Annotated in this window: 121 protein-coding genes, 1 tRNA gene and 1 pseudogene (2 of these 123 running past the window's edge); 55 read left to right on the top strand and 68 right to left on the bottom strand. The window is 66.4% G+C overall.

Annotated features, from left to right (window positions below; translation table 11 throughout):
• Positions 1 to 487: the 3' portion of a LysR substrate-binding domain-containing protein gene (locus QO058_RS27370; protein ID WP_284169364.1), read on the top strand. The gene continues 395 nt to the left of window position 1, outside the view; only the last 487 of its 882 coding nucleotides appear in the window; the start codon falls outside the window, past its left edge; it ends in the stop codon at positions 485 to 487.
• A 64-nt stretch (positions 488 to 551) separates the two neighbouring features.
• Here the strand turns inward: QO058_RS27370 and rpsI are convergent, their stop codons facing one another.
• From rpsI to QO058_RS27355, 3 genes are all read right to left on the bottom strand, one after another.
• The gene (gene rpsI / locus QO058_RS27365) at positions 552 to 1031 is read right to left on the bottom strand and encodes a 30S ribosomal protein S9 (protein ID WP_284169363.1); all 480 of its coding nucleotides are present in this window, start codon (positions 1029 to 1031) and stop codon (positions 552 to 554) included.
• Between the two features lie 2 nt (positions 1032 to 1033).
• Positions 1034 to 1495 carry a 50S ribosomal protein L13 gene (rplM, locus tag QO058_RS27360; RefSeq protein WP_129155826.1) on the bottom strand — a complete coding sequence of 154 codons (462 nt, stop codon included), beginning with the start codon at positions 1493 to 1495 and terminating at the stop codon, positions 1034 to 1036.
• 344 nt (positions 1496 to 1839) lie between these two features.
• On the bottom strand, positions 1840 to 2256 hold the full coding sequence (locus QO058_RS27355; protein ID WP_284169362.1) for a PaaI family thioesterase: 417 nt from the start codon (positions 2254 to 2256) through the stop codon (positions 1840 to 1842).
• A 106-nt stretch (positions 2257 to 2362) separates the two neighbouring features.
• Between QO058_RS27355 and QO058_RS27350 the strand changes: the two genes are divergently transcribed.
• The gene (locus tag QO058_RS27350; protein WP_284169361.1) at positions 2363 to 3169 is read left to right on the top strand and encodes an enoyl-CoA hydratase; all 807 of its coding nucleotides are present in this window, start codon (positions 2363 to 2365) and stop codon (positions 3167 to 3169) included.
• A 69-nt stretch (positions 3170 to 3238) separates the two neighbouring features.
• On the opposite strand, the gene QO058_RS27345 is transcribed toward QO058_RS27350, so the two are convergent.
• Positions 3239 to 3679: a hypothetical protein gene (locus QO058_RS27345; protein WP_284169360.1), complete on the bottom strand. Its 441-nt coding sequence runs from the start codon at positions 3677 to 3679 to the stop codon at positions 3239 to 3241.
• A gap of 155 nt (positions 3680 to 3834) precedes the next feature.
• On the opposite strand from QO058_RS27345, the gene QO058_RS27340 reads away from it, so the two are divergent.
• Positions 3835 to 4365, top strand: coding sequence for a CoA-binding protein (locus QO058_RS27340; RefSeq protein ID WP_284169359.1), 531 nt, complete (start codon positions 3835 to 3837; stop codon positions 4363 to 4365).
• Here QO058_RS27340 and QO058_RS27335 read toward each other — a convergent pair.
• Complete coding sequence (locus tag QO058_RS27335) at positions 4346 to 5092, bottom strand: aspartate/glutamate racemase family protein (protein WP_284169358.1); 747 nt, start codon at positions 5090 to 5092, stop codon at positions 4346 to 4348. The genes QO058_RS27340 and QO058_RS27335 overlap by 20 nt on opposite strands.
• Positions 5093 to 5251: 159 nt before the next feature.
• Between QO058_RS27335 and QO058_RS27330 the strand changes: the two genes are divergently transcribed.
• From QO058_RS27330 to QO058_RS27320, 3 genes are all read left to right on the top strand, one after another.
• A complete protein-coding gene (locus QO058_RS27330) occupies positions 5252 to 5737 on the top strand; it encodes an Lrp/AsnC family transcriptional regulator (RefSeq protein WP_284169357.1) in 486 nt (161 codons plus the stop codon).
• 77 nt (positions 5738 to 5814) lie between these two features.
• Positions 5815 to 6789: a Bug family tripartite tricarboxylate transporter substrate binding protein gene (locus QO058_RS27325; protein ID WP_284169356.1), complete on the top strand. Its 975-nt coding sequence runs from the start codon at positions 5815 to 5817 to the stop codon at positions 6787 to 6789.
• Between the two features lie 14 nt (positions 6790 to 6803).
• A complete protein-coding gene (locus QO058_RS27320; protein ID WP_284169355.1) occupies positions 6804 to 8030 on the top strand; it encodes an FAD-dependent oxidoreductase in 1227 nt (408 codons plus the stop codon).
• Positions 8031 to 8074: 44 nt separating this feature from the next.
• Here QO058_RS27320 and QO058_RS27315 read toward each other — a convergent pair whose 3' ends face one another.
• Positions 8075 to 8629: a hypothetical protein gene (locus tag QO058_RS27315; protein ID WP_284169354.1), complete on the bottom strand. Its 555-nt coding sequence runs from the start codon at positions 8627 to 8629 to the stop codon at positions 8075 to 8077.
• Between the two features lie 156 nt (positions 8630 to 8785).
• On the opposite strand from QO058_RS27315, the gene QO058_RS27310 reads away from it, so the two are divergent.
• The gene (locus QO058_RS27310) at positions 8786 to 10063 is read left to right on the top strand and encodes an O-acetylhomoserine aminocarboxypropyltransferase (protein WP_284169353.1); all 1278 of its coding nucleotides are present in this window, start codon (positions 8786 to 8788) and stop codon (positions 10061 to 10063) included.
• Between the two features lie 119 nt (positions 10064 to 10182).
• On the opposite strand, the gene QO058_RS27305 is transcribed toward QO058_RS27310, so the two are convergent.
• Positions 10183 to 11241 carry a COX15/CtaA family protein gene (locus QO058_RS27305; protein ID WP_347975524.1) on the bottom strand — a complete coding sequence of 353 codons (1059 nt, stop codon included), beginning with the start codon at positions 11239 to 11241 and terminating at the stop codon, positions 10183 to 10185.
• Between the two features lie 129 nt (positions 11242 to 11370).
• On the opposite strand from QO058_RS27305, the gene QO058_RS27300 reads away from it, so the two are divergent.
• A complete protein-coding gene (locus tag QO058_RS27300; RefSeq protein ID WP_284169352.1) occupies positions 11371 to 11580 on the top strand; it encodes a DUF2842 domain-containing protein in 210 nt (69 codons plus the stop codon).
• 226 nt (positions 11581 to 11806) lie between these two features.
• Positions 11807 to 12817, top strand: a complete 1011-nt coding sequence (locus QO058_RS27295) for an amino acid ABC transporter substrate-binding protein (RefSeq protein WP_284169351.1) — start codon at positions 11807 to 11809, stop codon at positions 12815 to 12817.
• A 28-nt stretch (positions 12818 to 12845) separates the two neighbouring features.
• On the opposite strand, the gene QO058_RS27290 is transcribed toward QO058_RS27295, so the two are convergent.
• On the bottom strand, positions 12846 to 13898 hold the full coding sequence (locus QO058_RS27290; protein WP_284169350.1) for a polysaccharide deacetylase family protein: 1053 nt from the start codon (positions 13896 to 13898) through the stop codon (positions 12846 to 12848).
• A gap of 116 nt (positions 13899 to 14014) precedes the next feature.
• Here QO058_RS27290 and QO058_RS27285 point away from each other — a divergent pair, with 116 nt between their 5' ends.
• Together QO058_RS27285 and QO058_RS27280 are read left to right on the top strand one after the other, a co-directional pair.
• Positions 14015 to 15250, top strand: coding sequence for a GNAT family N-acetyltransferase (locus QO058_RS27285; RefSeq protein WP_284169349.1), 1236 nt, complete (start codon positions 14015 to 14017; stop codon positions 15248 to 15250).
• A gap of 68 nt (positions 15251 to 15318) precedes the next feature.
• Positions 15319 to 15690: a GFA family protein gene (locus QO058_RS27280; RefSeq protein ID WP_284169348.1), complete on the top strand. Its 372-nt coding sequence runs from the start codon at positions 15319 to 15321 to the stop codon at positions 15688 to 15690.
• Between the two features lie 6 nt (positions 15691 to 15696).
• On the opposite strand, the gene QO058_RS27275 is transcribed toward QO058_RS27280, so the two are convergent.
• Positions 15697 to 17871 (bottom strand): GumC family protein, encoded by a 2175-nt coding sequence (locus tag QO058_RS27275; protein WP_284169347.1) that lies wholly within the window; start codon positions 17869 to 17871, stop codon positions 15697 to 15699.
• A 184-nt stretch (positions 17872 to 18055) separates the two neighbouring features.
• On the opposite strand from QO058_RS27275, the gene QO058_RS27270 reads away from it, so the two are divergent.
• From QO058_RS27270 to QO058_RS27255, 4 genes are all read left to right on the top strand, one after another.
• Positions 18056 to 18613, top strand: coding sequence for a polysaccharide biosynthesis/export family protein (locus QO058_RS27270; protein ID WP_284169346.1), 558 nt, complete (start codon positions 18056 to 18058; stop codon positions 18611 to 18613).
• A 22-nt stretch (positions 18614 to 18635) separates the two neighbouring features.
• Positions 18636 to 19799 (top strand): glycosyltransferase, encoded by a 1164-nt coding sequence (locus QO058_RS27265; protein ID WP_284169345.1) that lies wholly within the window; start codon positions 18636 to 18638, stop codon positions 19797 to 19799.
• 125 nt (positions 19800 to 19924) lie between these two features.
• Positions 19925 to 21298 carry a sulfite oxidase gene (locus QO058_RS27260; protein ID WP_284169344.1) on the top strand — a complete coding sequence of 458 codons (1374 nt, stop codon included), beginning with the start codon at positions 19925 to 19927 and terminating at the stop codon, positions 21296 to 21298.
• Positions 21299 to 21303: 5 nt separating this feature from the next.
• Positions 21304 to 21663: a hypothetical protein gene (locus QO058_RS27255; RefSeq protein ID WP_284169343.1), complete on the top strand. Its 360-nt coding sequence runs from the start codon at positions 21304 to 21306 to the stop codon at positions 21661 to 21663.
• 175 nt (positions 21664 to 21838) lie between these two features.
• On the opposite strand, the gene mdtI is transcribed toward QO058_RS27255, so the two are convergent.
• Both mdtI and QO058_RS27245 read right to left on the bottom strand, forming a co-directional pair.
• Positions 21839 to 22177, bottom strand: a complete 339-nt coding sequence (mdtI, locus tag QO058_RS27250) for a multidrug/spermidine efflux SMR transporter subunit MdtI (RefSeq protein WP_284169342.1) — start codon at positions 22175 to 22177, stop codon at positions 21839 to 21841.
• Entirely contained in the window at positions 22174 to 22530 is a 357-nt protein-coding gene (locus QO058_RS27245; protein WP_284169341.1) for a DMT family transporter, read from the bottom strand. Before QO058_RS27245 ends, mdtI begins: the two co-directional genes overlap by 4 nt.
• A 512-nt stretch (positions 22531 to 23042) precedes the next feature.
• Between QO058_RS27245 and QO058_RS27240 the strand changes: the two genes are divergently transcribed.
• Positions 23043 to 24584, top strand: a complete 1542-nt coding sequence (locus QO058_RS27240) for an undecaprenyl-phosphate glucose phosphotransferase (protein WP_284169340.1) — start codon at positions 23043 to 23045, stop codon at positions 24582 to 24584.
• Positions 24581 to 25834 (top strand): O-antigen ligase family protein, encoded by a 1254-nt coding sequence (locus QO058_RS27235; RefSeq protein WP_284169339.1) that lies wholly within the window; start codon positions 24581 to 24583, stop codon positions 25832 to 25834. Before QO058_RS27240 ends, QO058_RS27235 begins: the two co-directional genes overlap by 4 nt.
• Here the strand turns inward: QO058_RS27235 and QO058_RS27230 are convergent.
• The 5 genes from QO058_RS27230 to QO058_RS27210 form a co-directional block, all read right to left on the bottom strand.
• Entirely contained in the window at positions 25807 to 26619 is an 813-nt protein-coding gene (locus tag QO058_RS27230) for a class I SAM-dependent methyltransferase (protein ID WP_284169338.1), read from the bottom strand. The genes QO058_RS27235 and QO058_RS27230 overlap by 28 nt on opposite strands.
• Positions 26620 to 26863: 244 nt before the next feature.
• Entirely contained in the window at positions 26864 to 27298 is a 435-nt protein-coding gene (locus QO058_RS27225; RefSeq protein ID WP_284169337.1) for a translation initiation factor 2, read from the bottom strand.
• 374 nt (positions 27299 to 27672) lie between these two features.
• Positions 27673 to 27750, bottom strand: a tRNA-Pro gene (locus QO058_RS27220).
• Between the two features lie 68 nt (positions 27751 to 27818).
• Positions 27819 to 28022: a hypothetical protein gene (locus tag QO058_RS27215; RefSeq protein WP_284169336.1), complete on the bottom strand. Its 204-nt coding sequence runs from the start codon at positions 28020 to 28022 to the stop codon at positions 27819 to 27821.
• A gap of 116 nt (positions 28023 to 28138) precedes the next feature.
• Positions 28139 to 28423, bottom strand: a complete 285-nt coding sequence (locus QO058_RS27210; RefSeq protein ID WP_284169335.1) for a hypothetical protein — start codon at positions 28421 to 28423, stop codon at positions 28139 to 28141.
• 156 nt (positions 28424 to 28579) lie between these two features.
• Here QO058_RS27210 and QO058_RS27205 point away from each other — a divergent pair.
• Positions 28580 to 29414, top strand: a pseudogene (locus tag QO058_RS27205) (3-oxoadipate:acetyl-CoA acetyltransferase).
• A 105-nt stretch (positions 29415 to 29519) separates the two neighbouring features.
• Entirely contained in the window at positions 29520 to 29669 is a 150-nt protein-coding gene (locus QO058_RS27200) for a hypothetical protein (RefSeq protein ID WP_284169334.1), read from the top strand.
• A 6-nt stretch (positions 29670 to 29675) separates the two neighbouring features.
• On the opposite strand, the gene QO058_RS27195 is transcribed toward QO058_RS27200, so the two are convergent.
• A complete protein-coding gene (locus tag QO058_RS27195) occupies positions 29676 to 30323 on the bottom strand; it encodes an alpha/beta hydrolase (protein ID WP_284169333.1) in 648 nt (215 codons plus the stop codon).
• A 69-nt stretch (positions 30324 to 30392) separates the two neighbouring features.
• Entirely contained in the window at positions 30393 to 31325 is a 933-nt protein-coding gene (locus QO058_RS27190; protein ID WP_284169332.1) for a ring-cleaving dioxygenase, read from the bottom strand.
• 184 nt (positions 31326 to 31509) lie between these two features.
• Here QO058_RS27190 and QO058_RS27185 point away from each other — a divergent pair, with 184 nt between their 5' ends.
• Complete coding sequence (locus QO058_RS27185) at positions 31510 to 31929, top strand: DoxX family protein (RefSeq protein WP_284169331.1); 420 nt, start codon at positions 31510 to 31512, stop codon at positions 31927 to 31929.
• Between the two features lie 95 nt (positions 31930 to 32024).
• On the top strand, positions 32025 to 32978 hold the full coding sequence (locus QO058_RS27180) for a LysR family transcriptional regulator (RefSeq protein WP_284169330.1): 954 nt from the start codon (positions 32025 to 32027) through the stop codon (positions 32976 to 32978).
• 19 nt (positions 32979 to 32997) lie between these two features.
• Here QO058_RS27180 and QO058_RS27175 read toward each other — a convergent pair whose 3' ends face one another.
• Positions 32998 to 33501, bottom strand: a complete 504-nt coding sequence (locus tag QO058_RS27175) for a YciE/YciF ferroxidase family protein (RefSeq protein WP_284169329.1) — start codon at positions 33499 to 33501, stop codon at positions 32998 to 33000.
• A 149-nt stretch (positions 33502 to 33650) separates the two neighbouring features.
• On the opposite strand from QO058_RS27175, the gene QO058_RS27170 reads away from it, so the two are divergent.
• The gene (locus QO058_RS27170) at positions 33651 to 33821 is read left to right on the top strand and encodes a hypothetical protein (protein ID WP_156412303.1); all 171 of its coding nucleotides are present in this window, start codon (positions 33651 to 33653) and stop codon (positions 33819 to 33821) included.
• 27 nt (positions 33822 to 33848) lie between these two features.
• Here the strand turns inward: QO058_RS27170 and sugE are convergent, their stop codons facing one another.
• From sugE to QO058_RS27135, 7 genes are all read right to left on the bottom strand, one after another.
• A complete protein-coding gene (sugE, locus tag QO058_RS27165) occupies positions 33849 to 34163 on the bottom strand; it encodes a quaternary ammonium compound efflux SMR transporter SugE (protein ID WP_284169328.1) in 315 nt (104 codons plus the stop codon).
• A gap of 129 nt (positions 34164 to 34292) precedes the next feature.
• Positions 34293 to 34847 carry a MerR family transcriptional regulator gene (locus QO058_RS27160; protein ID WP_284169327.1) on the bottom strand — a complete coding sequence of 185 codons (555 nt, stop codon included), beginning with the start codon at positions 34845 to 34847 and terminating at the stop codon, positions 34293 to 34295.
• A gap of 35 nt (positions 34848 to 34882) precedes the next feature.
• Positions 34883 to 35197 carry an integration host factor subunit alpha gene (locus QO058_RS27155; protein ID WP_284173039.1) on the bottom strand — a complete coding sequence of 105 codons (315 nt, stop codon included), beginning with the start codon at positions 35195 to 35197 and terminating at the stop codon, positions 34883 to 34885.
• 202 nt (positions 35198 to 35399) lie between these two features.
• A complete protein-coding gene (locus QO058_RS27150; RefSeq protein ID WP_284169326.1) occupies positions 35400 to 36377 on the bottom strand; it encodes a beta-ketoacyl-ACP synthase III in 978 nt (325 codons plus the stop codon).
• A gap of 109 nt (positions 36378 to 36486) precedes the next feature.
• Positions 36487 to 37557: a phosphate acyltransferase PlsX gene (plsX, locus tag QO058_RS27145; protein WP_284169325.1), complete on the bottom strand. Its 1071-nt coding sequence runs from the start codon at positions 37555 to 37557 to the stop codon at positions 36487 to 36489.
• Positions 37558 to 37669: 112 nt separating this feature from the next.
• On the bottom strand, positions 37670 to 38221 hold the full coding sequence (locus QO058_RS27140) for a YceD family protein (RefSeq protein WP_284169324.1): 552 nt from the start codon (positions 38219 to 38221) through the stop codon (positions 37670 to 37672).
• A complete protein-coding gene (locus QO058_RS27135) occupies positions 38218 to 38718 on the bottom strand; it encodes a ubiquinol-cytochrome C chaperone family protein (protein WP_284169323.1) in 501 nt (166 codons plus the stop codon). Before QO058_RS27135 ends, QO058_RS27140 begins: the two co-directional genes overlap by 4 nt.
• Before the next feature lie 174 nt (positions 38719 to 38892).
• Between QO058_RS27135 and QO058_RS27130 the strand changes: the two genes are divergently transcribed.
• Complete coding sequence (locus QO058_RS27130; protein WP_284169322.1) at positions 38893 to 39390, top strand: outer membrane protein assembly factor BamE; 498 nt, start codon at positions 38893 to 38895, stop codon at positions 39388 to 39390.
• Positions 39391 to 39465: 75 nt separating this feature from the next.
• On the opposite strand, the gene QO058_RS27125 is transcribed toward QO058_RS27130, so the two are convergent.
• The gene (locus QO058_RS27125) at positions 39466 to 40386 is read right to left on the bottom strand and encodes a DMT family transporter (protein WP_284169321.1); all 921 of its coding nucleotides are present in this window, start codon (positions 40384 to 40386) and stop codon (positions 39466 to 39468) included.
• Here QO058_RS27125 and QO058_RS27120 point away from each other — a divergent pair.
• Positions 40351 to 41160, top strand: coding sequence for a hypothetical protein (locus QO058_RS27120; RefSeq protein ID WP_284169320.1), 810 nt, complete (start codon positions 40351 to 40353; stop codon positions 41158 to 41160). The genes QO058_RS27125 and QO058_RS27120 overlap by 36 nt on opposite strands.
• Positions 41160 to 41642 (top strand): hypothetical protein, encoded by a 483-nt coding sequence (locus QO058_RS27115; RefSeq protein ID WP_284169319.1) that lies wholly within the window; start codon positions 41160 to 41162, stop codon positions 41640 to 41642. The genes QO058_RS27120 and QO058_RS27115 overlap by 1 nt, the downstream gene beginning before the upstream one ends.
• Positions 41643 to 41766: 124 nt before the next feature.
• Here QO058_RS27115 and QO058_RS27110 read toward each other — a convergent pair whose 3' ends face one another.
• The 13 genes from QO058_RS27110 to QO058_RS27050 form a co-directional block, all read right to left on the bottom strand.
• Positions 41767 to 43923: a sodium-translocating pyrophosphatase gene (locus QO058_RS27110; protein WP_284169318.1), complete on the bottom strand. Its 2157-nt coding sequence runs from the start codon at positions 43921 to 43923 to the stop codon at positions 41767 to 41769.
• A 268-nt stretch (positions 43924 to 44191) separates the two neighbouring features.
• Positions 44192 to 44989: a (S)-ureidoglycine aminohydrolase gene (gene allE / locus QO058_RS27105; protein ID WP_284169317.1), complete on the bottom strand. Its 798-nt coding sequence runs from the start codon at positions 44987 to 44989 to the stop codon at positions 44192 to 44194.
• Between the two features lie 71 nt (positions 44990 to 45060).
• Positions 45061 to 46266: an MFS transporter gene (locus QO058_RS27100; RefSeq protein WP_284169316.1), complete on the bottom strand. Its 1206-nt coding sequence runs from the start codon at positions 46264 to 46266 to the stop codon at positions 45061 to 45063.
• A gap of 35 nt (positions 46267 to 46301) precedes the next feature.
• Positions 46302 to 47297 (bottom strand): thiamine-phosphate kinase, encoded by a 996-nt coding sequence (gene thiL, locus QO058_RS27095; RefSeq protein WP_284169315.1) that lies wholly within the window; start codon positions 47295 to 47297, stop codon positions 46302 to 46304.
• Positions 47298 to 47305: 8 nt separating this feature from the next.
• Entirely contained in the window at positions 47306 to 47773 is a 468-nt protein-coding gene (nusB, locus tag QO058_RS27090) for a transcription antitermination factor NusB (protein ID WP_284169314.1), read from the bottom strand.
• Positions 47770 to 48267, bottom strand: coding sequence for a 6,7-dimethyl-8-ribityllumazine synthase (gene ribH / locus QO058_RS27085; RefSeq protein ID WP_284169313.1), 498 nt, complete (start codon positions 48265 to 48267; stop codon positions 47770 to 47772). The genes nusB and ribH overlap by 4 nt, the downstream gene beginning before the upstream one ends.
• Before the next feature lie 33 nt (positions 48268 to 48300).
• Positions 48301 to 48948 (bottom strand): riboflavin synthase, encoded by a 648-nt coding sequence (locus QO058_RS27080; protein ID WP_284169312.1) that lies wholly within the window; start codon positions 48946 to 48948, stop codon positions 48301 to 48303.
• A complete protein-coding gene (gene ribD, locus QO058_RS27075) occupies positions 48948 to 50078 on the bottom strand; it encodes a bifunctional diaminohydroxyphosphoribosylaminopyrimidine deaminase/5-amino-6-(5-phosphoribosylamino)uracil reductase RibD (RefSeq protein ID WP_284169311.1) in 1131 nt (376 codons plus the stop codon). Before ribD ends, QO058_RS27080 begins: the two co-directional genes overlap by 1 nt.
• A complete protein-coding gene (gene nrdR / locus QO058_RS27070) occupies positions 50071 to 50568 on the bottom strand; it encodes a transcriptional regulator NrdR (RefSeq protein ID WP_284169310.1) in 498 nt (165 codons plus the stop codon). Before nrdR ends, ribD begins: the two co-directional genes overlap by 8 nt.
• A gap of 9 nt (positions 50569 to 50577) precedes the next feature.
• On the bottom strand, positions 50578 to 51039 hold the full coding sequence (locus tag QO058_RS27065) for a PIN domain-containing protein (protein WP_284169309.1): 462 nt from the start codon (positions 51037 to 51039) through the stop codon (positions 50578 to 50580).
• Positions 51039 to 51281, bottom strand: coding sequence for a hypothetical protein (locus QO058_RS27060; RefSeq protein ID WP_284169308.1), 243 nt, complete (start codon positions 51279 to 51281; stop codon positions 51039 to 51041). The genes QO058_RS27065 and QO058_RS27060 overlap by 1 nt, the downstream gene beginning before the upstream one ends.
• Before the next feature lie 76 nt (positions 51282 to 51357).
• Complete coding sequence (gene glyA, locus QO058_RS27055) at positions 51358 to 52656, bottom strand: serine hydroxymethyltransferase (RefSeq protein ID WP_284169307.1); 1299 nt, start codon at positions 52654 to 52656, stop codon at positions 51358 to 51360.
• A gap of 108 nt (positions 52657 to 52764) precedes the next feature.
• Positions 52765 to 53199 (bottom strand): helix-turn-helix domain-containing protein, encoded by a 435-nt coding sequence (locus tag QO058_RS27050; protein WP_284169306.1) that lies wholly within the window; start codon positions 53197 to 53199, stop codon positions 52765 to 52767.
• 68 nt (positions 53200 to 53267) lie between these two features.
• Here QO058_RS27050 and QO058_RS27045 point away from each other — a divergent pair, with 68 nt between their 5' ends.
• From QO058_RS27045 to QO058_RS27035, 3 genes are all read left to right on the top strand, one after another.
• On the top strand, positions 53268 to 54476 hold the full coding sequence (locus QO058_RS27045) for an MFS transporter (RefSeq protein ID WP_284169305.1): 1209 nt from the start codon (positions 53268 to 53270) through the stop codon (positions 54474 to 54476).
• A gap of 112 nt (positions 54477 to 54588) precedes the next feature.
• Positions 54589 to 55905 (top strand): Na+/H+ antiporter NhaA, encoded by a 1317-nt coding sequence (nhaA, locus tag QO058_RS27040; protein ID WP_284169304.1) that lies wholly within the window; start codon positions 54589 to 54591, stop codon positions 55903 to 55905.
• On the top strand, positions 55862 to 56071 hold the full coding sequence (locus QO058_RS27035) for a hypothetical protein (RefSeq protein ID WP_284169303.1): 210 nt from the start codon (positions 55862 to 55864) through the stop codon (positions 56069 to 56071). Before nhaA ends, QO058_RS27035 begins: the two co-directional genes overlap by 44 nt.
• 127 nt (positions 56072 to 56198) lie before the next feature.
• Here QO058_RS27035 and QO058_RS27030 read toward each other — a convergent pair whose 3' ends face one another.
• The 4 genes from QO058_RS27030 to QO058_RS27015 all read right to left on the bottom strand — a co-directional run bounded on the left by QO058_RS27030 (position 56199) and on the right by QO058_RS27015 (position 59919).
• Positions 56199 to 57440 carry a L,D-transpeptidase family protein gene (locus QO058_RS27030; RefSeq protein WP_284169302.1) on the bottom strand — a complete coding sequence of 414 codons (1242 nt, stop codon included), beginning with the start codon at positions 57438 to 57440 and terminating at the stop codon, positions 56199 to 56201.
• Positions 57441 to 57705: 265 nt separating this feature from the next.
• Positions 57706 to 58218 carry a transcriptional regulator LdtR gene (ldtR, locus tag QO058_RS27025; protein WP_284169301.1) on the bottom strand — a complete coding sequence of 171 codons (513 nt, stop codon included), beginning with the start codon at positions 58216 to 58218 and terminating at the stop codon, positions 57706 to 57708.
• A gap of 206 nt (positions 58219 to 58424) precedes the next feature.
• Positions 58425 to 58862, bottom strand: a complete 438-nt coding sequence (locus QO058_RS27020) for a DUF6163 family protein (protein WP_284169300.1) — start codon at positions 58860 to 58862, stop codon at positions 58425 to 58427.
• A gap of 1 nt (position 58863) precedes the next feature.
• Complete coding sequence (locus QO058_RS27015) at positions 58864 to 59919, bottom strand: enoyl-CoA hydratase/isomerase family protein (protein WP_284169299.1); 1056 nt, start codon at positions 59917 to 59919, stop codon at positions 58864 to 58866.
• Positions 59920 to 60127: 208 nt separating this feature from the next.
• Between QO058_RS27015 and hemB the strand changes: the two genes are divergently transcribed.
• Positions 60128 to 61192, top strand: coding sequence for a porphobilinogen synthase (gene hemB / locus QO058_RS27010; RefSeq protein ID WP_432211986.1), 1065 nt, complete (start codon positions 60128 to 60130; stop codon positions 61190 to 61192).
• Position 61193: 1 nt separating this feature from the next.
• Here the strand turns inward: hemB and QO058_RS27005 are convergent, their stop codons facing one another.
• On the bottom strand, positions 61194 to 61931 hold the full coding sequence (locus QO058_RS27005) for a class I SAM-dependent methyltransferase (protein ID WP_284169298.1): 738 nt from the start codon (positions 61929 to 61931) through the stop codon (positions 61194 to 61196).
• A 270-nt stretch (positions 61932 to 62201) separates the two neighbouring features.
• Positions 62202 to 62783, bottom strand: a complete 582-nt coding sequence (locus QO058_RS31550; protein ID WP_432211985.1) for a hypothetical protein — start codon at positions 62781 to 62783, stop codon at positions 62202 to 62204.
• A gap of 118 nt (positions 62784 to 62901) precedes the next feature.
• Here QO058_RS31550 and QO058_RS31545 point away from each other — a divergent pair, with 118 nt between their 5' ends.
• From QO058_RS31545 to QO058_RS26990, 4 genes are all read left to right on the top strand, one after another.
• Positions 62902 to 63279, top strand: a complete 378-nt coding sequence (locus tag QO058_RS31545) for an ABC transporter permease subunit (protein ID WP_432211984.1) — start codon at positions 62902 to 62904, stop codon at positions 63277 to 63279.
• Complete coding sequence (locus tag QO058_RS31540; RefSeq protein ID WP_432211983.1) at positions 63276 to 63422, top strand: hypothetical protein; 147 nt, start codon at positions 63276 to 63278, stop codon at positions 63420 to 63422. Before QO058_RS31545 ends, QO058_RS31540 begins: the two co-directional genes overlap by 4 nt.
• 16 nt (positions 63423 to 63438) lie before the next feature.
• On the top strand, positions 63439 to 64683 hold the full coding sequence (locus QO058_RS26995) for a threonine ammonia-lyase (protein WP_284169296.1): 1245 nt from the start codon (positions 63439 to 63441) through the stop codon (positions 64681 to 64683).
• Positions 64684 to 64744: 61 nt separating this feature from the next.
• A complete protein-coding gene (locus tag QO058_RS26990; protein WP_284169295.1) occupies positions 64745 to 65218 on the top strand; it encodes an RDD family protein in 474 nt (157 codons plus the stop codon).
• Between the two features lie 116 nt (positions 65219 to 65334).
• On the opposite strand, the gene QO058_RS26985 is transcribed toward QO058_RS26990, so the two are convergent.
• A complete protein-coding gene (locus QO058_RS26985; RefSeq protein WP_284169294.1) occupies positions 65335 to 66165 on the bottom strand; it encodes a class I SAM-dependent methyltransferase in 831 nt (276 codons plus the stop codon).
• 162 nt (positions 66166 to 66327) lie between these two features.
• On the opposite strand from QO058_RS26985, the gene QO058_RS26980 reads away from it, so the two are divergent.
• From QO058_RS26980 to QO058_RS26965, 4 genes are all read left to right on the top strand, one after another.
• Complete coding sequence (locus QO058_RS26980; protein ID WP_284169293.1) at positions 66328 to 67074, top strand: arginyltransferase; 747 nt, start codon at positions 66328 to 66330, stop codon at positions 67072 to 67074.
• A 218-nt stretch (positions 67075 to 67292) separates the two neighbouring features.
• Complete coding sequence (locus QO058_RS26975) at positions 67293 to 67940, top strand: RraA family protein (protein ID WP_129155888.1); 648 nt, start codon at positions 67293 to 67295, stop codon at positions 67938 to 67940.
• Entirely contained in the window at positions 67940 to 68257 is a 318-nt protein-coding gene (locus tag QO058_RS26970) for a UxaA family hydrolase (protein ID WP_284169292.1), read from the top strand. The genes QO058_RS26975 and QO058_RS26970 overlap by 1 nt, the downstream gene beginning before the upstream one ends.
• Entirely contained in the window at positions 68254 to 69453 is a 1200-nt protein-coding gene (locus QO058_RS26965) for a UxaA family hydrolase (RefSeq protein ID WP_284169291.1), read from the top strand. Before QO058_RS26970 ends, QO058_RS26965 begins: the two co-directional genes overlap by 4 nt.
• Positions 69454 to 69457: 4 nt before the next feature.
• On the opposite strand, the gene QO058_RS26960 is transcribed toward QO058_RS26965, so the two are convergent.
• Positions 69458 to 71158: an OpgD/OpgG family glucan biosynthesis protein gene (locus tag QO058_RS26960; RefSeq protein ID WP_284169290.1), complete on the bottom strand. Its 1701-nt coding sequence runs from the start codon at positions 71156 to 71158 to the stop codon at positions 69458 to 69460.
• Between the two features lie 257 nt (positions 71159 to 71415).
• Here QO058_RS26960 and QO058_RS26955 point away from each other — a divergent pair, with 257 nt between their 5' ends.
• Positions 71416 to 72435, top strand: a complete 1020-nt coding sequence (locus tag QO058_RS26955; RefSeq protein WP_284169289.1) for a DUF2336 domain-containing protein — start codon at positions 71416 to 71418, stop codon at positions 72433 to 72435.
• Between the two features lie 101 nt (positions 72436 to 72536).
• A complete protein-coding gene (locus QO058_RS26950) occupies positions 72537 to 73142 on the top strand; it encodes an outer membrane protein (protein WP_284169288.1) in 606 nt (201 codons plus the stop codon).
• Between the two features lie 150 nt (positions 73143 to 73292).
• Here the strand turns inward: QO058_RS26950 and parC are convergent, their stop codons facing one another.
• From parC to QO058_RS26935, 3 genes are all read right to left on the bottom strand, one after another.
• Positions 73293 to 75563 carry a DNA topoisomerase IV subunit A gene (gene parC / locus QO058_RS26945; protein ID WP_284169287.1) on the bottom strand — a complete coding sequence of 757 codons (2271 nt, stop codon included), beginning with the start codon at positions 75561 to 75563 and terminating at the stop codon, positions 73293 to 73295.
• Positions 75564 to 75720: 157 nt separating this feature from the next.
• Entirely contained in the window at positions 75721 to 76449 is a 729-nt protein-coding gene (recO, locus tag QO058_RS26940) for a DNA repair protein RecO (RefSeq protein WP_284169286.1), read from the bottom strand.
• Positions 76450 to 76689: 240 nt separating this feature from the next.
• Complete coding sequence (locus QO058_RS26935; RefSeq protein WP_284169285.1) at positions 76690 to 77073, bottom strand: tautomerase family protein; 384 nt, start codon at positions 77071 to 77073, stop codon at positions 76690 to 76692.
• Between the two features lie 115 nt (positions 77074 to 77188).
• Here QO058_RS26935 and QO058_RS26930 point away from each other — a divergent pair, with 115 nt between their 5' ends.
• Positions 77189 to 78031, top strand: coding sequence for a LysR substrate-binding domain-containing protein (locus QO058_RS26930; RefSeq protein WP_284169284.1), 843 nt, complete (start codon positions 77189 to 77191; stop codon positions 78029 to 78031).
• Between the two features lie 119 nt (positions 78032 to 78150).
• Here the strand turns inward: QO058_RS26930 and QO058_RS26925 are convergent, their stop codons facing one another.
• The 3 genes from QO058_RS26925 to QO058_RS26915 form a co-directional block, all read right to left on the bottom strand.
• Positions 78151 to 80358, bottom strand: a complete 2208-nt coding sequence (locus QO058_RS26925; protein ID WP_284173036.1) for a RelA/SpoT family protein — start codon at positions 80356 to 80358, stop codon at positions 78151 to 78153.
• Between the two features lie 159 nt (positions 80359 to 80517).
• Positions 80518 to 80907, bottom strand: coding sequence for a DNA-directed RNA polymerase subunit omega (rpoZ, locus tag QO058_RS26920; protein WP_284169283.1), 390 nt, complete (start codon positions 80905 to 80907; stop codon positions 80518 to 80520).
• Positions 80908 to 81029: 122 nt separating this feature from the next.
• Positions 81030 to 81938 (bottom strand): LysR substrate-binding domain-containing protein, encoded by a 909-nt coding sequence (locus QO058_RS26915; protein ID WP_284169282.1) that lies wholly within the window; start codon positions 81936 to 81938, stop codon positions 81030 to 81032.
• Between the two features lie 96 nt (positions 81939 to 82034).
• Here QO058_RS26915 and QO058_RS26910 point away from each other — a divergent pair, with 96 nt between their 5' ends.
• Positions 82035 to 82745, top strand: a complete 711-nt coding sequence (locus QO058_RS26910) for an FMN-dependent NADH-azoreductase (RefSeq protein WP_284169281.1) — start codon at positions 82035 to 82037, stop codon at positions 82743 to 82745.
• Between the two features lie 56 nt (positions 82746 to 82801).
• On the opposite strand, the gene QO058_RS26905 is transcribed toward QO058_RS26910, so the two are convergent.
• On the bottom strand, positions 82802 to 84505 hold the full coding sequence (locus tag QO058_RS26905) for an ATP-binding protein (RefSeq protein ID WP_284169280.1): 1704 nt from the start codon (positions 84503 to 84505) through the stop codon (positions 82802 to 82804).
• Between the two features lie 204 nt (positions 84506 to 84709).
• On the opposite strand from QO058_RS26905, the gene QO058_RS26900 reads away from it, so the two are divergent.
• Entirely contained in the window at positions 84710 to 85462 is a 753-nt protein-coding gene (locus QO058_RS26900) for a pyridoxine 5'-phosphate synthase (protein ID WP_284169279.1), read from the top strand.
• 9 nt (positions 85463 to 85471) lie between these two features.
• The gene (gene acpS / locus QO058_RS26895) at positions 85472 to 85876 is read left to right on the top strand and encodes a holo-ACP synthase (protein WP_129155904.1); all 405 of its coding nucleotides are present in this window, start codon (positions 85472 to 85474) and stop codon (positions 85874 to 85876) included.
• Between the two features lie 18 nt (positions 85877 to 85894).
• Here the strand turns inward: acpS and aqpZ are convergent, their stop codons facing one another.
• Positions 85895 to 86626 carry an aquaporin Z gene (gene aqpZ, locus QO058_RS26890; RefSeq protein ID WP_284169278.1) on the bottom strand — a complete coding sequence of 244 codons (732 nt, stop codon included), beginning with the start codon at positions 86624 to 86626 and terminating at the stop codon, positions 85895 to 85897.
• A 186-nt stretch (positions 86627 to 86812) separates the two neighbouring features.
• On the opposite strand from aqpZ, the gene QO058_RS26885 reads away from it, so the two are divergent.
• From QO058_RS26885 to QO058_RS26855, 7 genes are all read left to right on the top strand, one after another.
• Positions 86813 to 87925: a mechanosensitive ion channel family protein gene (locus QO058_RS26885; RefSeq protein ID WP_284169277.1), complete on the top strand. Its 1113-nt coding sequence runs from the start codon at positions 86813 to 86815 to the stop codon at positions 87923 to 87925.
• A gap of 128 nt (positions 87926 to 88053) precedes the next feature.
• Complete coding sequence (gene lepB, locus QO058_RS26880) at positions 88054 to 88818, top strand: signal peptidase I (protein ID WP_284169276.1); 765 nt, start codon at positions 88054 to 88056, stop codon at positions 88816 to 88818.
• Positions 88815 to 89546 (top strand): ribonuclease III, encoded by a 732-nt coding sequence (gene rnc / locus QO058_RS26875; protein ID WP_284169275.1) that lies wholly within the window; start codon positions 88815 to 88817, stop codon positions 89544 to 89546. Before lepB ends, rnc begins: the two co-directional genes overlap by 4 nt.
• Positions 89539 to 90450 (top strand): GTPase Era, encoded by a 912-nt coding sequence (era, locus tag QO058_RS26870; protein ID WP_284169274.1) that lies wholly within the window; start codon positions 89539 to 89541, stop codon positions 90448 to 90450. The genes rnc and era overlap by 8 nt, the downstream gene beginning before the upstream one ends.
• A gap of 178 nt (positions 90451 to 90628) precedes the next feature.
• Entirely contained in the window at positions 90629 to 91243 is a 615-nt protein-coding gene (locus tag QO058_RS26865; protein ID WP_284169273.1) for a LabA-like NYN domain-containing protein, read from the top strand.
• A 120-nt stretch (positions 91244 to 91363) separates the two neighbouring features.
• Positions 91364 to 92089, top strand: a complete 726-nt coding sequence (locus QO058_RS26860) for a superoxide dismutase (protein ID WP_284169272.1) — start codon at positions 91364 to 91366, stop codon at positions 92087 to 92089.
• A gap of 64 nt (positions 92090 to 92153) precedes the next feature.
• Complete coding sequence (locus QO058_RS26855; protein ID WP_284169271.1) at positions 92154 to 92540, top strand: nuclear transport factor 2 family protein; 387 nt, start codon at positions 92154 to 92156, stop codon at positions 92538 to 92540.
• An 18-nt stretch (positions 92541 to 92558) separates the two neighbouring features.
• Here the strand turns inward: QO058_RS26855 and smpB are convergent, their stop codons facing one another.
• Together smpB and dapA are read right to left on the bottom strand one after the other, a co-directional pair.
• Positions 92559 to 93032, bottom strand: a complete 474-nt coding sequence (gene smpB / locus QO058_RS26850) for an SsrA-binding protein SmpB (RefSeq protein ID WP_126112700.1) — start codon at positions 93030 to 93032, stop codon at positions 92559 to 92561.
• Between the two features lie 51 nt (positions 93033 to 93083).
• A complete protein-coding gene (gene dapA / locus QO058_RS26845) occupies positions 93084 to 93977 on the bottom strand; it encodes a 4-hydroxy-tetrahydrodipicolinate synthase (RefSeq protein ID WP_284169270.1) in 894 nt (297 codons plus the stop codon).
• Between the two features lie 457 nt (positions 93978 to 94434).
• On the opposite strand from dapA, the gene QO058_RS26840 reads away from it, so the two are divergent.
• The gene (locus tag QO058_RS26840; protein WP_284169269.1) at positions 94435 to 96405 is read left to right on the top strand and encodes a lytic transglycosylase domain-containing protein; all 1971 of its coding nucleotides are present in this window, start codon (positions 94435 to 94437) and stop codon (positions 96403 to 96405) included.
• Positions 96406 to 96419: 14 nt separating this feature from the next.
• Here QO058_RS26840 and QO058_RS26835 read toward each other — a convergent pair whose 3' ends face one another.
• Complete coding sequence (locus QO058_RS26835; protein WP_284169268.1) at positions 96420 to 97328, bottom strand: cyclase family protein; 909 nt, start codon at positions 97326 to 97328, stop codon at positions 96420 to 96422.
• Positions 97329 to 97518: 190 nt separating this feature from the next.
• Between QO058_RS26835 and QO058_RS26830 the strand changes: the two genes are divergently transcribed.
• The gene (locus QO058_RS26830) at positions 97519 to 98406 is read left to right on the top strand and encodes an alpha/beta fold hydrolase (protein WP_284169267.1); all 888 of its coding nucleotides are present in this window, start codon (positions 97519 to 97521) and stop codon (positions 98404 to 98406) included.
• Positions 98407 to 98419: 13 nt separating this feature from the next.
• Here the strand turns inward: QO058_RS26830 and QO058_RS26825 are convergent, their stop codons facing one another.
• The 4 genes from QO058_RS26825 to QO058_RS26810 all read right to left on the bottom strand — a co-directional run bounded on the left by QO058_RS26825 (position 98420) and on the right by QO058_RS26810 (position 100978).
• A complete protein-coding gene (locus tag QO058_RS26825; RefSeq protein ID WP_284169266.1) occupies positions 98420 to 98983 on the bottom strand; it encodes a methylated-DNA--[protein]-cysteine S-methyltransferase in 564 nt (187 codons plus the stop codon).
• A 58-nt stretch (positions 98984 to 99041) separates the two neighbouring features.
• Positions 99042 to 99998, bottom strand: coding sequence for a protein-methionine-sulfoxide reductase catalytic subunit MsrP (gene msrP / locus QO058_RS26820; RefSeq protein WP_284169265.1), 957 nt, complete (start codon positions 99996 to 99998; stop codon positions 99042 to 99044).
• A gap of 117 nt (positions 99999 to 100115) precedes the next feature.
• A complete protein-coding gene (locus QO058_RS26815; protein ID WP_284169264.1) occupies positions 100116 to 100658 on the bottom strand; it encodes an SRPBCC family protein in 543 nt (180 codons plus the stop codon).
• Between the two features lie 11 nt (positions 100659 to 100669).
• On the bottom strand, positions 100670 to 100978 hold the full coding sequence (locus QO058_RS26810; protein ID WP_284169263.1) for an ArsR/SmtB family transcription factor: 309 nt from the start codon (positions 100976 to 100978) through the stop codon (positions 100670 to 100672).
• Between the two features lie 143 nt (positions 100979 to 101121).
• On the opposite strand from QO058_RS26810, the gene QO058_RS26805 reads away from it, so the two are divergent.
• From QO058_RS26805 to QO058_RS26795, 3 genes are all read left to right on the top strand, one after another.
• Positions 101122 to 102030, top strand: coding sequence for a DMT family transporter (locus tag QO058_RS26805; protein WP_284169262.1), 909 nt, complete (start codon positions 101122 to 101124; stop codon positions 102028 to 102030).
• 12 nt (positions 102031 to 102042) lie between these two features.
• Entirely contained in the window at positions 102043 to 102594 is a 552-nt protein-coding gene (locus QO058_RS26800; RefSeq protein ID WP_284169261.1) for a hypothetical protein, read from the top strand.
• A gap of 118 nt (positions 102595 to 102712) precedes the next feature.
• On the top strand, positions 102713 to 103846 hold the full coding sequence (locus tag QO058_RS26795) for an iron-containing alcohol dehydrogenase (protein WP_284169260.1): 1134 nt from the start codon (positions 102713 to 102715) through the stop codon (positions 103844 to 103846).
• Positions 103847 to 103877: 31 nt separating this feature from the next.
• Here QO058_RS26795 and QO058_RS26790 read toward each other — a convergent pair whose 3' ends face one another.
• From QO058_RS26790 to QO058_RS26770, 5 genes are all read right to left on the bottom strand, one after another.
• Complete coding sequence (locus QO058_RS26790; RefSeq protein ID WP_284169259.1) at positions 103878 to 104864, bottom strand: hypothetical protein; 987 nt, start codon at positions 104862 to 104864, stop codon at positions 103878 to 103880.
• 10 nt (positions 104865 to 104874) lie between these two features.
• Entirely contained in the window at positions 104875 to 105690 is an 816-nt protein-coding gene (locus tag QO058_RS26785; protein ID WP_284169258.1) for an OmpA family protein, read from the bottom strand.
• The gene (locus QO058_RS26780) at positions 105599 to 107212 is read right to left on the bottom strand and encodes a hypothetical protein (protein WP_284169257.1); all 1614 of its coding nucleotides are present in this window, start codon (positions 107210 to 107212) and stop codon (positions 105599 to 105601) included. Before QO058_RS26780 ends, QO058_RS26785 begins: the two co-directional genes overlap by 92 nt.
• 201 nt (positions 107213 to 107413) lie before the next feature.
• A complete protein-coding gene (locus QO058_RS26775; RefSeq protein WP_284169256.1) occupies positions 107414 to 107632 on the bottom strand; it encodes a hypothetical protein in 219 nt (72 codons plus the stop codon).
• On the bottom strand, positions 107613 to 108036 hold the 3' portion of the coding sequence (locus tag QO058_RS26770; protein WP_284169255.1) for a porin. Its footprint extends 758 nt past the window's final position; the window shows 424 of its 1182 coding nt (coding positions 759-1182); the start codon falls outside the window, past its right edge; it ends in the stop codon at positions 107613 to 107615. Before QO058_RS26770 ends, QO058_RS26775 begins: the two co-directional genes overlap by 20 nt.

Below are 108036 nucleotides of genomic sequence, written 5' to 3'. Positions count from 1 at the left end.
CAGCGCGATGGAAGAGCCGCCGGCGGGCCGACACGACAGCTTCGACCTCTCACTGTTCTACCTCGCCAAGCCACCGACCGATGCGCTGGCGCTCGACGAGGACAGCCTGTTCCCGGTCTGCGCTCCGGCGCTCGGCGGCAGCTTGCGGACGCTGGCCGATCTCGCCGGCCAGACCCTGCTGCACGACGCCGTCTGGCGCAGCGATTGGGCGCGCTGGCTGCGCCATGCCGGCGCTGGTGGGATCGATGCCGGCCGCGGCCCGTCCTACTCGCTCTATGCGCTGGCGCTCGATGCAGCACTCGGCGGCGCCGGCATCCTGATCGGCCGCAGGAGCCTCGTCGCGCCCTATCTGGCGGACGGGCGACTGGTTGCGCCTTTCATCGACGAACTTCCGAGCGGCGACCGGCTGGCGGTGCTCTTCCGGCCCGCCGGCAAGCCGCATCCGCGCCGTGCCGAGGTCGTCGCCTGGCTGGAGGCCAGCGGCTGAACGAAAAAAGGGCGGCTCGTGAGAGCCGCCCTTCGATCGATGTCGGCCAAGGCCGGTAAAGAAATCAGCGCTTCGAGAACTGGAAGCTGCGGCGGGCCTTGGCCTTGCCGAACTTCTTGCGCTCGACGACACGCGAGTCGCGGGTCAGGAAGCCTTCCTTCTTGAGCGGGCCACGCAGGTCCGGCTCGTAGAAGGTCAGAGCCTTGGAGATGCCGTGGCGGACCGCGCCGGCCTGGCCGGAGAGGCCGCCGCCCTTGACCGTGACGACGACGTCGTACTGGGTCAGGCGATCGACCAGCATCAGCGGCTGCTGCAGGATCAGGCGCAGCACCGGGCGGGCGAAGTAGACTTCCTGGTCACGGGTGTTGACCGTGATCTTGCCGGAGCCCGGCTTGATCCAGACCCGGGCGATGGCGTTCTTGCGCTTGCCGGTGGCATAGGCGCGGCCCTGAGCATCGACCTTCTTGACGTGGACCGGAGCCTCGGCCTGGGTGCCCTTGGCGACCTGACCGAGCTGTTCGAGAGACTGGAGAACCTCGGCCATCGTCAGACCCTCGCATTCTTGCGGTTGAGCGCCGCGACGTCGAGCGCCTCGGGCGACTGGGCGGCATGCGGATGCTCAGCGCCCTTGTAGACGCGCAGATTGCCGAGGATCTGGCGGAAGAGCGGGCCACGCGGCAGCATGCGCTCGACAGCCTTCTCGACGATGCGCTCCGGGAAGCGACCTTCGAGAATGAACTTGGCGGAACGCTCCTTGATGCCGCCGGCATAGCCGGTGTGATGGTAGTAGATCTTCTGGTCGCGCTTGCGACCGGTCAGCACCACCTTATCGGCGTTGATGACGATGATGTTGTCGCCGCAGTCGACATGCGGGGTGTAGGCGGCCTTGTGCTTGCCGCGCAGACGCATCGCCACCAGGGTGGCGAGACGGCCGACGACGAGCCCGGAGGCATCGATCACAACCCACTTCTTCTCGACATCGGCGGGCTTGAGCGAGATGGTCTTCATCGCGGCACCCTTCGGCTGCTTGAAAAAAGGACAAGCCGCCAGCGAACCGGCGGCGGTGTGGGCGCTGGATAGGCGGCTCCCCTACCGAAGTCAAGCAGAGATAACGCGGCTATTTTTCCAAAAACGTATTGTTTTCAGAGTGATACAAAAAACGGTATCAGGATACCGCAATAATTTTTGCCTCTCCTCATAGCCCTCATCCCGAGGAGCAAGCGCAGCTTGCGTCTCGAAGGATGCTCCAGATGGTTCCGGAACCTCCTTGAGCATCCTTCGAGACGCGCCTGCAGGCGCTCCTCAGGATGAGGGCTGAGGTTCTGGCTGTGCAAGCCACTCTCAGGCTGTCACTAGCGCTCGGCAGGGATCGAATAGGTCCCCGTGGCGTGGCAGACCATCTCGCTCTCGCCTTGCGAATAGAGGCAGACCTCGCCGACGGCGAGGCGCTTGCCGAGCTTGAGCAGCTTCGCATCCCCGATCAGCGCCGCCTGCCCCGGCTTGCGCAGGAAATTGTAGCTGAGGCTCGTCGTCACCGCGAGCCCGACCGGGCCGATCTGGGCGAGGATCGCGACATAGAGCGCGAGATCAGCGAGCGCCATCATGGTCGGGCCGGAAATGGTACCGCCCGGCCGCAGGTGCTTCTCATGATAGTCGCAGCGCATGCGCGCGGTGAGTGGTCCGACCTCCTCGACGAAATAGGTCCGGCCGCCATAGTGCAGCTGCGGGAAGACCTGATCGAGATAGGCCTCGATTTCGGCAGCGCTCATGCGGGTCGTCATCGTGCGGAAAACCGGGGTCTGATCGGACGTTACGCCCCTTGCAGCACGGCACCTGCCTCCCGACAATAGGACAAACAGCGAAAGGCTTTTCGCCATGAACGCCCATGCCGGACCGCAGCTGCTGCTGCGCGAGGATGCCGACGGCATCGCGACCTTGACCCTGAACCGGCCGGAGGCGCGCAATCCGCTGAGCGAGGCGATGCTTGCCGCGCTGTCGGAGACGCTGGCTGCGATCGCGACCGATGGCAACGTCCGCGCCGTGGTGCTCGCGGCGGCCGGCCCGGTATTCTCAGCCGGGCACGACCTCAAGGAGATGAGCGCGCGCCGGGCCGATCCCGACCGCGGCCGCGCCTATTTCGCCGGTATCCTCGGGCGCTGCTCGGGCGTGATGCAGCAGATCACCGCCCTGCCCCAGCCGGTGATCGCGGCGGTCGAGGGCACGGCGACAGCCGCCGGCTGCCAGCTCGTCGCGACCTGCGACCTCGCCGTCGCCGGCGAAGCCGCACGCTTCTGCACGCCGGGCGTTCATATCGGCCTGTTCTGCTCGACGCCGATGGTCGCGCTCTCGCGCAACCTCTCCGCCAAGCACGCGATGGAGATGCTGCTGCTCGGCGAGATGGTGCCGGCGCAAGAGGCCGTCCGGATGGGGCTGGTCAATCGCGCAGTGCCGGCGGGCGAAGCGCTCGAGGAAGCCAAGCGGCTCGCCGCGGTGATCGCCTCGAAATCGGCGGCGACGGTCAAGGTCGGCAAGCGCGCCTTCTACGAGCAGCGCGAGATGGGGCTGAAGGCCGCCTACGACCATGCCTCGGCGGTTATGGTCGAGAACATGCTGGCGCGTGATGCCGAGGAAGGCATCGGCGCCTTCATGGAGAAGCGTCAGCCGGATTGGCGTCACAGCTGAAAGGAGCGGGCTCGCCCGAGGACGAGTCCGCCGTCTCGAATGAATGTCATTGCACCTATGACCGTGCGGTCAGATGCCGAAGATATAGACCGGCTCGTCTTGCGCCCGTGCCGGTTCCGCCTCGGGCGTCGCGGCCCGCTGCGCCTGCTCGTCCGCTGGCAATTGCAGCACGGTCGCGGTCTGGCCCTCCGACAAATTGGTCAAGAGCACGATCTGCCCATTCGGCAGTTCGATCGCGTCGTGATGGGCATAGGGCTTGTCAAGATCGACCTGGCGGAAGCGCGCCACCGTCGCCGCGAGCCGGCGACGCGGCAGGAAGCCGACCGCCCTGTCGCATTCGATCTCCGACGCAAAGGCCAGCTCCGTGCCGGGCAACACACAAACCGCCACGCTCGGATCGCCAGCGGCGCAGAAGCCCCTGGTGCTCGACCCGATGAAGCTGGTGGTCTTGAGGACATCGCCGACTTTGGCAGGAGTCGACATCACATGGTGCAGACTGTAGTCGCACATGGCAGGCCCTCCTCCTTAAAGAAGAGCGGGATTTGCTCTTCCCTCCTCAAGATGGGGAAGGAGCTTGGCGGTGCCATGGTCCTGCCGCAGGCGGACTTCCGTCGCCGATTCAGGAATGACGGCCAACGCGTTCAATTGTCTGGGGTTTTGGTTTCGTGACTCACGATGCTTACGACGATGCGCTCATTCGCCGCATCCTGCGCGAGGTGAAGACGATTGCTCTGGTCGGCGCCTCCGCCAACGAGGCGCGGCCGAGCTGGATCGTCACCAAATACCTGCTCGATCGCGACTATGACGTGATCCCGGTCAATCCCGGCCTCGCCGGGCAGACGCTGCTGGGCAAGACCGTCTATGGCTCGCTGAAGGAGATCTCCCCGCCGATCGACATGGTCGAGATCTTCCGCAACTCGGAAGCCGCCGGGCCGATCACCGACGAGGCTTTGAGCCTGGAGCCGCTGCCCAAGGTGATCTGGATGCAGCTTTCGGTGCGCAATGACGAGGCCGCGGCGAAGGCCGAGGCCAAGGGTGTCACCGTCATCATGAACCGCTGCCCGAAGATCGAATATGGCCGCCTCTCCGGCGAGATCGGCTGGCAGGGCATCAATTCGCGCATCCTCTCCTCGAAGAAGCCGGTCCTCGCCGGCAAGGGCTTCCAGAAGCTGTCGATCAACCGCCCGGGGACGTAAGGCGCATCGGCGCCGAGCCGCGCCAATCCGGCGCCGGAGCATTGCCCAGGACCGCATCGAGCGCCGCCTCGGCCAACAGCACCGTCGAGTTCAGGGTTGGCAGCGGCGAGATCTCCGGGCTGATCAGCAGCGGGATCTCGGTGCAGCCGAGCACCACCGCGTCGCAGCCGCGCGCGGCGAGGTCGACGATGATGCGGACGAATTCGGCCCGCGTCGGCTCTTTGAAGACGCCGTTGCACAATTCCTCGAAGATGGCCCGATCGATCAGGGCGCGGTCGTCCGCGGAAGGCAGGCGATGGTCGAGACCGTGCGCATCGAAGGCGCACGGATAGAGCGTGCTCTCCATCAGCCAGCGCGTTCCCAGCACGCCGACCGTCCTGAAGCCGCGCTGACGCGCCTGCCCCGCCACCACCTCGGAGATATGCAGCCCTGGTAGTGCGAGCGGCTCGCCACCGGCTTCGAGCGCGAGATGGGCGGTGTTGTCCGGGCAGATGAAGAAGTCGCAGCCCGCTGCCGCAAGCCGCTGCGCCGAGCGCGCCAGGCGGACACGGATGGCGGCATAGTCGCCCCGCGCCCAGTCCTCCATGCTCGCGCCCATGCTGATCACGTCGAGCGTGACATCCGGGTGCCGATGCGGCCCGAGCCGGCGGATGCCACCATGGCAGAGCGAGAGGTAGCACAGCGCCGAGCCTTCGGCGCTGTGAGCGAGAATTCCGACATGCTTCATGATCGCGGCTCCCGGCACCGGCCATCACGTCCCGGCGTGGAATAAGCCTAGGCGCGCTTTGCCGTCCGGATTGGCGCATTCCGGGGCGAGCGGTTTCCAATCCTTTCGATTGTTGCTAGCCGTCTTGCCGGATTGGAAAGCTGCGGGAGGCATGGCGGCTTGATCGAGCTCGATCGCATCGACCGGCGCATCCTGGCGACGCTCCAGGACGATAATCGCCTGACCAATCTGGAACTGGCGCGCCGGGTCGGCGTGTCGCCGCCGGTCTGCCTGCGACGCGTCCGCCGCCTGCGCGACGCCAAGGTGATCGAGGGCGATGTCAGCCTGATCAATCCGGAAGCGTTCGGCCCGCGGACGACCGTGATCGCGCAGGTCAAGCTCGTTCGCGGCACATCCGATGTCGTGCAGGGCTTCAAGCGCGCGATGCTGGATCGTCCAGAGGTGACGCAGTGCTATCTCGTCACCGGGCCATCGGATTTCGTGATCATCATCCAGGTGGCGGATGTGGCGGAGTATGAGCGCTTCCTCGAGGGCGCGCTCTACCGCAATCCGCATGTCGACAGCATTGCGAGTTCCGTGGTCGTCAACCGCGTCAAGTTCAGGCCTGCAGCACTTCGTGTCGAGACGGGCAGCGACCACCCATGATTTCGACGTCCCGCCGCATTCAGCTCGGAGCGATCTCGCCCTAAGCTGCCGGCTGCCAGCATTTCCGGAGAAGGCCGATGTCCCCTCTCGATCGCCGCACCATCCTGCTCGCCGGCCTTGCGAGTGCGCTGGGCGCGCGCGGCGCGCACGCAGCCTTCCCTGAGCGGCCGATCCAGCTCGTCGTGCCGTTCGCGCCGGCGGGTGGCACCGACATCGCGGCGCGTCGGCTCGGCGAGACCTTGGCGAAGCAGCTCGGCCAATCAGTGATCATCGACAATCGGCCGGGCGCCAATGGCATCGTCGCCGGGCAGACCACGGTCAGGGCTCCGGCCGACGGCCATACGCTCCTCGTCGCCACCGCGGCGAGCTTCGCCGCCGCCCCGGCGCTCGGCCAGAAGCTGCCCTACGACGTCGCGCACGACTTCGTCCCGGTCGGCATGCTCGGGCTGTTCCCGCTGGTGCTGAACGCCTCGCCGACGCTGCCGGTCAATTCGCTCGCCGAGTTCATCACCTATGCCAGGCAGCGGCCGGGCCAGCTCAACTTCGCCTCGGCCGGCGTCGGGGGCACCAACCACCTCGTCTTCGAAATGATCATGCAGGCGGCCGGGATCAGGCTCACGCATGTGCCCTATCGCGGCGCCGGGCTCGCCGCGGCCGACCTGATGTCGGGTCAGGTCCAGGTGATGATCGACAGCCTGGCCGCCAGCCTCGGCAACATCCAGGGCGGCAAGCTGAAAGCGCTCGCCGTCACCACCGATGTGCGCCAGCCGCAACTGCCTGATCTGCCGACGCTGAAGGAGCAAGGCGCCGACGTGGTCTATCCCGGCTGGGCCTCGCTCGTCGCGCCGGCCGGTATCGCGCCCGATACGCTGCGCATCCTGAGCACCGCGATCAACGCGGCGATGGGCGATGCCGAGCTCGTCGCCCGCTATCGCGAGCTGGTGATCGAGCCCGTTGCCTGGAGCCCGCAGGAGACCGGCGCCTTCATGGCGCGGGACCGCGCGATCCTGACCGAACTGGTGGCCAAGACCGGGATCAAGCTGACCGAATAGGCGGAGGCAAGGGCATGCGCCAGGAGAGCACGACCTGCTGCATCGCGGGAGGCGGCCCGGCGGGGATGATGCTCGGCTTTCTCTTGGCGCGTGCCGGTGTCGACGTGATCGTGCTGGAGAAGCACGCCGATTTCCTGCGCGATTTCCGCGGCGACACCATCCACCCTTCGACAATGGAGGTGATGCACGAGCTCGGCCTGCTCGAGGAATTCCTGACGCTGCCGCATGTCCGGGAGGACGACCTCGTCGCCCGCTTCGGCACAGAGGACATCACCATCGCCGATTTCAGCCATCTGCCGGTCAGGGCGCCCTTCATCGCCTTCATGCCGCAATGGGACTTCCTCGATTTCCTCGCCGATCACGGCCGGACCTATCCGAATTTCCGACTGCTGATGCAGACCAAGGCAACCGGCCTGATCGAGGAGAACGGGCGCGTCGCGGGACTGAAGGCAGACGGGCCGGGCGGCTTGCTGGAGATCCGCTCGGACCTCGTCGTGGCGGCGGATGGCCGGCGCTCCGATGTCCGCGCCGCCGCAGGCTTTGCGGTCACCGAACTCGGCGCGCCAATGGATGTGCTCTGGTTCCGGCTGAGCCGCCGGCCGGACGAGCCGGCCCAGGCCTTCGGCCAGGTCGCGGCCGGGCGCTTCTTCATCCGCCTCAACCGCGGCGACTACTGGCAATGCGCCTTCATCATCCCGAAGGGCTCGCTCGACCAGCTGCGCGCAGCCGGGCTCGACGCCTTCAAGGCCGGCCTCGTCGCGCTCGCGCCGGAACTTGCCGACCGTATCGGCGAACTTGCCTCATGGGACGACATCAAGCTGCTCTCAGTCGCCGTCGACCGGCTGGAACGCTGGTGGCGGCCGGGCCTCATCTGCATCGGCGATGCCGCCCATGCCATGTCGCCGATCGGCGGCGTCGGCATCAATCTGGCGATCCAGGATGCCGTCGCGACCGCCAATCTGCTGGCCCGCCCGCTACGCGAACGCACACTGACGGATGTCGATCTCGCAACCGTGCAGAAGCGGCGGGAATGGCCAGCCAGGATCACGCAGGCGGCCCAGATCGCGATCCAGAACCGGGTGATCACGCCGCTGCTCGCGGCGGACAAGCCGGTCGCTCCACCCTGGCCGCTCAAGCTGCTGCAGCGCTTCCCGCTGCTGCGCCGGCTGCCGGCGCGGATGGTCGGGATGGGCGTGCGGCCAGAGCATGTCGGGCCAGAGCTAAGGGGATCAGATAGATAATGTTGCGAGGCCGCGGTTCGGACTGGCCCGTGATCGACGCTGTTTCACTTGGATTGCAGATTGATCAGCAGCAGCAACGGCACCTGGAATGTCGCAAAGTTGCCATCGGCCAGCTTTCGACTGCCCGCAGAGCTGCTTATCGTATAGGCGTTCGCCGTCGTCCAGGCAAAGCCAGATCTCCAGTATAGCGGCATCCCAATCTCCGCCCCAGGCTGAACGACGATCGTTCTCGAAACCTCGGATATGCGGAAAGTCTTGTCGTCGCGATTCTTGACAGGCGAAATGTCGACCCGTGTGATTTTTCCCGGAAACTGAGACGTCAGGATTGACGCAATGCGCTGCTCATTCAGGCGCAACCCCTCTGGCGTATATCCCCCCGGGGACTGCTTGCGCAGGCTTACAGTAGAGCCTCGCCCGCAGCTGTCCTGCTGGCATTGGTAAAAGATCGTCCCGGTACCAGCGACCTGCTTGGCCCAACCTGCGACGCTGAAACCGCTACCGTCGGGATCGATAGCAATTTTGAGGTCTCGCGCCGATGCTGAGACCGCGCAGGCGAAAAGGAAGCAGGCTGTCAATGCCAGCTTGGCGAAACGAAGCATCTCTATCTCACAGCCCCAGCGCAAACCCTTGCGGGTAAACCACTATGCTGCACGGCCAGCGAGCATCGGGCAATGGCCAGCGAGATTGACGCTGTCCGGGCCGTTCGTTAAATCGAACGAGACCGTTTCACGATCAGAATTGTCAGGGAGCACGCCATGACCGACCGCGCACCGGGTTTCCACACGCTCGCCGTCCATGCCGGCGCCGCTCCCGACGCGGCCACAGGCGCGCGCGCCACGCCGATCTACCAGACGACGTCCTTCGTCTTTGACGATGTCGACCACGCGGCTTCGCTGTTCGGACTGCAGGCCTTCGGCAACATCTACACCCGCATCGGCAACCCGACCAACGCGGTGCTCGAAGAGCGTGTCGCGGCGCTCGAGGGCGGTACGGCTGCGCTGGCAGTCGCGTCCGGTCACGCCGCCGAGTTCCTCTGCTTCCATGCGCTGATGCAGCCGGGCGACGAGTTTGTTGCGGCGAAGAAGCTCTATGGCGGCTCGATCAACCAGTTCAACCATTCCTACAAGAATTTCGGCTGGAACGTGATCTGGGCCGATAGCGACGATCTCGACGCCTTCGCCGCCGCGGTGACGCCGAAGACCAAGGCGATCTTCATCGAGTCGATCGCCAATCCGGGCGGTGTCATCGTCGACATCGAGGGCATCTCGAAGATCGCCAAGAAGCACAACATCCCGCTGATCGTCGACAACACGATGGCGAGCCCCTATCTGATCCGCCCCTTCGAGTTTGGGGCCGACATCGTCGTGCATTCGGCGACCAAATTCCTCGGCGGCCATGGCAATTCGATCGGCGGCATCATCGTCGACGGCGGCTCGTTCAACTGGGTCGGCGACGAGCGCTACCCGATGCTGTCCAAGCCGCGGCCGGAATATAACGGCATGGTGCTGGGCGAGACCTTCGGCAACTTCGCCTTCGCGATCGCCACCCGCGTGCTCGGCCTGCGCGACATGGGCCCGGCGCTCTCGCCCTTCAACGCCTTCATGATCCTGACCGGCATCGAGACGCTGCCGCTGCGCATGCAGCGCCATTGCGAGAACACGGTGAAGGTGGCGACCCATCTTGCCAAGCATCCGGCGGTCGAGTGGGTGAACTACGCCGGCCTAGCCGACAACAAGTACCACGCGCTCGCCCAGCGCTATTGCCCCAAGGGCGCCGGCGCGGTCTTCACCTTCGGCCTCAAGGGCGGCTACGACGCCGGCGTCCAGCTGGTGACGAATCTCAAGCTGTTCTCGCACCTCGCCAATATCGGCGACACGCGCTCGCTGGTGATCCACCCGGCCTCGACCACGCACCGCCAGCTCTCGGATGCGCAGAAGACGGCATCGGGCGCCGGCCCCGAGGTGGTGCGCCTGTCGATCGGCATCGAGGATGTCGAGGACCTGATCGCGGATCTGGATCAGGCGCTGGCCTGAGCGGAGCCGTCTTTCTCGGACGGAGCGAAGCGCAGATCCGAGAATCTCGTGACGAGAAGACGCTGACCGCCGCCTCACGCGGCCTGAGATGCTCGGGTCAAGCCCGAGCATGACGTGCTTCAGCTCGCCGCCTGCTGCGTGCGCGTCACATGCACCACGCCCATCGCCAGTACGGTGAAGCCGAGCGCCTGATGGGCGAGGCCGGCCCAGAGCGGCACGACCAGGAGCAGCGTCACGACGCCGAGCGCAGATTGCGCCAGCACGAGCCCGGCGATGACAGTGGCGCGCTTGGCGGCGCCTGAGCCCGGCGCGACACGGCGCAAACTCAGCATGTGCCAGAGCGCGAAGGCGAACAGGAGGTAGGCGCCGAGGCGATGGTTGAACTGCACCAGCGCGACATTGTCGACGAAGTTCTCCCAGACCGGCGTGCCGGCGAACAGGGTCGCGGGCGAGGGCACCAGCGCCCCGTCCATCAATGGCCAGGTGTTGAAGGTGAAGCCGGCCTTGGAACCGGCGACGAGCCCGCCGAGCGCGACTTGCGCGAAAAGCAGCAGGAGGAGGAACCAGGCGGCCGCCCTGTCCCGTGCCGGCTCGATCCGGCGCAGCGGCGTCAGCCAGGTCGCGAAAGCGATGACGCTGGCGAAAAAGAAGCCGGCGAAGGTGAGGTGCAGCGTCAGCTTGACCGGAGCGACCGCGATCATGCCGGGCTGCAAGCCCGAGGCGACCATGATCCAGCCGATCGTGCCCTGCAGGCCGAGCAGCAGGCCCATGCCGAACAGGATCGCCGTTTCGCGCCAGGGCATCGACCGCCGCAGCAGCACGACGAAGAAGCCGGCGAGATAGAGCAGCCCGATGAAGCGGCCGAGCTGGCGATGGCCCCATTCCCACCAATAGATGAACTTGAAGTCGGCGAGCTCCATGCCCGTGTTCAGGAGCTGGTATTGCGGGCTCAGGCGGTACTTCTCGAATTCGAGCGCCCAGGCGGCATCGCCCAGCGGCGGGAGCGCACCGGTGACGGGGCGCCATTCGGTGATCGAGAGGCCGGAGCCGGTCAGCCGCGTCGCGCCGCCGACCACGACCATGACGAAGACGAGGAAGGCGACCGCCCAGAGCCAGCGGCGGATGCCGGCATGGTTCGCAGCGGCCGAAACGGCAGGCTGATCGAGCGCGATCGTCACGGCGGCGGGACCTCGGGTCGCAGGGAGCTGGCTTGAATATGCTTCACAAGCACGGCGGCGGGTGACAGATAGTCCGCCCGCGAGACCTGAACAACGCCCGCAATGCCGCAGCCCGGACTGAAGATCGCCATGAGGCAGACCCATCGCAAGCTCGTCGGCACGGTCGTGATGATCGTCTTCGTCTGCGTCTACGCGCTCGTCGCCATGGCGCTGGCGCAGGGCCGGATCACCGAATCCTCGAAGCTCGTGCAGACGATCGCCTATGTCGTGCTCGGGCTGGTCTGGGTGCTGCCGCTCCTGCCGCTGATCAAGTGGATGGAACGCAAGGACGAGGCCTGATCGCGCCCTCCCCCTCCGGCGCCATTCCAAGTCAGCGGCAACCGACTTGAGCGCCTCCAGGGGCGCTTTGTCGTTTCCTGCGTTTTTGAACCTCCGTTCTTAAAAAACGTGCAGCCGGACCGGCCATTCAGAGCGCTTCTCTCGCCGCAACCGCAATAACGTTTCGCCGCGATCGAAAGTGTCGCCCGGCATGATGCGTGTCGCGGATGAGATGGGGGCTCGGGTCATGAAGACGTTGTTGCAGCTGGCTGCTCTGGCCCTGGCCCTTGGCGGAGGGCTGGCAGAGGCCGGCACGCTGGAAACCGTGAGACAGCGCGGGGTCCTGAAATGCAGCTCCACCATGGGCACGCCGGGCTTCTCCGTGGCCGATGCGACCGGCCGCCATCGCGGCCTCGATGTCGATGTCTGCCGCGCGGTGGCCGCGGCCGTGTTCGGCGATCCCGAGAAGATCATGATCGTGCCGCTGCCGGCTGCGTCCCGTTTCACGGCGCTGCAGTCCGGCGAGGTCGACATCCTCTTCAACACGACGACCTGGACGATGGGGCGCGAGACCACCAACGGCATCCTGTTCGCCGCCGTGACCTATTACGATGGCCAGGGGATCATGGTCCGCTCGGGTGAGGTCAAATCCGGCAAGGAATTGAACGGCGCGACGCTCTGCACCAACCAGGGCTCGACCACCGAGCTCAACCTGACGGACTTCTTCCGCACCAACAACCTGAAGAACGAGATCGTGGCGTTCGCCTCGCAGGAGGAGGCGCTGCAGGGCTATCAGTCGGGTCGCTGCGACGCCTTCAGCTCCGACCGCTCGGTCCTCTACGCCTTTCGCTCGAAGCTGACGGAGCCGCAAAAGCACGTCGTGCTCCCCGACACGCTCTCCAAGGAGCCGCTCGGCGCCGCCGTCCGGCAGGGTGACGATGCCTGGTACAATGTGGTCAAGTGGTCGGCCTATGCGATGCACGCGGCCGAGGAATTCGGGCTGACGTCGAGCACTGTCGAGCAGGTCGCCGCGTCGACGAAGGACCCCAACATCTTGCGCCTGCTCGGCCGCGAAGGGGCGATCGGCGAATCGCTCGGGCTATCGCGCGACTGGGCGCTGAACATCGTCCGGAAGGTCGGCGCCTATGGCGAGGTCTTCGACCGCAACATCGGCAAGGACAGTCCCCTGAAGATCGAGCGCGGGCTGAATGCCTCCTGGAAGCAGGGCGGCCTGCACTACGCCCCGCCGATCCGCTGATCGCTCCGGCCGGCCTCCTGACCTTCGGCTAGCCGACGCTTACTTTCCTGCCCCGATTCCAGAGCAAGAACGGCAGTCCCGAGAGCAGCGCCCGGAGCGCCGCCTCGCTCTGATGCAGGCCGTTGAGCGAGACGCGCGGCAGCGCGTGCAGATGCTGCGCGTGCTCGGCGAAGAGGTGCCCCGGCCTTGTCGTCACGGCGCTGGCGAACCCGGCTTCCTTCGCCAGCGTGAATTCGCGCGGGCCGGCGGAGCCGGGATCGCCGACCGGATAGGCGAAGTGGCGGATGGGCATGCCAAGCGCCTCCTCCAACCAGGCCTTGCTCTCGACGATCTCGCGGCGCGCGACCTCTTCCGGGTGCTTGGCCAGCATCGGGTGGCTGAGCGTATGGGCGCCGATGGTGACGCCGGGCGCGCCGGCGAGCGAGCGCAAGGTCTCGGCCGGCAGGCATTCGCGCTCGACCAGCGCCGCAGGATCGATGCCGGCCTCTCCCGCAAGCCCGGAAATCGTCGAGAGCAGAATCGCTTCCGGCTCCTTGCGCAGACGCCAGTAGAGCTGGTCGAAAGCTTTCTGCTTCTGCACATCACTACTCGCGGGCACATCGAAGCGGCCATCGGGCAGGTCGAGCGCGATGTGCGGCAGGACCCGGATCGCCTCCTCCAGCTCCAGCCACCAGAGCCGCGCCGTGCGCTCGGCAAAGCCGCGCACGACATAGAGCGTCCACGGCGCCTCGTGCCTGGCCAGCACCGGCCAGGCATGGTCGAGATTGTCGCGATAGCCGTCATCGAAGGTGAGCGCGACGAAGAAGCGGCCGGGCCTGGGATCGGCCAGTCGCGCCAGCGCCTCGTCGAGCGAGACGATGTCGTAGCCCTCGGCGCGGATCTGGGTCAGCGCCCGGTCGAGGAAGCCAGGCGTGATCTCGAGCAGCCCGTTCGGCCGGAAGCCCCCGGCCGCCGCCGGGCGGACATGGTGCAGCGTCAGGATCGCGCCCTTACCCTGGGCCAGCCCCCTGCCCCAGCGGTCGGCACCGGTCGCCGCGATCATCCGGAACGCGGCGGAAAAAGCCTTGTGGCGCAGGCTCATGCCCCGCGTCTCCGAGACATCGATTCAACCCTTCGCTAACGCTGTTCGGCGATGGCGTCATGCAACGCCGGCGATCATGGCAGGTCCGTTCACAATGCCGGGTTAAGGATCGCGGCATGTCCGCCGTCGCCGATAGCGCGCCCAGCCTGCCTGTCCTTCCTGCCTTGCGGCGGGACGCAGAAGTGCACCCCTGGCACAGGCTCGGCGTCAGCAGCGATATCGCCGCGCTGGAAGCCGACTGGCGCGCGCTCGAAGCGGGCGCCCTGGTGACGCCCTACCAAGCCTATGACTGGGTCCGGCCTTTCGTCGAGACGATCGGGCGAGCCGAAGCCATGGAGTTCCGCTTCGTCCGGGCCGAAGATGAGCAAGGCGAGCTGCTCGCACTGTTCCCACTGGTGATCACGCGGCGCCTGAGCACGCGCTTCGCCGAGTTCATCGGCGGTAAGCACGCCAATTATCATATGGCCCTGTATCGACCGGATTTCGCCGCGGCGCTCGATGCAGCGACAACGCAGTCGCTGCTGAAGGAAATCGGCGCGACTCTCGGCGGGATCGACGCGCTGTTCCTGATCAACCAGCCGGTCGCCTGGCAGGGCATCGCCAACCCGCCGGCAAGGCTCGCCGCGGGGCAGAGCCCGAGCCGCGCCTACAAGCTCGCGCTCGAACCCGGCGATGGCGAGGGCACGCTCCGGCGCTCGATGAGCAAGCATGCCCGCAAGAAGCTGACGACGAAGCGCAACCGCTTCGCCGAGCTCGGCCCGTCCGAGCTGGTCCGGGCCCGCGGCGAAACCGAGATTGCGCGCGTGCTCGACACCTTCCTGGCGCAGAAGGCCGCCCGCTTCGCCCAGATGGGCGTGCCCGACCCGTTCGCCGCGCCGGCGATCCGCGATTTCCTGCATCGCGGCGCCATCGGCAGCCCCGGCCATCCGCCGGTGATCGAACTCTATTCCCTCGACCTCGCTGGCCGTCCGGTGGCAACCTATGTTGGGGCCGCCCAGGACAAGCGCTTCTCCGGCATGGCGACCTCCTTCGACCTCGCCTCCGGCGCGGCGCGCAGCAGTCCGGGCGAGATCCTTCTGGTCGAATTGATCAGACACAAATGCCAGGCCGGCCTGACCATGTTCGATCTCGGCATCGGCGAGGCGCGCTACAAGACGACGATCTGCGACGACAGCGACGATCTGGTCGACACCTTCTTTCCGTTGACCGCCAAGGGCCGTGCCTACGCCAGCTACAGCCGGGCCAAGCGCGCGCTGAAGCGGCGGATCAAGGCCTCGCCTGTCGCGCTCAAAGCGGCGCAACGCGTCCTTGGCTGGCTGAGGCGCCGCAAGCCAGGCGACGTGGACGAATAACCCGCTCCTGCCATATGCTGACAAGAAACTAGGATTGATCTGCCCGCACAATTCACGGAGCGGGCGACATGACGATCATCAGCGGCAGCTGCCATTGCGGCGCGACGAAGTTCGAGGTTCTGGAGCCGGTCACCGAGGTGGTCGCCTGTACCTGCTCGATCTGCTCCAATCGCGGCGCGCTATGGAGCTACCACAAGCCCGCCCAGTTCCGGCTGCTGACGCCACGCGAGAGCCTTTCGACCTATCGCTGGCAGAGCAAGATGGTGGCGCATCATTTCTGCGGCGAGTGCGGTTGCACCACCTTCACCGAATCGCCGGACTGGTCGAGCGGCGAGCCCGATTTCGACAATCCGAAGGTCGCCGTGAACGCGCGCGTGCTCGACGATTTCGATCTCGGCGCCGTTCCGGTCAGGGCGATCGACGGCAAGAACCTCTGGTAGCGGCCTTCAGGCCGGCACCGGGTCCTTCTCCTGCACGGCGAGCTCGACCCGCTCGGGCGCATCGACCATGATCAGCGCAATCGGGGCGCCGGTCAGGTCGGTCAGGCGATAGGCGGCCTCGACGGCGTGGCCGTTGCCGGCATGGCCGGCCATGACCAGCGCGCCCTGGGCTCGCGCCAGCAGCGGCGACAGAACCTCGGCTTCGTCGGTCGAGGCGGCGGCGACCAGCACCCAGTCATAGGTCTCACAGAGCGCATCGAGGGCGACGTCGACGATGTCTGGCGCCGCCAGCACCGCGTGCCGACCGGCCCGGCCCGGCGCGATCTCGTGCAGGCGCGAATCCTCCTCGCGGGTGATGATGTCGGAGAACATCGCCTCGCCGGCGAGCAGCTCAGAGAAGCCGGCGCGGTCGCGGCCGTCACTGGCGAGATCGACCAGGATGCAGCGGCTGCGCTCGGAGAGGAGCAGCGCCAAAGCGCGCGGCGAGGCTTCGCCCGGCTCCGCGCCATCGAGCACCAGGACGAGCGGCGCATGGCCCTCGCTCGCCTTGTTGACGCAGGCGGCGAGTTCGGCCGCGCCGGCATCGGGATCAGTGAGGTCGAGATGGAGCTGGCCGATGCGTCCGCCATGGGTCAGCAGGCCGGCAATGCGCTCGCGGCGACGTGGCGGTGGGGCCGCGGCCTCGACTTCGTCGCCCTCTTCCTCGGAGCCGACAGCCGGCTCGACACGGCCCGGCGCCCTGCGCCGCGGCGCATCTTCGGCCGGCGCCGGCGAGCCGCCGTTCAGCAGTTCACGCGAGACCACCGCCGCCAGTGCCACCAGGAAGGTCGCCAGCGTCGCGACGAGCATCGTCGGCAGCTTCTTCGGGAAGGACGGCTCGGTCGGCTCGATGGCGCGCGAAATGACCCGCGCATCGGCTGGCGTTGCATTCAGACTGTCGCGGGCGAGCGCCTCGCGATAGCGCAGCATGTACTGTTCGAGCTGGTCGCGCTGGGTCCGCGCCTCGCGCTCGAGCGCGCGCAGCTGGACCTCGTCGTCATTGGCGCCCGAGGCGGTCTTCTTCTGGCCTTCGAGCGCAGCGGTGACGCTCTCGACGCGCTGGCCGGCGATCTTGGCCTCGTTCTCCAGCGTGCGCACGGCGCGCTCGGCGGCGGCGCGGATCTGGCCCTCGAGGTCGGCGAGCTGGGCGTTCAGCTCCTTGATGCGCGGATGCTCGGAGAGGAGGTTGCGCGATTCGAGCGCCAGCTGGGCCCGCAGGTTGACGCGCTGCTCGATCAGCCGGCGGACGAGATCGTTGTTGGCGACATCGGGAATCTCGAAGGTACGCCCGGCCTTGATCGCGTCACGGATGATCGAGGCCTTGGCCTGCGACTCGGCCTGCTGGTTCCGCGCATTGGAGAGCTGCGTCGACAGGTCGGCGAGCTGCTGCGCGGTGATCGTCGTGTTGTTGGCGCCGACGAGAAGGCCGTGGCGGGAGCGGAACTCCTCGACCTTGGCCTCCGATTCCGCCAGCCGCTTGCGCAGCGGCTCGATTGTGGTCGAGAGCCAGGACGAGGCGCTGCGGGCCGTATCCTGCTTGGCCGCCTCTTGCATCTCCAGATAAACGGCAGCGATCTCGTTGGCCGCCTTGGCGGCGAGCGCCGGATCCTGCGAGGTGAACTCGATCGAGACGATGCGCGAGCGCCCAACCGGGAAAACCAGGAGCCGGTCGTAATATTTCTCCAGCACCCGCTCCTCCGGCGACCGGTCAGCCGGATGGGCGCCGATGCCGAGCAGGACACCGACCTTCTTCAGCGCGCCGAGCGCCCCGGCACCTGAGTCGAATTCCGAATTGCCGACCAGGCCGATCCGCTTGATCGCCTCCCGCGCCAGATCGCGCGACATGATGACCTGGACCTGGCTCTGCACGCCCTCGGAGTCGAATTGCTGGCCGGAGCTCTCCGACGGCGCCTGCCCCGGCCGCGTGTAGAAACTGTCGCGGTTTTCGAGCAGCAGCCGTGCCTCGCCGGTGTAGCGCGGCGTGACGGCATTGACCGCGATGAAGGACAGCCCGAGCGCGGCCAGCGTCGGCCCGATGATCCAGAGCTTGCGCGCCTTGATCGCGGCCCAGAGGGCCGGCAAGTCGAGCAGATCGGAGCGGCTCTCGCCAGCGGCCGCAACGGTATCGTAGCGAGCGGTCATGAGGCTTCCATTCACGCAGAACTCTCGCATCTCGCGAGAGACGCAGCGTCATGTGAGCCCATTAAGGTTAGTGGTGGGTTAAGAGCCGCAACCTTTAATATGCCCCGAAGGGTCGGCCGATCAGGTTTTGTTAACCATGACGACCTATCCCTAGGGGCATGTCTCGATGGGTCCGCCGGTGATGATGAGTAGACATCCCGTCTGTCTGGCGCTTGCCGCCGCGCTCGCCCTTGCCGGCTGTGCGCCGCGCATGGTCGCACCGGAATTCGCCGTCGAGACGGCCGCGCCCTATCAGCTCGCCAGCGGCGATCGCTTACGCGTCATCGTCTTCGGCCAGGACAACCTCTCCAACGTCTATGCCGTCGACGGCTCCGGGCGGATCTCGATGCCGCTGATCGGCGCGGTCGAGGTTCAGGGGCGCACGACGCAACAGCTCGAACGAGCGATCGAGGCGAAGCTGCGCGGCGGCTATCTGCGCGAGCCCAGGGTTTCGGTCGAGGTCGACGCCTACCGCCCCTTCTTCGTGCTCGGCGAAGTCACCAATTCCGGCCAGTTCCCCTTCGTCAACGGCATGACGGTGCAGACGGCCGTGGCGATCGCTGGCGGCTTTACGCCGCGCGGCCAGCGCAATTATGCCGAGGTCACCAGGCTGATGGACGGCCAGCTCGTCACCGGCACGGTGCCTGTCACCTATCCGGTCAGGCCGGGCGACACGATCGTGATCAAGGAACGCTGGTTCTGACCACGACCCGGAGCGTTTGACCATGTCCGCCGCGGCCGGCTCCGCTCCCCTGACGATCCTGCACGTCTTCCGCGCACCGCTCGGCGGCCTCTTCCGCCATGTGCTCGACCTCGCTCGCGGCCAGATCGCGCGGGGCCACGCCGTCGGCATCTTCTGCGATTCGACGACTGGCGGCGCGCGCGCCGACCAGGTCTTCGCCGAGCTCGGGCCGCAGCTCTCGCTTGGTGTCACGCGTGTTCCGATGTCGCGCTACCCGAGCCTCACCGACATGCGCGCGCAAGCTTCAGCTGCGTCGATACGCAAGCGAATCGCACCGCAGGTCGTGCATGCGCACGGCTCGAAGGGCGGCGTCTATGCCCGCCTGCCCGCTCTGGTCTCACCCCGGCGGAGCTATGCCACCGCCTATACGCCGCATGGTGGTAGCTTCAACTACAAGCCGGGCAGTGGCGAACACCGCATCTATATGGCGATCGAGCGCCTGCTCGAGCCGGCGACGGACATGTTCCTGTTCGAGAGCGCCTTCATCGCCGGGCGCTTCGAGGCCTGTACCGGGCACAAGCCGCGCACCGACCACAGGATCGTGCTGAACGGGATTTCGGAGGCAGAGTTCGAGCCGATCGATCATTCCGAGGCCGCGTTCGATCTCGTCTATCTCGGCGAACTGCGCTCGGCCAAGGGGGTCGACACGCTGATCGAAGCGCTCGCGCTGCTGAAGCGCCGCGACGGGCTGACGCCGCGCATCCTGATCGTCGGCTCCGGCCCGGACGAAGCGCTGCTGCGACAGATGACGGTCGACCAGGGCGTCGCCGCGCAATGCGTGTTCGAGCCACCGGGGCCGATTCGCGACGCGCTCGCCAAGGCGCATGTGATGGTGATCCCGTCGCGGGCGGAATCGCTGCCTTACGTCATCCTGGAGGCGGCAGCGGCAGCACAGCCGCTGATCGCGACCGATGTCGGGGGCATCAAGGAGATCTACGGCCCCGGCCATGCCGGCCGGCTGATCCCGCCGAACGAGCCGACCGTCCTGGCCGACACGATCCGGAAGACGCTGGCGACACCAGCAGCCGAGAGGCTGGCGCAAGCGGCCGATCTCGCCGAGCATGTGAAAGCCAATTTCCGGCTCGACGCCATGGTCGACGGTGTTCTCGACGCCTATCGGGCCGCGCTCGGTAAGCGTGTCGGCTGAAAGCCGGCTGAGCGGTATCTGCTGATCGACCGATCCGGAGCGGTACCTTGCCGGTAGAATAATCTTCTGGGTTCGCGCATCCTCCTCACAGGATGCAGGATCAACCGTGCCCCCAGGAGGACACCATGGCGAAGCAGGAACGATCGCTCAGCGAACTCTACGGCGACGATCCGGAGCGCGGCGACGCCCTGGCCTTCGGCCGCCGTACGGGTTCCTCGCGCCGCGGCTTCCTGGGTGGCGCCGGGCTCGTGACGATGGGCGCCGCGGTCGGCGGCACGATCCCGTTCTCGGAGCATATGCCGGCCGGGCTGATCCCGGCCGCACTGGCGCAGGGCGCACCGCCCGCCTCCCCCGCCCCATCCTCGGCACCGGCGGCAGCCGCTGCGCCGAAGGGGCCGCAACTGCTCGATTTCCCCGGCAAGGCCAAGGGCCTCGTCTTGCTCGGCGACCGGCCGCTCGTCGCCGAGACCCCCGAGCACATGCTCGACGACGACACCACGCCGTTCGAGAAGTTCTTCGTGCGCAACAACGGCCTGACGCCCGACGATTTCAAAGAGGGCGACGCCTGGGAGTTCTCGATCGACGGCGAGGTCAACACGCCGCTGAAGCTCAAGCTCGGCGAGCTCAAGCAGAAGTTCACGCACAAGACCTATCGCACGGTGCTGGAATGCGGCGGCAATGGCCGCTCCTTCTTCCAGCCGCAGGCGCGCGGCAACCAGTGGAGCAATGGCGGCGCCGGCTGCGCCGAATGGACAGGCGTGCCGCTCGCCGACGTGCTGCAGAGCGCCGGCATCAAATCGAGCGCCGTCCACACCGGCAATTACGGCGCCGACCAGCATCTCTCCGGCGAGGCGGGCAAGGATGCGATCTCGCGCGGCGTGCCGATCGCGGCTGCGCTCGAGCCGCATGCGCTGCTGGTCTGGGCGATGAACGGCCAGCCGCTCCCGGCCATCCATGGCGGGCCGCTGCGGGTGGTCATCCCCGGCTTCCCGGCCTCGGTTTCGCATAAATGGCTGAAGCGGATCGCGATCCGCGACAAGGAGCATGACGGCCAGGGCATGGGCGGCACCTCCTATTCGGTCGCGATCAAGCCGATGATCCCCGGCGGCAAGACCGACGATGCCAATATGCGCACCATGACCGATATGCCGGTGCGCGGCATCATCACCAATCCGGCGAACGGCACACGCATCGCAGCCGGAACCCGCAAGCTCGCACTGCGCGGCGCGGCCTGGGACGGGCACGAGGGGGTCTCGCGTGTCGACGTCTCGATCGATTTCGGCGCGACCTGGAAACAGGCCAAGGCGGCCGAGCCACGCAACCGTTATGACTGGCGGCGCTGGACGGCCGAGGTCGAACTGCCCTCCGACGGCTATTACGAACTCTGGGTCCGCGCGACCGACAGCAAGGGCCGGGCGCAACCGCATGTCGCCGGCGGCTGGAACCCGCAGGGCTATGGCGCCAATCCGATGCACCGGGTCGCGGTGCTGGTCGGGTGAGCGCCATGACCACCCGCTTTCGCCGCGCCGGGCTCGTGCTCGGCGCGGGGCTTCTGTTCGCCGCGTCGTCGGCGCTGGCGCAGGCCCCTGCCCCGTCGGAGGAGACGCCGGAGATGTTCCCGGCCGGGCCCAACCGCGACGAGGCCTTCTATGCTTGCATCGCCTGCCACAACTTCAAGCTGGTCGCAGCGCAGGGACTGAGCCGCGAGAAGTGGGGCGAGACACTCGACTGGATGGTCAGCAAGCACAACATGCCGGTCCTCGCCACGGACGAGCGCGGCAAGGTGCTCGACTATCTCGCCGAGGTCTTTCCGCCCAAGGCGCCGGCCCAGCAGGGCGGGTGGAAGAACCCGTTCCTGAACTGAGTGGTTTCGGCTCACTCCCCGTCATTCCGGGGCAGGCCGAAGGCCTGAGCCCGGAACCCAGAACCGATGCCGTATCCGAAGAAGTCCGTCGGCTGTCGCACCTCCACGATGGCTGACAGCGGTTCTGGATTCCGGGCTCGGCGCTTCGCGCCGCCCCGGAAAGACGGCGCACTATTCAGAACAGCTTGAGCGCGACCACGCCGGCGATGACCAGCGCGATGCCGAGCCAGCCGGCCGGGCGGATGCGCTGGCCGAAGGCAAGCGAGCCGACCACGGCCGTCAGCACCAGGCCGACGCCGCCCCAGACGGCGTAGGCGACCGAGAGGTCCATGCCGCGGATCGCCTGCGCCAGGGCGGCGAAGGCACCGACGACGCAGAGCACGCCGAGGGCGCCGACGAGACGACGCTTCAGCCCGTCGGAGAGCTTGAGCAGGCTGGTGCCGATCACCTCGAGGGTGACGGCAAGTGCGAGCCAGGCCATTGCGAAGGCCTGCGCGGAAGCAGCGAAGGTCACACCAGCCTCCGCTCATCCTTCTCAGGCGCGTCGTGGCCGACGCCGCGTTCCAGCAGCACGATGCCGCCGATGATCAGGGCCAGCGCCAGGATGCGCGAGACCGTCAGATGCTCGGCGAAGAAGGCATGGCCGATCAGGGCGATGCCGACGATGCCGAGGCCTTCCCAGACCGCGTAGGCGACGGCCATGGGGATGACGCGCAGCGCGACGCTGAGCAGGGCGAAGGATAGTCCGATCAGCACGAGCGGCAGGACCGCGACGAGGACCGGGGCCGCGACGAAGGCCTTCAGCGCCGATGTCGCGAGCAACTCGACGGCGATGGCCGCGAGCAGGATCAACCAATGGAAAGACATAAGTCACACAGGGGCGCTGGCCCAGGGCGCAGGCGGCGCGGGTGCGGCGTCTGCGGGGTGCGCATCGTTAGCGTTTAAAAGACGATGTTAGAGATGAAGGGAGCGCTCAGGCTTTCGCCGAAGGCCAGCACACCACCATGCCCAAATGTTACGGAAATACCCGTGGGCAAAGTCGATAAAATATGTGCTTCTCAGACACTCATCGAGGCCTTAAGTGCCTGAATCTATGCTTTTGTCAACTCGACCATAACTTTTGCGGTACTTTTTGACTCATTTCCGGCTGACAAGACCATCGGCTAATACCTTGAAGGCCCGAGCGAAAATCGACCTTTCCATACGTCTGGAAAAAGATGCTCCGCCGCCGCCGTTTTGGGGCGTCCCCGATGGCGTAAAATCGCTTCAAATCCCGATCGCTTCCGCAGAGTCCGATTAAGTCTTCCGAGAGCAATTTGCGCTAGGTCACGAGGGCTTTCAGCGCGGCTGCGTGTCGCCGCGCGCGAGGACTGGACGAGATGGGCGCTTTCGACGTTCGCGACCTGATCAAGGCGGATTCGGCCGGCACCGCGCCGACCAGCGGGGAGCCCGCCAGCACGCGGGCCTTCCATCCGCTGGCCGAGCGGATCGCCGCCATGCCCGTCAAGCAGACGCTGTCGCCAGTGCTGATCGAGGGCTTGGTGCGTCTCGCCGATGTGCTGGTGATCCTCGGCGTCGGCGGGCTGGTCTTTGCCTTCTACGTCGCCGGCGCGGTTGACTACATCCTGCCCTATCAGGTCACCGTACCGCTGCTGGCGATCGGCGCGCTCGCGGTCTTCCAGGCCCTGCGTCTCTACCATGTCGGCGCGTTGCGCAACTTCATCACCATGGCGGTGCGGGTCACCGCCGGCTGGACCGTGCTGTTCCTGCTGGCCCTCGCCGGCTTCTTCTTCCTCAAGGTCGGCGACCAGGTTTCGCGCGTCTGGCTCGCGGGATTCTACACCGTCGGGCTCGTGCTGCTGCTCGCCGAACGACTGACGGTCTCGCTCATCGTGCTGCGCCTTACCCGGATGGGCCGGCTCGAGCGGCGCACCGCGATCGTTGGCGGCGGTCCGGCCGGCGAGGAGCTGATCAAGGCGCTGGAGGCCCAGCGCGACACGGGCTTTCGCATCTGCGGCGTGTTCGACGACCGCAATGACGAGCGCTCGCCCGATCTCGTCGCCGGCTACCCCAAGCTCGGCACGATCGACGATCTCGTCGAGTTCGCGCGCCGCACCAAGCTCGACCTCGTGATCTTCACGCTGCCGATCTCGGCCGAAGCGCGCCTGCTCACCATGCTGCGCAAGCTCTGGGTGCTGCCGATCGACATCCGGCTCTCGGCCCATATGTCGAAGCTCCGGTTCCGGCCGCGCTCCTATTCCTATATCGGCGCCGTCCCGGTCCTCGACGTCTTCGACCGGCCGATCGCCGACTGGGACATCGTCGTCAAATGGCTGTTCGACAAGATCGTCGGCACATTGGCGCTGATCGCACTCTCGCCGCTGATGCTGGCGACCGCCATCGCGGTCAAGCTCGACTCAAAGGGGCCGGTCCTGTTCCGCCAGAAGCGCTACGGCTTCAACAACGAGATGATCGAGGTGCTGAAGTTCCGCTCGCTCTATCACGAGATGAGCGACCACGCCGCCGCCAAGCAGGTGACCAAGAACGATCCGCGCGTCACCCGCGTCGGCCGCTTCATCCGCAAGACCTCGATCGACGAATTGCCGCAGCTCCTCAACGTCGTGTTCAGGGGCAATCTCTCGCTGGTCGGCCCGCGTCCGCACGCGATCCACGCCACGGCCTCGAACCGCGCCTATGAGCAGGTCGTCGACGGTTATTTCGCCCGCCACAAGGTCAAGCCCGGCATCACCGGCTGGGCCCAGGTCCATGGCTGGCGTGGCGAGACCGACACGGAGGACAAGATCCAGCGCCGCGTCGAGCACGATCTCTATTACATCGAGAACTGGTCGGTGCTGCTCGACCTCTACATCCTGATCAAGACGCCGTTCTCGCTGATGACCAAGAACGAGAACGCCTATTGAGCACGCTGACACAAGGACAAGGCGGTGAAGTTCGCCGCCGGCGGCTGACGATCTCTTATGCCGCGATCAAGCGCGGCACGCTGTGGCTGCTGCTGGCGGTGAGCTTCGTCGCGCTGATCGAGCCCTCTCCTTACGAATTCGTCTTCCCGATCACGCTGCTCGTTTTCGCGCTCACCGGCATCCGCTTCTCCCAGAAGCTGCTACCCATGGCGGTGCTGCTGCTCGTCTACAATATCGGCGGCGTGATCGCGCTGATCCCCTGGATGGACGAGTCGGCCTCGGTGCGCTTCACCGCCGTCTCAGTCTATCTGATGATCACTGCGATCTTCTTCGCGGCGATCATGGCGGAGGATCCGCTCGGCCGGCTGGAGACGCTGCGCAAGGGCTATCTCTTCGCCGCCTGGTGCGGGGGTCTTGCTGCGGTGCTCGGCTATTTCGATGTCGGCGGCCTCTCCGGCGTGTTCACCTACGCCTCCCGGGCATCGGGCACGTTCAAGGACCCGAACGTGCTCGGGCCTTTCCTGGTGCTGCCGCTGATCTATCTGCTGCACGCGGTGCTCATCGGTCGCATCGGGCTGGTGAAGGGCTTTCTCCTGTTGAGCATCCCGCTGCTGGCGCTGTTCCTGTCGTTCTCGCGCGGCGCCTGGGTCAATCTCGCGGTGTCGGCGCTGCTGATGATGGGGCTGACCTTCCTGACCTCGACCAGCACGTCGCAGCGCGCCCGCATCGTCTTCCTGACCCTGGTCATGCTGCTGGTGGTGGTGGTGGCGCTGCTGGTCGCACTCTCCTTCGAGAACATCCGCAGCGTCTTCGAGATTCGTGCTAGCCTGGACCAGGACTACGATCAGGGCGTCACCGGCCGCTTCGGCAACCAGTTGCGCTCAATCCCGATGTTGCTGGAGCTGCCGAACGGCTTCGGACCGCTGCGCTTCCGTTTCACCTTCCCGGAAGACCCGCACAACGTCTACATCAACGGCTTCGCCTCCTATGGCTGGCTCGGCGGCTTCGCATACCTCGCGCTCACGGCCGCGACCTGCATTGCCGGCTGGCGTGCCGTGTTCCGCCGCACGCCGTGGCAGGGACATGCGATCGTGCTCTGGTCGGTGCTGTTCATTACGATCCTGCAGGGCGTGCAGATCGACACAGACCATTGGCGGCATTTCTATTTGCTGCTCGGCCTGATCTGGGGGCTGGCGGCGCTACCCGCGCCGGCCTCGGATGCTCAGCGCTCCTTGCGCACCACGACGTAGGTGTAGGTCGTCACAAAGCGCCAATCGGTTCTGGCCGCGAGCCGGTTGAAGGCGGCGTCGAGACCGCGCAGGCCCGGCATCCGGTCAAAATAGCCATGGCCCCAAAAGGGCTGGATGCGGGTGTCGCGGAAGCCGGCTCGCTGCAGCATCGGCTCGAGCGCGGCGCTGCTGCCGCGGCAGCGATCGTAATAGGCCGGGAAGACCGGAGCGTTGCCGCCCTCGCGCCGCGCCGGGAAGAGCGCGTGCACGATGGCGCGCGAGGCCTTCTTCGGCAGGATATGGTTGAGCGCGAAGACCGGGGCCCACAAAGTCGGGACGAAGGCGAGGCCGATTCCGCCGGGCGCCAGCAAGGCGTGGATGTTGCTCCAGGCACGCTCGACGTCATGGACATGCTCGAAGACCATGCGCGAGACCATCATGTCGTAGCCGCCGCGGGCGATGTCCGGCTCGGAAAGATCGCCGGCGATGTCGAAGCGAGCGGTGCGCAGCCCCTCCGGCGTCAAGGCGAGCTCGCCAGCGTCGATGTCGTTGACGACGAGGTCGAGCCCGTAGCGGTGCGCCTCCTCTGCGGTGAACAGCGGATCGCGACCGCCACCGATCTCGCAGAGCCGCTTCAGGCGGAACTGGTGCATCAGCGCGAGGATCGTCGCCTCGTAATGGTCCCAGGCCCAGCTGGAATGCCAATCGGGCTGGAGCCCGACGAAGAATCTTTCGAGCGAGCCCCTGCCCGTCGCGACGGCGGTCTGCGGCCGCAGCGACCGACGATCGGTCAACGCCGTCGACATGACGATATGTCCCGTTTCCTGCTGTGAGACGCCGACCCTGCGCCTGCGGTGGAGGCAGCGCAATCGAAGCCCTAAGAAACGGTTAACACCCGGCTGGCCGAACCGCCCCGAAACGGGACGGCCGCCCTCTGATCCCGCATGCGCTGCACCGAACGACGATGTGGTTGCAGAGATACTCGGCCACCAAAGGTCAAGGCCGATGAAGACGCGCGGACGGCCTCCCGTCAGCGAGACCCTGCGCGATTCAGGACGTCGTGACTCGCCCCCTGCGGCCGCGCTGAACCGGTGTTGCACGAGGTCTTACGATCGGCTCCATCCTGGCGAAGACCGGATTGGGCTTATGGTCGAGCGCGGCTCCGGTGGCCACGTCGACACCCATGCCGATCACGCCACCGATCAGGACGTTGCCCGCGAAACCGGCTGCACCGCCGCCACTGACATCGGTCGTGACATTGACCTGCTGGTCCTTGTGACCCTCCAGCGAGAATGTCGCGACAAACTCCTGGCGCCGCGAGATCGGCAACGTGCATGGTGTTGTCGGACAGGTCAGCCCGGTCGAAGTCCGCATCTCTGCTCCAGGTGGCTCGGAATTAAACGTCACGTCATTCGTCGTGCCACGCGTAACCGTGCCGCACGCGCCCAGCCCGAGCGCGACGGCGCATGCCATCAGCTTCTTCATGTGATCGCCGCCCCATATTCCCCATACCGGGAGTTGCACAGGCGCCTGCATTCGTCGACCGGCGCTGCAAGTTTTCCACAGCGGCCGCGCGTTCCGCCGAAGCGTCAGCGGCACTCGGTCAATTCGCCGTTGCTGACCTTGTGCGTTTGGCAGGTCGCTGGGCGTGTTTCCTCGCGAGAGCAGGCAGAGGTCATCAGAGCGATGAGCAGCGAAGCGACAATGAGAGTGCAGGGCCGGAAGGACATGCGAGTATCCGTCGGGACTTTGTCGGGACTTTCTGTCTCGAACGGCGCGATTTGCTCGCGCTTCATTCCGGAGTCGAGAAACGACGCCGCCGAACGCGCTCGTACAAACAATTGAAATAAAAGAAAAAATGGTCGGAGCGAGAGGATTCGAACCTCCGACCCCTTGTCCCCCAGACAAGTGCGCTAACCGGGCTGCGCTACGCTCCGACGCGACGGCTTATAGAGGGCCGGCCGCCGCGATGCAACGCGGCAATTGCCGGGTCGTGCTGCTGGATTCACAGCTGCCGGTCATCGTGCGGAGGCGGCGCGACCTCGGCCGGCGTTATGCCTCTCCGACCCGAGCGGCGGACCAGCGTGCGGATCAGGCCGGCAAGCACGATCACCAACGGCAGAGCCAGCGCCGCATTGTTCTCGAGCGCGAGCCAGATCGAAGCGGCCAGCGTCGCGATGATACCCAGGATCAGGAGGATATTGGTCATGCCTGCCTCCGTCCGGCTACGGAGCGCCTGGCGGCGAAGCGACGCCCCGCGCCACGGCCAATCCACCATTCAGCCGGCCAACCATATCCCGACTTTCCCGGCGAAGCAGGGGACGGTCAAGCGAAGTTCGCTGCGGGACGTCGGCTTGGGCGCGAGGGTCGCTTGACGGCGGGGCCAGAGTTACGTTTGGCGCGACGCGCGCTCCTCGGACGAGGCGGATGCAAGTCTGCGTCGGCAGTCAACGCAGATGCAGGCGAGGACTCGACCATGGCGGATGTCATATTGAAGGGATCAACGACGTGCGCGAGGGTTCGTGCGCCGATCCGCGCCTGCGCGTCGGCATAGTCGGCCGCCTGATCGCGCACCCTGTCAGCGATGGCCTCGAAAAGCTGGAACATCATGGCATTGTTCTCCGTGCCGCATCGCGGCTCCGCGAGGACAACGCGCGAAGACGGCATAGGTGCCGCTGCCGCGCATTTCCTGGCATGAAACGCCGATCGGGACTTTGCCGACAGCGGCAGAATCGTCTTGATTGAGTCGGGACTGGAGGCCACCGCATGACCACGCCCTGCATCATCACGGTCGCGATCACCGGTTCGCTGCCGAGCAAGCGCGACAATCCGGCGGTCCCGATCACGATTCCCGAGCAGGTCAGAATCGACGCAAGCGGCCTTCGAGGCCGGGGCGAGCCTGGCGCATTGCCATGTCCGCAGCGACGAGGGCGCGCCGACTTCCGACCCCGAGCGCTTCGGGCTGCTGCTCGAAGGCCTGCGCAAGCATTGCCCCGGCATGATCGTGCAGTTCTCGACCGGCGGGCGTTCCGGCGCAGGCCGCGAGCGCGGCGGCATGATTCCGCTCAAGCCCGACATGGCCTCGCTTTCGACCGGCTCCTGCAACTTCCCGACCCGGGTCTACGAGAACAGTCCGGAGCTGGTCGACTGGCTCGCGGCCGAGATGAAGGTCCATGGCGTCAAGCCGGAGATCGAGGCCTTCGACCTGTCGATGATCTTCAAGGCGGTCGAGATGGGTGTGGCGGGCGCGATCGAGGGGCCGCTGCATGTTCAGTTCGTCATGGGCGTCAAGAACGCCATGCCGGTCGACCGCACCGTCTTCGAATTCTACATCGCAACGCTGAAGCGCCTCGTCCCCGACGCGACCTGGACCGGTGCCGGCATCGGCCGCGACCAGATCACGCTCAACCGCTGGTCGCTCGAGCTCGGCGGCCACTGCCGTACCGGGCTGGAAGACAATGTCCGGCTCGACCGCGACAGGCTGGCGCCGTCGAACGCCGCGCTGGTCGAGCGCATCGTCGCGCTCTGCCCCGAATATGGCCGCCGACCAGCCAGTGCGGCGGAGGCGCGGCGCCTTCTGAAACTGCCCGAAGCTGCATGAGGCGCGCCCGCAAGATCAAGGTTTTGTTAACGTATTCTGTTCAAATGCGGTTCACAGAGCGAACATTACCTTCATGATACTGGCATCGATTCGTGGAGGCCCGTCATGACCCTGGACTGGCGTAACAGCCTGATGCTCGGCTTCATCGCGGCCGTGTTCGTCGCCTGCCTGTTCGGCCCCTATATGATCTCGGTGATGCTCGGCGGGCTCGGCCTGATGTGCTATCTCTCGAAGCACATCAGGCCCGGTGCATAACCCGCGTCAGGCCGCGCGCGCCTGACGTTCCGCCACCCAATCCCGCACCAACCGCAGATCCGCCTGCGACAGGCCATGCCCCGTCGGCAGGCTGCGATGCGAGACGGCGGCCCCTGCCCCGCTGAGCGTCGCCGCCAACCGCGCCGCATTCTCCTCCGGCACGACCGGGTCGACGCTGCCGGAAACGATCAGCACCGGCTTGCCACCCAGCGTCGCCGCAGGCGGCTTGACGAAGGGCGACATCGCTCGCAGCAGCACGGCCCCCGAGAGCACCTCTGGCCTCAGGAGCAGCATCGCAGCGGCAATGTTGGCGCCGTTGGAGAAGCCTAGCGCGATCGGCGCCGGCAGCCCATGCTCCGCTCTCGCCTGCTCGATGAAATCGGCGAGCTCATGCGTGCGCCGGCGCAGATCGTCCTCGTCGAGGATGCCCTCGGCCAGCCGGCGGAAGAAGCGCGGCATGCCGGCTTCCAAGGTGCGGCCGCGTGGCGAGAGCAACGCCGCGCCCGGCGCGACGGTGCGCCCGAGCGGCAAGAGATCGTTCTCGTCGCCGCCGGTGCCGTGCAGCAACAGGAGCGGCGGCAGGCCGGGCGCGGTCCCCGGCTCGAAGCGATGGACAAAGGTTTCGGACGCGCTGGTTGATACAGGAAGTGCCATGGCACGGCCTCCTTTCACGATGAAGTTCGGTGAGGAGCGCCCGCCCGAAAGCGGAGCGCATTTTGAGTGTCAAGCCAGCGCCGGCAGGATGGCCTCGATCTCGGCGCGGCGCGGCTCGTACTGCGCCGGCAGCTTGAGCGTGCTGCCGAGATCGTCGGCCGGCTCGTCGATGGCAAAGCCGGGCGCATCGGTCGCGATCTCGAACAGCACACCGCCAGGCTCGCGGAAGTAGACGGAGCGGAAATAGAACCGGTCCCTCTGCTCCGTGGGTCGCAGGCCGAACGTCTCGGTCAGCGTCTTCACCATCCGCGCCTGCTCCGCGTCGTCGCCGGCGCGGAAAGCGATATGGTGCACCGAGCCTGCGCCCATCCTCGCCGGCAGGAAGCCGCCGGCAGCGCGCAGGTCGACGACACCGCCATGGGCCGTGCCTTCAGCCCGCATGCGGACGGTATTGCCGTCGCGGCCGGCTTCGACGAAGCCGAAGACGTCGCGCAGGATCGCTGCAGTGGTCTCCGTCTTGTCGAGCAGCAGGGTGACGCCGTGGAAGCCGCGGATCGCGAATTCGACGGGCACCTCGCCATTGTCCCAGGCCGGCTCGCTCTCGCTGCCGGGCACCGCGACCAGCGCGAGCCGCATGCCGTCCGGGTCGCGGAAGGCAAGCACGGTCTCGCCGAAGCGCTTCTGGGGCACGTCATGTGCGACACCGCTCGCGATGAGCCGATGCGTCCAGTAGCCGATCGCCGCTTCCGGGATGCGGAAACTGGTCACCTCGGTCTCGCCGACGCCGAGCCGGCCGGCCGCGACATGATCCCAGGGGAAGAAGGTCAGGATTGTGCCCGGGCTGCCGCCGGCATCGCCGAAATAGAGATGCCAGGTTGTCGGATCGTCGAAGTTCACCGTCTTCTTGACCAGGCGCAGGCCGAGGACGCGGTTGTAGAAATCGAGATTGCGGCGCGCCGGGCCGGCGATGGCGGTGACGTGGTGGATGCCGTTGATCTGCATGATGTCGTCCTCCGGGCTGCAAGGGGCTGCCCTCGTTGACGCCAAGATGGGGCGGCGAGACCGGAAAGTCAGTGGCTCATCATTGCTCTGATGCAATGTCGATCTGTCGATATACCAACTGGAATTGCGATCAAGCTGAGAGCAGTTTCTGTTGCAGCCCAACCCGGTCCTTCGGAGAATAACCATGATCGATACCCGTTTCGCTCCTTATGGCGCGCTCGCCCTGCGCATCGCGCTCGGCACCATGTTCATCGCCCACGCCTATCTGAAGCTTGCCATCTTCACCGTTCCCGGCTTCGCCGGCTTCCTCGGCCAGATCGGCCTGCCCGGCCTCCTCGCCTGGCCGATCATCCTGGCGGAGACGCTCGGCGGACTTGCCATCCTCACGGGCTTCTATGGCCGCTATGTCTCGCTCGCCTTGCTGCCGATCCTGCTCGGCGCGCTCAGCGTCCACGCCCCCAATGGCTGGCTGTTCACCGCCCCGAACGGCGGCTGGGAATATCCCGCCTTCCTTGCGCTCACCGCCCTTGCCCATGTCCTGATCGGCGATGGCGCCCTGGCGCTGCGTCCGGCCGGCACTGCACCGAAGCCCGCCCTCGCCTGAACGTCATCTCGTTGTCAGCCAGAACGGGCGACAGGTTGCTGCAACCTGTCGCCCGTACCATGTTCAGGGCAGCCTCTTTCGCCCGGAGCCGTCCCTTGCCGAATGCCGCCTCACCTATCGCTTGGGACGATTTTCGGCTGATCAGGGCCATCGCCGAAGCGCGCAGCCTTCCAGCCGCCGCCGAGCTGATCGGCCTCAACCACTCCACCGTCTTCCGCCGGCTCGGCCAGATCGAAGCTTCTCTGGGCACGCGCCTGTTCGAGCGACACCGCTCCGGCTATGTGCCGACACCCGCGGGCGAGGAGATGGCCGGCCTGGCCGAGCGGCTGGAAACCGACATCGCCGGCTTCACCCGCCGTCTCGCCGGCCGCGAGATCCTGCCGGCGGGCGAATTGCGCGTCACCACCAACGACTCGCTATTGGTCGAGCTGCTGACGCCGCTCTTTGCCGCCTTCATGAGGCAATGCCCGGACATCAAACTCGATGTGCTGCTCGGAAACCAGGCCCTCAATCTCAGTAAGCGCGACGCCGATGTCGCGATCCGCGCCACAGACAATCCGCCAGAGAACCTGATCGGCCGGCGCGTCGCCCAGATCGGCTGGGCGCTGTACGGGCGCGCGATCGACTTTCCGGAGGGCGCCCCCTCCGACCAGGCGGAACTTACGCAGCTGCGCTGGATCTCGCTCGGCGACCAGTTCAGCAATTTCAAGGTGGTGCAATATCGGCAAAAGCACATCCCGGCCGACCAGACGGTCTACAAGCTCAACACCGTTCTGGGGCTTGCGGAAGCGGTCGAGGCCGGCATCGGCATCGGCTTCCTGCCCTGTTTCATCGCCGACAAGCGCCCCGCGCTGGTGCGACTCGCGCCACCACAGACCGGCTACGCCGCCGATCTCTGGCTGCTCACCCATCCTGATCTACGCCACTCGCCGCGGGTGCGCCTCTTCCTCGACTTCATGGCCGCCGAGCTCACCAAGCTACGGCCACTGATGGAAGGCGGCGCGACAGGCCGGGAGGACGCCGAGGCGCCCTCGCCGGCAGAGGCCTGAAGAACGGCCGGATCAGGCGTCAGGCCGCCTGGCGGTTGACCCCGGATTCCGCCAGCTTGGTCAGCTTGCTGTCGGCGGCATGTTCCTCGTCGAGGTTCTGCTGCAGCAGCGCGGCGCAATCCTCGCGGCCGAGCTGCTTTGCCCAGGCGGTCAGCGTGCCGTAGCGGGTGATCTCATAGTGCTCGACGGCCTGCGCCGCGGCGATGATCGCCGCATCCAGCACCTGCTTGTCCTCGACTTCGCCGGTCACCTCGTCAGCCTCCTCGAGGATGCCGTCGATCGCCGGGCAGTCGACGCCCTTGGCTTCGGCGCCATGCTGCTGGAAGACCTGTTCGAGCCGGCGGATATGGCCTTCGGTCTCGCCCAGATGAGCCTGCAGCCCGCTGCGCAGCTGCGTATCCGTCGCTTTTTCGATCATCTTCGGCAGCGCCTTGGTGATCTGCTTCTCGGCGTAATAGATGTCCTGGAGCTGATGCACGAAGAGATCGTCCATCGTCTTGATATCCTTGGAAAAGAGGCCCATGCCTTCCTCCTGTTCGAGTTGTCCGGATTGCTGTCCGACGCCGCCTGCCGGCAACGTGCTTCCCTGTCGCTGCAACGTATGCGGCTGCGAACTGTTCCGGAGTTCCGATGATGGATGCGGCCTGCGTTCACCTGAGCTAGGCTCGTGCCATGGAACTGCTCATTCCCCTGCTCGCCGGCATGGCGCTGATCTGGCTGGTCGGCCGCCACGTCCCCTGGAACGCCAAGCTGATGACCGTCGTCGTGACCCTGGCGGTCATCGTCGTGATCGTGCTGCTCGAGCGCAACGGCTTCTGGCCCGAGGCGTTCCGGCGGCAGTGAGCCGCCGGCTCAGCTTGGCGAGCTGCCTCAGGAGACGAGCTTCAGCCCGACGATGCCGGCGACAATCAAGCCGATGCAGGCGAGACGCAGCGCCGTCGCCGGCTCGCCGAACAGGATGATGCCGAGAGTGGCGGTGCCGATCGTGCCGATCCCGGTCCAGATCGCATAGGCCGTGCCGAGCGGCAGGCTCTTCAGCGCGAGGCCAAGCAGGCCAAGGCTCACCACCATGCTGCCGACCGTCAGAACGGTCGGGATGAGGCGGGTGAAACCGTGCGTGTATTTCAGCCCGATCGCCCAGCCGATTTCGAACAGACCGGCAAAGAAAAGATAAGTCCAGGCCATGGCGGCCCTCCTCATGAGAAGGGCGGGGTCGTCCACGCCTGTTAGGAAACGCAGGCTCAAGGCACCGCGGAGGTCGTCCTCGCGGCTGATCTAACGATCCTTGCTCAGAGGTTCAAGCGCCGGCAGCGCTCAGGCGTCCTCCGCGGCCGCGGTCGCCAGGGCGCTGTGTAGCAGGCGGCGGCATTCGATCAGTTCGGAAAGCGTTGCCTTCAGGAAGGCAAGATCGTCGGCGCCAATCAGCGGCTGGGCCGAACGCGGCAGGGAGGAAAGCAGCGCCTTCGCGGCGAAACCCGGCTCGGCGACAGCTGCAGGATGATGGTACTGCGCCGATGGCGGCGCCGGCATCGGCTCCGGGCGCGCCGGTGCGGTTGACGCAGCAGGCTGGGCAGCGGGAGCGCCGAGGATTTCGCCGCCGCGGCCGATCGCCTGGACATGGCGCGGCCCCTGTTCCTTCAGGATGCGCTGCAGGCCCTTGATGGTATAGCCCTCGCCGTAGAGCAGGCGGCGGATGCCCTTCAGCAGGGCGACATCGTCGGGCCGGTAATAGCGCCGGCCGCCGCCGCGCTTCAGCGGCTTGATCTGGGAGAAGCGCGTTTCCCAGAAACGCAGGACATGCTGGGGAATGTCGAGGTCGTCTGCGACCTCGCTGATGGTTCTGAATGCGTCTGGGCTCTTGTTATCCAATTCGGCCTCATATGCGCCGTCGTGGAACTCCAGAGTCACTCTTCCTCGCCCGCGCCGTTCAGTCCGTTGATCTTCGCCTTCATCACGTTCGACGGCTTGAACACCATCACGCGACGCGGCTCGATCGGAACTTCGACGCCGGTTTTCGGATTACGCCCGATTCGCTCGCCTTTGTCGCGCACCACGAAGGAGCCGAACGAGGATAATTTGACGTTTTCCCCACGCGCGACCGCGTCGCAGATTTCGTCCAACACCACTTCGACGAGCTTGGACGACTCTGTCCGCGACAGGCCGATCTTCTGATAGACTGCCTCGCACAGGTCAGCCCGCGTAATCGTTTGCCCCGCCATCAGTTCCTCCAAGGCGTTTCTTCAAACAGCGGCGTCCCTATCAACCTCGCCCCACCGGAGCCGGACGCTAGGCGGCGAGGCGATTGCGGTCAATCCTCGGCGCGCTCGCACAGGTTGAAAAACGCGGAAAATCCGCGCTGACGACCGCTAAGAAAATGTCATAAATCCAAAGCGCTTAGCTTGGTCGATCAAACCGACGCCGCTACCAGCGGATCAGCGCCGAGCCCCAGGTGAAACCGCCACCCATGGCTTCGATCAGGACGAGCTGCCCGGGCTTGATCCGCCCGTCCGAATGGGCCTGCGCCAAAGCGAGCGGGATCGAGGCAGCCGAGGTGTTGCCGTGCTTGTCGACGGTGATGACCACCCGGTCCTCGCTGATACCGAGTTTGTGGGCGGTGGCGTCGATGATGCGGCGATTGGCCTGGTGCGGCACGAACCAGTCGATGTCGGCGCCGGTGAGCCCGGTTTCCTCAAAAGTATGGCGTACGGTGTCGGCCAGGTTGACCACCGCGTGCTTGAAGACCTCCCGGCCCTCCATGCGCAGGAAGCCCACTGTCTTGGTCGAGCCCGGCCCGCCATCGACATAGAGCTTGTTCATATAGCGGCCGTCGGAGCGGATATGGGTCGTCAGCACGCCGCGATCGGCGAGCGTGCCGTTGCCCTGCTCCGCCCTGAGCACCACGGCGCCGGCGCCGTCGCCGAAGAGCACGCAGGTGCTGCGATCCTCCCAGTCGAGGATGCGCGAGAAGGTCTCGGCGCCGATGACGAGCGCGGTCTTCGCCGCGCCGCTGGTCAAGAACTTGTCGGCGGTGGCGAGCGCGAAGACGAAGCCGGAGCAGACGGCCTGCAGATCGAAGGCTGCGCCGTGGCTGATGCCGAGCGCAGCCTGGATCTCGGTCGCGGTCGCAGGGAAGGTGTGGTCGGGCGTCGCGGTCGCGACGATGATGAGGTCGACCTCGCTCGCCGGGATCCCGGCATCTGCGAGCGCAGCCTCAGCCGCTTTCAGGCCGAGGGTGCCGGTGGTCTCGTCATCGGCCGCGATATGGCGGGCGCGGATGCCGGTGCGCTGGACGATCCATTCATCGTTGGTGTCGACCTGCTTCGCCAGTTCGGCGTTGGTCAGGATTCGCGCCGGCAGATAGGAGCCGCAGCCGCGCAGGACGGATCGCATTCTGGACAAGGACGTTTCTCTTCCCTACTCGCCCGTAAGCCCGTTCCGATCAGCTTGCAGCGCATGCTGATCGGTAAAACGGTCTCTTACTCCATATGGGGACGGATTCACCGACAGACTATCCAATCTGATCGGATCCGGCTCCTACGACCTGCGGAGCTGAGCCGGGCCGCGCCGTCGCGGCGACCATCTCACGCACCTTGGCCATCAGATTCTCGCGCGCCATCTCGTAACCGAGTTCGGTCGCGCTGGCGAACCCGACGGCATCCGTGCCGCCATGGCTCTTGATCACGATGCCTTCCAGACCCAGAAAGACGCCGCCATTGACCTTGCGCGGGTCCATCTTGTCCTTCAGCGCCGCGAAGGCGCCACGGGCTAAAAGATAGCCGATTTTCGACATCAGCGAACGGCCCATCGCCGCACGGAGATACTCGCCGATCTGCTTGGCCGTGCCTTCGGCGGTCTTCAGGGCGATATTGCCGGTGAAGCCCTCGGTGACGACGACGTCGACGGTGCCCTTGCCGAGATCGTCGCCCTCGACGAAGCCGTGATAATCGAGATGCGGCAGGTTGCTCTCGCGCAGGATGCGACCCGCTTCCTTGACCGCCTCGACACCCTTGATCTCCTCGACGCCGACATTGAGCAGGCCGACACTCGGCCGATCGATGTCGAAGACGACGCGCGCCATGGCGGCGCCCATCACGGCAAGATCGACCAGATGCTGGGCATCGGCGCCGATGGTGGCACCGACATCGAGCACGACGCTCTCGCCGCGGACCGTCGGCCACAGGCAGGCGATCGCCGGCCGGTCGACCTGCGGCATCGACTTCAGGCAGAATTTCGACATCGCCATCAGCGCGCCGGTGTTGCCGGCCGAGACGGTGACGTCGGCCTCGCCGATCTTGGTCGCGTCGATGGCGCGCCACATCGACGATTTGTAGCGGCCATAGCGCAGCGCCTGGCTCGGCTTGTCGTCCATTTTCACCGAGACCTCGGTGTGGTGGAAGGTCGTCACCGCCTTGAGCTTCGGATGGGCATCGAGCAGCGGCAGGACCAGCGCCTCGTCGCCGAAGATCACGAACCTCGCATCGGGGCGACGTTCGAGCGTGAGCGCGGCGCCCGGAATGACAACGGATGGGCCGTGATCCCCGCCCATGGCGTCGAGCGCGATTGTAACCGGGCGTGTCATGAGAAGGTGGTCAATTCCAGGGCCTGTGCCCCCTGCCAGGGTGGCCGGGCGGGCGGCGGACCATAGCGGGTTGGCCGCCCGCCGCAAGCCAAAGCGTTGATGTTTTTAGCGATCATTCGCCGCGTTTCAGCTGCAGGAGCGCGGCGAAAGGCGATTCGGCTGGCGTCTCGGGTGCCGGCTCGCTGAACGCGACGCCAGGCTTGCGCGGATAGGGATCGAGCGCGAGCGCGAGGAATTCGAGCGTGACCAGGCCCAGATCAATCGTGCCGTCGATGATCGGCTCCGGCGGGTCTTCCTCGTTCATCAACACCTCGATGTCGATCTCGTCATCCTCCGACGGTCGCGCCATGGCGGCGATCTCGGCCTCCGGCGCGAAGTCGAGCTTGACCGGCACGTTGAGTTCGACCGGGAAAGGATCGACGGTGACGACGCAGTTCTGGTGCAGGCTCGCCTTGATCATGCCCTCGAGCTTGACCCGCTCGCCATTGCGCGAGAGCGAATAGCTCGCCTTCAGCGCCTCGGCCGATGCGACACCGAGGAAACTCGCAACCGCGGCGAGTTCGCCCTGCTCCGCCGCCAAATCGACGGCGACGGGGCGCAAGGTGATGGTCTCGACGCGGAGCGGGTGCGAAAACGGCAATGTATCCTGGCTGGAAGCGGTCATGTGGCGATGCTGTCTGCGAAGTGCGGGAACAAGGGATCGGCGGCGAGGATATCGTCGAGCGTGCGCGTGGCCAAGACGGCGGCGGTGGTCCTGACATGGCGCGCAAGTGTCGGCGCATCAACCCCGGCACCGACATTGCGCAGCAGAGCCGCCTCGAGCGCAGCTGGCGACGCGGCGGCGAGCGCCTCCTCATAGCCGCTGATGCGACCATAGAAGCTGCGGCCGATCTTCTTCATCCGCTTCGGCACGGCGATGTCGCTGATGCCGCCCTGGCGGAAGCCGAGCTCGAGATAGGCAAAGCTCGCGTCGATCAGATCCTGCGCCACATCGGCAGCCGGCGCCGGCAATTCGCGCAGGCGGCGCAGAACCAGGAAGAGATGGAGCGTCAGCGCCTCGAAGCGCCCCTCGAAATCGTCGGGCACGCGTCCCTCTCGATAAAGCGCGGGCTCGCGCGAGGCCGAGACGACGCGTTCCAGCACCGCATTGACCGGTGCCATCCGCGCGCGCTTCCTGCCGAACAGGCCGAAGATCACAGCCTCTACCCCACCTTTCCCAACTTGCTTGGCTAAAAAGCGACTTGCCTTGCCAAAGCCATGCTCGGGCGTTACGCCAAGCGCACCCACCCTGACAAGCGCGGCAGCACCGCGCGCCTGCCTCCGGATCCTCCAAGCATGACCGCTCCGACCCGCCGTACCGTCCTGATCGGCTCGCTGGCCGCCGCGTTGCCGCTGGCAGGCTGCGGCACCGCTACCAATCTCGGCTTCCGCACCCCGACCTCGGCCGGCCTCAACGAGGAGTTCACCCGCGGCTTCGTCATGGACGATGAGCTGATCGCCAAGGTGAAGCCCGGCATGGACGTGCAGACGGTGCTGACCACGCTCGGCACGCCATCGACCACCTCGACCGTCGGCAACCGCACCTTCTATTACATCAGCCAAAGGGTGCGCCGGCGCTTCCAGTTCCAGGAGTTTGCCGTCATCGACCAGCAGGTCCTGGTGATCTATTTCAACAAGGGCTTCAAGGTCGAGCGCATCGCCAATTACGGCCTGCAGGATGGCGTGATCTTTGACTTCATCAGCCGCACCACCACGACCGGCGGCGAGGAGCAGAGCTTCCTGCGCAACCTGTTCCGAGGCGTCACCAAGTTCTCGCCGTTCGGCACCTCATAGGCGCCTGTCCGCACCGAATGCAAAAAGCCCCGTGGCGCTGCCGCGGGGTTTTTTCTTTCTCTCCGGCCCGGATGTTCAATCGGCTTTCGCCTTCCGCTCCGGCAGTGTCATCGCGAACACGCCGACGATCACCAGAGCAAGCCCGGCCCAGGCGGTCGCGCTCAGGCGCTCGCCGAGGAACAGGACGCCGATGGCGACGCCTGTCGGCACACGCAGATAGGCGACCGAGGTCGTGCCGACCGTGCCGAGCCGGTCGATCAGCCGGAAATAGATGATGAAGGCGAGCGCGGTCGAGAATACCGACAGCGCCAGCAGCGCCTGGATCGACTGAGGTGACGGCGAGAGCGCCCAGGGCCGGTCGATGAGCAGGCTGAAGGGGATCAGGATCACGGCGCCGCAGATCAGCGAGCCGGCCGCCGGCATGATCGGGTCGAGCCCCTTGAAATTGCGCCCGAACAGCGCCGCCCCGCCATAACAGGCAGCTGCCGCGACCAGAGCGAGCTGCGCCCAGAGCTCGCGGCCGACGCCCGAAAGTGCCTCGACGCCGATGATCAGGCAGACGCCGAGCATGCCGGCGGCGACGCCGAAGAGCTTGCGGCCCGCGGCCGCCTCGGCACGAAAGAGCAGCAGGCTCAGAAGGAAGGCGAAGATCGGCGAGCCGGCGTTGAGGATCGCGGCGAGGCCGGCATCGACGCTGGTCTCGGCCCAGGCGATCAGCGTGAACGGCACGGCACTGTTGAGGCAGGCCTGGATCAGGAAGCGCCGCCAGATCACCGGATCGCGCGGCAGCTTCAGCCCGCGCCAGCGGATGATGACGAGGAGGATCGCGCCGGCGATCAGCGTCCGCGCCGCGATCAGGGTCAACGGCGGGATCGTCTCGACGCCGAGCTTGATGAAGCTGTAGGAGGCGCCCCAGAGCACAGCCAGAAATACCAGCAGCGCAATGTCGGAAAGCTGACCATGACGGGCGGCGAAGGTGCTGGCAGGCGTGGTCATGAGGCGCTCCTTGAGGACGTGCAGACCATGCCAGCATTGCCGGCCCAGTGCTGTCGCGAACGCTACGGTCCCGGCCGTATCGAGCCGCGATCATCGTGCCGACCTCAGCTGCGGGATTTGCCTTGGCACCGCGCGAGCCAGGAGCGTAGGCTCGAAAATCAGCGGCAGATGGAGTTCACCATGAACCCGGAACTTGGCCGGCGCGTGATCGCGATTGCACAGAAGCTCGTCGGCAGCCACTACATCAATGGCGGCTATGGCGCGACGCCCGGACTCAACGATGGCTGCCCGTGTCGATCCGGCGGGATCTCGCTGATCGCTGACGAGGACAACCTGAACCCGAAGCTCAACTCGGCGAACAAGAAGGCCAACCTCGCCGTCAACGCGGCGACGATGTCGATCAAGACCTATTGTGTCTGCGCCGGCAACTACACCACCTTTCCCGGCGACGTTACGACGGAAACCGCAGCGGACCTCGTTGCCTATCTCGATTCGCTGAAAGGCAAACCGCCGTCGAGCTGGCAGAACCACAAGGAGCATCTCACGCCGCGACGCGCCTTTGGGCCGGGTCAGAATGGCGGCGATGGCGGTGGCAAACTCGTCTGGGGCCAGTCTTGCAAGGGCATCCGCCACTTCGATTGTGTCGGCTTCATCAGCTACTGCTATTGGAAAGCGAGCGGCGCTGTCTGGCAGCTCGACATCGGCGCTTGGCGCAAGCCGGGGGTGGCAAGCAGGTCTTCGATTTCAAGGCAGGGCAGCGACCATCCGCGCTGATGGACGGCGACATACTGGTCAAGGCCGATCACCATATCGGCTATGTCAGCGCAACCGGCACGATCATCGAAGCACAGGACACGGATCTGGGCGTGCGCTCGACGCCCGGCTTCATGCTCGCCTCGCCGGGCAAGTGGACGCACCTCGTGCGCTTGTCCGGCGCCGGATCTGCCGAACTGGCCTGGCCGATGGGCTGGTGGCGCGTATGGGATGGCGGCACCTGGTTCTATTATCTCGGTCCCGACGGCGTCGCGAAGTCGAGCAAGACGTCGCCGTTCAATACGCGCACGCCGCCCGGCAAGGCACACAACACCGGCACCTGGGTTTACAGTGCGCCGAAGACGCTCGTGATCACCTGGAAACAGGTCGCCGGCGCGCCGAAGCCCTGCAAGGAAACCTTCGTGAACGCGGCCGAAGGGTGCGAGCAGATGAACGCGACCTCGAACCTGTACTCGCCGCTGGTCGCGACGCGGATGGAGTGAGGCTCACAGCCCGATTCAAGCTCTCCCCAAATCGAATCAACCGATCGCCCCAAAGCCTTGAGCGCAAATGAAAACCCCGCGGATCGCTCCGCGGGGTCCGTGCTTGATCAGACGGCTCTCGCGCTCAGGAATGCGCCAGGATAGCGAGCAGCAGCAGAGCGATGATGTTGGTGATCTTGATCGCCGGGTTCACGGCAGGGCCCGCCGTGTCCTTGTAGGGGTCGCCGACGGTGTCGCCGGTGACCGAGGCCTTGTGCGCCTCCGAGCCCTTCATGTGGCGCACGCCGTCCTTGTCGACGAAGCCGTCCTCGAAGCTCTTCTTGGCGTTGTCCCAGGCGCCGCCGCCCGAGGTCATCGAGATCGCGACGAAGATGCCGGTGACGATCACGCCCATCAGCATGGCGCCGACGGCGGCGAAGGCCTGGTTCTTGCCGGCGATGGCGTTGATGACGAAGAAGGTGGCGAACGGCGCCAGCACCGGCAGCAGCGACGGCAAGATCATCTCCTTGATCGCCGCTTTGGTCAGCAGGTCGACGGCGCGGGCGTAATCCGGCCGCTCCGTGCCTTCCATGATGCCGGGCTTCTCCTTGAACTGGCGGCGGACTTCCTCAACCACCGAGCCGGCGGCGCGGCCGACCGCAGTCATGCCCATGCCGGCGAAGAGGAAGGGGATGAGGCCGCCGAGCAGCAGGCCGACGACGACATAGGGGTTCGACAGCGAGAAATCGACGACGACGCCCTTGAAGTACTGGAAGGTCGTCGAGCCCGCCTTGTTGGCCTCGGCCACAAAGAAATTGAGGTCCGAGGTGTAGGCAGCGAACAGCACCAGCGCGCCGAGACCGGCCGAGCCGATGGCGTAGCCCTTGGTGATCGCCTTGGTGGTGTTGCCGACCGCGTCGAGCGCGTCGGTGGAGTGGCGGACCTCCTTGGGCAGGCCGGCCATCTCGGCGATGCCGCCGGCATTGTCGGTGACCGGGCCGAAGGCGTCGAGCGCGACGACGACGCCCGCGAGGGCCAGCATCGCGGTGGTGGCGATGGCGATGCCGAACAGGCCGGCGAGGCCGTAGGAGACGATGATGCCGGCGATGATCACGATGGTCGGCATCGCCGTCGATTCCAGCGAGACCGCGAGGCCCTGGATGACGTTGGTACCGTGGCCGGTGACCGAGGCCTGGGCGATCGAGACGACCGGGCGCTTGCCGGTGCCGGTGTAGTATTCGGTGATGACGACGATCAGCAGCGTCACCGCGAGGCCGACCAGCGCGCAGCCGAACAGGGCGCCCGAGGTGAAGGTCGCGCCCTGCCCCGTCGTGAACGAGGCCGAGAAGCCGCCGAACATCAGGTAGTTGACCGCGGCGATGGCGCCGACCGAGAGCACGCCGGCGGCGATGAAGCCCTTGTAGAGCGCCCCCATGATCGACTGGTTGGCGCCGAGCTTGACGAAGAAGGTACCGATGATCGAGGTGACGACGCAGGCTGCGCCGATCGCCATCGGGTAGAGCATCATCGCCCCCAGCGTGGGCTGGCCGGCGAAGAAGATCGCGGCGAGCACCATGGTCGCGACCAGCGTCACCGCATAGGTCTCGAACAGGTCGGCGGCCATGCCGGCGCAGTCACCGACATTGTCGCCGACATTGTCGGCGATCGTCGCCGGGTTGCGCGGATCATCCTCCGGAATGCCGGCCTCGACCTTGCCGACGAGGTCAGCGCCGACATCGGCGCCCTTGGTGAAGATGCCGCCGCCAAGGCGGGCGAAAATCGAGATCAGCGAGGCGCCGAAGCCGAGCGCGACGAGCGAGTCGATGACGGTGCGGCTGGAAGGCTCGAAGCTCTTCATCGAGGTCAGGAAGCCGTAATAGCCGGCGACGCCGAGCAGGGCGAGGCCCGCGACCAGCATGCCGGTGACCGCGCCCGCCTTGAAGGCGACGTCGAGGCCGTCGCCGAGCGACTGCATCGCCGCCTGGGCGGTACGAACGTTGGCGCGGACCGAGACGTTCATGCCGATGAAGCCGGCGACGCCCGAGAGCACGGCGCCGATCAGGAAGCCGATGCCGACATAGGTACCGAGCAGATAGGTCAGACCGACGAAAAGGACGGCGCCGACCATGGCGATGGTGACGTATTGGCGCTTGAGATAAGCCTGCGCGCCTTCCGCCACCGCGCCGGAAATCTCCTGCATGCGCTGGTTGCCGGCATCGCGTTTCATCACGTCGCCATAGGCCCATAGGCCGTAGACGATCGATAACGCACTCAAGAGTATGATGATGAGCAAGGCCGACATCGAATTTCCTATCCCTGAGAATTCGTCACCCGGGGCAGGACGCCCCGACGGATCCCGGTTTTCCGGGTTGTTGAACGCAGGGAACGGCTCCGCTGGGCCTCACAAAGAATCAGGCCCGCAGCGCCGATCGCCAGTGTTGGCGAGATTGTTGCCCAGTTTCCGCCGGAATCGCAAACGGCTCAGCTGACAAAATCGCACGAATGTCAGGCAGGCGGGCGCGGATCGATGCGCAGCGCATCATCCCGCCTGCAGCAACGGCTCCGTCTGGTCAGAGCGCGACGTCGCGATTGACGTTCTTGTAGAGCAGATAGGCCGCGTCGCCGAACCCGGTCGGATAATATTGCTGCGGGCAGAATCCGCCCATCCAGATGAAATCCCCGGCCCAAATCTCGTGCCATTCGGTGCCGAGAAAATAGAGGCCCTGCCCTTCCAACATGTAGAGCCCGTGCTCCATCACATGGGTCTCGACATCGGGGAAATAGGCGCCCGGCTTGAACCACATCAGGTTCATCTCGAAATCGAAGCGCATATCGCCGCGCGGCAGCAGGAACTGGAAGCCGCGTCCGTCCATGCCCGTATGGTTGGTGACCGGAACCTCGTCGCGATGAGAGAGGATCGGGTCCGGCTGCGGCAGGCCAACCGCCTCGTAGCGCTTGCGCAGGCCAAGTACGCGCAACTGCTCCGAACCGGTATTGCGAAGCGAGAAGGCGGTACCGGGCGGGACATAGGCGAAGCTGCCTGGCCGCAGCTCCATTGCCGCCGCATCGCCGATGGCGAAGCGGCCGGTGCCCGAAAGGACATAGTAGAAGTGCTGGATGCCGTCCTCGCGGAACGGCACCGGCGTGCCCCCTTTCGGCTCAATCTCCAGCAGATATTGCGCGAAACGCGCGCCGAGCACCGGCGCGGCGAGGACACGCACGACCGTGTCGTCGAGATGCGGCAGGCGGCTGACCAGCACGCCCTCGGGCGGCATGAAGGCGTAGTTCGGCCGCACCACCCCGCGATTATGGCCGATCGCCCCAGGAGCAGGCCGTCCGGGAGTCGCGGGAAGCTGATGCGGGCGCATGGGAAAGCCTTTCCTCGAGGGCAGGTAAGGCCTCCGATCTTGCCGGCTCTACCTAAGCGAGGAAAGTCGCCTCAAGCGGGCCGCGCCTGCGTTTGCAGACCTTGCCAGGCCACCAGCGCCAGGGCGATCGCGACCGGCGGGAAGACCAGCCAGTTGACGCTGTCCCAGCCGCCGGCGCTGAGCAGGCCGCCGGAGGAGAATGACGCGATCGCGACCGAGCCGAAGACGAGGAAATCATTGGCGGCCTGGACCTTGACCCGCTCTTCAGGCCGGTAGCAGTCGGTGACCAATGCGGTCGCGCCGATGAAGCCGAAGTTCCAGCCGACCCCGAGCAGCACGAGCGCGATCCAAAAATGCGCGACGCTGAGGCCGTTGAGGCCGACCACGGCGGCGAGCGCGGTCAGCACCAGGCCGGCGGCGGTGAGCTTCTCCTTGCCGAACCGCGCGATCAGGCGGCCGGTGAAGAAGCTCGGCGCGAACATGGCGAGCACATGCCACTGGATGCCGAGCGCGGCGTCACCGACGCTGTGGCCGCAGCCGACCATGGCGAGCGGCGCCGCGGTCATGACGAAGCTCATCAGCCCGTAGGTGACCAGCGCTGCGATCACCGAGGCGATGAACTTCGGCTGGCGCATGATCACGGATAGCGGCCGGCCGCCGCCGGCTTTCGCCGGCGCCACCGGCGGCGCCCGCAGCGCCAGCACGACGCCGATCGCGAGCAAGGCGAGCGCGCCCTGCGCCAGGAAGCTCGCGGCGAAAGGTGCAGCCGGCGTCAGGTCACGTGTCCAGTAGACCGATTGCGGGCCGATGATTGCTGCCGCCAGCCCCCCGATCATCACCCAGGAGATGGCGCGCGGCTTGAAGCTGTCGCTCGCCGTGTCGGCTGCGGCGAAGCGGTAGCTCTGGACATAGGAGCCATAGAGCCCGCACAGGAACGTGCCGAGGCAGAACAGCCAGAACAAGCGCTCGGCCACTCCAGCCGCGGCAACGGCGGCGCCAACCGCGCCGAGCAGCGCGCCGATGACATAGCCGCTGCGGCGGCCGAGCCGGCGCATCATGAACGCCGCCGGGATCACGCCGGCGGCGAGGCCAAGCTGCATCAGGCTCACCGGGACGGTGGCGAAGGCCTGATTCGCGACCAGCTGCGAGCCGACGATGCCGCCCAGCGAAATCACGATCGCCGGGCTCGCGCCTCCGAGCGCCTGAGCGCCGGCGAGCACCAGCGCGTTGCGCCTGGCGAGTAAGTCGCCATCCATCACCGGAACATGCTGGTTCATCGCAGCCGCCGCCCTTCGCGGCTACGTGGCCGCCGTCAGAAATGAGCGAAGGAGCCGCGTGCGAAGGTTCGCGACCGGCCCGCTTCGGTATAGCGCACGGTCCCGACCTCGGCGGTCACACGCCCGATGCGCGCCAAGCCGAGCCCCGCCGCCTCGGCGGCAGCAGACAGAGAAGGATATTCTCTCTCAGTGACCGTACAGAGAATTTCGTAGTCGTCTCCGCCAGTCCAGGCCAGTTCCGCCAGCGCGGGATCGGCCATGACGGCAGAGCGGGCCGCGGGCGAGAGCGGCACCGCGTCGAGATCGATCTCGGCCCCGGCTTTCGAGGCTGCCAGCAGCTTGGCGAGGTCGCCGACCAGACCGTCGGAGATGTCCATCGCGGCCGAAGCATGGCTCTGCAGGGCGGAAGCGAATGCAGTACGGGGCTGCGGGTGCAGATAGCGGTCGGCGAGGAAGGCGCGGTCGGCTTCAGCGAGCTTGCCGACCCAGGCGGGGCGATCCGGCCCATGCGCCTTCAGCCCGAGCGCGCCATCGCCGATGGTGCCGGTGACGGCGATGACATCGCCTGGCTTCGCTCCGGAGCGCAGCAGCATGCGTCCGGCCGGGACGCTGCCGAAGGCGGTGATCGAGAGCATCAGCGGTCCGGGAGTCGAAACGGTGTCACCGCCGATCAGCGGGCAGCCGCCCTCGCCAGCCATGGCGCCGAGCCCCTCGGCCAGGCCGGCAAGCCAGTCCTCCGTCCAGCCTTTCGGTAGAGCGAGCGTCAGCACGAAGCCATCGGGTTTCGCGCCCTTGGCGGCGAGATCGGAGAGGTTGACGCCAAGCGCCTTGCGCCCGATCGAGGCGGGCGGATCGTCGGGGAAGAAATGCACCCCCGCGACGAGCGCATCCGCCGTGACGACGAGCTCATAGCCGCGCGCCGGGCGCAGCAGGGCAGCATCGTCGACGAGGCCAAGCCCGTCACGGCCGGCGATCGGCGCGAAATAGCGGGCGATCAGTTCGAATTCGCCGGGCGTCTGGGGTCCGGCCATGGCTTCGCTCAAGCCGCCGGCGCGTCGAATTCCTCGGCGCGGACGTCGCGGGCCAGCTTGTCGAGCACCGCGTTGACCATGCCGACCTCCTCGCCCTCGTAGAAGGAGCGGGCGACGGCGACATATTCCGAGATCACGGCGCGGGCCGGCACGTCCTTGCGGAAGGCGAGCTCATAGGCGCCGGCGCGCAGGATGGCGCGGACCACCGCCTCGATGCGCTTCAACGGCCAGCCGGAGGCCAGCGTCTCGTCGACCGAGCGATCGACCAGGCGCTGCTCGCGGACGACACCGCCGAGCAGGTCGCGGAAGAAGGCGATCTCGGCCTTGGGGAGTTCGATGTCCTCGACCTCCTTGCCGATCCAGAAGGCCTCGAACTCGGCCATGGCCTCGACCACGCCGCGTCCGCCGATCTCCATCTCGTAGAGCGCCTGCACGGCCGAGAGCCGGGCGCCGCGGCGCATCTCGGATCGGCTCATTTCGACTCCTCCGCCAGCGAGCGCTTATAACGCAGCACTGCGAGCGCAGCTTCCGCCGCGCCGCCGCCCTTGTCCATCTCGCTGCGGTTGGCGCGGGCCCAGGCCTGCGCATCGTTCTCGACGGTGAGGATGCCGTTGCCGAGCGGCAGGGCGAAGGCGACCGAGAGGTCCATCAGGGCGCGCGAGCTTTCGCCGGCAACGATGTCGTAATGGCCGGTCTCGCCGCGAATGACGGTGCCGAGCGCGACCACGGCCTCATAGGGGTCGACGGATTCGTCAGCAGCGCGCAGGCCGATGACGATGGCCGAAGGGATTTCGAGCGCGCCAGGAACGGTGACGCGGTCGACGCGGCAACCTGCCTTCTCCAGTACGGCAAGCGCGCCAGCCAGCAGCTCGTCGGCGAGCGTGTCGTAGAAGCGGGCCTCGACCACGAGCACGCGGGCGCCGTCGAGCGGGGTGACCGAAACAGCCGATGATTGCCGGGGTCCGGCCATGATGAAGTCCTCGTCTGGGATTGAGGACGCTGGTTAGCCGCCCGGGCGCGCCTCCGCAAGCCGCGCGGCATACCGCGCCATCAGATCGACCTCGACATGGACGCCGTCTCCCTGCCTGCGCTCGCCCCAGGTGGTGACGCTGAAGGAGTGCGGGATCAGCAGCACGGTGAAGACATCGTCCTCGACCGTGTTGACGGTCAGGGATGTCCCGTCGAGGCAGATCGAGCCCTTGGCGGCGATGAAGCGGGCGAGCCCTTGCGGGGCGCGGATATGGAAGCGCGCCGTCGCGCCCCAGAGCTCGCTGGGGTCGGCGGCGATCTCGTCGATCTTCAGGATCCTGCCGACGCCGTCGACATGGCCGGTGACGAGATGGCCGCCGAGCTCGTCGCCCATCTTGAGCGAGCGTTCGAGATTGATCTTGGTACCGGGCGCCCACTCGCCGACCGATGTCATCGCCAGGGTCTCGGCTGCGGCCTCGACCTGGAAGACGCAGCCGGGCTCGCCATCCTCGCGCGGGTTCAGTGCCGTCACGGTCAGGCAGACGCCGGCGGAGGCGATCGAGGCACCGATCTCGATGCCGGAGGCTTCCCAGGGACAGGAGATATCGAACTGCTTGAGGCTCGGGCCCTTGCTCTCGGCGCGGGTGACGGTGCCGATGGCGGTGACGATGCCGGTGAACATCAGGCGATCCTCGTGAAACGTTCGAAGCGGTCGCAGCCGATCTGCCCCGCTTCAGTGACGGCGTAAATCTCGGGATCGGCGAGCAAGGCTGCAAGCCCCGGCCTGACGGCGACGATGCCATCGCCGCCTAACGGCTTCGGCGAGGTCGAGACGATGACCTCGTCGGCGAAGCCTTGCAGTGCCAATTGCTCGCCGACGGTCGGGCCACCTTCCGAGAAAACACGGGTGATGCCGCGCGTCGCTAGGAGGCGCAGCGCCTCACCGAGGTCGAGATGGCCGTCGGCAGCGCGCGAGACGCGCATGACCTCGACACCGGCGGTAACCAGCTTCTCCTCCGCGGCGACCGGCGCGTCCTCGGCCGCGATTACCCAGAGCGGCACGGTCGCAGCGCCCTGCACCAGCTTGGCGGTCAGCGGCAGGCGCAGCGCGGAATCGAGCACGACGCGGACGGGCGAGCGGATTTCCAAGCCCGGCAGGCGCACGGTCAGCAGCGGGTCGTCGGCGAGGACACTGCCGATGCCGAGCATGATCGCATCATGGCTGACACGCAGGCGATGCACCCATTCGCCCGATTCCGGACAGGAGATGGCAAGCCTCGCGCCCCCTGCCCCGCCGGCGAAGCCATCGGCCGTGCGCGCCACCTTGAAGGTCACCATCGGCCGGCCTTGCGTCACCCGCAGCACATGGCCGCGATGGCTGCGCTGCGCCTGATCTTCGAGCATGCCAACCTTGACCTCCACACCCGCCATGCGCAGCAGGGCATGGCTGAGCCCGGCGATCTGCGGATTGGGATCGGCCATGGCGGAGACGACGCGCCTGACGCCGGCGAGCAGGGTGCGCTCGACGCAAGGTGTCCCACCGCGGATCGTGCGATGCGAGCAGGGCTCCAGCGTGACGTAGAGCGTGCCGCCGCCTGCGGCCGCTCCGGCCTGCTCGAAGGCCATCGCCTCGCCATGCGGCCGGCCACCGGGCTGCGTGCGCCCCTCGCCAACGACCACGGGGCCGTCCGAGCCATCGCGCACGACCACGGCGCCGACGCTCGGATTCGGCCAGGTCTGGCCGAGCCCAAGCGCGCCGAGCTCCAGCGCTCGCGCCATGAAGGCGCGGTCGATCTCATCCTGGTCAGGCATCGTCGCGAGCAGGCGCCGGCTTGGTGTCGGTCTCGATCTCGTCGCTGCCGAGCTGGCCGAGAAGCTCCTCGAAGTCGCGGGCCTCGCGGAAGTTCTTGTAGACCGAGGCGAAGCGGACATAGGCGACGTCGTCGAGCGCCTTCAGCCCTTCCATGACCAATTCGCCGATCGCCGAGCTCTGGACCTCGCCCTCGCCGGAGCTTTCGAGCTGGCGGACGATGCCATTGACCATGCGCTCGACGCGCTCGGGCGCTACGGAGCGCTTGCGCAATGCCACCTCGATCGAGGTCTGCAGCTTGTCGCGATCGAAGACGGTGCGCCGGCCCGAACGCTTGACTACGGTCAGCTCGCGCAGCTGCACGCGCTCGAAGGTGGTGAAACGCCCGCCGCAATCGGGACAGACGCGCCGACGCCGGATCGAGGCATGATCATCGGTCGGCCGCGAATCCTTCACCTGCGTGTCGAGGGAGCCGCAATAGGGACAACGCATGGCGGGCTTTCAGACGGGTTGAGCCTCGCGTCCGGCCTCATCGACCAGGGCAGCGGCGAGATTGGCGCTCGACCAGGACGGCCAGCCGGCTCCGGCGAAATCGCGATCATGCGACCAGATGTCGGCATCATAGGTCCAGGCGAGCGCAAGGACATGGGCGTCGTTGACGCTGCCATTGCGGGAGGCGACGGCTTGACGAAGACTCCGTTCAGCCGATGTCAGATTATCGTCATAGCGAGCCGTCTCGACCACTTCGATGGCTTCGAGGATTTCGTCCGCGATCTCGATCAAGACAGAAGCGCCAGGATCGAGCCGCGAAAGCACGTGCCTCACTTCCAGCGAAGCCTCCGACGAGATCACCAGCGCGCGCCGGGCGCTGATCCGCTCCAGCAGCGGCCTGGACCGGAAACCCAGCACTGCGCTCAGGACGATGTTCGCGTCGACGACGAGCGTTTCCGACGGCTCTCGCATCAATCGTCACGTTCGCCGAGAAAGCGCTCAAGGCGTAGCTTCGTCTCGGACGAAAGAGTCGCATGGTAAGCATCGCTGCGCTTCAGCGCAGCGGAAATCCGCGCCGTATCCGGCTTCTTGACCGGCACCAGCAGCCCGACCGTGGCCGAGCCGCTTTTGATCGGGACAGGATGCGGCAAGGCCTGGATGGCACCTGCCGACATCTTCTGAAGCTCGCGCATGGTTACGCTCTGACGGCTCATATCAGCCTCCTCGCCGACATGTATGTAACCCCGTAGGGCGACCTATTCAAGTCGCCCTGCGAAGCCGCAGTCCTGCTCAGTAGATCGGGAAGCGCGCGGTCAGCTCGTGAGCTTTGGCCTTGACCGCCTGCTCGACCGCGGCATTGCCTTCCTCGCCATTGGCGGCGAGGCCGTCGAGCACCTCGGCGATCAATTCGCCGACCTTCTTGAACTCGGCGACGCCAAAGCCGCGCGATGTCGCTGCCGGGGTACCCAAGCGGATGCCCGAGGTGACCATCGGCTTCTCCGGATCGAAGGGGATGCCGTTCTTGTTGCAGGTGATGTGGGCGCGCCCGAGCGCAGCCTCGGCCGCCTTGCCGGTCACCTTCTTCGAGCGCAGGTCGACCAGCATCAGGTGGTTGTCGGTGCCGCCGGTAACGAGGTCGAAGCCCTTGCTCTTCAGCGTCTCGGCCAGCGCCTTGGCGTTGGCGACGACGGCGTGAGCGTAGGTCTTGAACTCCGGCCGCAGCGCCTCCTCGAAGGAGACGGCCTTGGCGGCGATGACGTGCATCAGCGGCCCGCCCTGCAGGCCGGGGAACACGGCCGAATTGATCTTCTTGGCGATCGCCTCGTCATTGGTCAGCACCATGCCGCCGCGCGGGCCGCGCAGGGTCTTATGCGTGGTGGTGGTGACGACATGGGCGTGCGGAAACGGCGAGGGATGGGCGCCGCCGGCGACGAGCCCGGCGAAATGGGCGATATCGACCATGAAATAGGCGCCGACCTTGTCGGCGATCTCGCGGAAGCGGGCGAAGTCCCAATGACGGGCATAGGCCGAGCCGCCGGCGACGATGACCTTCGGCTTGTTCTCGACCGCGAGACGCTCCATCGCGTCATAGTCGATGACCTGGTCGACGACGCAGACGCCGTAGGGCACGACCTTGAACCACTTGCCCGACTGGTTGACCGGGGCGCCATGGGTGAGATGGCCACCGGCGGCGAGGTCGAGGCCCATGAAGGTGTCGCCCGGCTGCATCAGCGCCATGAACACGGCCTGGTTGGCCTGGCTGCCGGAGTTCGGCTGGACATTGGCGAACTGGCAGTCGAACAGGCGGCAGGCGCGCTCGATCGCGAGCTTCTCGGCGATGTCGACGAACTGGCAACCGCCATAATAGCGCCGGCCCGGATAGCCCTCGGCATATTTGTTGGTCATCACCGAGCCCTGCGCCTCGAGCACGGCGCGCGAGACGATGTTCTCCGAGGCGATCAGCTCGATCTCGTCGCGCTGGCGACCGAGCTCGAGCTCGATGGCGCGGGCGATCTCCGGATCGACATCGGCAAGCGACGCGCCAAAGAAGGAGTTGGAGAGGTGCTTGTCCAGCGCGGCTTCGGTCATGTCCGGCTCCTGAAGAATGCGGCGGCCGATCGCGGCCTGGCCCCGTGGGCGGTCCCTATCATGCGAAGTGGGGCTGTCCAGTGATAGATGGCCGCGGGAGGCGGCGATTCACCGTGTCCGTGGCGACTTGCGGGACGGGCGATAAACCAGCCTCTCGCGCGATGCCGCCTGCATCAGCTTGCGGAAGGTCGGGCATTCCAGATGGCTCGGCGCCGGGCAGTCGGCGACGTGGTGCAGGACATCCCGCAGCGTGCGCAACTCGACCATCTGCCGTTGCAGTTCGTTCGCTCTCGCGCGCAGCTGGTCGCGCGGGATATCGGGCCGGCCGTCCTGCCCGAACATGCCGGCGATCTCCTCCAGCGAAAAGCCGGCCGCCTTGCCCATGGCGATCAGCGACAATTTCAGCAGGACGTCGCCATCGAACTGCCGCCGCAGGCCATGCCGCCCGAGCGAGGCGATCAGGCCGATCTCCTCGTAATAGCGCAAGGTCGATGGCACGATGCCGGAGCGCTCGGCGACCTCTCCGATATCCAGAACGCGCATGCTTGACCTCAAGTCGGCTTGAATTCGTACACTCTGCCGAACTTATTCATTTCGGCAAGAGGAACATCATGGAAGCCATTCTCGCTACAAAGCAAATTCCGATCTGGCAGGACCGGCGCGCAATCGCCCTTTTGATGGCGGCATCGCTCACGACGATGGCGAACGCGACGATCGCCCCGGCGCTGCCGGGGCTCGAACGCGTGTTCGCGGACGATCCCAACGCCGCGCTGCTGACGCGGCTCTTGGTGCCTGCACCCTCGCTCGCGGTTGCGATCTGCGCCCCGCTCGCGGGACTCGCGGCCGACCGGATCGGACGCCGCAAGCTGCTGCTCGTCGGCGTGGTCCTCTTCGTGATTTCGGGCTGTGCCGGGCTACTCCTGCCGAATCTACCGGCGATCTTCTTGAGCCGCCTCGTGCTCGGCGTCGCCGTCGCTCTGATCATGACGGCGCAGACGGCGCTGATCGGCGACTACTTCAGCGGCGATGACCGCAACGCCCTGACCGGCCTGCAGATCTCAGCCCGCAATCTCGGCGGCCTCGTCTTCATCCTCACCGCCGGCTGGGCCGCGGCGATCTCGCCGCGCCTGCCCTTCGCCATCTACGGCCTTGCGGCGGCCTTCCTGCCGCTGATGTGGCTGGTGATCGTCGATCCGCCGCGCCTGTCGCGCGCCGCTGGTGCCGCCTTGGCAGACGCCGGCGGCGATCGCTCCCCCTGGCGGCTCCTCTTCGCCTCGCTGGTGCTGCTGCAGGCCGTCACCAACATGATCTTCTTCATCATGCCGACGCAGCTGTCCTTCTTCCTGGATGCGCAGGGCTATGACAGCGCGATCATGACCGGCACGGCGCTCGGCGTGCTGATGCTGTCGGGTGGCGGCTTCGCGCTGCTCTATCCGCGCATCCAGCGCGCCGTCGGCTATGCCGGCATCTTCGCGCTGGGCTATGGCGCCATGGCCGTGGGTTTCCTGCTGCTGGTCACCGCCGCGGCGACCCCGGCGATCTTCGCCGCCGTCGCGGCCATCGGCGCAGGCTACGCCCTGGTCTCGCCGAGCTTCATCGCCCTCGCCCTGAACCTTGCACCAATGCAGAAGCGCGGGCTTGCCGGCGGCATCCTCACCGCTTCGATCTTCATCGGCCAGTTCTGCTCGCCGCTGCTCAGCACGCCTCTGATCGCAGGCTATGGATATCCTGCCCTCTTCGGCGGCACGGCCGTGCTGCTCGCCGCGATGACTGCAACAGCAGTGCTGGCGGGTGGCGCCGGCCGGCTGCGCAGGCAATAGTGCGGCGATATGGAATGCGGCATCGCGCCCGCTCTGCTCTATTTCACAGATCGAGTGAGCCGACTCGCAGCCGCATGGCACAACCGTCGGCTGCAATGGAATCGACATCGGGATGTCGCAGCGCACCTGCGATATCCCAGGCTACAAGAAGACGGGGGATGCCGGCGTGACCCAGGATGCGCAGCAGATCGAAGCCGAAGCGCCGGAATGGCCGCCCAAGCGCCGCTCGCCCCTGCACGCCTTCATGGAGAGCGGGGCTGCGGCCGGCGTCCTGCTCGTCTGTTCCGCGGCCTTGGCGCTGATCATCGCCAATTCGCCGCTGGGCGTCGTCTATTTCACAATCCTCGAAGCGAAGGTCGCGGGCCTCTCGATCCTGCACTGGATCAACGATGCGCTGATGGCGCTGTTCTTCCTGCTCGTCGGGCTCGAGATCAAGCGCGAGTTCATCGAGGGTCAGCTCGCGACCTGGAGCCGCCGGGCCCTGCCGGCGCTGGCCGCGCTCGGCGGCATGATCGCGCCCGCCCTGATCTATGCCTCGCTCGCCTGGGGCGATGCGCAGGCGCTGCGCGGCTGGGCGATCCCCGCTGCAACCGATATCGCCTTTGCGCTCGGCGTGCTCGCCATCCTCGGCTCGCGCGTGCCGGTCTCGCTCAAGATATTTCTGACCGCGCTCGCCATCCTCGACGATCTCGGCGCGATCCTGATCATCGCCCTGTTCTATTCCGGCAATCTCTCGCCGCCGATGCTGGCCGGCGCCGCCGCCTGCCTCGCCGTCCTGATCGCGCTCAACCTGCGCGGCGTCCGCTTGCTGCCGCTCTATCTCGCCATCGGCGCCCTGCTCTGGTTCTTCGTGCTGAAATCCGGGATCCACGCCACGCTCGCCGGCGTCGCGCTGGCGCTGACCATCCCGCTCGGCGGCCATGGCAAGGAAAGCGACGAGCCCGAGCACTCGCCGCTGCACACGCTCGAGCACAAGCTCCATCCCTGGTCGTCCTATTTCATCGTGCCGGTCTTCGGTTTCGCCAATGCCGGCGTCTCGATCGCCGGCATGTCGCCATCGCTGCTCTTGACGCCGGTGCCGCTCGGCATCGTGCTCGGGCTCTTCATCGGCAAGCAGATCGGCGTCTTCGGCTTCGCCTGGCTCGCGGTCAAGCTGGGCCTCGGTACCATGCCGGCCAAGGCGAGCTGGGCGCAGGTCTATGGCGTCTCGCTGCTCTGCGGCATCGGCTTCACCATGAGCCTGTTCATCGGGGCGCTGGCCTTCGCCAACAATGCCTCGCTCAACGACGCGACCAAGATCGGCGTGCTCGCCGGCTCGGCGCTGTCGGCGGTGATCGGCTACGTCGTGCTCCATTTCGCCGGGCGGCACCTGGCGATGGCGGAAGATGAGCCCGCGCTGGCGGCCGTGCCGCGCAAGCGGGCGCACTGAGGGGCGTCACCACAAAATCGTCGCAGCTGCGGCGGAACCAAGGCGGCGCCTCGACGTTGCCTCCGCAGCGGTGGAGGTGGCAATGGGTTTCAGTCTTCTGGAAATCTCGATCGTGATGGCGTGCATCTCGCTGCTCGGCTTCCTGATCGCCGACAACCTGGCCTGATCGACCGCTCGGCGCGGCCTTTGTTTTCCTGGCCGCTCGCGGGGGGCATCCGAACTGAACCGGGTCCCTGAAATGAAACGACCCGCTGTCTCCAGCGGGTCGCATGATCGATCTCGGATCGAAGGACTCAGATGTCCTGATCGCCCTGCAGGGCCGCGACCGGGACCGGGCCGAGGCCGTCCTTGTTGTAGATGTCGTCACGGAACTGCACGCCGCCATCGGGCGTCGCCCAGGCAGTGACATAGACCCAGTAGCACGGCACCGGATTGGCGATGCGGGCATTGACGCGCTCGCCCGAGGCGATCGTCTCGTCGATCTTGGCGCGATCCCAGCCAGGCGTCTCCTTGAGCAGGAAGGCGATGTAGTCGCGCACGTTCTGGACGCGGATGCAGCCGGAGGAGACGAAGCGGAAATCGTCGCCGAAGATGCCCTTCGACGGCGTGTCGTGCATGTAGACGCCGTGCGGGCTCGGAATGTTGATGCGCACGAAGCCGAGCGAGTTGAACTCGCCGCCCGGATCCTGGCGGAAGGTGTAGCGGGTCGCCTCATCCGAGCGCCAGTTGACCCGCTCCGGCGGAATCTCGCCGCTCGGTCCGATGATGCGGATCTTGTTCTCGGTCAGGTAGCTCGGCTCCTTCTGCATCTTCGGGATCAGATCCTTGCGGATGATCGAAGCGGGAACCGTCCAGGTCGGGTTGAAATTGATCTCGGGGATCTTGGTCTGCAGCAGCGGCGACTGGCGATCGATCTTGCCGACGCCGGCGGCGTGGCGGGTCGCGACATGGCCGTTCTCGACCGTCTCGACCGCCGCCGCCGGGATATTGGCGACGACATAGCGGTTGCCGAGATTGCCCGACCAGGTGCGCAGGCGCACGATATTGGTCTCGAGCTGGCGGATGCGCCGGTCGACCGGCACGTTGAGTGCGGTCAGCGTCGCGCGGTTGATGCTGCCGGTGGTCGACAGGCCCATGCGCGACTGGAAGCGGCGCACGCCACCCTCGACATAGGAATCATAGATGTTGCTGTCGCCGGCGGAGGCATCGAGATCGCCGGTGATGATGAGCCGCTGGCGCAGCGCGACGACGCTGGCGCCGCGCGAGCCGACGGCGAGCTTGTCGCTGACCTGGAGAGGCTGCCAGCCACCACGAGCGGCAAGCGCCCGATAGGCTTCGACGGCCTGCTCGGTCGCGGCCAGCGCGGCCGGCGACAGCATCGGCGTCGAGGAACGCGCGACTGCATTGCGCGCGCCGGCATCATAGCTCTGGCGCCATTCGGCCTGCTGGGCGAAAGCCGGCAGGCTGACGCCGACGGCAGCGCTCGACAACAGGGCCAGGACCGTCTCGCGACGTGTCAGGCTGAGTTTCGGCATCGATCGTACCCCTTGGACTTCGCATATCATCGGAGCGGGACGCGACCCGCCCCTTCGGCCTGGCATCTGCCACGCCGGTCGCTGGGGACGATCCCTTACCAGAGTTAACACCCTATGATGAGCGCGGCATTTTTAGGGCGGCGATGCGCTTTGCTCACGTGGGTTTGATCGTGTGGCCGGAAAGAAACAGGCGCACGCGCTCCGGCGGGAGGCCGAAGCGCGCTGCGGGAAAACCTATTCGAAGCGGGACGAGCGCCCCCGCCCCTCAGAGCTTGTAGCGGATCTGGTCGGTCCAGAAGCGCTCGAGGCGCAGCAGGGCGTTGTTCATGCGCTCGAAGTCGTCGGCCGCGATGCCGCCGATCTGCTCGACCGTGCGAACATGCTTGTCGTAGACGCCCTTGACGATGTTGTGCACCTCGCCGCCCTTTTCGGTCAGGCTGATGCGCACCGAGCGACGGTCGATCCGCGAGCGGGCATGGTGCAGGAAGCCGAGCTCGACCAGCTTCTTGACGTTGTAGGAGACGTTCGAGCCGAGATAGTAGCCGCGGGTGCGCAGCTCGCTGGCGGAGAGCTCGGCGTCGCCGATATTGTAGAGGAGCAGCGCCTGCACGCTGTTGACGTCATCGCGATTGCGGCGCTCGAACTCGTCCTTGATCACGTCCAGCAGCCGGCGATGCAGCCGCTCGACCAAGGTGAGGGACTCAAGGTAAAGCGGCTTCACCTTGAGCTGAACCTCTTCAGCCGCGGCCGGCTCCACAGTCTTTACATTGCTCTTCATGGTATATCCCGCCTGTTGCATGTCGGCCAGGATTGTCTCCCGGTCCGCTTCTGAGAGACACCATAGGCAGGGCGGATGAAAACGAGTTTAAATATCAGGATGAATCAGGGATTTACCCATTTGGGTGAATCCAAAATGAACCGGAAGTCTCTTAAGCTAAAGCGATTCTTACCGCAGCCCGAGGTATTCGCGGCAGATACGCCGGTTCAGGTTTCCTGGTTCTCAGCCGCCCAGGTCGCCAGGAAATAGGCCAGCATCAGCCCGACATAGGTGCCGATCAAAGCGGGCGAAAGCGTCAGCCAGCGCGGGAAGAAGAAGCCGAGCAGAAGCTGGCTGACGGCGGCGAGCAGCCAGAGCACGCCGCCCCAGGTCGCTGTCAGCCAGAGGCCGACGCCGGCGACGAGATCGAAGACCGCGAAATAGACGGTGATCGCCTGGAAGGTCAGAGGTCGCGTCTCGAAGGCCGGGCCACTGTCCAGTCCGAGACCCAGGATGATCGCCCAGTGGAACAAGCCCTTGCCGATCCACACCACCGAGAGCAGGCGCAGCAGCCAGACCAGGAGGAGCCGCCAGCGCATACCGCGCCTGGCCTCGCCGGCCGGGCGCGGGCCACGCAGAACCTCGCCGTCACGCAGGACCGCCATCTCAGCCGCTCACGACCAGCTCGGTCGCTCCGAGCGGGGCGAAATAAGCCGCCACATCAGCCGGATCGAGCTCTTCCAGCGTCTGCGGCCGCCAGGACGGCGCCTGGTCCTTGTCGATCACCACGGCGCGGACGCCCTCATAGAAATCATGGCCGCGGGAAATCCGCGAGACGATGCGGAATTCGAGCTGCATCGCCTCTGCGAGGTTCAGCGAGGCGCCACGCCGCATCTGCTCGAAGGCGATGGCGACGCTGGTCGGCGACTTCGCCCGGATCGTCGCGAGCGCCTTGGCGGCGAAGGCATCGCCGGCTGCGGCCTTGGCACCCAGCCGGCCGAGAACGTCAAGCAGCGTCGCCGCGCCGAAGCAATGCGCGATCGTCGCGCGCTCCGGCGCGAGCTTGCCCGGTCCGGGATCCCCGGCGAAGCGGGCGATGGTGACGTCGACCGGCTCGGAACCGGTCAGCGCCTCGGCGAGCTCGGCCATGCGCGCTGACGGCACCGCATGCGTCGCGAGCCCAAGCGCCAGCGCATCGGCCTGGCCGACGCGGTCACCGGTCAAGGCGAGGTAGGTGCCGCTATGATCGGGCAGGCGCGGCAGGGCATAGGTTGCGCCGACATCGGGGAAGAAGCCGATGCTGACCTCCGGCATGGCGAAGAGCCAGCGCTCGCCGGCAACGCGGTAATTGCCGTGCAGGGAGAGGCCGACGCCGCCGCCCATGACGATGCCATCGACCAGAGCGACATAGGGCTTGGGATAGCTCTGGATGCGGGCGTTGAGGATGTACTCCTCGCGCCAGAAGGCGAGCATCTCGTCATATTGGCCGGCCTTGCCGAGATCGTGCAGGCTGCGGATGTCACCGCCGGCGCAGAAGGCCTTCTCGCCGGCGCCGGTCACGACGATGCGCGTGACGGCGGGATCGTGCTCCCAGGCGTCGAGTGCCTTGGCCAGTTCGCGCACCATGACGAGATTGAGCGCGTTCAGCGCCTTCGGCCGGTTGAGCACGACGAAGCCGGCGCTGCCGCGGGTTTCGCAGATGATGTCCGGCTCGTCCGACATGGTGCTCTTTCGTCTGGTCCGGCCCCGTGTTTGGGCGTTGGCCGGAGGCCTGTCAACGCACCGGCCGGCGCGCAGCCGCACGGTGCGCTTTAGCGAAGTGCCCGCGCGATACGCGTGGCTGCATGCGACCATCGCGACTGTTTTGGAATGGTTCCGATGTGCTAAAGCATCGCCGGCAAGCAAGATCGCGTTCGAAGCGGAGGCGTTTATGGCATCTCGGGTTGTGCGGCCCTTCCCCGCGCCGCAGGCGCGGCAGGCCGAGGCTGCGGCCGCCATGACGGACGCGCTCGGACTCACCCGCCGCATGCGCCGCAACCGCAAGGCGGACTGGTCGCGCCGGCTGGTGCGCGAGAATCGCCTCACCACCGACGATTTGATCTGGCCGATCTTCCTGATCGATTCGGCCGAGCCGATTTCGCCGGTCGCCTGGATGCCGGGCGTCGACCGCCTCAACATCGACGAGGCCGTGCGCCAGGCCGAGGCCGCGGCCAGGCTCGGCATCCCCGCGATCGCGCCCTTCCCTTATGTCGACCCGGCCTTGCGCGACGAGACCGGCTCGGAGGCACTCAATGGCCGCAACCTGATGTGCCGCGCGGTCAGGGCGATCAAGGCGGCGGTGCCGGAACTCGGCATCATCTGCGACGCGGCGCTCGACCCTTACACCTCGCATGGTCATGACGGCGTGATGGATGGCGAGAAGATCCTGAACGACCCCAGCGTCGGCATCCTCGTCCGCCAGGCGCTGGCGCTGGCCGATGCCGGCGCCGACGTGATCGCGCCCTCCGACATGATGGACGGGCGCGTCGGCGCGATCCGGGCCGCGCTCGACGCCAACGGCCATGAGGACGTGCAGATCATGGCCTATTCGGCCAAGTACGCCTCGGCCTATTACGGCCCGTTCCGCGACGCGATCGGCACCAACGCCACGCTCATCGGCGACAAGCGCACTTACCAGATGGACCCGGCCAACACCGACGAGGCGATCGCCGAGGTCGCGCTCGACCTCGAGGAAGGCGCCGACATGGTAATGATCAAGCCCGGCCTGCCCTATCTCGACGTGATTGCCCGGGTGAAGGACACCTTCGCGGTGCCGACCTTCGCCTACCAGGTCTCGGGTGAGTACGCGATGATCATGGCGGCGGCCAACAACGGCTGGCTCGACGGCGACAAGGCGATGCTGGAGAGCCTGCTCGCCTTCAAGCGCGCTGGCGCCGACGGCGTGCTGACCTATTTCGCGCCGCGGGTGGCAAAGATGCTGAAGGCTGTCGCCTGAGCTAACCGACCAGACGATAGACGGAGACGTGCGAGCGCGACTCCGCCGTGAACGGCGCACCGTCCCAATCAGCATGCCGGCTCTCGAGTTCGAAGCCGGCGAGCTGAGCCATCAGATCGAGCTCCGCCGGCCAGATGTAGCGATGCGGTGAGCGGAAGACTTCCGCCTGCCCGCCCTCGCCGAACCTGACATGGTGGGAGACCAGTTGCTGGCGCAGCGTGTCGTAGGTGTCGAGGCCGATATAGCCCGCCTCCGAATGCCAGACGACCGCCTGCTGCCCGGGCGGCAGCTTGCGCAGCTCCGGCACCCCGAGCTCGACCACGAAACGGCCGCCGGGCGAGAGGTGGCGCGCCGCATTGCGGAAGCACGCCACCTGCGCTTCTTGCGTGAGCAGGTTCGAGATCGTGTTGTAGACGAGGTAGACGAGCGAATAGCTGCCGGCAGCGGTGGCGGTCGCCATATCGCCGATCACGACGGGAATCGTCGCTTCATCCACCTTGGTCCGCAATTGGACGACCATCGCGGGTGAGAACTCGATACCCGCCACGGGAACCTTCCGCTCGCTGAGCGGCACGGCGACGCGGCCAGTTCCGATCGCGAATTCGAGTGCTGCGCCGCCCTCGGCGAGCTGCGCCAGCCGCTCGACCGCCGGCTCGAGCACCTCCGGCGAGAACATCCCGGCACCGGGCGTGTCATAGGATTTGGCCGCCTTGTTGTCCCAGATCTCATCCTGCTGCATGCCAGTCATCCCAATGCGCGACCGGGCCGGCCAGCATCCGCCCGAGGCCCGGACCGGATGTGCGCCGCCCTGCCGATTTATCAAGGCCCCATTGAGCATATGACGAGCGCCAACGCTGCGAGTTCCAACGCCTCGGTTCTCGCGCTAGCGTCACCGTCGATGCGCGCCCTGCTCACGTCGATTCTGCTCTGCCTCACGCTCGCTGCCTGCGGGCGCTTCGACACCGATCAGATCCGTGCCTGCCGGCTGGCGATCCCGGCGCTGAATCCGTCAGATACCGTCATCACCATCGAGGGCACCGGCGCCGGCCCGCGTGCCGACATCCTGCGCATCGCCTACCGGGCGCAGGCGCCGGACGCGCAACCGCGCCGGCGCACGATCGACTGCGTCTTCGCCGGCGAGGGCACCACGCTGCAGCGCGGCGCGCTGGCGGGCCTTGCCTCCGACGGCGTGCCGATGACCGATGCGAGCTTCCTGCTGCTGCGGCGCTTCTATCTCGAATACAAGGCCGAACCGCCGGTCGATCCGGGGGCCTCGCCGGGCGCCGACCTGGTCGTTCTGTCGCCCGGCCTCGCCTATGGCCTGCAGCAGGGCCTCGCCGCCCTGCCCTCGGCGGCGATCTATGCGCTGCTCGCCAGCGCCTATGCGCTGATCTACGGGCTCAATGGCCGCATCCTGCTGACCTTCGGCGAGTTCTCGGCGCTTGGCGCGCTCGCCGCCGTGGTCGGTGTGGCGCTGACCTTGTCGCTCGCCGTCTCGACGCCGGTCTCGGGCCTGTTCATCGCCTTCGCCGTCGCGATCGCAGTCAGTGCGCTGCACGGCTTCGCCATGGGCCGCTTCGTGCTGCGCCATCTCGACAAGAGCAATGGCCAGCAGGTGCTGATCGCGACGATCGGTCTCGCCATTGCGCTCTCGGAATATTTGCGCCTCGCCCAGGGCGCCGAACTGCGCTGGCTGCCGCCGGTGTTCAATGAACCGCTACTGCTGGCGCGGGCCGAGCAGTTCATCGTCACCGCGACGCCCGTCTCGCTCGCCATGGCGGGGGCTCGGTTTCAGCGCCGCGACCTGCCTCATCCTCTATCTCGCCCGCTCGTCTTACGGCCGAGCCTGGCGCGCGGTCGCCGACGACGCCCGCACCGCCTCCCTCTTCGGCATCGACCCTCGCGCGGTGCACGACCGAGCTCTGATCATCGCCTGCGCGATCTGCGGCGCGGCCGGCGTTATCGTCACCGTGATCTATGGTGGCATGGGCTTTTCAGGCGGGTTCACGCTCGGCCTCAAGGCGCTGGTCGCCGCCGTGCTCGGCGGCATCGGCTCGGTCCCCGGCGCCTGCCTGGGGGCCTCGTGATCGCCGCCTTCGAAGTGCTGTGGTCGGCGACGATGCCGCTCGAACAGCGCGACATCGCGGTCTATAGCTTGCTCGCCGTGACGCTGATCCTGCGACCCGGCGGCTTCTTCGGCGACGGCGCACTGACGCCGCGCCAGGTCTGAATAATTGGGGGAACGGATGGGCAGCGGCTTCGCGATCAGTTTCGCCGATATCGAGGCGGCTGCGCAGACCATCGAAGGTCATGTGCTGAAGACGCCGCTGATGTCGGCGCCGCGCCTCTCGGCCCTGACCGGCGCCGATATCTTCGTCAAGCACGAGAACATGCAGGCGACGGCCTCCTTCAAGGAGCGCGGCGCGGTCAATAAGCTGCGCAGCCTGACCGATGACGAGAAGCGCCGCGGCGTCATCGCCATGTCGGCCGGCAACCATGCCCAGGCGGTCGCCTACCACGCCAAGCGCTTCGGCATCCCGGCGACGATCGTGATGCCCGAGACGACGCCGCTGGTGAAGATCGAGAACACCCGCGCCTATGGCGCGCAGATCGTTCTCTTCGGCGAGACGCTCTACGAATCGGCGCAGAAGGCGCGCGAGATCGCAGCCGAGAAGAGCCTGGTCTTCGTTCACCCCTACGACGACGCGGCGGTGATGGCCGGCCAGGGCACGGTCGCGCTGGAGATGCTGCGCGAGGCGCCTGATCTCGACATGCTGCTGATCCCGCTCGGCGGCGGCGGGCTGATGGCCGGCAACGCCATTGCCGCCAAGGCGTTGAAGCCGTCGATCGAGCTGATCGGCATCGAGGCGGCGCTCTTCCCATCCTTCCACAATGCCGTGCATGGCACGCAGATGCCGATTGGCGGCGCGACGCTGGCGGAGGGCATTGCGGTCAAGACCGTCGGCACGCAAACCCTGCCGGTGATCAAGGAGCTGGTCTCCGACATCGTGCTCGTCGGCGAGGACCTGATCGAGCGCGCCGTCAACGCCTACGCGACCTTGCAGCACACATTGGCGGAGGGCGCCGGCGCCGCCGGCCTCGCCGCGATGCTGAAGGAACCTGAACGTTATCGCGGACGCAAGGTCGGGCTCGTGCTCTGCGGCGGCAATATCGACCCGCGCCTGCTCGCCGCGATCATGGTGCGTGAGCTCGAGCGCGAGCAGCGCATCGCCGCCTTCCGCCTCACCGCCAGCGACCGGCCCGGCCTGCTCGGCAAGGTCGCCAGCCTGTTCGGCACGCTCGGCGCCAACATCCTCGAGGTCAGCCATGGCCGGCTCTTCCTCGACGTGCCGGCCAAGGGCGTGACGCTCGACGTCACCGTCGAGACCCGCGACGAGGCGCACACCGCCGCGATCGAAGAGGCGCTGCGCAAGGAAGGCTTCGCCCCGCGCCGAATCTACCCGCGCGGTCTTGCGGAACCGGGTGGCTGATCAAACATTATTGCTCGGCAGGCCGCACCGGCCTCCGGAGCAACAGGGAAGTTTATCGCCGATGTCGAACCCGTCCTATCGCCAGCCGCCGATCGTCGCGCTGGAGGACCAGCCGCTGCAGAATACGCGCGGCGTGCTCGGTTCGCGCCTGTTCGCCTGGATCGGCGACGTCGTCGTCCTGTTCATTCTGGGTAGCATCGTCTGGTTCCTGCTCGCGATCCTGGGCATCGTCACCTTTGGCCTGACCTGGCTCCTGATGGGCGGAGCGACGATCGCAGTCGCGCTCGGCTATGCCGCCATCACCATCGGCGGGCGCAAGCAGGCGACGCTCGGCATGCGCATGGCGGGGCTTCGCGTCGAGACCGCTTCGGGTGGGCGGCCGGATGCGCTGGCGGCGGCAGTGCATGCGCTGTTCTTCTATGTCGCGGCCGGCACGGTCGCGCTCTGGTTCCTCGACATCGCCTGCGGGCTGGTGCGTGGGGATCGCCGGCTCGGCCACGACATCCTGACCGGGCTCGTGGTGGTGCGCGCCTGAGCGCCCGATCGTCATGCTCGCCCTTGTGGCGAACGTCCACGTCTTGAACGCCGCATAGCACCGGCGAAGACGTGGATGGTCGGGACAAGCCCCACCATGACGACAAAGGCTCTGCGCTAAAAGCGATAGCGCAGTAGCAACCCGATTCGCGCCAGCGGCGGGATCAGCGAGAAGAACTGGATCGCTAGCCGCGCCGGCCAGGACATGCGGGCGATCTGCGCCGGGTCATAGCCATCGGGATCATAGGCCGTCAGCTCGGTCTCGAGGGTCAGGCCCGGCACCTGCCGCTCCAGTTCGACGGGATCATCGAGCGCCCAATGCAGCATCGCGCCCGTCGCCTTGATTGAGGGCTGCAGCGCGATCAGACGCAGGCCGAATGAACTGTAGGCATCGAAGACGATCTCGCCTGCCGGGCAGTGGCGCACCAGCCGTTCCAGCAGCAGCGGCACCTCCTCCTCCGGCAGATACGGCAGGAGGCCTTCGGCGACGATCATCGCCGGGCGGTCCTGTGGCAGGCCGGCGATCCAGCCCGGCTCCGTCACCGAACTGCCGATCAGATGATAGCCATCGCGCGCTGGGTAGAGCTTTTGCCTGAGCGCGATGACTTCTGGATAGTCGACTTCATACCAATCGATGCCGGCGGGCGGATCGATCCGGTAGACGCGGCTGTCGAGCCCGCAGCCGAGATGCAGCACGATCGCGTCGTCATGCCTCCCGAGAAAATCGCGCGTCCAGCCGTCGAGGGTGTGGGCGCGCATGGCGAGGCCGACCATCAGGTCGCGGTCGACCTTGAGCCTGGCGAAATCATAGTCGATCCGCGCTGCCGCCTGCGCGGCGAAGCGATCCTCGAGCAGGGAATCCGGCAGCAGGCTCTCGCCAGCCTTGGCCCAGAGCGTGATCAGCAGGGTTTCCTTCTCCCGGGTCAACGCGACCGTTTCGGTCTGCATCGCATCCCCCTGCTGCCGAGGCCGCCAGGCGCACTCGGCGAAGACTAGCACCGGCGGAGTAGTCATCCCATATGGCGTGATCGCCGCAGGCATAGACGCTTGTTGCCGCCGCAACGACTGCTAAACTCAGCCTCAACGTGGCGGTTCCGGAGCCTGCCTGACGTGACACGTCCTTTGCGGGATGCCCCGCAATTCTACCTGACCTCGCCGACGCCCTGCCCCTATCTGCCGGGTCGCGAGGAACGCAAGGTGTTCACGCACCTCGTCGGCGCGCGGGCGCGCGACCTCAACGATGTGCTCTCGCATGGCGGCTTTCGGCGCTCGCAGAGCATCGCCTACCGGCCGGCCTGCGAAACCTGCCGGGCCTGCATCTCTGTGAGGATCGTCGTCGCCGATTTCCGGCCTTCGCGCAGCTTCCGCAAGATCGCCTCGCACAACAGCGACCTGATAGGCGAGGCACTGCCGCCACAGCCGCGCTCGGAGCACTACTCGCTATTCCGCGCCTATCTCGACGAGCGCCACCCCGATGGCGGCATGGCGACGATGTCGGCGCTCGACTTCGCCATGATGGTCGAGGACACCCATGTCGAGACCAGCCTGATCGAATATCGCAGGCGTGGCCCCGATAGCGGCTTCACCGGCCGCGGTCAGGGCGAGCTCTACGCCTTCGCCCTGACCGACCGGCTGAGCGACGGGCTCTCCATGGTCTACTCGGTCTACGATCCCGATCTCGAAGTCCGCTCGCTCGGGACCTTCATGGTGCTTGAGCACGTGGAACGCGCCCGCAAGCTCGGCCTGCCTTACGTCTATCTCGGCTACTGGGTCGAGGGCTCGCCGAAGATGGCCTACAAGGCCCGCTTCCTGCCGCAGGAGCGCCTGATGCCACAGGGCTGGGAGCGCTTCGGCTAAGCGGGTGGACGCCGGTCGCGCGTCCTTCTCGGGCGGAGCGAAGCGCAGACCCGAGAATCTCTGGCAGGAGATGCTCGGGTCAAGCCCGAGCATGACGAATATCGTAATTTAAATCGTTTAATACGCACGCCAGCGCTGCAGAATCCGCACTTGCCCCTTGAGCCACCCTCTGCGCAAGGTGCCCGCAAGGTCGCTGGAGCGACCGCACCGGAGGAAATATGACCGATACGCTGACCGAGCGCCTCGAACGCTGCTACACCGGCATCATCCACGACACGATGCGCGCCATGGGTCTGAAAGACTTCACCCTGCCGCCGGCGCTTCGCCCGCTACTGCCCGGCGTGAAGCTCGCCGGCCCGGCCTTCACCGTCGAGGGCAAGACCGGCGAATTCGACGCGCACGAGACCCTGCTCGGCTGGACCGGCCTGCTCTCCGCCGCCAAGCCCGGCCATGTCTGGGTCTGCCAGCCCAACACCGAGGAGGTCGCGCTGATGGGCGAGCTCTCGGCCGAGACCCTCAAGAACAAGGGCGTGCGCGGCTGCGTCATCGACGGCCTGTCGCGCGATACCGAATTCATGGTCGAGATGGGTTTCCAAGCCTATTTCAAGGCCTATACGCCGCGCGACATCGTCGGCTTCTGGCTGCCCAAGGCAGTCGACGAGCCGATCAAGATCGGCGACGTCTGGATCCGCCCCGGCGACTATATCCTCGCCGACCGCGACGGCGTCGTGCGCATCCCGGTCGAGATCATCGAGGAAGTGCTGGAGAAATCCGAGACCGCGATCTCGGCCGAGAACAAGGTGCGCACCGCGATCCTCGCCGGCACCGACCCGCAGCAGGCCTATCTGCAATTCGGCAAGTTCTGATGTCCCAGCACGATCCCCGCCTGATCCTGCTCGACCCGCGCGACAATGTCTTCGTCGCCCGCACCCGCCTGCCGGCGGGTGAGCCCATCGAGACCGGCAGCGGTCCGGCGGTGATCGACCGCGAGATCGCGCTTGCCCACAAGATCGCTCGGCGCGCCATCGCGCCCGGCGAGAAGATCCTGAAATACGGCGCTCCGATCGGCGTGGCGACGGAGAGCATCGCCGCCGGTCATCATGTCCATGTCCAGAACATGAAGAGCGACTACACGCCGACCTATCATCTCGAGGACGAGCGCAAGGCGGGAGCGGCGCAATGAGCGAGCTGCAAGGCTATCTCCGCAGTGACGGCCGCAAGGGCATCCGCAACGTCGTCGCCGTCGCCTATCTGGTCGAGTGCGCCCACCATGTCGCGCGCGAGATCGCCCTGCCCTGGCGCGAGCACGAGGTCCACGCCATCGGCTTCCCGGGCTGCTACCCCAACCCTTATGCCGAGCGGATGATGGAGCAGCTCTGCACCCATCCCAATGTCGGGGCGGTGCTGCTGGTCTCGCTCGGCTGCGAGAGCTTCAACAAATACGCACTGGAGCGGGTGGTCCGCGCCAGCGGCCGGCCGGTGAAGACGATCGTGATCCAGGGCACCGGTGGCACCCGCGCCTCGATCAAGGAAGGCCGCGCCTGGGTCGAGGAGCAGCGCATCGCGCTCGACAGCGCCGAAACCGTGGCGATGCAGGTCAGCGAGCTGGTGATCGGCACCGTCTGCGGCGGCTCGGACGGCACCTCCGGCATCACCGGCAATCCCGCTGCGGGGCGCGCCTTCGACCAGCTCATCGCCGAGGGCGCGTCCTGCATCTTCGAGGAGACCGGCGAGCTGATCGGTTGCGAGCACATCATGGCGGCGCGCGCGATCACGCCCGAGCTCGGGCTCGAGCTGGAGAAATCGGTCGCCAAGGCGGCGCGCTACTACGCGACGCTGGGCTACGGCTCCTTCGCCGCCGGCAATGCCGCGGGCGGGCTCTCGACCATCGAGGAGAAGTCGATGGGCGCCTATGCCAAATCGGGGGCATCACCGATCTCCGGCCTGTTGAAACCCGGCGACGTGCCGCCGCGGGGCGGGCTCTATCTGCTCGACGTGGTGCCGGATGGCGAGGTCCGCTTCGGCTTCCCGAACATCAACGACAATGCCGAGATCGCCGAATTGATCGCCTGCGGCGCGCATTGCGTGCTCTTCGTCACCGGGCGCGGCTCAGTCGTCGGCTCGGCGATCTCGCCGGTCGTGAAGATCTGCGCCAATCCGGAGACCTATCGCCGGATGAGCGACGACATGGACGTCGATGCCGGCCGCATCCTCGAAGGCAAGGCTGGTCTCGACGAGGTCGGCACCGAGATCCGCAATCTCGTCGTCTCGCTGGCACAGGGCGGGCGGACGAAATCGGAAGAGCTCGGCCATCAGGAATTCATCCTGACCTATAAGAGCTTCGAGCCGCTCGGCCCGGCCTGCCTGCCGGCGGCCTGACCGGTCAATCGTTGCGCGTGGCGGGGCTGGTGCCGGAGTTGGTGCCGGATTTGGCCGGCGGCAGCTCCGGCGCCGCAGCCGGCGCGGTCCAGGACGTCGTCCAGGTTTCGCTGAGGGTGTGGTTCGCGGTCTTCAGAAAAAGCCTGAGATCGGTGCTTTCGCCGAGCCGCAAGCTGACGTCGACGATCGCGCGGAAGCCCTTCGCCGCGACATTCGGATCGACGATGGTGCCGGTGACCGAGCCTGCCGACACAGTCGCGACGACCGAGACGCGCTTGGGGTCGGACAGATAATATTCGAGGTCGCCGGCGTTGAAATCGACGATGAAGCGGCGTCTCGCCAGCCCCGCCGTGGCATCGACCTCTTCGCGCGCAGCAAAGCTGCTCTGAACCTGCGCCATCGCGTGCAGCGTCTCGGTCGTCGACACCGTGGTGATGCGATAGCTCAACTCGGTCGGCTGGCCGCTCGGCAGGGGCGTCTTCGGTATCCAGCAGCAGACGATGTTGTCGAATTCCTCGCCCTGCGTCGGGATCTCGATCAGATCGACGCGGCCCTCGCCCCAATCGCCTGATGGTTCAACCCAGTAGCCGGGCCGGGCATGATAATGCGCCTCCAGATCCTGGTAGTGGCCGAATTCGCGGTCGCGCTGGATCAATCCGAAGCCGCGCGGATTGCGGTCGTGGAAGGACGAGATCGTCAGCGATTTCGGGTTCCGGATCGGCCGCCAGATCCATTCGCCGGCGCCGGTCTTGAGCATCAGCCCGTCGGAATCGTGGACTTCGGGGCGGAAATCGGTGCGCTGCTCGCGATCCCCCTCGCCGGCGAGGAACATCGAGGTCAGCGGCGCGATGCCGATGCGCTCGATCGTTCGACGCGGCACGATCGTCGCGGTGACGGCGACGCTGGTCTGCTGGCCCGGCGTCACGACATAGCGGAAGGCGCCGCTGACGGAGGGCGAATCGAGCAGGCCGTAGATGACGAGATCGAGAGCGTCGGGTTTCGGCTTCTCCAGCCAGAGCGCGCGAAAGAACGGGAATTCCTCGGCCTGCTCGCCGCCGACATCGAGCGCCAGCGCCCGCGCCGAAAGGCCATAGCGATGGCCGCGGCCGAGGAAACGGAAATAGCTGGCGCCGAGGAAGGCTATGACCTCGTCCTGCACCTTCAGGTCGTTGAGTGTCGTCGTGACGGCGAAGCCGGCAAAACCGAGCGAGATCGGCAGCTTCTGCGGGACCTGCGCCTTGCCGTATTCGAACATCGCCATGTTGAACGGCAGCGGGATCGCGGTTCCGTCGCTGATCACATGGATCGAAACCGGCTTGTCGTGCAGGAAGCCGAGATGAAACAGATGCAGGCGGTAATCCGAACCGCCGTCCTGCCAGAGCGCCTTGTCGCGGCGGAACCGGATTTCGCGATAGCTGTCATAGGTCAGCGATTTCAGCGCGTCGGGAACAGCGGCCACGCTCGCGTCGAACGGGCGCGCCGCAAGCTCGCGGGCCTGACGGACGACATCCTCGTAGCCAAAATTGCCACGCCGCTGCTCGGCGGGCGCATTGTTCGGAGCAACCGGTGGCGGGCGGCCATCCTGGGCGCCGGCGGATGAGGCGGCCGCAGCCGTCGAGGCGAGAGCCACAAGGATGGCGCGGCGGGACGGCTGGGCCCGATCGCAAGAAGACATGTTGCTCTGGTCGAGCCGGGGTGTGCTCACATCGGGCTCCGCAGGATCGCGACACGTTCGTCGTGTCGCTTGCGACCTGCCAACGTCGCGGTGACGACGAAGTTCCGGTGAGGATGCGATGGCCGATCCATGCCACAGGTTGTTTTATTAGAAAAAACAACCTGTGGTTGTTATACGCAATACTGAAAATGCTGGAGAATCTTCGATCGGCTTAAGACTAAATCAAATGGAACGCCCTTACGCTCAGGCATTGCTCCAAACGCGATACTCCCTGCGGAACCCGCGCCATGCTCCAGTCCTTGTCCCGCATGCCGGCGGATATGTCCTCCGATTCCCGGCGCAAGCTTCTCAACGCCGTCACCGACCTCTTTCTGCTCGATGCTGATCCGAGTGAGGAATCGCAGGAGCACTACGGCGACATCGCGCTGCGCTCCTTGCCGCATCTCGACGCAGCAGGTCGCCGCGAATATGCGGATTCCGTCGCTGAGACCTCGACGCTGCCGCGCCCGGTCGCAGTGTCCCTGGCCAACGATAGCGACAGCGAAGTCGCCCGGCTGGTGCTCAAGCTTTCGCCGGTCCTGACCGATACCGACCTCGCAGCCATCGCCATCAGCCAGACGCAGGAGCATCTGGCGGCCATCGCCGAGCGCGCCCGCCTGTCGGAGGGCGTCACCGATATCCTGGTCGAGCGTGGCGATTCGACGGTGCTACGCAGCGTCTCCGGCAATGAGGGCGCCCAGTTCTCCGAGCACGGCTTCGACCGGCTGCTGCAGCGCGGCGGCGACGATGCCGCGGTGGGCGAGGCACTGGCGCGCCGCTCCGACCTGACGCCGCAGCGCGCCGAGCGCGTGCTGCGCATCGTCGAGCAGATGTCGGACCCCAGCGCCGAGACGCGCTCGCACCAGGCTGCGGCAATGGCCCGGCAAGCGCGGCAGCAGCGCCGCGAGGTTCGGTTGCTGATCGCCGATCTTCAGGCCGGAGATCGCAGCCTCGACGAGGTCGTCACGATGCTGGCGGAGGAGGATCGCGCCTTTCACCTGGCGCAGGTGATCGCGACCCGTGCCGACGTCAGCAACGAGCAGGCCCTGCGTGTGCTGCTGCAGCGCGACGTCAGCGGCATTGCCGTGCTCGCGCGCACCCTGGAACTCGGCAAGGACACCTTCCATGAGGTGCTGCAGCTGCGGGGGCGGCGCCTCTACTTCAAGGCCAAGGACATCGAGGACGACCTTAAAGCCTATGAGCAGCTCGACATGGCGACCGCCGAGCGGACGATGCGCTTCCTGCGCCTCAAGACCAAGCTGAGCTGAGCTGAGCTGAGCCGGCGGTGTAACTGCCGCCACAAAAGCGCGACAATCCGGCCCTCACCTGCTATGCCATGAGCATGATCCTGACTGCGGGCAGCGCACGCATGAAGCTTTTCTCGGCCGGCGCCGCCATGGCGGCGCTGATGGCGACCAGCGCTCCGGCGCAAGCACAGGCCTTCCTGCCGCTCTCCGGCTTCGGAATCCTGCCCTCCTTCGCCTGGTCCGAGCCGACCTTGGCGCCCGGCGGCGTCAAATGGGAAGGATCGTATGCCCGCATCTCCAGCGGCTTCCAGGTCACGAGCTCGAAGCGCTTCGGCACCTCGGCCGGCCCAGTGATCGGGCTCGAGGCCGGCAAGATGTGGCGCGACGGCGATTTCGTCTACGGCATCGCTGGCGCCCTGGAGTTCTCCCCGGCCTTCGGCGGCTACGCCAATCCGGGCTTCAATCAGGCGAGCTATACCCGAGACGTCGCCGGCGCCTTCCAGCTCAAGGCCGGCGTGTTCGCGACGCCCGACGTGCTGCTCTATACGAGTGTCGGCCTGGCCGCAGCCAACGAGACCTTCCGCTACGGCGCGACGCCGTTCTTCACACCGTTCTCGCGCTCCGACATCGCGCTCAGGCCCGAAGCGCGCGCCGGCATCGCCTGGGCAGTGACCAACAATGTCACGCTCGGACTGGAAGTCGGCGTCATTGGATCGGCGATCCGCTGAGGACATGAGTCAAGGCGCTGGCGAGTTGAGTCAGCAGATTGACGCAAACCATTGAGACAGCGTCATTCTCGGGCGAAGCGAAGCGCAGACCCGAGAATCTCGGGACCAGACGTCACCGACTAAAGCCTCCTCCGGCCTGAGATGCTCGGGTCAAGCCCGAGCATGACGCTCTTCACTACCCCCGAACCTGTTGTTCTTCGGGAAGCCCTTGGGCGGCAGGCGGCCGGCCTCGGCGCGGTGGCCGAGCCATTCGAGCAATTCGGCCTGCGCCACCGTCCAGGTCCGGTTCGAGGAATCGAGCCAGGTCAGCCCGTCCTCGAGCTTGAAGACCTTGGCGTCCGACAGGCCGCCATCCTTGTAGCGCTGCAGCCTGACACCCTTGCCGCGGCCCATCTCAGCAACCTCGGACAGCGGGAAGCAGAGCAGCTTGCGGTTCTGGCCGATGATCGCGACATGGTCGCCCTCGGCCGGCACGACGAGCACGGCCTCGGCCGGCAGGTCGACATTGAGCACCTGCTTGCCCTTGCGGGTATTGGCGACGATGTCGTCGGTCGGCACGACGAAGCCACGCCCCTCCGTGCTGGCGACCAGAAGCTTCAGGCCTGCCCTGTAGGGGAAGGCGGCGACGATCTCGGCGCTCTCCTCCAGCTCGATCATCAGCCGGATCGGATCGCCGAAGCCGCGCCCGCCCGGCAGCTTCGAGGCCTCCAGCGTGAAGACCTTGCCGTTGGTCGCCATCACCAAGATCTTGGACGTCGTCTCGCTGAAGAAGGCGGTGCGGAGGCCGTCGTCCCCCTTGAAAGACAGTGTCGAGAGGTCCTGGACGTGGCCCTTCAACGCCCGGATCCAGCCCTTCTTCGAGATCACCACCGTCACCGGCTCGCGCTCGACCATGGCCTGGGTCAGGTCGATATCGGCGGTGTCGGGCATGTCGGCGAAGGTGGTGCGGCGCTTGCCGATCGCCGTCTCCGGGCCGAACAGTTTCTTCACCTCGCGGATGTCCCAGGAGATCGTCTTCCACTGCTGCGCATCGGAGGCGATCAGGCCCTCGATCTGGCCCTTCTCCTGGGTCAGCTCGTCGAATTCGGTCTTGAGCTGCATCTCCTCGAGCTTGCGCAAGGCGCGCAGGCGGGTGTCGAGGATGGCGTTGGCCTGGACCTCGTTGAGCGCGAAGGCCTTCATCAGCTCGAGCTTCGGCTCGTCCTCCTCGCGGATGATTTTGATCACCCGGTCGAGGTCGAGATAGACGATCAACAGGCCGGCGAGGATTTCGAGGCGCTTCTCGATCTGACCGAGACGGAAGCGCGAGCGCCGGACCAGCACGTCGCGGCGATGGTCGAGCCAGGCGCGCAGCGCTTCAGCCAAGCTGAGCACGCGCGGCACGACGCCGCCGGTCAGCACGTTCATGTTCATCGGAATGCGCGATTCCAGCTCGGAGAGCCTGAACAGCGATTCCATCATCAGGTTGGCGTCGACATTGCGGGCGCGCGGCTCGATGACGACGCGGATATCCTCGGCCGACTCGTCGCGCAGGTCGGCGACCAGCGGCAGTTTCCGGTCGTTGAGCAATTCGGCGATCTTCTCGATCAGCCGGCCCTTCTGGACCCCGTAGGGGATCTCGGTGACGACGACGAACCAGGTGCCTCTACCCTGGTCCTCGACATGCCAGCGCGCCCGTGTGCGGAAGCCACCACGGCCGGTGCGGTAGGTCTCGACCATCGACGAGCGCGTCTCGACGATGATGCCGCCGGTCGGGAAATCCGGCCCCGGCACGAAGGTCATCAACTGCTCTGAGGTCGTGTCCGGATGCTGGATCAGATAGAGCGCCGCGTCGCAGAGCTCGGCGGCGTTGTGCGGCGGGATCGAGGTCGCCATGCCGACGGCGATGCCCTGCGAACCGTTGGCGAGCAGGTTCGGGAAGGCGGCCGGGAGCACCATCGGCTCCTCGTCCTCGGCATTGTAGGTCGGACGGAAATCGACCGCGTCCTCCTCGATGCCGTCGAGCAGGAGACGCGCGACCTCGGTCATGCGCGCTTCGGTGTAGCGGTAGGCGGCGGCGTTATCGCCGTCGATGTTGCCGAAATTGCCCTGTCCGTCGATGAGCGGATAGCGCTGGGCGAAATCCTGGGCGAGGCGAACCAGGGCGTCGTAGACCGACTGATCGCCATGCGGGTGAAAGCCGCCGATGACGTCGCCGACGATCTTCGCGCATTTCCGGTGGACGACGTCGGGGTTCAACCGCAGCAGGCGCATCGCATAGAGGATACGGCGATGGACCGGCTTCAGGCCGTCGCGCGCATCCGGCAGAGCGCGGTGCATGATCGTCGAGAGCGCATAGGCGAGGTAGCGCTCCTCAAGCGCGCTCTTCAGATCGACGCGCTCGGCTTCCTCCTCCGGAGGCGGCTCGACGGGTTTGCCCATGCTTCTACCAACCTAGTTCGACACGCAGCCCAGCTGAGGGGCCGACACCGGTCCATACCTCGCAAACACGAGGGAATAAGGGCCCGAATCACTTGATGCAACGATGCAGCCCGGATGCAAGCGAAGCAAAGCGGGACTGGCGGAAAAACCGCAGAAATCAGGGGATTCTTGCCGCCAGTTCCAGCAGGCGCACCCGCTCTGGTGGCTCCAGCAAACCGCGCGGCTCGTAGAGGTCACGGCGCAGGAAGAAACCGGTCAGTGCAAAGCCCGCGGCGACCTCGGCCGGCGCCGGCCGGCGCGCGCCCTGCCCCTCGCTCAGGAAGGCCGGCAAGGCGAGGAGCCGGTCGAGATAAGGCTCGGCGGCTTTGCGACTCACGGCCTTGCCCGATTTCGGCGAGACGTGGCTGAGCTCCTCGCGCAGGCCGGTGACGGCGCAGCGTTCGAGCGAAAGCCCGTAGCCGAGCTCCGACAGCATCGCGAGCTCGAAGCGCACCATCAGCGCCGGGGCGATAGCGATCTCGTCGAGATGGGCTAGCAGCACTGCCAGCCCCTCATAGAGGCCGGGATGCGGATCGCGCTCCGGCAGCAGGCGCAGCAGCCCTGCGACATTGGCGAGCCCGTAGAGCGCGACCGGTTGGGCCATCAGCCTGGCCGCATGCGAGGTCAAGAGCTCGACCTTGTATTCGCCGAGATGCTCGTCGAGCCGCGCCCGCCAGATCAGCGAGACGAGATTGCCGGGCTGCAGCACCGGCTGCTGCTTGCTGGAGCGGCCACCGCGGACGAGGCCAAGATGACGACCATGATCGCGCGTCATCGCCTCCAGGATCACGGCGCTCTCGCCATGACGCCTGACGCCGATGATCGTGCCCTCGTCGCTCCATTCCATGCGGGGAGAGTTAGAGGCAATGAGGGGTGAGTTTCCAGTGCCACTGTGCTGAAGCGTGTCAGCAGAAACGCGGGATCCCCTCTCCTGGAAGGAGAGGGGTAGGGGTGAGGTGTTCGGAGAGAAATCGTAAGCCTGAACCCGACCGCGGTCAGCGCTCGCGCAACGGGTCCATCGGCCTACACCTCACCCTGCCCTCTCCTTACAGGAGAGGGTTCCCCGCGCCTGTCCGGCAAGGTCAGCTCACGCCACGTACTGCGCGACCCCGCCGCCGAACGACCAGTCCTCGCGCTTGACCTCGACGAGGTTGATGAAGATGTCGTCGGGCTTCAGGCCCGGCTCCTTCTGCAGGTTCTCGGCGATCGCGGCGTAGAGCGCCTTCTTCTGGGTGACGCCGCGGGTATTGGCGACGACGAGTTGGATGATCACCAGCGCGTCGCTGCGGTTGAAGCCGAAATAGTTGTTGTCGAAGATGAATTCCTCGGCCTCGTGCTGGTGCACCACGGCGAAGAGGTCGTTCTCCGGCACTTCGAAGGTCGCGCGCAGGGCGCGGTAGACGCCGTCGACGATGGCGGCGGGGTGCGAGGCCGGGCGGCCGCGGCGCATCGAAATCCGGATCAGAGGCATGACGAACTCCATGAGCGAGGCGGACGCTGCCGCCGACGCCCTGAAACTAGGCTTGCCCGTTCAATCTGAAAACAGTATCTTTGATTATATCAATGATATCAAATTGCGATCTGAAATGAGCAGCACACTCGACCTCGACGGCGTCAGCGCCTTCCTGCATGCGGCCGAACTCTCCAGCTTCACCCGTGCTGCCGAGGCGCTGGGCACGGCGCAGTCCCTGATCAGCACACGGGTCAAGAAGCTTGAGGAGGCACTCGGCCAATTGCTGCTGCAGCGGCATCCCCGGCTGGTCAGACTGACCGCCGAGGGCGAGCGCTTCCTACCAGCGGCGCGCGAGCTGATGGCGGCGCATGAGCGCGCACTGACCTCTTTCCAGCAGGTTCAGGAGCGCATCACCATCGGCATCAGCGAGCAGGCGGTCGGGGCCGACGCCCCTGCCCTGCTGGCACGGCTGGCCAAGCACGACCCCTCGCTGGTAATCGGCCTGCGCATCGAGCCGTCCGCGGCGCTCGACACGGCATTCGAGCGCGGTGAGCTCGATGTCGCAGTGATCCGCCGGCTCGGGCCCGGACGCACCGGCGAAGTGCTACGGCGCGACGCTTTCGGCTGGTTCGGTGCATCTTCGCTCGCGAAGCCGAACGGGCCGGTGCCGCTCGTCAGCCTGATGCCGGAATGCCGCCTGCGTCGCCACGCCATGGATGCGCTCGACAGCGCCGGCCTGCCCTGGCGCGAAGCCTTCATCGGCGGCGGCATGGCGGCCGTGCTAGCCGCGGTCGAGGGCGGGCTCGGCGTCTCGCCATTGGCGGCGCGGATCGCACCGCGCGGGGCGGTCGATCTCGGCCCCGGCTGGGGACTGCCGGCGCTCGATAGCTTCGAGGTCGTGCTGCGCAGCAATGTCGCGACGCCGCGCGCCAACGCCTTCGTCAGGGAGCTGGCGGCGGCGTTCAGGGCGGGTTGAACAGGCCGTCATTCTCGGGGGGAGCGAAGCGCAGACCCGAGAATCTCGGGACGAGAAGGCGCCAATAGGAGCCTCCTCCGGCCTGAGATGCTCGGGTCAAGCCCGAGCATGACGTTTCCTCAGGCCACTACCCTCTCGACCCGGCTGATCACCCGCTTCTCGCGGAGTTCGCTGATGATGGCGCTGAGATGCTTCAGGTCCCAGACTGTCAGGTCGATGGTGACGTCGGTGAAGTCCGGATTCGGCCGCACCATCGAGACAGCGTCGATATTGCCGTCATGCTCGGCGATGGTGGTGGTGATCTGGGCGAGCGAGCCCGGCTCGTTGATCGAGTTGAGCTGGATGCGCGCCGGGAAGCGCTGCGGGCGCTTGTCGTCGAGGTCCCAGCGCACGTCGAGCCAGCGCTCCGGCTCGTTGTCGAAGGCCGCCAGCGAAGGCGACTGGATCGGGTAGATCGTCACCGCCTCGCCCGGTGTCAGGATGCCGACGATGCGGTCGCCCGGCACGGCGCCGCCGCCCGGCGCGAAGCGCACCGGCAGGTCGCCGCCGAGGCCGCGGATCGGAATCGCATCGGCACCCGGCGTCTCGTTGGGCAGCTTGAATTTGAGATTCTCGCCCTGGCGCAATTCGAACCAGCCCTTGCCAGGCGGGACCGCCTTGGCCTCCCCTGTCGTACGCTTCTCCGGCTCGAGGTCAGGATAGACCGCCCTCACCACATCGCCAGAGAACATCTCGCCGCGACCGACTGCGGCGAGCACATCGTCGACAGCGGTGCGGGCGAGCCGTTTCAACGCGGCCTTCAGCTTCTCGTCGGTGAAGGGCCGCTCGGCGCGCATGAAGGCGCGCTCCAGGATCTGGCGGCCGAGCCCGGCATATTGCCGGCGCACGGCCACGCGCGTGGCACGGCGGATGGCGGCCCTGGCCTTGCCGGTGACCACCAGCGATTCCCAGGCGGCCGGCGGCGCCTGGCCCTCGGCGCGGGTGATCTCGACCTCGTCGCCGTTCTGGAGCTCTGTCAGGAGCGGCGCGATCCGGCCGTTGATCTTGGCGCCGACCGCGGTGTTGCCGACATCGGTGTGGACCGCATAGGCGAAGTCGATCGGCGTCGCCCCGCGCGGCAGGGCGATCAGGCGCCCCTTGGGCGTGAAGCAGAAGACCTGGTCGTGGAAGAGCTCGAGCTTGGTGTGCTCGAGGAACTCCTCGGGATTGTCGCCCTCGGCCAGGAGGTCGACGGTGCGGCGCAGCCATTGATAGGCGCGGCTCTCGTCGGCGGCGGCGACGACGCCCGCCGTCCGGCCATCCTTGTAGCGGGCATGGGCGGCGATGCCGAACTCGGCGACGCGGTCCATTCCGTCGGTGCGGATCTGCAGTTCGACGCGCTGGCGGCCGGGGCCGACCACGGTGGTGTGCAGCGAGCGGTAGTCGTTCTGCTTCGGCGTCGAGATGTAGTCCTTGTAGCGGCCGGGCACCATCGGCCAGGTCATGTGGACGACGCCGAGTACGCGGTAGCAATCCTCCGGCTTGTCGATGATGACGCGGAAGCCAAAAATGTCGGAGAGCTGCTCGAAGGAGACGGATTTGCGCTCCATCTTCTTCCAGATCGAATAGGGCCGTTTGCGCCGGCCATAGACCTGCGCCTCGATGCCGCGCTCGGCGAGCTTGGTCTTGAGATCGCTTTCGATCTCGCCGATGACCTTGCCCTCGCGCTGGGTAACCTCCTCCAGCCGCTTGGTAATGGTGGCGTGTGCTTCCGGCTTGATATGGCGGAAGGCGAGCTCCTCCAGCTCCTCGCGCAATTCCTGCATGCCCATGCGGCCGGCGAGCGGCGCATAGATCTCGATCGTCTCCTCGGCGACACGCAGGCGCTTCTCGGGCGGCACATAATGCAGCGTGCGCATGTTGTGCAGCCGGTCGGCGAGCTTGACCAGGAGCACGCGGATATCGTCGACGATAGCGAGCAGGAGCTTGCGGAAGTTCTCGCCCTGCGCTGCCTTCTTCGAGACGAGGTCGAGCTTCTTGATCTTGGTCAGCCCATCGACGAGGCGGCGGATATCGGGCCCGAACAGGGTCTCGATTTCCTCCAGCGTCGCCTCGGTGTCCTCGACGGTGTCGTGCAGGACGGCGGCGACGATGGTGGCGTCATCGAGCTTGAGCTCGGTCAGGATCGCTGCGACTTCGAGCGGATGAGCGAAGAACGGATCACCCGAGGCGCGCTTCTGCGTGCCGTGCGCACGCATGGCGTAGACATAGGCGCGGTTGAGCAGTTCCTCGTCGGTGTTCGGGTTGTAGCGCTTGACCCGGTCGACAAGCTCATATTGCCGCATCATGCCCATGCGGGCGCAACTCCACCGCTCAACTCGATTGGATTCGCTTCAATATCGACGATGGCTGCGGCCCTCGGCAAGGCCAATCCACACGGGGCGGGCATGAAAAAAAGCCCGGCAGGGCCGGGCTTTAGCAAACGTCATGAACGCTTTTCCGACGACTCAATCTTCGTCGTCGGCGCTCTCGGTCGGCGGCACGAGGCCGTCGAGGCCGCGCAGCAGGTCGTCCTCGCTCATCCGGTCGAATTGAACTTCCGAATCGGGGGTGGCGACATGCGACTGCGAGGTCAGCAGCGGCACGGTGTCGGCCTCCGGCTCGTCGACCTCGACATGCTTCTGCAGCGAGTGGATCAGGTCTTCCTTGAGATCCTCGGGGGTGAGCTTCTCGTCGGCGATCTCGCGCAGGGCGACGACCGGGTTCTTGTCGTTGTCGCGCGGGACGAGGATCGAGGAGCCCGAGGCGATCATGCGGGCGCGATGGCTCGCAAGCAGAACCAGCTCGAAGCGGTTCTCGACCTTGTCGATGCAATCCTCAACGGTGACGCGAGCCATTCGCGGCTCCTTCTGATCTTGCGCGATGCGATGGAAAGGTTGAACGGGGCTCATACAGGCTGAGCGCCGGAGATGCAAGGTTTTGAACGTTCAGCGCGTGCGCCACGATACGGGCATGTCCATCACGGCGACGCCACTGCCTTGAGCCATTGCTGGACAGCCTGAACATCCGCACTGGCCATGTTTTCCTCGGTCGCGACTAGGTGATAGTGATGCCCTTCGATGACCGGGCCGAACGGGTGCACGAGCACGCCGCGCGAAAGCTCATCCTCGACCAGGAACAGGCTCGTGATCACGACGCCCTGCCCGGCAACAGCCGCCTGGATGGCGTGGCTTTCATCGGTGAAGCGCAACCCGGCCTCGACGTTCAACCTCGCGACCCGAGCCAAGGCCTGCCAGCGCCGCCAATCCGGCTGCAGATCCCGGCGGCGCCACTCCGAATGGATCAGCGTGGCTGTGGTCAGATCGGCCGAGTCACGCAGACCGAGCGCGGGGCTGCACACGACGCCGAAACGTTCCTGCCAAAGCGGTTCGGACACCAAGCCTGCAAACGGCCCTGCACCGTATCGCACGGCGACGTCGGCAGCACCGCTCGCCAGGTCGACAGCCTCGTCCGAAGCATGCAGCCGCAGGGCGAATTGCGGCCACTGCGCCTGGAAGAGGCTCAGCGCCGGGATGAGGCGGCGCGCGGTGAAGAGCGTCGTCGCACTGATCGTCACCGCACTGCGCCGGCTCGGCAAAGAGAGCTCGGCGATGGCGCGCGCGAAACTGTCCAGGCCCTCCCTGAGCACGGGGTAGAGCTGCGCGCCGGCCGGCGTCAGCGAGACGCGCCGGACATGGCGATCGAAGAGCGACAGGCCGAGCGTCGCTTCCAGCAGCCGCAATTGATGGCTGATCGCCGTCGGCGTCACGGCCAGTTCCCGGGCCGCCTTCTGAAAGCTCAGATGCCGGGCCGCGGCCTCGAACGCGCGAAGCGCAGCGAGCGGCGGAAGCTTCCGGGGGCCTATCACAGATGAAACTACCTCATCCATCAGCTGAGGAATTCGCCTTTGTCACTCGGTAAGTAGCAACATACCTGACGGATAGCGAGAACATCGCATGAGAAATTCGATTTCATGGAGACCGCCATGCCGCCGCTTCACATCCTGCAGATCGATGCCAGCGCCCGTTCCGGGCGGTCCGGGGTCGATCCTCGCGGATCGCATACGCGCCGCCTGACCCATCGCTTCGCCGAGCGCTGGCAGGCGGCGCGACCGCAGGACACGCTGACCTATCGCGATGTCGGACAGCAGCCGCCCTCGCCCGCCAGCGGCGACTGGATCGCGGCGGCCTTCACTCGGCCCGAGCGTCGGAACAAGGCAGCACAGGCGCAGCTCGCCGAAAGCGATGTTCTGGTGGCCGAGCTTCTGCGTGCCGACCTCATCGTGATCGGCGCGCCGATGTATAATTTCGGCCTTCCGGCCCAGCTCAAGGCCTGGGTCGACAATGTCGTGCGCGTCGGCGTCACCTTCGGATTTGATCGCAGCCGGCAAGGCGAACCGTATTGGCCGATGCTGCCGCCCGGCAAGCGGCTGGTCATCCTCTCCTCGCGCGGCGATTACGGCTATGGCGCCGGTGGACGCCTCGAGGCCATCAATCTCGTCGAGCGTGGCTTGAGCGTGCCGATGGCCTATCTCGGCCTGACCGAAACGCATTCGATCGCCATCGAGTACGACGAGTTCGCCGATGAGCGCCTGCGGGCGTCGATTTCCACGGCCGAGGCCGCGGTCGATGAGCTGGTCGGGAAACTCGCGCGCGACGTCGCCGAAACCCAAGGTCGAGCGCTGGAGCTAACCTGACGAGCCAACGCGCCTATGCCACGAACCGATCGGTGACCGCGGCCAACTTCGGATCGTCAGAGCCCGCGCATGCGCGCGACGAGCTCCTCGACGAGCGGCTCGCGGCGCGAGACCTCGGAGAGCTCACGGCCCGCCATCGCCGGCAGTTCCTCCGGCCGCTGCTCTAAAAAGCGCATGCGCATCGTCGTCGCGACCGCTTCGCCAAAGGCGATCGCCTCGCGATTGCCGATCGAGGAGAGGAAGGCGATGGTGCTGGCCGAGGCGTCGGCGATCGCGGCGCGGATGATCTGCTGGTCGCGCTCATTGGCGAGGCGCATGGCAAACACGGTCGAGCATTGCGACAGGATGGTCGGGTCGAGCTCGCCGGGGCGCTGCGTCACGATGCCGAGATAGGCGCCGTATTTGCGCCCCTCCTTGGCAATGCGGGCGATGGCCTGGCGGGTCGGTGCGAAGCCGAGCGCCTGATCCTGCGGCACGTAGCGATGCGCCTCCTCGCAGAGCAGCAGGATCTCGTAGCTGCCGCGGCTCGCCATGGCGAGGTCGAAGGCGAGCCGTGCCAGGCTGGATGCGACCGCGTTGACGACCTCGGAGGGCAAACCGGCGAGCTGGAACACGGTGATCGGCCGGCCCCGGTGCGGCACGCGGAAGATCTGGCTGACCACCGGCGCGATCGTTTCCATGCTGTTGGCATGGGCGAAGAGGAAGCCGTAGCGCGGATCGCCGTACAGTGTTTCGAGCCTGACCCGGAGCGCGCGCAGGGTGGTGCGCGGATAGCGCAGCTCGTGCAGGCCGATCAGTTCGTCGATCGCGACGAAGAGATCGGCGATGCGATAGGGCGCGGCGAGCTCGGCCGCTCCGCCGGTTTCGCCTGGCCGGCGCGCGCCGGGGTCGATTGGCCGCTTCAGCACGCTGCTGCCGAGATCACGCGCCATGTCATGCGGCGAGGGGACGCGATAGCGGCTGCGAGCGACCGCGATGACCTCGCGCAGGATCTCGGCCTCATCCTCCAATGGCGGGCGACCGCGGAAGATGATGTCGGCGAACTCCTCGAAGCGGAACAGCCAGAACGGCAGGTCGAGCGTGCTGGCGTCGATCCGCGCGGAGGTGTCGGGGAAGGCGTGAGCATACTCGTTATGGGGATCGAGGATCAGCACCCGCAGATTGGGCTTCGCCGCCACGGCCTTGCGTAGCATCAGCGCGACGGCGCTCGATTTGCCGACGCCGGTGGTGCCGAGCACGGCGAAATGGCGCGAGAGCAGCCGTTCGATGTCGACGTTCGCCGAAACCGCCGCATCCTGGGTCAGGGTACCGAGCGCGACGCCGTCACGCTCGCCGAGATCATGGATGAGCGCCAGGTCGCGCGAGCGGATACGGTGCGCCAGCGCGCCGATCGGAGGGTAGGTAGTGATGCCGTTGTCGAAGCGCGCTGCGCCGTTCTCGCTGTCGACGACCTCGCCGAGGAGCTCGACCTCGATCGCGATCGCATTGGAGCCCGCCTCGTCCCAGACCGGCTGCAGCGCGCGCATCTCGTAGACAAGTCCGACGATACGGCTCGCCCCGAGACTGATCGAGATCAGGCGGCCGATGACGCAGCCGTCATGGGCGCCGGGCGCAGGTCCGGATGCACTCGCCGCGATGGTCGCGTGCGAGCCCGAGCACGCGACGACGCGACCGAGCGCCCTGTCGGCCGGCTGGTTCGGGTCACGCCGATCCGGCGTGACCCTCGTCGTGAACTGCCGATGGTCGGCGGGAAGCTGCATGACCCGTCTGGAAACGCTGTGGGATGATGCAGGACGCTAATTTCCAGGGCTTAACAACAGTCACGCCGCAGATTGCGTGCAAATTCCTGATATGCACGCACTGCGTGCATTGATTGATCAAGAATACTGACGGCGTCGATCACATCGCTTGCCTTGAACCCGCGCCCAGTGCGGCGTAGACGGCAAAGAAAGATGGGGGCGACGATGACCAAGAACCGCTTGCGCCTGGGCGTGAACATCGACCATGTCGCGACCGTGCGGAACGCGCGCGGCGGCGCCCTGCCCGATCCGGTACGCGCCGCCCACCTCGCCATTGCTGCCGGCGCCGACGGCATCACTGCCCATCTGCGCGAGGACCGGCGCCATATCCGCGATGCCGACATGCAAAGACTTGCCAGCGAGCTCTCAAAGCCGCTGAACTTCGAACTGGCCGCGACGCCGGAAATGATCGCACTCGCGGAGAAATTCAAACCGCACGCTGCCTGCCTGGTGCCCGAGAAGCGTGAGGAGCGCACCACCGAGGGCGGGCTCGACGTGGTTGGCCAGGCGGGTGCATTGGCCGCGCCGATCGCGCAGCTCAAAGCTGCCGGGTGCCGTGTCTCGCTGTTCATCGAGGCCGACGAGGCGCCGATTGCGATGTCGGCCAGGCTTGGCGCGTCCGTGGTCGAGCTCCATACCGGCACCTGGTGCCATGCCGTCGCCGATGGCCACGCCGACAAGGCGCAGGCCGAGTTCGAGCGGCTCGCCAATGGCGCGGCGTTCGCCGCCTCGCTCGGGCTGGAAGTCCATGCCGGCCATGGGCTCGACTATGACACCGCGCGCAAGCTTGCCAGCGTCCCCGCCTTCGTCGAGTTCAACATCGGCCATTTCCTGGTCGGCGAAGCGATCTTCGTCGGCTTTGAGACAGCGATCGCCGTGATGCGGCGGGCGATGGACGAAGGCCGCGCCGCCAGCTAGACCGCTGGCATGATCCTCGGCATCGGCTCCGATCTCTGCGACATCCGCCGCATCGAGAATTCGCTCGCCCGCTTCGGTGAGCGCTTCACCCAGCGCATCTTCACAGCTGGCGAGCAGGCGAAGTCCGACCGGCGCGCCACGCGTGCCGCTTCTTACGCCCGCCGCTTCGCCGCCAAGGAGGCCTGCTCGAAGGCGCTCGGCACCGGCATACGCTCGGGCGTGTTCTGGCGGGACATGGAGGTGATCAATCTGCCGAGCGGGCGGCCGACCATGCGGCTCACCGGCGGCGCTGCGGCGCGCCTGGCCGAAATGACCCCGCCCGGCCATGAGGCGGTCGTACATGTCTCGCTGACCGACGATCCGCCGCTGGCGCAGGCCTTCGTGGTGATCGAGGCCAGGCCGGTTCGGGCCTGACCTCGGATTGCGGTTCTCTTACTCGGCCGGGGCCGGCGTGACGCCGGTGACCTCACCGCGCGGTTCCTCGCTCAGCCAGCGGTAGACTACGCCGCCGAGCGCGCCGCCGATGATCGGCGCCAGCCAGAACAGCCAGAGCTGCTGGATCGCCCAGCCGCCGACGAAGAGCGCCGGGCCGGTCGAGCGCGCTGGATTGACCGAGGTGTTGGTCACCGGGATGCTGACGAGGTGGATCAGGCAGAGCCCGAGGCCGATCGCGAGCGGGGCGAAGCCAGCCGGCGCCTTGCCATGGGTCGCGCCCATGATGATGAACAGGAACATCATGGTCATCACGACTTCGGTCAGGAAGGCCGAGGCCAGCCCGTATTTGCCGGGCGAATGCTCGCCGAAGCCGTTGGACGCAAAGCCCTTGGCGAGATCGAAGCCCGGCGCGCCGACCGCGATGAAATAGAGAACGGTGGCCCCGAGGATCGCGCCGATCACCTGCGCGACGATGTAGGGAACGACCTGACTAGTGGGGAACCGCCCACCTGCTGCAAGGCCTACGGTAACTGCCGGGTTCAGATGGCAACCGGAAATGTGGCCTATCGCATAGGCCATGGTGACGACGGTCAGGCCGAAGGCGAGCGAGACGCCGAGCAGGCCGATGCCGACCTGCGGAAAACCGGCAGCGATGACGGCGCTGCCACAGCCGGCGAAGGTCAACCAGAAGGTGCCAATGGCTTCTGCTGCATATTTCTTCGTGCTCATATCGATTCCCCCCTGGGTTGCGGGTCGCGAAACTGTGATCCCCGGCAGACCTAGCGTCAATCGCCGGAAATCGAATGCCCACCGCGCAATCCAGGACGAACGATCACCCGCTTGACGTGTGCTGCATCCTTTGGAGGCTTGCCGCGTTGCAACATGATCGGCCGCGACCGAGCGAGGCGGGGAAAGATGAATTTCGATCAGATCATGCAGGGCATTGAAGCCAGGCTTACCTGGCTGCCGACCTGGAGCATCAGCCTCGCCTTGTTTGCGCTCGCCTTCGTCCTGGCCCTGACCATTCACCGTATTGCCTACGAGATCATGACCCGGATCGTGGCGAGCTGGGATCTGTTCTGGCGCTCGCTGGTCTCGCGCACCTATGGCCCGGCGCGCTTCACCGTAATCACGCTGGCGCTGTCCTTCGCCGCCTCGATCGCGCCGCTCTCGCAGACACAGGCAACCCTGATCCGCCATGCGTTGCTGATCTGCTTCGTCGCGCTCGTCGCCTGGCTCGCCAAGACGGCGCTGCATATCTGGACGACGGTCTATCTGCGCCGCTTCAAGCTCGATGCCGAGGACAATCTGCTGGCGCGCAAGCACGTCACGCAGACGCGAATCCTGCGGCGGATCGCCGAGATCATGGTCGTCGTCGTCGCAGTCGCGGCGATGCTGATGACCTTCGACGGCGTCAGGCAATACGGCGTCAGCCTGCTCGCTTCGGCGGGCGCGGCCGGTCTCGTCGTCGGCCTGGCCCTCCAACCGATGCTGAAGAACGTCTTCGCCGGCATCCAGCTCGCCGTGACCCAGCCGATCCGGATCGACGACGCGGTGCTAATCGAAGGCGAATGGGGCAATGTCGAGGAGATCACTTCGACCTATGTCGTCATCCGGCTCTGGGACTGGCGCCGGATGATCCTGCCTTTGTCCTACTTCATCGAAAAGCCGTTCCAGAACTGGACCCGCGACGATGCCGCGCTGATCGGCACGGTGATGATCTACCTCGACTACGCGACGCCGATCGCCGCGGTGCGCTGCAAGGTCGAGGAGATCGCCGCAGCGTCACGGCTCTGGGACAGACGCGTCGTCAACGTCCAGGTCACTGATTTCAAGCAATCGACCATGGAGGTGCGCATTCTCATCAGCGCCGGCACCTCGCCGCGCGTCTTCGACCTGCGCTGCGAGATGCGCGAGCAGATCGTCGCCTTCTTGCAGCGCGAATATCCGCATGCCCTGCCCCGGATCAGGGCGGAGCAGTTGCAGCCGGCGCACGGCGGGACTGCAGCCGTGACCGCGGTGCAATGACCCCGTGAGCCACCATATTTGTTGCCGCATCGCTGCGGCAGCACGTACCGGCCTCGCAAAAGTGGTTTCCACTTTGACGGAACATGCTCTAGACCGCGCTCTCGAAACGTAGCCAGCAGGAGGCCCGTGTGGCCAACGACGCCGAGATCAAAAGCAAGACCAAGGACGAAGGCGGCATTCTCGAGACGATCAAGGTCGTCGTCCAGGCCCTGCTGATCGCCCTGGTGATCCGGACCCTGCTGTTCCAGCCCTTCAACATCCCCTCGGGCTCGCTGATCCCGACGCTGCTGATCGGCGATTACCTGTTCGTCTCGAAATACACCTACGGCTATTCGAAGCACTCGATGCCGTTCAGCCCGCCGCTGTTCCAGGGCCGGGTCTGGGCCGCCGAGCCGAAGCGCGGCGACATCGCCGTGTTCAAGCTGCCGAGCGACGGATCGACCGATTACATCAAGCGCGTCATCGGCCTGCCGGGCGACCGCATCCAGATGATCGACGGCATCCTCCACATCAACAACCAGCCGGTGAAGCGCGAGCGCATCGCCGATTTCGTCACCACCGACGCCTGGGGCCGCGCCACGAACGCGATCCAGTATCGCGAGACGCTGCCGAACGGCGTCAGCCACCAGATCATCGAGCGCGAGGGCGACACCGGCACCTTCGACAACACTCCGGTGTTCCGCGTGCCCGACGGCCATTTCTTCATGATGGGCGACAACCGCGACAACTCGCTCGATTCGCGCGACCGCAGCGTCGGCTTCGTGCCGTTCGAGAACTTCGTCGGCCGCGCCGAGATCATCTTCTTCTCGATCGACGAGGGCGCGTCCGCCTGGCGCATCTGGGAATGGCCCTGGACGGTGCGCTGGAACCGCATGTTCTCGACAATCAAGTGAGCAAGACCACCGACAGCGGACGCAAGCTGCCCGAGCTCTCGCGGCTCGAGGACAGACTCGGCCACCGCTTCCGTGACCGGGGTCTGCTCGAGACAGCGCTCACCCATATGAGCGCCGACACGCGCCGGATCGCGAGCTATCAGCGGCTCGAATTCCTGGGCGACCGGGTGCTCGGCCTCTCGGTCGCCGACATGCTGTTCACCACCTATCCGCAGGCCGAGGAAGGCGACATGTCGCGCCGGCTCGCCGATCTCGTGCGCAAGGAAACCTGCGCCGAGGTCGCGGCCGCCTGGGACGTCGGCCCGCATCTGCGCCTCGGCGAAGGCGAGATCCTCTCGGGGGCACGCAAGAACCGGGCAATCCTGGCCGATGCCTGCGAGGCGATCATCGGTGCAGTCTTCATCGACGGCGGCTATGATGCCGCGCGCAAGCTGGTGGAGGCCGGTTTCGGCGAGCGGCTGCTGAAGCCGGTGACGCCCCTACGCGACGCCAAGACCGCGCTGCAGGAATGGGCACAAGGCCAAGGCCATCCGACTCCGACCTATGCCGAGCGCGGCCGCTCCGGCCCGGATCACGCGCCGATCTTCCGCATCATCGTGCGGATCGGCGCATTGGCCGAGGCGGAAGCCGAAGGCCGCTCGAAGCGGTTGGCCGAACAGGCGGCAGCCGAAGCCTTCCTGCGCCGGCAGGGCCTGTGGAACGAAACGATGGAGGGCGAGCATGGCTGAGCCTGAAAAGGCGACCCGCTGCGGCTTCGTCGCGCTGATCGGCGCGCCCAATGCCGGCAAATCGACGCTGCTCAACCAGCTCGTCGGTGCCAAGGTCTCGATCGTCTCGCGCAAGGTGCAGACGACGCGCACCCAGGTGCGCGGCATCGCGCTGACGGGGCCGACGCAGATCATCTTCGTCGATACGCCCGGTATCTTCGCGCCCAAGCGCCGGCTCGACCGCGCCATGGTGACGAGTGCCTGGGGTGGAGCGACCGATGCCGACCTGATCGGCGTATTGATCGATGTCGGGCGCTTTGACCATGAGGAGAATACCGCGCTGCTGGAGAGGCTCGCCCAGCTGAAGCAGCCGAAATTCCTGATCCTCAACAAGATCGACACGATCCCGAAGGAGAAGCTGCTCGCCATCACCACGACGGTGAACGAGCAGTCCAAATTCGAGGCGACGTTCATGGTCGCGGCGCTGACCGGCTATGGCGTCAAGGATATCCTGACCTGGCTCGAGACGCGGCTGAAGCCCGGCCCGTGGCTTTATCCGGAGGACCAGATCTCGGATGCGCCGCTGCGTTTCCTCGCCGCCGAGATCACCCGCGAGAAGATCTTCGAGCGACTGCATGACGAACTGCCCTATCGCTCGACCGTCGAGACCGAGAGCTGGCAGCAGCGCCCGGACGGCTCGGTCCGGATCGAGCAGACGATCTATGTCGAGCGCGAGGGCCAGCGGAAGATCGTACTCGGCGAAGGTGGCCAGACGATCAAGGCGATCGGCCAGAAAGCGCGCGTCGAGATCGCCGAAGCGGCCGAGGCGAAGGTGCACCTCTTCCTGTTCGTCAAGGTCCGCGAGAACTGGAGCGACGACCCGGAACGCTATCGCGAGATGGGGCTGGAGTTTCCGAAAAGCTGAACACCTGCAGTTTTCGCACGCGTAGCTGGCAAAATTCGATCGCAATCTTGCGCGGTACACCGCATTCACCACATAAATGCCGAAGGGCCGCTCGATTTGGAGCGCCAACCCGACATTATTCAAGCTTGATCCGTGCCGATTCTTATTGATCGACTCGATTTAAGCCAGGAGCCATTACATGGCAGGTGAACCGCGCATCGCGCTCTTCATCGACGGAGCCAATCTCTACGCAACGTCGAAGCAGCTCGGCTTCGACATGGATTACCGTCGTTTGCTCAAAGAATTCCAAGGTCGCGGCAATCTGATCCGCGCCTTCTACTTCACGACGCTGATCGAAAGCGAAGAATATACCTCGATCAGGCCACTGGTCGACTGGCTCGACTACAACGGCTACCGGGTCATCACCAAGGCGGCCAAGGAATTCACCGATGCGACCGGCCGCCGGCGCGTCAAGGGCAATATGGATATCGAGCTGGCTATCGAAATGCTCGAGCTCGCCCCCCATCTCGACCATATCTACCTGTTCTCGGGCGATGGTGACTTCCGGCCGCTGGTCGAAGCGGTCCAGCGCAAGGGCGTCAAGGTCTCGGTGGTCTCGACCATCAACACCAGTCCGCCCATGGTCGCCGACGATCTGCGCCGACAATGCGACGAATTCGTCGAGCTCGCCAGCCTGATGCCGAAGGTCGGGCGCGACCCGGCTGAGCGAGCCGCACGCGGGCCTGCCGCCGGCAATCCAGGGCTGGAGCGGCGCTATGGCATCCGCCAGGGCGACGAGCCGCCGGAAGGTTGAACCTGCCCTGTCCTCTCGCGTTGTCTACGCGTGAACAGGCGGCGCGGCGCAAAGGGCACTTGACCCTGACCGCAGCTCGCGCAAGCTCTGTTTCCGCAACGACACCCTGGAGGGCATGCCTTGGAACGCCGCAGCTTTCTCACCGGCCTCGCGGCCGGTTCCGCCCTCGTCATCGCCCGCCCGGCGCTGGTGCTGGCGCAGACCGCGCCGGCGCCAGCCGCCGCCCCGCCGCCGGTTTTCACCTTGCCGAAGCTGGCTTACGCCTATGAAGCGCTGGAGCCGACCATCGACGCGCAGACCATGCGCATCCACCACTCGCTGCACCATCAGGCTTATGTGAACGGCGCCAACGCCGCGGCCGGCCAATGGGAGGCCTTGCGCACCACGCCGATCGAGACAGTGCTCGCCGATCTCAGCACTGCCCCCGACAATGTCCGCACCGCGGTACGCAACAATGTCGGCGGCCACTGGAATCATAGCTTCTTCTGGGAGCTGATGACGCCCGGCGGGACGCAGCAGCCCGGCGCGGAGCTGAAGAGCGCGATCGACGGCGCCTTCGGCTCGACGCTCGAGCTGGTCCAGAAGGTCAACCAGGCCGGCGCGACGCGCTTCGGCTCGGGCTGGGCCTGGCTCGTCGTCGACAAGGACAAGAAGCTCGCGATCATCTCGACGGCGAATCAGGACACGCCGCTCGAGCTCGGCGCCAAGGCGGTGCTCGGCATCGATGTCTGGGAGCACGCCTATTATCTCAAATACCAGAACCGCCGGCCGGAATACCTCGCCGCCTGGTGGAAGACGGTGAACTGGGACAAGGCGAACGAGAACTTCAAGAAGGCGATGGGGTAACCCTACGGAACTTGCTTCGGCTTTCCCCGTTACGGTCGTGCGTGACGGGGAAACGAGGCAGCCCATGCCCGATGATGCCAGCGATATAGCGCGCGCCTGCTACCAGGCCTATGTCGACAAGGACCGGGCCGCGCTCGAAGCCCTCATCGCCGAGGATTTTCATTTCAGCAGTCCGCTCGACAATCGGCTCGATCGCGAGACCTATTTCGAGCGCTGCTGGCCGAACAGCGAACGCATCCGTTCCTGCACGATCAAGCACCTCATACCGATCGGCGAGACGGTCTTCGTCAACTATGAGGGCGAAGGCATTGGCGGCAAGGGCTTCCGCAATACCGAAATCCTGACGATCCGTAACGGCAAGATCGTCGAGGTCGAGGTTTACTTCGGCTGGTCGCTGCCGCATCCGGCGCCGGACGGAAGCTTCGTCGAGCCCAACGAGCTTACCGAATAGGCTCACGCTTTTGGCGCGCTATGCGCCAGTCTTCAGGATCCGCGCCTTGTCGCGATTCCAGTCGCGGGCCTTCTCGGTCTCGCGCTTGTCGTGCAGCTTCTTGCCCTTGCCGAGGCCGAGCTCGACCTTCGCCCTGCCCTTGTCGTTGAAATAGACCTTGAGCGGGATGACGGTGTAGCCCTCGCGCTGGATCGCGCCCATCAGCTTGTCGATCTGACGACGGTGCAGCAGCAGCTTCCGCGGCCGGCGGACATCATGGTTGAAGCGGTTGGCTTCGAGATATTCCGGGATATGGGCGTTGAACAGGAAGAGTTCGGTGCCCATCGGCCCGGCATAGCTTTCGCCGATCGTTGCCCTGCCGCCGCGCAACGACTTGATCTCGGTGCCCTGCAGGGCGATGCCGGCTTCGAGCGTCTCGGTGATGGCATAGTTGTAGCGCGCCTTGCGGTTATCAGCCGCAAGCTTGTAGCGCTCTGGATCTGGCTTGCTCATCAGGACACTCCGGCACCGGCGCTCGCAAGACTGCGGGGCCGATCACCTCACTTAAGCATTCAACAGGCCGGCGTGAACCATGGCGCTGCGGATGACGTCACCGGTCGCCGGCGTAACCGGCATCAGCGGCAGACGGAGCTCTTCCTCGATCCGGCCGAGGCGCTTCAGCCCATGCTTGGCACCGGCGAGGCCCGGCTCCTTGAAGATGGCGTCGTGCAGCGGCACCAGCCGGTCCTGGATCTTCAGGGCCCCGGCGTAATCGCCCTTCAGCGCGCACGCCATCAGCTCGGCGCAGAGCTTGGGCGCGACATTGGCGACGACCGAGATGCAGCCATGGCCGCCAGCGGCCATATAGGCGAGCGCCGTCATGTCCTCGCCCGAGAGCTGGATGAAGTCCGGCCCGAGCACATGGCGCTGCTGCGAGACGCGGGCGAGATTGGCGGTCGCGTCCTTCACCCCGGCGATGTTCTTGAGCTCATAGAGCCGCGCCATGGTCTCGACCGACATGTCGACCACCGAGCGCGGCGGGATGTTGTAGATGATGATCGGGATGCCGATCGCATCGTTCACCGCCTTGAAGTGCTGGTACATGCCCTCCTGGGTCGGCTTGTTGTAATAGGGAGTGACCACGAGCACGGCCTGGGCGCCCGCCTTCTCGGCGTGCTTTGCCAGCGAGATCGCCTCGATGGTGTTGTTCGAGCCGGCGCCGGCAATCACCGGCACCCGGCCCTTCGCCTGGTCGAGCACGATCTCGGTGACGTGGCCGTGCTCCTCATGGCTGAGCGTCGGGCTCTCGCCGGTGGTGCCGACCGGAACCAGCGCCGAAGAACCATTCTCGATCTGCCAGTCGACGAGGGCGCGCAGCGTCGCTTCATCGATCTTGCCGCCTTTGAATGGCGTCACCAGCGCGGGCATCGAACCGGTGAGGGGCGCATGCTTGGTCATGGACGGTCCTGAAAACGACAAAGTTCGGCGTGAAACGGGCGACAGACATAGCCTTTCAGCCGCAGTCCGCAAAGCCGGCAACCCATCAAAAATCGTGGCGGCATGGTTAGGACTTCATAAAGCTCCATCCGGGAGCATGGTCTACTGCTACGATCCGGCTTGCCGGAGCATGTTCCGCAAAAGTGGAATCCACTTTTGCGATCAGAACATGCTCCAACTTGTACAGTTGCGCGATTTCTTTCGTTCGACCGTCCCGGTCGAACGGAAAGCGCGCTAGGGGGCCCCCTTGATGGCGCTATCGCCGGGCCGACGGTTCTTTGGAACCGGCCTGACGCTCATTCTGGTGGCTGTCGGACCCTGCTCAGCGGGCCCTGACGGCTCGCATCCGTTGCAGGAAGAGCGCCTGGCAAGTGTCAATGCGAGTGTCGACACCGGCAATGCGAGTGTCGATGTCGGCGTGACCGCATCGCTCGCGCCGCAGACCGAGCCGCCCGCATCGCCTGTGCCACCGGCCGTGATCGCCCGGCCGGAGGAGCGCATCGATCTCGAACCGCTGAAGAAAGTGGTCGCGGCCTATCGGGCCGGCAAGCTTGAGGACGGCGACGCCATCGCCCGCGGCATCGACGACAAGGCGGTGCGCGGCATGCTGGAATGGGTCGCGCTGCGCAGCCTGTCCAATGTCGTGAGCTTCGAGCGCATCGCCGAATTCCTCGACGCCTTCCCGAACTATCCCGGCACGACGCCATTCCGCCGACGGGCCGAAGCAGCGCTGGTCAACGACCGGCGCAGCCCCGAGACCGTGCGCGCCTTCTTCCACGGCCGCGAGCCGATCAGCCCGGCCGGGCGCATCGCGCTTGCCCGCGCCCTCGCCGCCGAGGGCCGCCAGGACGAGGCGCTGGCGCTCGCCCGACGGACCTGGCTCAAGGACCATCTCGGCGCCGGACTCGAGAAGATCGTGCTCGACAATTTCGGCGACAAGCTGACCGTGGCGGACCATCGCCTGCGCACCGAGCGCTATCTCTTCGCCGGGAAGAGCGAGGAGGCGCTGCGCAATGCCGCCCGCGTCTCGCAGGACTATGTCGCACTGGCCAAGGTCCGGCTCGCCAGCGCCAAGGCGAAGGGGCCGATCGCGCAGAAGCAGATCGACGCCGTGCCGGCCGCCCTGAAGAAGGACATCTCCTTCGCCTTCCTGCAGGCGCAGCAGGCACGGCGCTCCGGCAAGCCGACCGATGCGGCCAAGGCGATGGCCGAGGTGCCGCGCGATCCCGCTTTGCTCGGCGACGGCGATGGCTGGTGGGAAGAGCGCCGGCTGATCGCCCGCAAGCTGCTCGACGACGGCGATGCCAAGGGCGCCTATGCGGTCGCGTCCGGCCACGGCGCTGAGGACACCGCCGAGCGTATCGACGCCGAATGGCACTCCGGCTGGATCGCGCTCCGCTTCGAGAAGGACGCCGAGCGGGCGGCAAAGCATTTCGCCGAGGCGGCCAAGGTCGCGGAGACGCCGATCTCGGTGGCGCGCGCCACCTATTGGCAGGGCCGCGCCGCCGACGCGCTCGGCAAGATCGACGAGGCGAAGGCCTTCTATGCCCGCGCCGCCGAGCACCCGATCGCCTATTACGGCCAGCTCGCCCGCGCCCGGCTCGGCCTCGTCGACCTGCCGGTGCGGCGCACCATCGCGGCACCGCTGGCGCATCTGCCCGGCTTCAAGGCGGCCAAGCTGCTCTATGCGATCGAGGCACCTGATCTTGCCGGCCAGTTGTTGATCGACCTGTCGCAGCGCCTGCACGATACCGCCGCGCTCGAGGCCATCGCCGACATCGCCCGCCAGCGCGGCGACGCCAAGACCCTGCTCACCATCGGCAAGATCGCGCTGCAGCGCGGCTTCCCGCTCGACGAGGCCGCCTTCCCGACCTTCGGCGTGCCGGACTTCCCGTCGGTGGGCGACCCGATGGAGCGGGCCATCGTCCACGCCATCGCCCGGCAGGAAAGCGCCTTCGACCCGGCCGCGGTTTCGCATGCCGGCGCGCTCGGGCTGATGCAGATGATGCCGGCGACGGCACGCGAGACGGCGCGGCGGGCGCAGTTTCCCTTCGAGCTCGACCGGCTGACCAAGGACCCGCTCTATTCGGCGAAGATGGGCGCAGCCCATCTCAACGACCTGCTCGGTGACTGGCGCGGCTCCTATATCCTGACCTTCGCCGCCTACAATGCCGGCTCGGGCAATGTGAAGAAGTGGATCGCCGCCTATGGCGACCCGCGCTCGCCCGAGGTCGACGCGGTCGACTGGGTCGAGCGCATCTCCTTCACCGAGACGCGCAATTATGTGCAGCGGGTGATGGAGAACCTGCAGGTCTACCGCCAGCGCCTCAACCAGCGCACCGCCTACATGATCGACTACGATCTGAAGCGCGGCGGCAAGCGCGACTGAGCGCCGGACCTCTTCTATTCCGCTACCAGCCTGGCATGCGCCCGCACCGGGAAGGTGCCCATGCCCTTGATTTTCGGCGGAACGGCGGAGAAGCGGAAACCGGAGGCCGGCAGCTGCGAGAGCCCGGTCAGATGCTCGACGATCGGAATGTCGGCTCCGAGCAGGACGGAGTGGACCGGCCGCGTCCCACCGCGGGTGTCGTCGATGTTGAGCGAATCGATCCCGACCAGCACGGCGCCCTGGTCGCGCAGATAGAGGGCCGCCTTCTCGGTCAGGAAGGGATGCCCTTCAAAATAGGCTTCCGTGCGCCAATGCCGGTCCCAGCCGGTGTGGACGAGTACGGCATGGCCGCTGCACGCGACCGGGACGAAATGGTGCCAGTCGATCGCCCGTTCCGCAGCACCCTCCACCCGGACCACAACGGCCGGCACATCCGCGACACGCCGCAGCTGCAGCCCTGCCAGATCGTGGCCCGTGGCGTAGCGGTGGAAAGGCATGTCGATATAGGTGCCGGTATTGGCGACCATGTCGATGCGGCCGATCTGGAACTCGGTGCCCTCGGCATAGATCTCGCGCGACCTTTCCCGGGAAAGATGATCACAGATCAGCGGCGCGGGCAGGCCCTTATAGGTGATCATCCCCGATTCGATCGTATGGCTGAGATCGATAAAAAGCCCGTCGAGGCCTTGCACCACCGCGTCCTGCGACTGCGCCGCCCGCTTGTGGCGTTCCGCGATGACCTGCTTGTTGAGGATGCGGACCTCGCCGACCATCAGCAAGCGCAGGTCCCGGATGATGTAGGCGGCGAGCTCGTCGTCGGCGATGTCGTCGCCGTCGATGTCGAGACGAAAATCCTGCCCCTGGATGCCTCCCCCATTGGAGAAGACCACCTCGAAATCGAAGCAGACCCGCTTGTCCGTCATGTCACCGCTCGCCGCTGATCGTGATGCATGCCAACCCAGCGCATGCCCCAACGGCATTGTCCATGCGGGCTCCTGCAAGGCTCGTTATGCAGGCCGGCATAGTCACGGACCAGGTCTCGCGACGGCTTTCGTGTCGGTTGCGGCCATGGTTAGGTACGCCGTGCCCGCCCTGCCTTCCGAGTTCCCCCGCATGAATTCCGATACCGGCTTCCGCTCCCTGTTCATCGGCGCCCGCGACGGGCTGAAGCTGCATGTACGTGAATACGGACCGCAAGCCGCTTCTCTGCTGCCGATCGTCTGCCTCGCCGGACTGGCGCGCACCTCTGCCGACTTCCATGAACTCGCACTGGCACTCTCGGAGGATGGGCCAAGGCGGGTGCTGGCGCTCGACTATCGCGGCCGCGGCCGCTCCGACTATGCCAAGGACTGGCGCGACTACGACATCCGCATCGAACTCGACGATCTCATGCAGATGCTTGCGGCAACCGGCGTCGGGGAAGCCGTCTTCGTCGGCACCTCGCGTGGCGGGCTTTTGACCATGGCGCTGGGGGCGGCGCGACCTGCAGCGATCCGCGGCGTGGTGCTCAACGATGTCGGGCCGGTGATCGACGCGCGCGGGCTGCTGCGCATTCGCGGCTATGTCGGCAAGCTGCCGACGCCGCGCAGCTTCGCCGAGGGCGCCGAGATCCTGAAGCGGCTGTCGGACCAGCAGTTCCCACTCTTCGGCGCAGCCGAATGGGAGGTGATGGCGCGCCGGACCTGGACCGAGCGCAATGGCGCGCTGGTGCCGGACTACGACCCCCGCCTGCTGAAGACGCTGGAAGAGCTCGACCTCGAAGCGCCGCTGCCCGAGCTCTGGCCCTATTTCGCAGCGCTGAACCATGTCCCGGTGCTGGCGATCCGCGGCGAGAACTCCGACCTGCTGGCCGAGAAGACGCTGGTCGAGATGGGCACCCGCCATCCGCGCTGCGAGACCTTCACCGCGCCGGGCCAGGGCCACGCGCCCCTGCTCGGCAGCAAGGACATGGTCCGCCGCATCGGCCGGCTGATCGCGAAGGCCGAGAAGCAGGCGGCCTGAGCAGGCGCGTTCCCTATCGCTGCCTTGCCTGCAGCGGCAGGGCGTCGAACAGCGACGGCTCGGCGCTGGTGCGCGCCCTCTCGATCGTCAGGATCTTCAGCTTGGTCTCGACGCCGCCATCGGCCGAGAAGCCGCCGGTCTTGCCGCCCGCGGCGAGCACGCGATGGCAGGGCACGATGATCGGAATCGGGTTCTGGCCGAGCGCCACGCCGACGGCCCGCGCCGCACCGGGCTCGCCGATCCGCGCCGCGACCTCGCCATAGGTCAGCGTCTCGCCGGGCGGGATCGCCAAAGCGACGGCGTAGACGCGGCGATTGAACTCCGGCGTCGCCGAGAGATCGATCGGCAGGTGCGCGAGATCACGCCGTTCGCCGGCGAGCAGGGCGACGACATCGTCGATCGCCTGCTGCACGAAGGGCGGCGGCTCGGCCTCGGCCGCATCGGGGAAACGCTTCGCAAGGCGGCGCCGGGCCGCATCCTCGTCCCGCTCAGGCAATTGCGCCGCAATGATGCGATCGCCCTGCCAAACCAAAGCGCAGGAGCCGATTGCTGTGGTGAAGAGACAAATGTTCTGCATGGGTCGAAGGCTAGCGCAAATGCCGCCCGTGCGGCACCCGCTTTCTGCCAGCAGGCGGTCAAGTCCAGAGCCGTTCCTTCTCCAGTCCCTTGTAGAGATCCGCCACCTGCTCGGCATAGCCGTTGAACAGCAGCGTCGGCTTGCGGTCGCGCGAGCCCAGCACCTGCTCGCTCGCCTGGCTCCAGCGCGGATGCGAGACTTCCGGGTTCACATTAGCCCAGAAGCCGTATTCGGATGCCTGCAAACCCTCCCAGAAGGTCTTCGGCCGTTCGGCGACGAAGCTGATCTTGCTGATCGATTTCACCGACTTGAAGCCGTATTTCCACGGCGTGATCAATCGTAGCGGCGCGCCATGCTGGTTCGGGATCGGCTTGCCGTAGATGCCGGTCACCATCAGCGCCATCTCGTTGGTCGCCTCGGCGATGGTCAGCCCCTCGGTATAAGGCCAGGGATACCAGCGCTGCGACTGGCCCGGCGCGACCTTCGGGTTCATGAAGGTCTGCATCTGGACGTATTTCGCCCCCGACAGGGGCTTGGCCAGCGCGACGAGCTGCTTCAGCGTGAAGCCCGTCCACGGCACCGCCATCGACCAGGCCTCGACGCAGCGGAAGCGATAAAGCCGCTCCTCCAGCGTGACCTTCCGGATGAGGTCGTCGATGCCGATCTCGAACGGCTTCTCGACCAGCCCGTCGATCGTGATCGTCCAAGGCCGGGTGACCAGCCTTTTGGCCGAAGCAGCCACCTCCTTCGAGGTGCCGAACTCGTAGAAATTATTGTAGTTCGCCGCCAGCTCCTCGTCCGTCACTGGCCGGTCGAGCGTGTAGGCCGCGTTGCGCTTGGCCGGGTAGAGGTCAAGCGTTGGATCGGCTCCTTGCGCTTGGGCGTCCTGCGACAGGGCAGCTCCAGCGATAAGACCGGCACCACCGGCGAGCCATTGCCGCCTGTTCAGGAAGACGGCCTCGGATGTCGCCTGGCTCTCGGGAATTTCCCAGCCGGCGCGGCGCTTGATCAGCATGACGGACATACTCCGTTGCAACGGAGTATGTTTAGTCGATTTGGCACCTGCCTACCAAGTCACGAGGGGGAGAGCAGCTCTCCCCCTCGCTTGGGGATCACAGCAGACCGGCCCTTCTCAGACCGGCAGATCGGCGAAACGCTTGGCGTACTCCGCCTCCAGCCCTGCGATCTTCGACCAGAAGCCGCGCGGTGGATCGCCGGCGAGCTTGTCTTCAAGGATACCGAGATGGGCGTGCCAGCCGCCGGAGACATCGGTCATCTCCGCCTTGTTGGCGAGCTTGCGATGCGTCAGCACCAGCTTGACCTTGTCGCCCTCGGGCGTGAGCTCGAAGGTCACCTCGGAGGTGGCGCTCCCCTCGCCCGGCCAGGTCATCGCCAGCGCGGTCATCGGCTCGTAGCGCGTGACGGTTCCCTTAGAGGGCCAACCCTTGTCGTTCATTTCGCGATAGCGCCCCGGCGGCCGCTCGCTGGTGATTTCCGAATGCTTGAACAGGAGATCGACCGTGCCGCCGACGCGTGGCTCGAGCTGGCCGGAGGCCAGCCAGGTGCCGCGCTTGTCGGAGTCGGTGAGATAGGACCAGACCCGTTCGACCGGACCGGGCAAAAGGCGTTCGAAGCGGACAGCGCCGCTCTCCAGTACCACGCCATACTCGTTCATGACTGCTCTCCTTACTCGTCTTCGGGCTTTGCGAGTTCTCGTTCCAGGCGGTCGAGCCCGGCATTCCAGAAGCCGCGGACCTGCCTGACCCAGGCTTCGAAGGCATCAAGGCCTTCCGGATCGAGCCGGTAGATGCGGCGCTGGCCACTGACCTCGACGCTCACCAGCCCCGCCTCCTTGAGCACCTTGAGATGCTGCGAGATCGCCGGCGCACTCATGCCGAACTGCGCCGTGATCTCGCCAGCCGCCATGGCGTGCTGGCCGAGCATCTCGACGATGCGACGGCGGGTCGGGTCGGCAAGAGCGGTGAAGCGATCCATGCATCTTATTTAGCTATTCACTTAATTAAGTCAATACGAAATTAAAGACCGCAGATGCGCGCCCTCCCCCTTGCGTGTGCGGGCTTGCCCTTGCGCGCACGACGGGTCATGAGAAGCGCCTTTCCCGCCTCATTCGTCAGATCATGCCCTCCCGAAACGCCACCCTCGCCGGCATCCTGATGATGCTGCTCGGCATCCTGCTGTTCTCGCTCAACGACGTGATGGGGAAATGGCTGGTCGCGACCTATACGGTCGGCCAGATCCTGTTGCTGCGCTCTGGCGCCGCCCTGCTGGCGATCATTCCCTTCGTGGTGAAGCAGGGCCTCGGTCGCACGCTCCGGCCCGAGCGGCCGGGCCTGCAGGTCCTGCGCGTCACGCTCGGCTCCTGCGAAGTCGCGCTGTTCTACTGGGCGGTGTCCTATCTGCCGCTCGCCGACACGATGACGCTCTGGCTGGCGGCACCGGTCTGGGCCGTCGTGCTGGCGGCGTTGCTGCTCGGCGAACGGGTCGATGCCGGGCGCTGGCTCGCCGTGGTCGCCGGCTTCGTCGGCGTCGCGATCGCGCTCAACCCGTCGAGTGAGAGCCTGTCCCTGCCGGCGATCATCGCGCTGATCGGCAGCTTCTCCTTCGCCGCGATGATGATCATCGGCCGGCAATTGCGCGGCACGCCCGACGTGACACTGGTCTTCTGGCAGACATTCGGCGCGCTGGTGATGGGCCTGCTGCTCCTGCCCTTCGGCTGGGTGACACCGAGCGTCCCCGATATCGGCCTGCTCAGCCTGCTCGGTATCGTCGCCATGGTCGCGCATCTCTGCGTCACCCGCTCGCTCAAGCTGGCTGAAGCCTCGGTCGTCGTGCCCTATCAGTACACGCTGATCATCTGGGCGCTGGTCTTCGGCTGGTTCGTCTTCGGCGACTGGCCAAAGCCCGCCATGCTGTTCGGTTCCGCCCTGATCATCGCCGCCGGACTCGCTTTGCTCGTGCTCGAAAGGCGTGCAGGCAACTCGGCCTCTGAGAACGCCAAGGAGCGTGTTACCGTCGAGCAGAACTGATCCGGAGGCGCGATGGCCGAGGCTGACAAACCGCCCGATTTCTGGAGTTGGCTCGGCGCCGCGATTTCCCTCGTCCTCGGCCTCTGGCTGCTCATCGCCGGCCTGCGCACCCTGCCGCTGGCGCGCGGCGATCTCCTGGTCGCCGACCATGTCGGCCCGATCAATTACAGCGCGCCGCTGATGCGCGTCAGCTCGGGGCGCAGCGGTTCGACCACCTACCGGACCCAGGACATTCCGCTGGTCGCGCTCGGCGACAACCAGCAGATCTACCGCCAGCGCTATTACCGGCCAGCCCGCGGCCTCTGGGTCGACGGAATCGATCGGCTCGACTCCGGCCAGCAGGTCCGCTTCCTCGTCGATCCGCATCGTCAGCTGGTCTACGAGGCGACCTCGCGCGGCAAGACCTTCCTCGCCTACGACGCCACCGCTGAGACGCTGACCAGCGGCGCGCGGCGCGCGTTCCTATTCGGCTTCGCCCTGCTCGGCAGCGTCGCCTGGCATCTCTGGCCGCTGGCGTCGCGCTACTGGCGGGAGCGGCAGGCCGCCAACTCGCCAACGCCCTGACCGCGCTTTTCGGAGAGCTGTCCTGCGTCGGCGGCGGGACGCTGGGGCTGGCGCCCTTACGCCGGGCGCGCCACAAATCTCAAGCCCGCCCGACAGGTTGCGCGGGCGGGAGGACTTCATGGCGACGATCACCTATCTGACCACGGTGCAATTCGGCTTCGGCGAGCTCAAGGCCATAGCACCGGGCCTGACCGACCTGAAGATCGCGCGACCGTTGATTGTCGCCGATCGCGGTCTGGCGGCGACCGACTTGATCGACCGGCTGCGTGCCGCCTCGCCTGTGCTCGGCAATGCGCCGCTCTTCGTCGATACCCCGACCAATCCGACCGAGGAGGCCGTCGAGGCCGCGGTCGCGCTCTATCGCGAGCATGGCTGCGACGGGCTCGTTGCCATCGGCGGCGGCTCGCCGATCGATCTCGCCAAGGGCGTCGCCCTGCTCGCCAGCCATGACGGCCCGCTCGAGACCTATGCCGCGATCCTCGGCGGCATCCCGAAGGTCACGAGCAAGGTCGCGCCGGTGATTGCCGTGCCTACCACCGCAGGCACCGGCAGCGAGGTCGGCCGCGCCGCGCTGATCACGCTGAAGGACGGTCGCAAGCTCGGCTTCATCTCGCCCTACCTGATCCCGAAGCTCGCCATCTGCGATCCCGAGCTGACGCTCGGCCTGCCCGCGGGTCTCACCGCCGCGACCGGCATGGACGCGCTCACCCACTGCATCGAGACCTACTTAAGCCCGCGCGAGAACCCACCCGCCGAGGCGATCGCGCTCGACGGGCTGAAGCGCGCCGCCGGCCATATCGAGCGCGCCACACGCGACGGCTCTGACCGCGAGGCACGCAAGGAGATGCTGATGGCGGCCCTGCAGGGCGGCCTGACCTTCCAGAAGGGCCTCGGCGCCGTCCATGCCCTCTCACATCCGCTCGGCGGCCTGAAGCAGGTCTCGCTGCATCACGGCACGCTCAACGCCGTGCTGCTGCCGGCCGTGCTGCGCTTCAATGAAGCGGCAGCAGCGGCGAAATACGCCGAAATCCGCCGCGTGCTCAGCCTGCCCGCCGATGCCGATCTCGCCGGCTGGGTCGCCGGGTTGACGCAGCGCCTCGGCCTGCCGGGGACACTCGCGCAGATGGGCCTGCCGCGCGAGGTCCTGTCCGCGATTGCGGAGGCGGCGACGCAGGACCATTCGAGCGCGACCAATGCGCGGCCTGCGAGCGCAGCCGATTACCTCACGATGCTGGAGGCTTCGTTCGGGTAGCGCCCGGCGATACCGAGCGCAGCGCGGCCGTTCAGCGTTTGCGCTTGCCGCGCTTGCCTTTCACGGCGCGCGAGTGCTCGGTCTGGCCGCCGGCGGCGAGGATCTTCGCCTCGGCCTGCCATTGTTCCGCGACGTCTCGGCCCGGGAAGTCGGTGTGGTGGGCGAGGAAGCGCAATTCGTCCGGGCCGAGCGCGGCGATCTGGTCGAAATGCCAGATGCCGAGGCCATTCAGCTTCTCGGCGATCGCCGGGCCGACGCCATTGATCAGGCCGAGATCATCCGGTTTGCCGCCACGGGCCGCGGGCAGGAGATTGCCTGGGCGCTTGCCTTCGAGCGCCGCGCCGGAGATCGGAACTGACGCGTCAGCCGCCGGTCCCGCCAAGGCCGCGGCCTGCTTCACCCATTCCTCGCGCTCGATTCGGCCCGGGAAAGCGAGATAGGCGCCGACCCAATCGACGTTCTCTGGCGTCCAGGCAGCAATCTGGCTGAAATGCCAGATGCCGAGCACCTGCAGGCGCCCCTCGTTCTGCAAGCCTATGCCTTTGATCAGCTTGAGGTTATCGGCAGCGCCGTGGGCCGTGGGCAAACCGGCCGGGCGCTCGCCGGCGAGTGCATCCTCACCTTCGACCTTGGGCATGAGAGCGGGCTCGGTCTCGCGCGCGCTGGCGGTAACCACCTGTTTGGCCGGCGCCGGAAGTGCCGGAGCGGGCTGGGGTAGCGCAAGGCGCGGCGCGGGCGCAGCGAGCGCCGGAAGCGCTTCGCCTTCGCTGGCGGACAGGCTGCCGATCAGGCAGCCTGCGGCATAAGCGAGCAGCTGGAGCAGTGCCGTCTCGATCCAGAACGCCGCCTGGTCGTTGACCAACCGGAACCAGACCAGCGCTGCCAACGCGGCCCAGAGGATTGTGAGGCCGGCGACGGGGCCGCGCGGGCCGCCTCTCCCACTGAGCCAGCCGAAGACGAGGCCGACCGCGAAGGCGGCAACGAGGAACCAGGCGAACTGGATCGCGAGATAGAGCATCGCCGCCCTCCTACTTCGCCACGGTGAACTGGACGCGGCGGTTCTTCACCCGCGCCTCAGGGTCGCCATGGGCGACCAGCGGCCGCTCGGTGCCGTAGCCCTTGACCTCAAGCTGAGCGGGACCGATGCCGCGACCGATCAGCTCCTCGCGGACGCGCAGCGCCCGGCGGTTCGACAAATCGAGATTGTTGAAGCCGCTTCGCTCACCGTCGAGATTGCTGTGGCCCTCGATGGTGACGCGCGAAGCCGAGCATTGCTTCAGGATGCCGGCAGCTTCGGTCATGGCGCGCTCGGTCACCGGATCGAGCGTCACCACGGCGGTGCCCTGGCCGAACATCACATAGTAGCGCTGGGTCAGCGCATCGAGCTCGTTCTGGCAATTGCTCGGCGGATCGATGACGCAGCCGGTCTGGCGCATGCCGACCTCGGCCTTGCCGGAGAAGCCTTGCGGCAGGCCACTGGCCAGATTGGTTTCGACCTCGTCGCGGATCAGCGCGCGGCAGGTCAGCCCGCGGACATTGACCTCGCGATCGACCACGCTGGCCGAACCAAGATCGAGCCGCAGCAGATCCTGCACGGCCCCGCGCGCCGCGACGCCGAAGCCGGTCGGCGCAGCCGGCAGGACCTCAGTTTCGTCACTGATCCGCCCGCGCAGCGGCGACGCCTCGATCAGCGCCGCGATTGCCTCCTTGGCCGCGGCATCGGGCAGGTAGCCGTTGAGATAGCCGCCCGATTTATCGATCGAAGCCGTGAAGCCGTAACTGCGCAGAGTGAGTGACGGCCGGCCCGAAAGCGAAAGCCCTGCCGGGAGGACCTTGCCTTTCAACGTTTCGTCCAAAGCCTGCCAGCCAGCCTTGTCTGCTGCCGCGCCGGTGAGACTCAAGGTGGATCCGGCCAGCGAGACACCGCCCTGCGCCATCCTGCCGAGGAGACCGAGCGCGAAGCGTGTCGCCTCGCCAAAGGCAGCGCCGCCCCCGCGGGTTATCCTCGAGCACGGTCCGATCGACGACATCGCCGCCAGACAGCGCCGCGCGCGCCGCCTCGAGCGCAGCCGCCTTGGCCGCAGCGTCTGGCGCGGCGCCGGAGAGGACGATGCCGACCTCGGATTTCTCGGCGCGCCATTGCAGCGGTTTCGCCGCGGCGGGCGGCAAAGGCGGCGGTTCGACGATCGCAGTCGGGCTCGGTGCGCTAGGCGCGGGATTGACCGGCGCCTGCGGCGGCGGAGCCGACACCGGCGCGTTCGGCGGCGACGGGGCGGGCGAAGCGGAACTGGTGGGCGGAGCGGGCGTCGGCTCACGCGTCGGCGTCGGTGGTGGCGCCGGCGGGCAGGCGATGCTGGCGAGCGCGACCGAATCGGGACCGTCGCCCTGTGCGATGTTCAGCTTGAGCGCCTCGCAGGCCTCGTAAGTCTCCGGCCCCTGCCCCGAAATGCGATAGCTGCCGCCTTCGATCTCGACCTTGCCGCTGCGCAGGCGGGCGAGATCGGCGATGGCGCGCGCTACCTTGGTGGCGAAAGCTTGCGGCTCGCCGGCGGCTGGCAGCGTGCGATCGGTCACCGCGCCGGCCGCGGGGAAGGCGCGCGCGAGCAGCGCCGCGATCTCGCGGCGCGCCGCGTCGGACGGATAATAGCCCGCGATCGTAACAGCACCGGCCGCGCTTTTCTCAACGCTCCAGCGATAGGGGGTCATCGTCGGTGGACTGAGCGCGCAGTCGACGCGCGTGAAGCCCTTCGGAGCGGCGGTAGACGCGACCTCGCGCAAATTCAGGAAATTCCGCGGCGTCGCGGCAGTGCCTTCGACGCAATATCGGGAATCGTCCAGCGCGACCTTCCCTGCGGAAAGCTGCCCGAGATCGCGCATCAGGCTGCCCGCGAGTTCGGCAAAGCCGGGCGGTGCGCCGAAGGCGACCTTCTGCTGGTCGTCGACCCGCAGCTCCGTACCAAGCGCCCGAGCCGCAGACACGCTCGCGGTCGCAATCGCCTCGTCCGGCACGAAGCCTGACAACGTCACGAGGTTGCCTTGCCGCGTCGCCGACCAGCTGTAGGGCTTCTGCGCAATGACCTGCGTCAAGCCGCCGAGCACACGGCGGACACCGAACTCCGATTGCAGCTGCGCCAGTGCCTTGCTTGCGCCATCGGTCGTGACGGCTTCACCGTCGAGATAGACATCCCGGCCGCTGACCCGAACGGAGACGCCGCGCGCGCCAGCGGCAGCTCCTGCCACCGCGTTTGCCGCAAGCGCCCTGGTTTCGATGTCACGGCGTACGGGTTCGGTGTTCAGGACGTTGGCTGACGCCCAGAGCAAGGCCAGTGGAACAAGCCCCCAGAGCCAACCGGCGTTGCGCGCCATGCCGAAATCCCCGCCTCGTCCCAAGGGTCGCTTGCGCCGAATCCGGACATCCGCGGCCCCCTGTAATCACGCCCCATCGCGGCCCCAAGTCAAGCAAGCGACCACCTCGCCCTTGTGAGAGACAGGCAGGGTTTCCGCGCTGCGGAAACGAAAAAAGCCCCGGGTTTCCCCGGGGCTTTCCTTGAACGATCGGAAGATCGATCAGAAGTCGCGCTGGATGCGGAGACGGCCAGCCCAAGCGTCGTCGGACTTGATCGTGTTCGGACCGCGGCCACCGCCGTCGGTGCCGGCCAGAACGGCCTGCTTCAGCTCGGTGCGGGTGTAGAGAATCTCAACACCGATATCGAGGCCCGAAACCGGCGACCAGATCAGGTTACCAGCAACGATCAGCTCCTTCGGATCAAGCGGACGGGCAACCACGCCCGGGACCGCCTGGTTGGCCAGGGACGTAGCCGAGCTTAAGCTCGGAGTACGACGCGACCAGCTCCGACCGCAGGGTCGGGGTCCAGAAGTGACGCAGAGCGGCGACAACCGACCAGCCGGTGGCAGTCTTGGTGTTGCCGAACACATCGACGCTGATGTCGTTGACGGTCAGCTGAGCGCCCTGAGCAAGGATACGGCCCGAACCGAAGGCGCCGCCCCAGCCGAGGTAACCAAGAGCGCCGTCCGCATAAGCGGCCTGCAGGAACAGTGCGTCGCCAGCCGCAAGCATCGGCAGGTTGACCTTCACGCCGCCCTGGACAGCGAAGCCCCACTCGTCCTCGTTCCGAACGCCGAGAGCAACGTTGTTCACGCTACGCTGGGTGAGAGCGGCCGACAACTGA

Origin of the sequence: Bosea vestrisii (assembly GCF_030144325.1) — a bacterium.
GTDB classification, from domain to species: domain Bacteria; phylum Pseudomonadota; class Alphaproteobacteria; order Rhizobiales; family Beijerinckiaceae; genus Allobosea; species Allobosea vestrisii_A.
Note: the sequence above shows the minus strand (reverse complement) of the source record. Positions and strands in the feature narration are given on the sequence as shown.

What these genes read in the sequence shown, in the direction of transcription:
- QO058_RS26990 (WP_284169295.1), top strand. Translation starts at nt 64,745, where the DNA reads ATGTCGAACCCGTCCTATCGCCAGCCGCCGATCGTCGCGCTGGAGGAC.
- QO058_RS27065 (WP_284169309.1), bottom strand. Translation starts at nt 51,039, where the DNA reads ATGCGAGAGCCGTCGGAAACGCTCGTCGTCGACGCGAACATCGTCCTG.
- QO058_RS26975 (WP_129155888.1), top strand. Translation starts at nt 67,293, where the DNA reads ATGACCGATACGCTGACCGAGCGCCTCGAACGCTGCTACACCGGCATC.
- QO058_RS27120 (WP_284169320.1), top strand. Translation starts at nt 40,351, where the DNA reads ATGACGGGCGGCGAAGGTGCTGGCAGGCGTGGTCATGAGGCGCTCCTT.
- QO058_RS27140 (WP_284169324.1), bottom strand. Translation starts at nt 38,221, where the DNA reads ATGACCGCTTCCAGCCAGGATACATTGCCGTTTTCGCACCCGCTCCGC.
- QO058_RS27200 (WP_284169334.1), top strand. Translation starts at nt 29,520, where the DNA reads ATGACCCTGGACTGGCGTAACAGCCTGATGCTCGGCTTCATCGCGGCC.
- QO058_RS26930 (WP_284169284.1), top strand. Translation starts at nt 77,189, where the DNA reads ATGAGCAGCACACTCGACCTCGACGGCGTCAGCGCCTTCCTGCATGCG.
- ribD (WP_284169311.1), bottom strand. Translation starts at nt 50,078, where the DNA reads ATGCCTGACCAGGATGAGATCGACCGCGCCTTCATGGCGCGAGCGCTG.
- sugE (WP_284169328.1), bottom strand. Translation starts at nt 34,163, where the DNA reads ATGGCCTGGACTTATCTTTTCTTTGCCGGTCTGTTCGAAATCGGCTGG.
- QO058_RS27290 (WP_284169350.1), bottom strand. Translation starts at nt 13,898, where the DNA reads ATGAGCCTGCGCCACAAGGCTTTTTCCGCCGCGTTCCGGATGATCGCG.
- QO058_RS31550 (WP_432211985.1), bottom strand. Translation starts at nt 62,783, where the DNA reads ATGGCGCAGCACGAAGCGGCCCATGGCGAAGCCGTGCAGCGCACTGAC.
- aqpZ (WP_284169278.1), bottom strand. Translation starts at nt 86,626, where the DNA reads ATGAGCACGAAGAAATATGCAGCAGAAGCCATTGGCACCTTCTGGTTG.
- QO058_RS27335 (WP_284169358.1), bottom strand. Translation starts at nt 5,092, where the DNA reads ATGAAGCATGTCGGAATTCTCGCTCACAGCGCCGAAGGCTCGGCGCTG.
- QO058_RS27225 (WP_284169337.1), bottom strand. Translation starts at nt 27,298, where the DNA reads ATGAAGAAGCTGATGGCATGCGCCGTCGCGCTCGGGCTGGGCGCGTGC.
- glyA (WP_284169307.1), bottom strand. Translation starts at nt 52,656, where the DNA reads ATGACCGAAGCCGCGCTGGACAAGCACCTCTCCAACTCCTTCTTTGGC.
- QO058_RS27280 (WP_284169348.1), top strand. Translation starts at nt 15,319, where the DNA reads ATGACGATCATCAGCGGCAGCTGCCATTGCGGCGCGACGAAGTTCGAG.
- QO058_RS27325 (WP_284169356.1), top strand. Translation starts at nt 5,815, where the DNA reads ATGTCCCCTCTCGATCGCCGCACCATCCTGCTCGCCGGCCTTGCGAGT.
- plsX (WP_284169325.1), bottom strand. Translation starts at nt 37,557, where the DNA reads ATGACACGCCCGGTTACAATCGCGCTCGACGCCATGGGCGGGGATCAC.
- QO058_RS26910 (WP_284169281.1), top strand. Translation starts at nt 82,035, where the DNA reads ATGCCGCCGCTTCACATCCTGCAGATCGATGCCAGCGCCCGTTCCGGG.
- QO058_RS26825 (WP_284169266.1), bottom strand. Translation starts at nt 98,983, where the DNA reads ATGCAGAACATTTGTCTCTTCACCACAGCAATCGGCTCCTGCGCTTTG.
- QO058_RS26905 (WP_284169280.1), bottom strand. Translation starts at nt 84,505, where the DNA reads ATGCAGCTTCCCGCCGACCATCGGCAGTTCACGACGAGGGTCACGCCG.
- nusB (WP_284169314.1), bottom strand. Translation starts at nt 47,773, where the DNA reads ATGAGCCGATCCGAGATGCGCCGCGGCGCCCGGCTCTCGGCCGTGCAG.
- QO058_RS27260 (WP_284169344.1), top strand. Translation starts at nt 19,925, where the DNA reads ATGGCGAAGCAGGAACGATCGCTCAGCGAACTCTACGGCGACGATCCG.
- dapA (WP_284169270.1), bottom strand. Translation starts at nt 93,977, where the DNA reads ATGACCAAGCATGCGCCCCTCACCGGTTCGATGCCCGCGCTGGTGACG.
- QO058_RS27315 (WP_284169354.1), bottom strand. Translation starts at nt 8,629, where the DNA reads ATGCTTCGTTTCGCCAAGCTGGCATTGACAGCCTGCTTCCTTTTCGCC.
- QO058_RS26955 (WP_284169289.1), top strand. Translation starts at nt 71,416, where the DNA reads ATGCTCCAGTCCTTGTCCCGCATGCCGGCGGATATGTCCTCCGATTCC.
- QO058_RS27240 (WP_284169340.1), top strand. Translation starts at nt 23,043, where the DNA reads ATGGGCGCTTTCGACGTTCGCGACCTGATCAAGGCGGATTCGGCCGGC.
- nrdR (WP_284169310.1), bottom strand. Translation starts at nt 50,568, where the DNA reads ATGCGTTGTCCCTATTGCGGCTCCCTCGACACGCAGGTGAAGGATTCG.
- QO058_RS27285 (WP_284169349.1), top strand. Translation starts at nt 14,015, where the DNA reads ATGTCCGCCGTCGCCGATAGCGCGCCCAGCCTGCCTGTCCTTCCTGCC.
- QO058_RS26935 (WP_284169285.1), bottom strand. Translation starts at nt 77,073, where the DNA reads ATGCCTCTGATCCGGATTTCGATGCGCCGCGGCCGCCCGGCCTCGCAC.
- QO058_RS26965 (WP_284169291.1), top strand. Translation starts at nt 68,254, where the DNA reads ATGAGCGAGCTGCAAGGCTATCTCCGCAGTGACGGCCGCAAGGGCATC.
- QO058_RS27345 (WP_284169360.1), bottom strand. Translation starts at nt 3,679, where the DNA reads ATGTGCGACTACAGTCTGCACCATGTGATGTCGACTCCTGCCAAAGTC.
- era (WP_284169274.1), top strand. Translation starts at nt 89,539, where the DNA reads ATGGCTGAGCCTGAAAAGGCGACCCGCTGCGGCTTCGTCGCGCTGATC.
- QO058_RS26915 (WP_284169282.1), bottom strand. Translation starts at nt 81,938, where the DNA reads ATGGATGAGGTAGTTTCATCTGTGATAGGCCCCCGGAAGCTTCCGCCG.
- QO058_RS27125 (WP_284169321.1), bottom strand. Translation starts at nt 40,386, where the DNA reads ATGACCACGCCTGCCAGCACCTTCGCCGCCCGTCATGGTCAGCTTTCC.
- QO058_RS27135 (WP_284169323.1), bottom strand. Translation starts at nt 38,718, where the DNA reads ATGGCACCGGTCAATGCGGTGCTGGAACGCGTCGTCTCGGCCTCGCGC.
- QO058_RS27030 (WP_284169302.1), bottom strand. Translation starts at nt 57,440, where the DNA reads ATGCCGAAACTCAGCCTGACACGTCGCGAGACGGTCCTGGCCCTGTTG.
- QO058_RS26995 (WP_284169296.1), top strand. Translation starts at nt 63,439, where the DNA reads ATGGGCAGCGGCTTCGCGATCAGTTTCGCCGATATCGAGGCGGCTGCG.
- QO058_RS27170 (WP_156412303.1), top strand. Translation starts at nt 33,651, where the DNA reads ATGGAACTGCTCATTCCCCTGCTCGCCGGCATGGCGCTGATCTGGCTG.
- QO058_RS27115 (WP_284169319.1), top strand. Translation starts at nt 41,160, where the DNA reads ATGGACGGCGACATACTGGTCAAGGCCGATCACCATATCGGCTATGTC.
- hemB (WP_432211986.1), top strand. Translation starts at nt 60,128, where the DNA reads ATGGCATCTCGGGTTGTGCGGCCCTTCCCCGCGCCGCAGGCGCGGCAG.
- QO058_RS27110 (WP_284169318.1), bottom strand. Translation starts at nt 43,923, where the DNA reads ATGTCGGCCTTGCTCATCATCATACTCTTGAGTGCGTTATCGATCGTC.
- QO058_RS27195 (WP_284169333.1), bottom strand. Translation starts at nt 30,323, where the DNA reads ATGGCACTTCCTGTATCAACCAGCGCGTCCGAAACCTTTGTCCATCGC.
- acpS (WP_129155904.1), top strand. Translation starts at nt 85,472, where the DNA reads ATGATCCTCGGCATCGGCTCCGATCTCTGCGACATCCGCCGCATCGAG.
- QO058_RS27300 (WP_284169352.1), top strand. Translation starts at nt 11,371, where the DNA reads ATGAGGCAGACCCATCGCAAGCTCGTCGGCACGGTCGTGATGATCGTC.
- QO058_RS26810 (WP_284169263.1), bottom strand. Translation starts at nt 100,978, where the DNA reads ATGGATCGCTTCACCGCTCTTGCCGACCCGACCCGCCGTCGCATCGTC.
- QO058_RS27295 (WP_284169351.1), top strand. Translation starts at nt 11,807, where the DNA reads ATGAAGACGTTGTTGCAGCTGGCTGCTCTGGCCCTGGCCCTTGGCGGA.
- QO058_RS27020 (WP_284169300.1), bottom strand. Translation starts at nt 58,862, where the DNA reads ATGGCGGTCCTGCGTGACGGCGAGGTTCTGCGTGGCCCGCGCCCGGCC.
- QO058_RS26865 (WP_284169273.1), top strand. Translation starts at nt 90,629, where the DNA reads ATGGCAGGTGAACCGCGCATCGCGCTCTTCATCGACGGAGCCAATCTC.
- QO058_RS27215 (WP_284169336.1), bottom strand. Translation starts at nt 28,022, where the DNA reads ATGACCAATATCCTCCTGATCCTGGGTATCATCGCGACGCTGGCCGCT.
- rplM (WP_129155826.1), bottom strand. Translation starts at nt 1,495, where the DNA reads ATGAAGACCATCTCGCTCAAGCCCGCCGATGTCGAGAAGAAGTGGGTT.
- QO058_RS26815 (WP_284169264.1), bottom strand. Translation starts at nt 100,658, where the DNA reads ATGAACGAGTATGGCGTGGTACTGGAGAGCGGCGCTGTCCGCTTCGAA.
- QO058_RS26855 (WP_284169271.1), top strand. Translation starts at nt 92,154, where the DNA reads ATGCCCGATGATGCCAGCGATATAGCGCGCGCCTGCTACCAGGCCTAT.
- QO058_RS27185 (WP_284169331.1), top strand. Translation starts at nt 31,510, where the DNA reads ATGATCGATACCCGTTTCGCTCCTTATGGCGCGCTCGCCCTGCGCATC.
- QO058_RS26780 (WP_284169257.1), bottom strand. Translation starts at nt 107,212, where the DNA reads ATGGCGCGCAACGCCGGTTGGCTCTGGGGGCTTGTTCCACTGGCCTTG.
- QO058_RS27190 (WP_284169332.1), bottom strand. Translation starts at nt 31,325, where the DNA reads ATGCAGATCAACGGCATCCACCACGTCACCGCCATCGCCGGCCCGGCG.
- QO058_RS27155 (WP_284173039.1), bottom strand. Translation starts at nt 35,197, where the DNA reads ATGGCGGGGCAAACGATTACGCGGGCTGACCTGTGCGAGGCAGTCTAT.
- QO058_RS31545 (WP_432211984.1), top strand. Translation starts at nt 62,902, where the DNA reads ATGAACCGCTACTGCTGGCGCGGGCCGAGCAGTTCATCGTCACCGCGA.
- QO058_RS26900 (WP_284169279.1), top strand. Translation starts at nt 84,710, where the DNA reads ATGACCAAGAACCGCTTGCGCCTGGGCGTGAACATCGACCATGTCGCG.
- QO058_RS27245 (WP_284169341.1), bottom strand. Translation starts at nt 22,530, where the DNA reads ATGTCTTTCCATTGGTTGATCCTGCTCGCGGCCATCGCCGTCGAGTTG.
- QO058_RS26800 (WP_284169261.1), top strand. Translation starts at nt 102,043, where the DNA reads ATGGCCGAGGCTGACAAACCGCCCGATTTCTGGAGTTGGCTCGGCGCC.
- QO058_RS26950 (WP_284169288.1), top strand. Translation starts at nt 72,537, where the DNA reads ATGAAGCTTTTCTCGGCCGGCGCCGCCATGGCGGCGCTGATGGCGACC.
- nhaA (WP_284169304.1), top strand. Translation starts at nt 54,589, where the DNA reads ATGTCGCAGCGCACCTGCGATATCCCAGGCTACAAGAAGACGGGGGAT.
- thiL (WP_284169315.1), bottom strand. Translation starts at nt 47,297, where the DNA reads ATGGCCGGACCCCAGACGCCCGGCGAATTCGAACTGATCGCCCGCTAT.
- QO058_RS26835 (WP_284169268.1), bottom strand. Translation starts at nt 97,328, where the DNA reads ATGACGGACAAGCGGGTCTGCTTCGATTTCGAGGTGGTCTTCTCCAAT.
- QO058_RS26925 (WP_284173036.1), bottom strand. Translation starts at nt 80,358, where the DNA reads ATGATGCGGCAATATGAGCTTGTCGACCGGGTCAAGCGCTACAACCCG.
- smpB (WP_126112700.1), bottom strand. Translation starts at nt 93,032, where the DNA reads ATGAGCAAGCCAGATCCAGAGCGCTACAAGCTTGCGGCTGATAACCGC.
- ldtR (WP_284169301.1), bottom strand. Translation starts at nt 58,218, where the DNA reads ATGAAGAGCAATGTAAAGACTGTGGAGCCGGCCGCGGCTGAAGAGGTT.
- QO058_RS26795 (WP_284169260.1), top strand. Translation starts at nt 102,713, where the DNA reads ATGGCGACGATCACCTATCTGACCACGGTGCAATTCGGCTTCGGCGAG.
- QO058_RS27015 (WP_284169299.1), bottom strand. Translation starts at nt 59,919, where the DNA reads ATGTCGGACGAGCCGGACATCATCTGCGAAACCCGCGGCAGCGCCGGC.
- QO058_RS27050 (WP_284169306.1), bottom strand. Translation starts at nt 53,199, where the DNA reads ATGCGCGTTCTGGATATCGGAGAGGTCGCCGAGCGCTCCGGCATCGTG.
- parC (WP_284169287.1), bottom strand. Translation starts at nt 75,563, where the DNA reads ATGGGCAAACCCGTCGAGCCGCCTCCGGAGGAGGAAGCCGAGCGCGTC.
- QO058_RS26790 (WP_284169259.1), bottom strand. Translation starts at nt 104,864, where the DNA reads ATGCTCTATCTCGCGATCCAGTTCGCCTGGTTCCTCGTTGCCGCCTTC.
- msrP (WP_284169265.1), bottom strand. Translation starts at nt 99,998, where the DNA reads ATGCTGATCAAGCGCCGCGCCGGCTGGGAAATTCCCGAGAGCCAGGCG.
- QO058_RS26885 (WP_284169277.1), top strand. Translation starts at nt 86,813, where the DNA reads ATGAATTTCGATCAGATCATGCAGGGCATTGAAGCCAGGCTTACCTGG.
- QO058_RS27255 (WP_284169343.1), top strand. Translation starts at nt 21,304, where the DNA reads ATGACCACCCGCTTTCGCCGCGCCGGGCTCGTGCTCGGCGCGGGGCTT.
- allE (WP_284169317.1), bottom strand. Translation starts at nt 44,989, where the DNA reads ATGCGCCCGCATCAGCTTCCCGCGACTCCCGGACGGCCTGCTCCTGGG.
- QO058_RS27035 (WP_284169303.1), top strand. Translation starts at nt 55,862, where the DNA reads ATGAGCCCGCGCTGGCGGCCGTGCCGCGCAAGCGGGCGCACTGAGGGG.
- QO058_RS27265 (WP_284169345.1), top strand. Translation starts at nt 18,636, where the DNA reads ATGTCCGCCGCGGCCGGCTCCGCTCCCCTGACGATCCTGCACGTCTTC.
- QO058_RS27005 (WP_284169298.1), bottom strand. Translation starts at nt 61,931, where the DNA reads ATGCAGCAGGATGAGATCTGGGACAACAAGGCGGCCAAATCCTATGAC.
- QO058_RS27210 (WP_284169335.1), bottom strand. Translation starts at nt 28,423, where the DNA reads ATGATGTTCCAGCTTTTCGAGGCCATCGCTGACAGGGTGCGCGATCAG.
- rpsI (WP_284169363.1), bottom strand. Translation starts at nt 1,031, where the DNA reads ATGGCCGAGGTTCTCCAGTCTCTCGAACAGCTCGGTCAGGTCGCCAAG.
- recO (WP_284169286.1), bottom strand. Translation starts at nt 76,449, where the DNA reads ATGGAATGGAGCGACGAGGGCACGATCATCGGCGTCAGGCGTCATGGC.
- QO058_RS26830 (WP_284169267.1), top strand. Translation starts at nt 97,519, where the DNA reads ATGAATTCCGATACCGGCTTCCGCTCCCTGTTCATCGGCGCCCGCGAC.
- QO058_RS27350 (WP_284169361.1), top strand. Translation starts at nt 2,363, where the DNA reads ATGAACGCCCATGCCGGACCGCAGCTGCTGCTGCGCGAGGATGCCGAC.
- QO058_RS27045 (WP_284169305.1), top strand. Translation starts at nt 53,268, where the DNA reads ATGGAAGCCATTCTCGCTACAAAGCAAATTCCGATCTGGCAGGACCGG.
- QO058_RS27060 (WP_284169308.1), bottom strand. Translation starts at nt 51,281, where the DNA reads ATGAGCCGTCAGAGCGTAACCATGCGCGAGCTTCAGAAGATGTCGGCA.
- QO058_RS27275 (WP_284169347.1), bottom strand. Translation starts at nt 17,871, where the DNA reads ATGACCGCTCGCTACGATACCGTTGCGGCCGCTGGCGAGAGCCGCTCC.
- QO058_RS27230 (WP_284169338.1), bottom strand. Translation starts at nt 26,619, where the DNA reads ATGTCGACGGCGTTGACCGATCGTCGGTCGCTGCGGCCGCAGACCGCC.
- QO058_RS27320 (WP_284169355.1), top strand. Translation starts at nt 6,804, where the DNA reads ATGCGCCAGGAGAGCACGACCTGCTGCATCGCGGGAGGCGGCCCGGCG.
- QO058_RS27355 (WP_284169362.1), bottom strand. Translation starts at nt 2,256, where the DNA reads ATGAGCGCTGCCGAAATCGAGGCCTATCTCGATCAGGTCTTCCCGCAG.
- ribH (WP_284169313.1), bottom strand. Translation starts at nt 48,267, where the DNA reads ATGGCCGGACCCCGGCAATCATCGGCTGTTTCGGTCACCCCGCTCGAC.
- QO058_RS27080 (WP_284169312.1), bottom strand. Translation starts at nt 48,948, where the DNA reads ATGTTCACCGGCATCGTCACCGCCATCGGCACCGTCACCCGCGCCGAG.
- QO058_RS27270 (WP_284169346.1), top strand. Translation starts at nt 18,056, where the DNA reads ATGAGTAGACATCCCGTCTGTCTGGCGCTTGCCGCCGCGCTCGCCCTT.
- QO058_RS27100 (WP_284169316.1), bottom strand. Translation starts at nt 46,266, where the DNA reads ATGAACCAGCATGTTCCGGTGATGGATGGCGACTTACTCGCCAGGCGC.
- rpoZ (WP_284169283.1), bottom strand. Translation starts at nt 80,907, where the DNA reads ATGGCTCGCGTCACCGTTGAGGATTGCATCGACAAGGTCGAGAACCGC.
- QO058_RS27175 (WP_284169329.1), bottom strand. Translation starts at nt 33,501, where the DNA reads ATGGGCCTCTTTTCCAAGGATATCAAGACGATGGACGATCTCTTCGTG.
- QO058_RS26970 (WP_284169292.1), top strand. Translation starts at nt 67,940, where the DNA reads ATGTCCCAGCACGATCCCCGCCTGATCCTGCTCGACCCGCGCGACAAT.
- QO058_RS27310 (WP_284169353.1), top strand. Translation starts at nt 8,786, where the DNA reads ATGACCGACCGCGCACCGGGTTTCCACACGCTCGCCGTCCATGCCGGC.
- QO058_RS27130 (WP_284169322.1), top strand. Translation starts at nt 38,893, where the DNA reads ATGACCGCTCCGACCCGCCGTACCGTCCTGATCGGCTCGCTGGCCGCC.
- QO058_RS26805 (WP_284169262.1), top strand. Translation starts at nt 101,122, where the DNA reads ATGCCCTCCCGAAACGCCACCCTCGCCGGCATCCTGATGATGCTGCTC.
- QO058_RS26985 (WP_284169294.1), bottom strand. Translation starts at nt 66,165, where the DNA reads ATGCAGACCGAAACGGTCGCGTTGACCCGGGAGAAGGAAACCCTGCTG.